The 114,741-nt window shown below is 66.4% G+C and carries 105 protein-coding genes and 1 pseudogene (2 of these 106 cut by a window edge); 46 read left to right on the top strand and 60 right to left on the bottom strand.

Features of this window, described 5'->3' with window-relative positions:
• Positions 1-1,890 carry the 5' portion of an elongation factor G-like protein EF-G2 gene (locus tag LKD76_RS21845; protein ID WP_227983263.1) on the bottom strand. Its footprint begins 321 nt before the window's first position, so 1,890 of the gene's 2,211 nt are visible here — the first part of the coding sequence; it begins with the start codon at positions 1,888-1,890; its stop codon lies beyond the left edge, outside the window.
• Between the two features lie 332 nt (positions 1,891-2,222).
• Here LKD76_RS21845 and LKD76_RS21840 point away from each other — a divergent pair, with 332 nt between their 5' ends.
• Complete coding sequence (locus tag LKD76_RS21840; protein WP_227983262.1) at positions 2,223-3,719, top strand: MFS transporter; 1,497 nt, start codon at positions 2,223-2,225, stop codon at positions 3,717-3,719.
• Here the strand turns inward: LKD76_RS21840 and lipA are convergent.
• The 4 genes from lipA to sucB form a co-directional block, all read right to left on the bottom strand.
• Complete coding sequence (gene lipA, locus LKD76_RS21835) at positions 3,676-4,764, bottom strand: lipoyl synthase (protein ID WP_372465918.1); 1,089 nt, start codon at positions 4,762-4,764, stop codon at positions 3,676-3,678. The genes LKD76_RS21840 and lipA overlap by 44 nt on opposite strands.
• Positions 4,761-5,312: a GNAT family N-acetyltransferase gene (locus LKD76_RS21830; RefSeq protein ID WP_308188564.1), complete on the bottom strand. Its 552-nt coding sequence runs from the start codon at positions 5,310-5,312 to the stop codon at positions 4,761-4,763. The genes lipA and LKD76_RS21830 overlap by 4 nt, the downstream gene beginning before the upstream one ends.
• A 150-nt stretch (positions 5,313-5,462) precedes the next feature.
• Positions 5,463-6,353: a TIGR01777 family oxidoreductase gene (locus tag LKD76_RS21825; RefSeq protein WP_227983261.1), complete on the bottom strand. Its 891-nt coding sequence runs from the start codon at positions 6,351-6,353 to the stop codon at positions 5,463-5,465.
• A gap of 33 nt (positions 6,354-6,386) precedes the next feature.
• Positions 6,387-8,174, bottom strand: coding sequence for a 2-oxoglutarate dehydrogenase, E2 component, dihydrolipoamide succinyltransferase (gene sucB, locus LKD76_RS21820; protein ID WP_227983260.1), 1,788 nt, complete (start codon positions 8,172-8,174; stop codon positions 6,387-6,389).
• Between the two features lie 413 nt (positions 8,175-8,587).
• Between sucB and LKD76_RS21815 the strand changes: the two genes are divergently transcribed.
• On the top strand, positions 8,588-8,938 hold the full coding sequence (locus tag LKD76_RS21815; RefSeq protein ID WP_227983259.1) for an oxidoreductase: 351 nt from the start codon (positions 8,588-8,590) through the stop codon (positions 8,936-8,938).
• 64 nt (positions 8,939-9,002) lie between these two features.
• On the opposite strand, the gene LKD76_RS21810 is transcribed toward LKD76_RS21815, so the two are convergent.
• Together LKD76_RS21810 and LKD76_RS21805 are read right to left on the bottom strand one after the other, a co-directional pair.
• Entirely contained in the window at positions 9,003-10,511 is a 1,509-nt protein-coding gene (locus LKD76_RS21810; protein WP_227983258.1) for a leucyl aminopeptidase, read from the bottom strand.
• Positions 10,512-10,578: 67 nt separating this feature from the next.
• Positions 10,579-11,241, bottom strand: a complete 663-nt coding sequence (locus LKD76_RS21805) for a phosphate signaling complex PhoU family protein (RefSeq protein WP_227983257.1) — start codon at positions 11,239-11,241, stop codon at positions 10,579-10,581.
• 161 nt (positions 11,242-11,402) lie between these two features.
• On the opposite strand from LKD76_RS21805, the gene LKD76_RS21800 reads away from it, so the two are divergent.
• From LKD76_RS21800 to LKD76_RS21790, 3 genes are all read left to right on the top strand, one after another.
• On the top strand, positions 11,403-12,455 hold the full coding sequence (locus LKD76_RS21800; RefSeq protein WP_372465917.1) for a ParA family protein: 1,053 nt from the start codon (positions 11,403-11,405) through the stop codon (positions 12,453-12,455).
• A gap of 78 nt (positions 12,456-12,533) precedes the next feature.
• On the top strand, positions 12,534-13,352 hold the full coding sequence (locus tag LKD76_RS21795; RefSeq protein WP_227983256.1) for a class I SAM-dependent methyltransferase: 819 nt from the start codon (positions 12,534-12,536) through the stop codon (positions 13,350-13,352).
• A 107-nt stretch (positions 13,353-13,459) separates the two neighbouring features.
• Entirely contained in the window at positions 13,460-13,753 is a 294-nt protein-coding gene (locus LKD76_RS21790; RefSeq protein WP_227983255.1) for a hypothetical protein, read from the top strand.
• 113 nt (positions 13,754-13,866) lie between these two features.
• Here LKD76_RS21790 and LKD76_RS21785 read toward each other — a convergent pair.
• From LKD76_RS21785 to LKD76_RS21760, 6 genes and pseudogenes are all read right to left on the bottom strand, one after another.
• Positions 13,867-14,073: pseudogene (locus LKD76_RS21785) on the bottom strand (TetR/AcrR family transcriptional regulator C-terminal ligand-binding domain-containing protein); the annotation flags it as partial.
• Positions 14,074-14,324: 251 nt separating this feature from the next.
• Positions 14,325-14,864, bottom strand: coding sequence for a dihydrofolate reductase family protein (locus tag LKD76_RS21780; RefSeq protein ID WP_227983253.1), 540 nt, complete (start codon positions 14,862-14,864; stop codon positions 14,325-14,327).
• 2 nt (positions 14,865-14,866) lie between these two features.
• Entirely contained in the window at positions 14,867-15,784 is a 918-nt protein-coding gene (locus tag LKD76_RS21775) for a helix-turn-helix domain-containing protein (protein ID WP_227983252.1), read from the bottom strand.
• Positions 15,785-15,859: 75 nt separating this feature from the next.
• Positions 15,860-17,485 carry an amidohydrolase gene (locus tag LKD76_RS21770; RefSeq protein ID WP_227983251.1) on the bottom strand — a complete coding sequence of 542 codons (1,626 nt, stop codon included), beginning with the start codon at positions 17,483-17,485 and terminating at the stop codon, positions 15,860-15,862.
• Positions 17,486-17,585: 100 nt separating this feature from the next.
• On the bottom strand, positions 17,586-18,764 hold the full coding sequence (locus tag LKD76_RS21765) for a glycoside hydrolase family 19 protein (RefSeq protein ID WP_227983250.1): 1,179 nt from the start codon (positions 18,762-18,764) through the stop codon (positions 17,586-17,588).
• A gap of 78 nt (positions 18,765-18,842) precedes the next feature.
• Positions 18,843-19,265: a DUF1707 SHOCT-like domain-containing protein gene (locus LKD76_RS21760; protein ID WP_227983249.1), complete on the bottom strand. Its 423-nt coding sequence runs from the start codon at positions 19,263-19,265 to the stop codon at positions 18,843-18,845.
• 220 nt (positions 19,266-19,485) lie between these two features.
• Between LKD76_RS21760 and LKD76_RS21755 the strand changes: the two genes are divergently transcribed.
• Positions 19,486-20,340 carry a TIGR03621 family F420-dependent LLM class oxidoreductase gene (locus LKD76_RS21755; protein ID WP_227983248.1) on the top strand — a complete coding sequence of 285 codons (855 nt, stop codon included), beginning with the start codon at positions 19,486-19,488 and terminating at the stop codon, positions 20,338-20,340.
• 9 nt (positions 20,341-20,349) lie between these two features.
• Here the strand turns inward: LKD76_RS21755 and LKD76_RS21750 are convergent, their stop codons facing one another.
• Positions 20,350-21,177, bottom strand: coding sequence for an SGNH/GDSL hydrolase family protein (locus LKD76_RS21750; protein ID WP_227983247.1), 828 nt, complete (start codon positions 21,175-21,177; stop codon positions 20,350-20,352).
• A gap of 373 nt (positions 21,178-21,550) precedes the next feature.
• On the opposite strand from LKD76_RS21750, the gene LKD76_RS21745 reads away from it, so the two are divergent.
• The 4 genes from LKD76_RS21745 (at position 21,551) to LKD76_RS21730 (ending at position 25,351) form a co-directional block, all read left to right on the top strand.
• Positions 21,551-23,488, top strand: a complete 1,938-nt coding sequence (locus LKD76_RS21745) for a UvrD-helicase domain-containing protein (protein WP_227983246.1) — start codon at positions 21,551-21,553, stop codon at positions 23,486-23,488.
• 92 nt (positions 23,489-23,580) lie between these two features.
• Positions 23,581-23,877, top strand: coding sequence for a DivIVA domain-containing protein (locus LKD76_RS21740; protein WP_227983245.1), 297 nt, complete (start codon positions 23,581-23,583; stop codon positions 23,875-23,877).
• Between the two features lie 173 nt (positions 23,878-24,050).
• Positions 24,051-24,842 carry a hypothetical protein gene (locus LKD76_RS21735; RefSeq protein ID WP_227983244.1) on the top strand — a complete coding sequence of 264 codons (792 nt, stop codon included), beginning with the start codon at positions 24,051-24,053 and terminating at the stop codon, positions 24,840-24,842.
• Entirely contained in the window at positions 24,842-25,351 is a 510-nt protein-coding gene (locus LKD76_RS21730) for an alpha/beta-hydrolase N-terminal domain-containing protein (RefSeq protein WP_227983243.1), read from the top strand. The genes LKD76_RS21735 and LKD76_RS21730 overlap by 1 nt, the downstream gene beginning before the upstream one ends.
• A gap of 11 nt (positions 25,352-25,362) precedes the next feature.
• On the opposite strand, the gene LKD76_RS21725 is transcribed toward LKD76_RS21730, so the two are convergent.
• The 3 genes from LKD76_RS21725 to LKD76_RS21715 all read right to left on the bottom strand — a co-directional run bounded on the left by LKD76_RS21725 (position 25,363) and on the right by LKD76_RS21715 (position 29,092).
• Entirely contained in the window at positions 25,363-27,477 is a 2,115-nt protein-coding gene (locus LKD76_RS21725) for an FAD-dependent oxidoreductase (RefSeq protein WP_227983242.1), read from the bottom strand.
• A 117-nt stretch (positions 27,478-27,594) separates the two neighbouring features.
• Complete coding sequence (locus LKD76_RS21720) at positions 27,595-28,017, bottom strand: hypothetical protein (RefSeq protein ID WP_227983241.1); 423 nt, start codon at positions 28,015-28,017, stop codon at positions 27,595-27,597.
• A 193-nt stretch (positions 28,018-28,210) separates the two neighbouring features.
• A complete protein-coding gene (locus LKD76_RS21715) occupies positions 28,211-29,092 on the bottom strand; it encodes an SDR family oxidoreductase (RefSeq protein WP_227983240.1) in 882 nt (293 codons plus the stop codon).
• 84 nt (positions 29,093-29,176) lie between these two features.
• Between LKD76_RS21715 and LKD76_RS21710 the strand changes: the two genes are divergently transcribed.
• The 3 genes from LKD76_RS21710 (at position 29,177) to LKD76_RS21700 (ending at position 31,510) form a co-directional block, all read left to right on the top strand.
• Complete coding sequence (locus tag LKD76_RS21710) at positions 29,177-29,755, top strand: TetR/AcrR family transcriptional regulator (protein WP_227983239.1); 579 nt, start codon at positions 29,177-29,179, stop codon at positions 29,753-29,755.
• Between the two features lie 162 nt (positions 29,756-29,917).
• Positions 29,918-30,970, top strand: coding sequence for a mechanosensitive ion channel family protein (locus LKD76_RS21705; RefSeq protein ID WP_227983238.1), 1,053 nt, complete (start codon positions 29,918-29,920; stop codon positions 30,968-30,970).
• Between the two features lie 117 nt (positions 30,971-31,087).
• Positions 31,088-31,510 carry a hypothetical protein gene (locus LKD76_RS21700; RefSeq protein WP_227983237.1) on the top strand — a complete coding sequence of 141 codons (423 nt, stop codon included), beginning with the start codon at positions 31,088-31,090 and terminating at the stop codon, positions 31,508-31,510.
• Positions 31,511-31,561: 51 nt separating this feature from the next.
• Here the strand turns inward: LKD76_RS21700 and LKD76_RS21695 are convergent, their stop codons facing one another.
• The gene (locus LKD76_RS21695; protein ID WP_227983236.1) at positions 31,562-32,149 is read right to left on the bottom strand and encodes a TetR/AcrR family transcriptional regulator; all 588 of its coding nucleotides are present in this window, start codon (positions 32,147-32,149) and stop codon (positions 31,562-31,564) included.
• Between the two features lie 85 nt (positions 32,150-32,234).
• Here LKD76_RS21695 and LKD76_RS21690 point away from each other — a divergent pair, with 85 nt between their 5' ends.
• Positions 32,235-33,248 (top strand): anthrone oxygenase family protein, encoded by a 1,014-nt coding sequence (locus LKD76_RS21690; RefSeq protein WP_227983235.1) that lies wholly within the window; start codon positions 32,235-32,237, stop codon positions 33,246-33,248.
• Here LKD76_RS21690 and LKD76_RS21685 read toward each other — a convergent pair.
• The 3 genes from LKD76_RS21685 to LKD76_RS21675 all read right to left on the bottom strand — a co-directional run bounded on the left by LKD76_RS21685 (position 33,224) and on the right by LKD76_RS21675 (position 36,148).
• Positions 33,224-34,666, bottom strand: coding sequence for a wax ester/triacylglycerol synthase domain-containing protein (locus tag LKD76_RS21685; RefSeq protein WP_227983234.1), 1,443 nt, complete (start codon positions 34,664-34,666; stop codon positions 33,224-33,226). The genes LKD76_RS21690 and LKD76_RS21685 overlap by 25 nt on opposite strands.
• Before the next feature lie 162 nt (positions 34,667-34,828).
• The gene (locus tag LKD76_RS21680; protein WP_227983233.1) at positions 34,829-34,984 is read right to left on the bottom strand and encodes a hypothetical protein; all 156 of its coding nucleotides are present in this window, start codon (positions 34,982-34,984) and stop codon (positions 34,829-34,831) included.
• Positions 34,985-35,101: 117 nt separating this feature from the next.
• On the bottom strand, positions 35,102-36,148 hold the full coding sequence (locus tag LKD76_RS21675) for an alpha/beta fold hydrolase (RefSeq protein WP_227983232.1): 1,047 nt from the start codon (positions 36,146-36,148) through the stop codon (positions 35,102-35,104).
• 136 nt (positions 36,149-36,284) lie between these two features.
• On the opposite strand from LKD76_RS21675, the gene LKD76_RS21670 reads away from it, so the two are divergent.
• Entirely contained in the window at positions 36,285-36,914 is a 630-nt protein-coding gene (locus LKD76_RS21670; RefSeq protein WP_227983231.1) for a class I SAM-dependent methyltransferase, read from the top strand.
• Between the two features lie 47 nt (positions 36,915-36,961).
• Here the strand turns inward: LKD76_RS21670 and LKD76_RS21665 are convergent, their stop codons facing one another.
• Entirely contained in the window at positions 36,962-37,981 is a 1,020-nt protein-coding gene (locus LKD76_RS21665; RefSeq protein WP_227983230.1) for an ArsR/SmtB family transcription factor, read from the bottom strand.
• A gap of 58 nt (positions 37,982-38,039) precedes the next feature.
• Between LKD76_RS21665 and LKD76_RS21660 the strand changes: the two genes are divergently transcribed.
• Positions 38,040-39,278, top strand: coding sequence for an MFS transporter (locus LKD76_RS21660; RefSeq protein WP_227983229.1), 1,239 nt, complete (start codon positions 38,040-38,042; stop codon positions 39,276-39,278).
• A 25-nt stretch (positions 39,279-39,303) separates the two neighbouring features.
• Here the strand turns inward: LKD76_RS21660 and LKD76_RS21655 are convergent, their stop codons facing one another.
• The 5 genes from LKD76_RS21655 to LKD76_RS21635 all read right to left on the bottom strand — a co-directional run bounded on the left by LKD76_RS21655 (position 39,304) and on the right by LKD76_RS21635 (position 44,489).
• Positions 39,304-40,428 carry a hypothetical protein gene (locus LKD76_RS21655; RefSeq protein WP_227983228.1) on the bottom strand — a complete coding sequence of 375 codons (1,125 nt, stop codon included), beginning with the start codon at positions 40,426-40,428 and terminating at the stop codon, positions 39,304-39,306.
• A gap of 23 nt (positions 40,429-40,451) precedes the next feature.
• A complete protein-coding gene (locus LKD76_RS21650) occupies positions 40,452-41,129 on the bottom strand; it encodes a DUF4352 domain-containing protein (RefSeq protein WP_227983227.1) in 678 nt (225 codons plus the stop codon).
• Positions 41,130-41,194: 65 nt separating this feature from the next.
• Entirely contained in the window at positions 41,195-41,677 is a 483-nt protein-coding gene (locus LKD76_RS21645; RefSeq protein WP_227983226.1) for an MmpS family transport accessory protein, read from the bottom strand.
• Between the two features lie 395 nt (positions 41,678-42,072).
• Positions 42,073-43,344 (bottom strand): cytochrome P450 family protein, encoded by a 1,272-nt coding sequence (locus LKD76_RS21640; protein WP_227983223.1) that lies wholly within the window; start codon positions 43,342-43,344, stop codon positions 42,073-42,075.
• Between the two features lie 755 nt (positions 43,345-44,099).
• Complete coding sequence (locus tag LKD76_RS21635) at positions 44,100-44,489, bottom strand: WXG100 family type VII secretion target (protein ID WP_227983221.1); 390 nt, start codon at positions 44,487-44,489, stop codon at positions 44,100-44,102.
• 176 nt (positions 44,490-44,665) lie between these two features.
• Between LKD76_RS21635 and LKD76_RS21630 the strand changes: the two genes are divergently transcribed.
• The 4 genes from LKD76_RS21630 to LKD76_RS21615 all read left to right on the top strand — a co-directional run bounded on the left by LKD76_RS21630 (position 44,666) and on the right by LKD76_RS21615 (position 48,292).
• On the top strand, positions 44,666-45,931 hold the full coding sequence (locus tag LKD76_RS21630) for a TIR domain-containing protein (protein WP_227983210.1): 1,266 nt from the start codon (positions 44,666-44,668) through the stop codon (positions 45,929-45,931).
• The gene (locus LKD76_RS21625) at positions 45,907-46,842 is read left to right on the top strand and encodes a PfkB family carbohydrate kinase (RefSeq protein WP_227983208.1); all 936 of its coding nucleotides are present in this window, start codon (positions 45,907-45,909) and stop codon (positions 46,840-46,842) included. Before LKD76_RS21630 ends, LKD76_RS21625 begins: the two co-directional genes overlap by 25 nt.
• On the top strand, positions 46,839-47,321 hold the full coding sequence (locus tag LKD76_RS21620; RefSeq protein ID WP_227983206.1) for a hypothetical protein: 483 nt from the start codon (positions 46,839-46,841) through the stop codon (positions 47,319-47,321). Before LKD76_RS21625 ends, LKD76_RS21620 begins: the two co-directional genes overlap by 4 nt.
• A gap of 98 nt (positions 47,322-47,419) precedes the next feature.
• On the top strand, positions 47,420-48,292 hold the full coding sequence (locus LKD76_RS21615; RefSeq protein ID WP_227985357.1) for a DUF4231 domain-containing protein: 873 nt from the start codon (positions 47,420-47,422) through the stop codon (positions 48,290-48,292).
• Between the two features lie 42 nt (positions 48,293-48,334).
• Here the strand turns inward: LKD76_RS21615 and LKD76_RS21610 are convergent, their stop codons facing one another.
• The 6 genes from LKD76_RS21610 to LKD76_RS21585 form a co-directional block, all read right to left on the bottom strand.
• Positions 48,335-48,775 carry a PIN domain-containing protein gene (locus tag LKD76_RS21610; RefSeq protein ID WP_227983204.1) on the bottom strand — a complete coding sequence of 147 codons (441 nt, stop codon included), beginning with the start codon at positions 48,773-48,775 and terminating at the stop codon, positions 48,335-48,337.
• 53 nt (positions 48,776-48,828) lie between these two features.
• A complete protein-coding gene (locus LKD76_RS21605) occupies positions 48,829-49,053 on the bottom strand; it encodes a type II toxin-antitoxin system VapB family antitoxin (RefSeq protein WP_227983202.1) in 225 nt (74 codons plus the stop codon).
• 127 nt (positions 49,054-49,180) lie between these two features.
• The gene (locus LKD76_RS21600) at positions 49,181-49,837 is read right to left on the bottom strand and encodes a hypothetical protein (protein WP_227983200.1); all 657 of its coding nucleotides are present in this window, start codon (positions 49,835-49,837) and stop codon (positions 49,181-49,183) included.
• Entirely contained in the window at positions 49,834-50,331 is a 498-nt protein-coding gene (locus tag LKD76_RS21595; protein WP_227983198.1) for a hypothetical protein, read from the bottom strand. The genes LKD76_RS21600 and LKD76_RS21595 overlap by 4 nt, the downstream gene beginning before the upstream one ends.
• Positions 50,332-50,335: 4 nt before the next feature.
• Positions 50,336-51,061: a hypothetical protein gene (locus LKD76_RS21590; protein ID WP_227983196.1), complete on the bottom strand. Its 726-nt coding sequence runs from the start codon at positions 51,059-51,061 to the stop codon at positions 50,336-50,338.
• Positions 51,058-51,375 carry a type VII secretion target gene (locus LKD76_RS21585; protein ID WP_227983194.1) on the bottom strand — a complete coding sequence of 106 codons (318 nt, stop codon included), beginning with the start codon at positions 51,373-51,375 and terminating at the stop codon, positions 51,058-51,060. Before LKD76_RS21585 ends, LKD76_RS21590 begins: the two co-directional genes overlap by 4 nt.
• A 333-nt stretch (positions 51,376-51,708) precedes the next feature.
• On the opposite strand from LKD76_RS21585, the gene LKD76_RS21580 reads away from it, so the two are divergent.
• Positions 51,709-51,918 carry a hypothetical protein gene (locus LKD76_RS21580; protein WP_227983192.1) on the top strand — a complete coding sequence of 70 codons (210 nt, stop codon included), beginning with the start codon at positions 51,709-51,711 and terminating at the stop codon, positions 51,916-51,918.
• A gap of 73 nt (positions 51,919-51,991) precedes the next feature.
• On the opposite strand, the gene LKD76_RS21575 is transcribed toward LKD76_RS21580, so the two are convergent.
• The 8 genes from LKD76_RS21575 to LKD76_RS21540 form a co-directional block, all read right to left on the bottom strand.
• The gene (locus LKD76_RS21575; protein ID WP_227983190.1) at positions 51,992-54,163 is read right to left on the bottom strand and encodes a DEAD/DEAH box helicase; all 2,172 of its coding nucleotides are present in this window, start codon (positions 54,161-54,163) and stop codon (positions 51,992-51,994) included.
• Positions 54,160-55,467 (bottom strand): BREX system ATP-binding protein BrxD, encoded by a 1,308-nt coding sequence (brxD, locus tag LKD76_RS21570; RefSeq protein WP_227985356.1) that lies wholly within the window; start codon positions 55,465-55,467, stop codon positions 54,160-54,162. The genes LKD76_RS21575 and brxD overlap by 4 nt, the downstream gene beginning before the upstream one ends.
• 57 nt (positions 55,468-55,524) lie before the next feature.
• Positions 55,525-58,344 (bottom strand): BREX-2 system phosphatase PglZ, encoded by a 2,820-nt coding sequence (gene pglZ, locus LKD76_RS21565; RefSeq protein ID WP_227983188.1) that lies wholly within the window; start codon positions 58,342-58,344, stop codon positions 55,525-55,527.
• Entirely contained in the window at positions 58,341-62,228 is a 3,888-nt protein-coding gene (gene pglY, locus LKD76_RS21560; protein ID WP_227983186.1) for a BREX-2 system ATPase PglY, read from the bottom strand. Before pglY ends, pglZ begins: the two co-directional genes overlap by 4 nt.
• A gap of 318 nt (positions 62,229-62,546) precedes the next feature.
• Positions 62,547-63,074 carry a DUF6188 family protein gene (locus tag LKD76_RS21555; protein ID WP_227983184.1) on the bottom strand — a complete coding sequence of 176 codons (528 nt, stop codon included), beginning with the start codon at positions 63,072-63,074 and terminating at the stop codon, positions 62,547-62,549.
• A complete protein-coding gene (locus tag LKD76_RS21550; RefSeq protein ID WP_227983182.1) occupies positions 63,074-64,375 on the bottom strand; it encodes a hypothetical protein in 1,302 nt (433 codons plus the stop codon). The genes LKD76_RS21555 and LKD76_RS21550 overlap by 1 nt, the downstream gene beginning before the upstream one ends.
• Complete coding sequence (locus LKD76_RS21545) at positions 64,376-64,678, bottom strand: WXG100 family type VII secretion target (RefSeq protein ID WP_227983181.1); 303 nt, start codon at positions 64,676-64,678, stop codon at positions 64,376-64,378. It abuts the gene before it with no gap.
• A 1-nt stretch (position 64,679) separates the two neighbouring features.
• On the bottom strand, positions 64,680-65,024 hold the full coding sequence (locus LKD76_RS21540) for a WXG100 family type VII secretion target (protein ID WP_227983179.1): 345 nt from the start codon (positions 65,022-65,024) through the stop codon (positions 64,680-64,682).
• A 248-nt stretch (positions 65,025-65,272) separates the two neighbouring features.
• Here LKD76_RS21540 and LKD76_RS21535 point away from each other — a divergent pair, with 248 nt between their 5' ends.
• Both LKD76_RS21535 and LKD76_RS21530 read left to right on the top strand, forming a co-directional pair.
• The gene (locus LKD76_RS21535; protein ID WP_227983176.1) at positions 65,273-66,625 is read left to right on the top strand and encodes a plasmid pRiA4b ORF-3 family protein; all 1,353 of its coding nucleotides are present in this window, start codon (positions 65,273-65,275) and stop codon (positions 66,623-66,625) included.
• 141 nt (positions 66,626-66,766) lie between these two features.
• Entirely contained in the window at positions 66,767-67,963 is a 1,197-nt protein-coding gene (locus tag LKD76_RS21530; RefSeq protein WP_227983175.1) for a Fic family protein, read from the top strand.
• Between the two features lie 144 nt (positions 67,964-68,107).
• On the opposite strand, the gene LKD76_RS21525 is transcribed toward LKD76_RS21530, so the two are convergent.
• A complete protein-coding gene (locus tag LKD76_RS21525; RefSeq protein ID WP_227983173.1) occupies positions 68,108-68,320 on the bottom strand; it encodes a hypothetical protein in 213 nt (70 codons plus the stop codon).
• Between the two features lie 167 nt (positions 68,321-68,487).
• Positions 68,488-68,838, bottom strand: a complete 351-nt coding sequence (locus tag LKD76_RS21520) for a hypothetical protein (RefSeq protein ID WP_227983170.1) — start codon at positions 68,836-68,838, stop codon at positions 68,488-68,490.
• Between the two features lie 160 nt (positions 68,839-68,998).
• On the opposite strand from LKD76_RS21520, the gene LKD76_RS21515 reads away from it, so the two are divergent.
• Together LKD76_RS21515 and LKD76_RS21510 are read left to right on the top strand one after the other, a co-directional pair.
• On the top strand, positions 68,999-70,378 hold the full coding sequence (locus LKD76_RS21515; RefSeq protein WP_227983168.1) for a helix-turn-helix domain-containing protein: 1,380 nt from the start codon (positions 68,999-69,001) through the stop codon (positions 70,376-70,378).
• A complete protein-coding gene (locus LKD76_RS21510) occupies positions 70,362-70,931 on the top strand; it encodes a flavin reductase family protein (protein ID WP_227983167.1) in 570 nt (189 codons plus the stop codon). Before LKD76_RS21515 ends, LKD76_RS21510 begins: the two co-directional genes overlap by 17 nt.
• 168 nt (positions 70,932-71,099) lie before the next feature.
• Here the strand turns inward: LKD76_RS21510 and LKD76_RS21505 are convergent, their stop codons facing one another.
• On the bottom strand, positions 71,100-71,783 hold the full coding sequence (locus LKD76_RS21505) for a hypothetical protein (protein ID WP_227983166.1): 684 nt from the start codon (positions 71,781-71,783) through the stop codon (positions 71,100-71,102).
• A 183-nt stretch (positions 71,784-71,966) separates the two neighbouring features.
• On the opposite strand from LKD76_RS21505, the gene LKD76_RS21500 reads away from it, so the two are divergent.
• On the top strand, positions 71,967-72,287 hold the full coding sequence (locus LKD76_RS21500) for a transposase (RefSeq protein WP_227983165.1): 321 nt from the start codon (positions 71,967-71,969) through the stop codon (positions 72,285-72,287).
• On the top strand, positions 72,287-73,207 hold the full coding sequence (locus tag LKD76_RS21495; protein WP_227983164.1) for an IS3 family transposase: 921 nt from the start codon (positions 72,287-72,289) through the stop codon (positions 73,205-73,207). The genes LKD76_RS21500 and LKD76_RS21495 overlap by 1 nt, the downstream gene beginning before the upstream one ends.
• A gap of 441 nt (positions 73,208-73,648) precedes the next feature.
• Here LKD76_RS21495 and LKD76_RS21490 read toward each other — a convergent pair whose 3' ends face one another.
• The 4 genes from LKD76_RS21490 to LKD76_RS21475 all read right to left on the bottom strand — a co-directional run bounded on the left by LKD76_RS21490 (position 73,649) and on the right by LKD76_RS21475 (position 83,735).
• Complete coding sequence (locus LKD76_RS21490; RefSeq protein ID WP_227983163.1) at positions 73,649-74,722, bottom strand: hypothetical protein; 1,074 nt, start codon at positions 74,720-74,722, stop codon at positions 73,649-73,651.
• A gap of 184 nt (positions 74,723-74,906) precedes the next feature.
• Positions 74,907-78,536, bottom strand: coding sequence for a BREX-2 system adenine-specific DNA-methyltransferase PglX (gene pglX, locus LKD76_RS21485; protein ID WP_227983161.1), 3,630 nt, complete (start codon positions 78,534-78,536; stop codon positions 74,907-74,909).
• A complete protein-coding gene (pglW, locus tag LKD76_RS21480; RefSeq protein WP_227983160.1) occupies positions 78,533-83,008 on the bottom strand; it encodes a BREX system serine/threonine kinase PglW in 4,476 nt (1,491 codons plus the stop codon). Before pglW ends, pglX begins: the two co-directional genes overlap by 4 nt.
• Before the next feature lie 301 nt (positions 83,009-83,309).
• Positions 83,310-83,735 (bottom strand): Rv1352/Rv1906c domain-containing protein, encoded by a 426-nt coding sequence (locus tag LKD76_RS21475; RefSeq protein WP_227983158.1) that lies wholly within the window; start codon positions 83,733-83,735, stop codon positions 83,310-83,312.
• Positions 83,736-83,767: 32 nt separating this feature from the next.
• Between LKD76_RS21475 and LKD76_RS21470 the strand changes: the two genes are divergently transcribed.
• A complete protein-coding gene (locus LKD76_RS21470; RefSeq protein WP_255660270.1) occupies positions 83,768-84,610 on the top strand; it encodes a DUF8757 domain-containing protein in 843 nt (280 codons plus the stop codon).
• A gap of 9 nt (positions 84,611-84,619) precedes the next feature.
• On the opposite strand, the gene LKD76_RS21465 is transcribed toward LKD76_RS21470, so the two are convergent.
• Positions 84,620-85,078: a DUF488 domain-containing protein gene (locus tag LKD76_RS21465; RefSeq protein ID WP_227983154.1), complete on the bottom strand. Its 459-nt coding sequence runs from the start codon at positions 85,076-85,078 to the stop codon at positions 84,620-84,622.
• 129 nt (positions 85,079-85,207) lie between these two features.
• Positions 85,208-86,098, bottom strand: coding sequence for a 4-hydroxy-tetrahydrodipicolinate synthase (dapA, locus tag LKD76_RS21460; RefSeq protein ID WP_227983152.1), 891 nt, complete (start codon positions 86,096-86,098; stop codon positions 85,208-85,210).
• A gap of 273 nt (positions 86,099-86,371) precedes the next feature.
• Between dapA and LKD76_RS21455 the strand changes: the two genes are divergently transcribed.
• The 6 genes from LKD76_RS21455 to LKD76_RS21430 all read left to right on the top strand — a co-directional run bounded on the left by LKD76_RS21455 (position 86,372) and on the right by LKD76_RS21430 (position 91,550).
• Positions 86,372-87,178, top strand: a complete 807-nt coding sequence (locus LKD76_RS21455) for a DUF3048 domain-containing protein (RefSeq protein ID WP_308188562.1) — start codon at positions 86,372-86,374, stop codon at positions 87,176-87,178.
• 806 nt (positions 87,179-87,984) lie between these two features.
• Positions 87,985-89,076 (top strand): fatty acid desaturase family protein, encoded by a 1,092-nt coding sequence (locus tag LKD76_RS21450; RefSeq protein ID WP_227983150.1) that lies wholly within the window; start codon positions 87,985-87,987, stop codon positions 89,074-89,076.
• Between the two features lie 155 nt (positions 89,077-89,231).
• Positions 89,232-89,672, top strand: coding sequence for a TIGR03618 family F420-dependent PPOX class oxidoreductase (locus tag LKD76_RS21445; protein ID WP_227983149.1), 441 nt, complete (start codon positions 89,232-89,234; stop codon positions 89,670-89,672).
• Positions 89,673-89,695: 23 nt separating this feature from the next.
• Entirely contained in the window at positions 89,696-90,622 is a 927-nt protein-coding gene (locus LKD76_RS21440; RefSeq protein WP_227983147.1) for a haloalkane dehalogenase, read from the top strand.
• 209 nt (positions 90,623-90,831) lie between these two features.
• Positions 90,832-91,053, top strand: a complete 222-nt coding sequence (locus LKD76_RS21435) for a helix-turn-helix transcriptional regulator (RefSeq protein ID WP_227983145.1) — start codon at positions 90,832-90,834, stop codon at positions 91,051-91,053.
• A complete protein-coding gene (locus LKD76_RS21430) occupies positions 91,050-91,550 on the top strand; it encodes a hypothetical protein (RefSeq protein WP_227983143.1) in 501 nt (166 codons plus the stop codon). The genes LKD76_RS21435 and LKD76_RS21430 overlap by 4 nt, the downstream gene beginning before the upstream one ends.
• Before the next feature lie 214 nt (positions 91,551-91,764).
• On the opposite strand, the gene LKD76_RS21425 is transcribed toward LKD76_RS21430, so the two are convergent.
• A complete protein-coding gene (locus LKD76_RS21425) occupies positions 91,765-92,706 on the bottom strand; it encodes an AraC family transcriptional regulator (protein ID WP_227983140.1) in 942 nt (313 codons plus the stop codon).
• A gap of 100 nt (positions 92,707-92,806) precedes the next feature.
• Here LKD76_RS21425 and LKD76_RS21420 point away from each other — a divergent pair, with 100 nt between their 5' ends.
• Positions 92,807-93,808, top strand: coding sequence for a zinc-dependent alcohol dehydrogenase family protein (locus tag LKD76_RS21420; protein ID WP_227983138.1), 1,002 nt, complete (start codon positions 92,807-92,809; stop codon positions 93,806-93,808).
• 7 nt (positions 93,809-93,815) lie between these two features.
• Here LKD76_RS21420 and LKD76_RS21415 read toward each other — a convergent pair whose 3' ends face one another.
• The gene (locus LKD76_RS21415) at positions 93,816-94,619 is read right to left on the bottom strand and encodes an LLM class flavin-dependent oxidoreductase (protein WP_227983136.1); all 804 of its coding nucleotides are present in this window, start codon (positions 94,617-94,619) and stop codon (positions 93,816-93,818) included.
• A 255-nt stretch (positions 94,620-94,874) separates the two neighbouring features.
• Here LKD76_RS21415 and pip point away from each other — a divergent pair, with 255 nt between their 5' ends.
• The 3 genes from pip (at position 94,875) to LKD76_RS21400 (ending at position 97,434) form a co-directional block, all read left to right on the top strand.
• Positions 94,875-95,870: a prolyl aminopeptidase gene (gene pip / locus LKD76_RS21410; protein WP_227983135.1), complete on the top strand. Its 996-nt coding sequence runs from the start codon at positions 94,875-94,877 to the stop codon at positions 95,868-95,870.
• A 4-nt stretch (positions 95,871-95,874) separates the two neighbouring features.
• Complete coding sequence (locus LKD76_RS21405; protein WP_308188561.1) at positions 95,875-96,801, top strand: sigma-70 family RNA polymerase sigma factor; 927 nt, start codon at positions 95,875-95,877, stop codon at positions 96,799-96,801.
• Between the two features lie 78 nt (positions 96,802-96,879).
• On the top strand, positions 96,880-97,434 hold the full coding sequence (locus LKD76_RS21400) for a dihydrofolate reductase family protein (protein ID WP_227983133.1): 555 nt from the start codon (positions 96,880-96,882) through the stop codon (positions 97,432-97,434).
• A gap of 79 nt (positions 97,435-97,513) precedes the next feature.
• Here LKD76_RS21400 and LKD76_RS21395 read toward each other — a convergent pair whose 3' ends face one another.
• Complete coding sequence (locus LKD76_RS21395) at positions 97,514-98,773, bottom strand: FAD-dependent monooxygenase (protein WP_227983128.1); 1,260 nt, start codon at positions 98,771-98,773, stop codon at positions 97,514-97,516.
• 566 nt (positions 98,774-99,339) lie between these two features.
• Here LKD76_RS21395 and LKD76_RS21390 point away from each other — a divergent pair.
• The 3 genes from LKD76_RS21390 to LKD76_RS21380 all read left to right on the top strand — a co-directional run bounded on the left by LKD76_RS21390 (position 99,340) and on the right by LKD76_RS21380 (position 102,355).
• Positions 99,340-99,504, top strand: coding sequence for a hypothetical protein (locus LKD76_RS21390; RefSeq protein ID WP_227983126.1), 165 nt, complete (start codon positions 99,340-99,342; stop codon positions 99,502-99,504).
• 28 nt (positions 99,505-99,532) lie between these two features.
• Positions 99,533-100,882 (top strand): CYTH and CHAD domain-containing protein, encoded by a 1,350-nt coding sequence (locus LKD76_RS21385; protein ID WP_227983124.1) that lies wholly within the window; start codon positions 99,533-99,535, stop codon positions 100,880-100,882.
• Positions 100,883-101,095: 213 nt separating this feature from the next.
• Positions 101,096-102,355, top strand: coding sequence for an amidohydrolase (locus LKD76_RS21380; RefSeq protein ID WP_227983123.1), 1,260 nt, complete (start codon positions 101,096-101,098; stop codon positions 102,353-102,355).
• 10 nt (positions 102,356-102,365) lie between these two features.
• On the opposite strand, the gene LKD76_RS21375 is transcribed toward LKD76_RS21380, so the two are convergent.
• The gene (locus LKD76_RS21375) at positions 102,366-103,553 is read right to left on the bottom strand and encodes a citrate/2-methylcitrate synthase (protein WP_227983121.1); all 1,188 of its coding nucleotides are present in this window, start codon (positions 103,551-103,553) and stop codon (positions 102,366-102,368) included.
• Between the two features lie 54 nt (positions 103,554-103,607).
• On the opposite strand from LKD76_RS21375, the gene LKD76_RS21370 reads away from it, so the two are divergent.
• Positions 103,608-104,678 carry a DUF2332 domain-containing protein gene (locus LKD76_RS21370; protein WP_227983120.1) on the top strand — a complete coding sequence of 357 codons (1,071 nt, stop codon included), beginning with the start codon at positions 103,608-103,610 and terminating at the stop codon, positions 104,676-104,678.
• On the opposite strand, the gene LKD76_RS21365 is transcribed toward LKD76_RS21370, so the two are convergent.
• The 3 genes from LKD76_RS21365 to LKD76_RS21355 all read right to left on the bottom strand — a co-directional run bounded on the left by LKD76_RS21365 (position 104,666) and on the right by LKD76_RS21355 (position 108,396).
• The gene (locus LKD76_RS21365; RefSeq protein WP_227983119.1) at positions 104,666-105,322 is read right to left on the bottom strand and encodes a DedA family protein; all 657 of its coding nucleotides are present in this window, start codon (positions 105,320-105,322) and stop codon (positions 104,666-104,668) included. The two genes, LKD76_RS21370 and LKD76_RS21365, sit on opposite strands and share 13 nt — an antisense overlap.
• Before the next feature lie 76 nt (positions 105,323-105,398).
• Entirely contained in the window at positions 105,399-106,430 is a 1,032-nt protein-coding gene (locus tag LKD76_RS21360; RefSeq protein ID WP_227983118.1) for an aliphatic amidase, read from the bottom strand.
• Positions 106,431-106,743: 313 nt separating this feature from the next.
• Positions 106,744-108,396, bottom strand: a complete 1,653-nt coding sequence (locus LKD76_RS21355) for a hypothetical protein (RefSeq protein ID WP_227983117.1) — start codon at positions 108,394-108,396, stop codon at positions 106,744-106,746.
• 364 nt (positions 108,397-108,760) lie between these two features.
• On the opposite strand from LKD76_RS21355, the gene LKD76_RS21350 reads away from it, so the two are divergent.
• Entirely contained in the window at positions 108,761-109,036 is a 276-nt protein-coding gene (locus LKD76_RS21350; protein WP_227983115.1) for an FmdB family zinc ribbon protein, read from the top strand.
• Positions 109,037-109,052: 16 nt separating this feature from the next.
• Positions 109,053-110,306, top strand: a complete 1,254-nt coding sequence (fmdA, locus tag LKD76_RS21345) for a formamidase (RefSeq protein ID WP_227983113.1) — start codon at positions 109,053-109,055, stop codon at positions 110,304-110,306.
• A gap of 22 nt (positions 110,307-110,328) precedes the next feature.
• Here the strand turns inward: fmdA and LKD76_RS21340 are convergent, their stop codons facing one another.
• Complete coding sequence (locus tag LKD76_RS21340; protein WP_227983111.1) at positions 110,329-110,793, bottom strand: MarR family winged helix-turn-helix transcriptional regulator; 465 nt, start codon at positions 110,791-110,793, stop codon at positions 110,329-110,331.
• A gap of 63 nt (positions 110,794-110,856) precedes the next feature.
• On the opposite strand from LKD76_RS21340, the gene LKD76_RS21335 reads away from it, so the two are divergent.
• The gene (locus LKD76_RS21335) at positions 110,857-111,966 is read left to right on the top strand and encodes a substrate-binding domain-containing protein (RefSeq protein ID WP_227983110.1); all 1,110 of its coding nucleotides are present in this window, start codon (positions 110,857-110,859) and stop codon (positions 111,964-111,966) included.
• A 3-nt stretch (positions 111,967-111,969) separates the two neighbouring features.
• Here the strand turns inward: LKD76_RS21335 and LKD76_RS21330 are convergent, their stop codons facing one another.
• Positions 111,970-112,455: a MarR family winged helix-turn-helix transcriptional regulator gene (locus LKD76_RS21330; RefSeq protein ID WP_227983108.1), complete on the bottom strand. Its 486-nt coding sequence runs from the start codon at positions 112,453-112,455 to the stop codon at positions 111,970-111,972.
• Between the two features lie 90 nt (positions 112,456-112,545).
• Between LKD76_RS21330 and LKD76_RS21325 the strand changes: the two genes are divergently transcribed.
• Positions 112,546-112,980, top strand: a complete 435-nt coding sequence (locus LKD76_RS21325; protein WP_227983106.1) for a nuclear transport factor 2 family protein — start codon at positions 112,546-112,548, stop codon at positions 112,978-112,980.
• 103 nt (positions 112,981-113,083) lie between these two features.
• Here the strand turns inward: LKD76_RS21325 and LKD76_RS21320 are convergent, their stop codons facing one another.
• Positions 113,084-114,741 carry the 3' portion of a purine-cytosine permease family protein gene (locus LKD76_RS21320; RefSeq protein WP_227983104.1) on the bottom strand. Its footprint extends 61 nt past the window's final position, so only the last 1,658 of its 1,719 coding nucleotides appear in the window; its start codon lies beyond the right edge, outside the window; the stop codon is at positions 113,084-113,086.

Here is a 114,741-nt window from a genome sequence, read left to right as displayed (position 1 = left end):
CAGTGCCAGCGCGCCCGCGGTCTGGAAGGCGGCGTCGGAGGAATCCACCGAATGCGCCTTGCCGTCCAGCAGCGTCACCCGGATATCGACCAGCGGGTATCCGGTGGTCACGCCCCGTTCGGCCTGGGCGCGCACGCCCTTCTCCACCGAACCGATGAACTGGCGGGGCACCGCGCCGCCCACCACCTTGTCGACGAATTCGATCCCCGAACCCTCCGGTAGCGGTTCGACCTCGATATCGCAGATCGCGTACTGGCCGTGCCCGCCGGACTGCTTCACATGCCGCCCGTGCCCGGAAGCCTTGCCGCCGAAGGTTTCTCGCAGCGCCACCCGGTACTCGTCCACATCCACCTGCACACCGAACCGGGAGCGCAGCCGTTCCAGCGCGACATCGCGATGCGCCTCACCCAGACACCACAGCACCAGCTGATGAGTGCGCGGGTTCTGTTCCAGCCGCACGGTCGGGTCCTCGGCCACCAGGCGCGCCAGCCCCTGCGACAGTTTGTCCTCATCGGACTTGCCGTGGGCGCGCACCGCCACCGGCAGCAGGGGATCGGGCAGCGGCCACGGTTCGATCAGCAGCGGAGAATCCTTGGCCGACACCGTATCCCCGGTCTCGGCATGGCCCAGTTTGGTGACGTAGGCGATATCGCCGGCGATCGCCTGGCCGATCGGGAACTGCTGCCTGCCGAACGGTGCCGTCACCGCGCCGACGCGTTCGTCGAGATCGTGCCCGTCACCGGCGGAGTCGGCGTGCCGGCCGCAGATGTGCACGGTGTCGTCGGCGTGCAGGGTGCCGGAGAAGACCCGCACCAGCGAGACCCGGCCCACGTACGGATCCGAGGCGGTGCGGATCACCTCGGCGGCCAGCGGCGCCCCGGGGTCGCAGGACAGCGCCTGCGGCTTCGCGCCGTTGCTCGGGCAGCGGGCCGATACCGCGTGCTCGGCCGGAGTGGGGAAGCCACGGGTGATGAGCTCGAGGATCTCGACCATGCCCAGACCTTCGCGGGTGCCGTCGGGCGGCGGGGCCGCGATCAGGATCGGATGGAAACGGTCATGGGCCACGGCACGTTCGAGATCCGCGGTCAGTGTGGCCAGATCGATGGTCTCGCCCTCCAGATAGCGGTCCATCAGGGTTTCGTCTTCGCTTTCGGCGATGATGCCCTCGATGAGGCGGTTACGTGCGGTCTCGATCAGCGCGGACTGTTCGGCGGTGGCGTCGGTGCGGGTGTGCGCGCCGGCCGAGTAGTCGAAGACCTGCTGGTTCAGCAAGTCGATCACTCCGGTCACCGGGCGATGCCCGTCGGCGCCACGCGGGCCGTGGACGGGCAGCTGCAGCGGCAATACCGCATCGGAGTCCCCGTCGCCGAGCAGGTCGGCACACGCCTGGGTCATGACATCGAAATCGGCGCGCGCCGCATCCAGGTGGGTGATCACCAGTGCGCGCGGCATCTGCACGCGGGCGCATTCCTCCCACAGCGCCAGCGTCTGACCGTCGATGCCATCGGCGCCGGCCGCGGCCGACACCACGAAAAGGGCCGCGTCCGCGGCTCGCAGACCGGCCCGTAACTCGCCGACGAAATCGGCATATCCCGGTGTATCGATCAGATTGATCTTGATGTCGTTCCAGGCGACCGGCACCACCGACAATTGCACCGAGCGATGTTGCCGCTGCTCGATATCGTCGTAATCCGAGACGCAGGTGCCGTCCTCCACGCGGCCCGCCCGGGTGAGCGCTCCGGCCTCCATGGCCAGTGCCTCCACCACCGTTGTCTTGCCCGACCCGGTGTGACCGACGAGAACCACATTGCGAATGCCATCGGGTCGCGACGCCTCGAGGACTCTGCCGCTGGTATTTCCACGGGCGCCGGTGCTCGCTTTTTCGGCCATGTCTCTTCACTTCCCGGAGTCGACACGTGCGGTTGCTTTCGAGCTTCCCACCGGCGGGCGGCTGTGTCACCCGTTCCGCGGATCCGCACCCCTTCCGAGAACGCGCGCGATGACATCCGGCACGCCGGCCTTCCCGACGCGGCGTTGTCCGGCACGGCGACCGGCTGCCCGTCGGCGGGAAGAACCCGTCACCTGTGACACAGTGCGATCGCGCAGCGGGTGCGGATGTTCGTCCGGGGCATCGCCGATGTTTCTCCCGCGTAGCTGTCTTATCGCCGGGCTCGGCGACTGGACGAGTGACCGGGAATGGTCACGCGGTCGGGAAGGCGGACATGACGAGCGTGGTCGAGACCGATCCGAGGGCCGGGGTCCGGCTCGGTACCGCCGCGGGGCGCCGACTGCTGGCCGCGACCGTACTCGGTTCCGCCCTGGTCTCGCTGGACGCGACGGTGGTGACCGTGGCCGTGCCCAGGATCGGTGCGAGCCTCGATGTCGCGATGGTCGGTGCGCAGTGGGTGATGAGCGCGTACATGGTTGCGCTGGCCTCGCTGATCCCGGTCGGCGGTGCCCTCGGTGACCGTTACGGCCGACGTGCGGTACTGCTGTGGGGCACTGTCGGTTTCGCGCTGGCCTCGCTGTGGTGCGGCCTGGCGGGCACCATCGAATCACTGGTCGCCGCTCGGGTCGCGCAGGGCGTGGCCGGAGCTCTCGTCACTCCGGGCAGTCTGGCCCTGCTGTCCGCGGCGATCGATCCGCGCGATCGTGGTCGAGCCATCGGGCTGTGGGCCGGCTTCGGCGGGGTGGCGGGGGCGCTCGGACCGGTCGCCGGTGGCTGGCTGGTCGAGTCGGCGGGCTGGCGTGCGGCATTCCTGGTGAATGTGCCGCTGGCGATCGTGGTCGTGATCGTCGCGGCACGCATATCCGAACGCCGGGAGCCGCGCGTCGGCGGCCGGCCGGATCTGCTGAGTTCCGCGTTGTTCGTGGCGAGTCTGGCCGTGACGAGCTACGGCTTGATCGACGCCCGATGGTGGTGGGCCCTGGCGGGCGCGGTGGCGCTGGTGGCGGTATCGGTGGGGCAGGCGCACACGAGGGACCCGCTGATTCCGCCCGCACCGTTTCGCTCGCGCACGTTCACCGCGGTCAATCTGGCAACTTTTCCCGCCTACGCGGCACTGGGCTGCGGGTTGTTCCTGCTGGTGTTGCAACTGCAGGTGAGCGCCGGATATCCACCGGCCGCCGCCGGTGCCGCGACCATCCCCGTCACGGCGCTCATGCTGGTGATGTCGGGGTGGTCGGGCGGCTACGCGCAACGCCACGGCGCCCGCGCGCCGATGACGATCGGCTCGATCACAGCGGGGTTGGGAACGGCACTGCTGAGCGGGGTCGGTGCACACGCCCCGTACCCGAGCGCGGTACTTCCGGGAGTGACGCTGCTCGGCGTGGGGCTGGGCATTCTGGTCACCCCGCTGACCGCTGCCGTATTCGCGGCGGTGCGGACCGAGGACTCCGGACTCGCTTCCGGAGTCAACAACGCCGTCGCGCGTGCCGGTCAGCTGCTCGGGATCGCCGCGATACCGAGCGTGGTCGGTATCTCCCGGACCTCTCTCACCGCCGCCGGGGGCCTCGATGGCGGCTACCGGGCCGGCATGTGGATCTGCGGTGGCCTGTTCGTTCTCGCCGCGGCGCTGTCCGCGTTTCTGCTGCCTCGGGCGGTCACCACCCGCGATGCCGGCGCGCGGCCGCGGACGGCAGGGCCGCGGTACGTCTACCGCGGCCCGCGCATGCTCAGCCGCCGAAGCGAGCCAGCACCGAGCTTGCCTCCTGGGTAGCGGAGCCGCCCTCGGCCAGATGCGCCATCTCCGGGGCGATCGCGCGGCCGTGATGCGCCATCGCCTGCGCGTACAGCCGGCCGGCGCGGTAGGACGAGCGCACCAGCGGTCCGGCCATCACACCGGCGAAGCCGAGTTCGGTTGCGACGCGGGAATGCTCGACGAACTCCTCCGGCTTCACCCAGCGGTCGACCGGATGGTGCCGCGGCGAGGGACGCAGATACTGCGTGATGGTGAGGATGTCGCAGCCGGCCTCGTGCAGATCACCCATGGCCTGGGTGACCTCTTCGGGCGTCTCGCCCATGCCGAGGATCAGATTCGACTTGGTGACCAGACCCGCATCGCGCGCCGCGGTGAGCACGGCCAGCGACCGCTCGTAGCGGAAGGCCGGGCGGATCCGCTTGAAGATGCGCGGCACCGTCTCCACGTTGTGCGCGAGCACCTCCGGGCGGCTCGAGAACACCTCGGCCAGCTGCTCGGGGTCGGCGTTGAAATCCGGGATCAGCAACTCCACACCGGTGTGCGGGTTGAGCCCCTTGATCGCACGCACCGTCTCGGCGTACAGCCACGCGCCGCCATCGTCGAGATCGTCGCGGGCGACACCGGTGATGGTCGAGTACCGCAGGCCCATGGCCTGCACGCTCTCGGCGACGCGGCGCGGTTCGTCACGGTCGAGCGCCGCGGGCTTTCCGGTATCGATCTGGCAGAAATCGCAGCGGCGGGTGCACTGCTCGCCGCCGATGAGGAAGGTGGCCTCGCGGTCCTCCCAGCATTCGAAGATGTTGGGGCAGCCCGCTTCCTCGCAGACCGTGTGCAGGCCTTCGCGTTTGACCAGGCCCTTGAGCTCGGAGTACTCGGGGCCCATGGTGGCGCGGGTGCGGATCCACGTCGGCTTGCGCTCGATCGGCGTCTGCGCGTTGCGGGCTTCGATGCGGAGCATTTTGCGTCCACCCGATTCACGCACCAGCGGATCGGGGGACGACGTGGCCGGCGTGGCGGTGTGTGCCGCGCCGCTGTTCGATGTCGGGGTATCGACGGAGGTCACTCGAACGACTCTACGCCCGCCGAAATCGGGCCCGGCAGCGTGCGTTGCATCAAGGTCAGATCCATCCAGCCACCGAACTTGTGACCGACCTCCGCGAGCTGTCCGACCACCCGGAATCCGAATTTCTCGTGCAGCAGGATCGAGGTCTTGTTGGAGGTCTCGATGGCCGCGATCACGGTGTGCACCCGGCCGGATTCCTCGGCTCGCGCCAGCAGCGCGGTCAGCAGGGAGGTGGCGGCGCCGCGCCGCTGGAACCGGTCCGCGACGTACACCGAATTCTCCACGCAGTAGCGATAACCGGACTTCGGCCGCCACTGCGCGTAGCTGGCGTATCCGGCCACCTCACCATCGATCTCGGCGACCAGCACCGGATATCCCGAGGCCACCCGATCCCGCCACCACCGCAGCCGGTCATCGAGATCGACCGGTGCGGAGTCCCAGATCGCGGTGGTCTCGGCCACCGCGGTGTTGTGGATCGCGAGGATCGTGGGAAGGTCGCGCTCCTCGGCGTCGCGGATGTGGGGGCCGGCCGGCGGGATATCGGTCACTGCCTCAACGTATCCGCAGCCGCGACCCGAATCGATTCCGAAACCGTCCGGGCGCCGGAAAACGTGAGCATCACCTCACCCCGGCGGCCGATGGTTTCGAGCGATCCACCCGGGCCGCAACCCCCGCCGCGGCGAAGCGCAGGCCGAAATTCAGCCCACCGCCGCGGCCAGCGCCTCGCCGACGGTCTCGTGCCGGAACGAGTAACCCGCCTCCTCGAGCACCGTCGGGATCGCCCGCGGGCCGCGCAGGATGGCCTCGCGTGCCATTTCACCGACCACGGCCTGTAAGGCGAAGGCGGGCACCACGAACGGCGCCGGGCGATGCAGGGCCCGGCCCAGTGCGCGGTTGAATTCGGCGTTGGTCACCGGGGCGGGACCCACCAGATTGACCGGTCCGCGCACGTCGGAATGGGTGAGCGCGAACTGGATGCCGCCGACCTCGTCGTCGAGTGAGATCCACGGCTGATACTGGCGGCCACTGCCGAGCCGGCCGCCCAGCCCCAGCGAGTACAGCGGTCGCAGCAGGGCGAGCATGCCGCCGTGGCGCGACAGCACGACCGCGCTGCGGATCTGCACCACCCGCACGCCCGCCTCGGCCGCGGGCTCGGTGGCGGCTTCCCAGTCCCGGCACAGGGTGGACATGAAACCCGTTCCGGCGGAATCGGATTCGGTGATCACCCGATCACCGGTCTCGCCGCCGTAGAAGTGCACGCCGCTGGCACTGACCAGCGTCGGCACTCCCGCGGCGGCGACCGCGGTGGACAGCACATCGGTCGGGCCGATGCGGCTGTCACGCAACTGCTGTTTGTAGCTGCCGTTCCACCGACGCGAGCCGATTCCGGCGCCACAGAGGTTCACCACCGCGTCCGCGGAGCGCAGGGCCGCTTCGGGCACCTGCGCTCGTAGCGGATCCCAGGTGAACTCGTCGGCCGCGGCCGCGGGACGGCGCACCAGCCGGGCTACCTCGTGCCCGTCCCGGCGCAGCGCGGCGACGAGCGCCGTCCCGATCAGCCCGGACGAACCGGCGATCACAACCTTCATGTCGGGAACCGAATCGTCGTGTCGGTGAGCGGTTTACAGGCCCAGATCGGCCTCGAAGGCGGCCTCTTCCAACCGGTGCCTGATGGTGGTCAGGAAGCGGCCGGCGTCGGCGCCGTCGATCAGCCGGTGATCGTAGGTCAGCGGCAGGTAGCACACCGAACGGATGCCGATGAACTCACTGCCGTTGTCGGAGATCACCATCGGGCGCCTGACGATCGCGCCGGTGCCCAGCATCGCCGACTGCGGCGGAACCAGGATCGGGGTGTCGAACAGGGCGCCCTGGCTGCCGATGTTGGTGATGGTGAAGGTGCCGCCGGCCAGCTCGTCGGGCTTGAGGCCGCCGGTGCGGGCGCGGTGGGCGATATCGGCGATGGCGCGGGCCAGACCGGCCAGCGACAGGTCACTGGCGTTGTGGATGACCGGCGACAGCAGACCCTGGTCGGTGTCGACCGCGATACCGAGGTGGACCGCCGAGTGGTAGGTGATCTCCTTGGTGTCCTCGTTGTAGGAGGCGTTGACGTTGGGGTGCACGCCCAGCGCCTCCACCGCCGCCTTCGCGAAGAACGGCAGGAACGTGAGGTTCACACCCTCGCGCTCGGAGAACGCGCTCTTCGCCTTGGCCCGCAGCGCCGCGATCTTGGTGACGTCGGCCTCGTGGGTCTGGGTCAGCTGCGCGGTGGCCTGCAGCGATTCGCGGGTCTTGGTCGCGGTGATCTGCCGGATCCGGCTGGCCTTCTGGACCGTCCCGCGCAGCGCCTGCAACTGCGGGCGCGCACCCGCCGGTGCCGCGGGAGCGGCCGGGGCCTGGGCAGCCGGGGCCGCGGGGGCGGCGGCCGGTGCGGCGGCGGGCGCCTTGTTCGCCTCGGCGGCGGCCAGCACATCCTGCTTGCGGATACGACCGCCGACACCGGAACCCTTCAGGGTCGTCAGGTCGACGTCGTTCTCCTGGGCCAGCTTGCGGACCAGCGGAGTCACGTAGGGGGATTCACCGTTGCCGGACGCGGTCGAGGATGCCGCCTGCGCGGGGGCCGGGGCCGGCTGCGACGGAGCCTGCTGGGCGGGCGCCTGCGGGGCCGGAGCCTGCGGGGCGGGCGCCTGCTGCTGAGCCGGGGCCTGCTGCTGGGCGGGCGCTTCCGGTGCGGGTGCCTGCTGCTGCGCGGGCGCCGGAGCCGGGGCGGGCGCGGCCTGCGCGGCCGCGGGCGAACCGCTGCCGATCACGCCGAGCTGACCGCCGACCTCGATGACGTCGTCCTCGTTCGCGCTGATCTCGAGCAGGGTGCCGGCCACCGGAGACGGGATCTCGGTGTCGACCTTGTCGGTGGACACCTCGAGCAGCGGCTCGTCGACCTCGACCTGGTCACCGATCTGCTTGAGCCAGCGGGTGACGGTGCCCTCGGTGACGGACTCGCCCAGTTCGGGCATCTTGACCGGGGTGCCGGAGGCGGGGCCCGACGATGCGGCCGCGGCGGGCTGCGGTGCGGGCTCCGGCTGTGCGGGCGCCTGCTCGGCGGGGGCTTGCTGCGCGGGCGCGGCCGGAGCCGCGGCTTCCTGCGCGGGGGCGGGTGCGGAGGCGTTCGCCTCGGAGGCGTCGCCGATCACGCCCAGTTCGCCGCCGACCTCGACGACATCGTCTTCCTGGGCCACGATCTTGGAGAGCACACCCGCTGCGGGGGACGGGATTTCGGTGTCGACCTTGTCGGTGGACACCTCGAGCAGGGGCTCGTCGACCTCGACCGTGTCTCCTTCCTGCTTCAGCCACCTGGTCACAGTGCCCTCGGTGACGCTCTCACCAAGAGCTGGCATCTGGACGGAGAAGGCCATGTCCGTTGACTCCTCTAACTGCTCGACGGGTCTACAACAGTTCGTCTCTCGGCGGGGGCACGCCGCGGGTCGCGGTGAGCACCCGGCTGCCACCGAACATTCCTGTGGCACCGGAGATCCGTGCGGTTCTTGTTCCGGTTCTCCATCCTTGCACTCGCCGTTGCGATGCGTACCACAGGGCGGGCCGTCGGCGGCCCCGTGGCGACTTCACAGCATCCGTGTCGTCCTCGGGAGCAGGTCGGATGCCGACGCGCACCGCGGCGTGTCTCGTTCGACACTCCGGCGCTGTGTGGCGATTCCCGCTTCCGGACCCTCGGCCGGCGCCGGGCCTCCGTCCGAAATGCCCGACAGCTGGCACTATCGATGGATCGGGAGTGCACACACCCCGATCTGCGAACAGGAGGTAGGCGGCCGTGGGGTTGCTCGATCGTTTCCGCGGCGGCCGCGCGGGCGGCGGTGCCGATGCGTCGGATGTGCGCTATCTGGCCGAGTGGACGCGCACGCACGTCGGCGTGGAGGCCTACATCGAACCGAAAACAACGGTGACCGATGTCACAGCGGTGCTTATCGCCGCCGATGGGGAATGGACTCGCCGGGTGGTGGGTGAACGCGGTGCGCGGCAGTTGTCGAGCCGCCTCGGGATACCCGTGTACGACGCGGCCCGCACCGGCTATCCGCAGCGGATGCGTGACTACGACTCCCGTAAACGGATCGAGCGCAAACGCGCCCTGGAAGCCGACCTGCGGGATCTGTCGGCGGACTAGGACCGAACCGGCCGGCCGCCCTCCCCCGAGGGCACGGCCGGCCGGTTCGAATCTGCTGCGCCGCTTACTCGCCGGCGATATCGGTGAGCACCGCGACCAGCGTGCGAACCGGAACGCCGGTGCCGCCCTTGCCGATGTAGCCGAACGGCCCGCCGGTGTTGTAGGCCGGTCCGGCGACATCCAGATGCGCCCACTGCACGCCGTCGGGCACGAACTCCTTGAGGTAGGTGCCCGCGACGAGCATGCCGCCCCAGCGGTGCGGGGAGACATTGGCCAGATCGGCGACCTTCGAATTCAGGTCGGCGCGCAGCTCGCTCGGCAGCGGCATCGCCCAGCCGTTCTCGCCGACCTGCTGCGACAGCAGCGCCACCCGGTCGCGGAATTCCTCGGTGCCCATCACGCCCGGCGTGCGGGTGCCCAGGGCGACCATCTGCGCACCGGTCAGGGTGGCGACATCGATGAGGTAGTCGGGTTCGTCCTCGCCCGCGCGCACGATCGCGTCGGCCAGGATCAACCGACCCTCCGCGTCGGTGTTGATGACCTCGATCGTGGTGCCGCCGTACTGGGTCAGCACGTCACCGGGTCGCTGCGCGGTTGCCGAGGGCATGTTCTCCGCCATGGGCACGGTGGCGGTGACGGTGATCGGGAGGCCGAGCCGCGCCGCCACCAGCGTGGTCGCGATGACCGCCGCCGCACCGCCCATATCGGAGGTCATGTTCTCCATATTGGCGGCGGGCTTGATCGAGATGCCGCCGGTGTCGAAGGTGATGCCCTTACCGATCAGCGCGACCTTCTTCTCACCGCCGGCGTAGGTGATGCGGAGCAGCCGTGGCGGGCGCGACGAGCCCTTGCCGACGCCGACGATGCCGCCGTATCCGCCGGCCTCGAGTTGCTTCTCGTCCAGGATCTCCACCTCGAGCCCGGCAGCGCGCGCCAATCCGGCCGCGCGATCGGCGAACTCGGCGGGGAACAGCGCGTTCGGCGGGGTGTTGACGAAATCGCGTGCGGTGGCCACGGCTTCGGCCACGGCTTGCGCGCGGAACAGTTCCTCGGCGCCGGAATCCGGTGCGGGAACCAGGAATTCGACACGCTGCAGCGGCTGCTCGGCCGGCTTGGGCGCGGACTTGCCGGATTTGAACGTGGTGAAGGTGTAGGCGCCCAGGTAGAAACCCTCGGCGGCGGCACCCAGGTCCAGTCCGGACAGCGTCGTGACGGCGGTCGCGGTGCCGGCCAGCGAACGCGCGGCCACACCGGCGGACTTGCGGATCTGCTCGGCGTCGAGGGCGTCCTGCGCGCCGAGGCCGACCGCCAGGACGCTGGTCGCACCCAGGCCCTCCGGCGCCGGAATCCGCGTCAGTTCCTCGGCCTTACCCTTCGCGCCGACCGCCAGCAGCGCCGCCAGCACATGCTCGCGGACCGTGGCGTCGATCACCTCGTCGAATACGTCGGCCGCCGCGATCACGGGACCGTCGTCGCCGGTCAGAACGCCGATCACGAGGACATCGGTATCGGGGCCGATGCTCTCGGTACGTGCCAGTTCCGGGCCGAGTGAACGATCTGCAACAGCTGTCATGCGCCCAGGTTACTGCGTGGGTTCGGACCAGGCGGCGGGTGCTCACGGGGTGCCGAAGCCGCGATGCTCAGGTCTCCTCGGACTGCGCCGAGAGCGGCACCCCGGTGTGGAAGAACCGGATCAGCCGTCCGATCCGCACGCAGTGCACGGCACATCGCTCGAAATGGTGTGCCAGCAGTGCCGTTTCGACCGCCATCGCATTGCCGTGGGTCCAGTCCGCGTCGGCGACCGCCCGCATCAACTGCTGATGGAGGCGATCCATCGCGGGATCCGGCGGGATCAGGCTGGTATCGGGCGGTACCTGCTGGGCTGTGATCGCCGTGATCGCCGCCGCGGCCAGTTGCGCGACGACACCCGCCATCGCGGTCAGTGCGGCCGTGATCTGTTCGGGCGCCACCGGATCCGGGAAGGCCCGCACCACGCTGTCGGCCACCCGGCTCAACGCGGCCGCGACGCCCGAGAGGTCCTCCGCGATCTGGATGGCGGTCACCACATTTCGCAGATCCCTGGCGACGGGCGCCTCGAGCGCGAGCAGGAGTACCGAGCGGTCCTCGCATCTGGCATGGTCGGCCTGGATCTGTTCGTCCAGGGCCAATACCTCGTAGGCCGCGGTCAGGTCGGCGTTCTCGATGGCCACCGCGGCGCGCTCGGCCGCCTCGTGAGCCAGCCGAGCCATGTGGGCGAGCTCATCGGTGAGCGCCGCGAGCTCGGAGGAGAATTTCGTTCGCACCCTGGTATCTTCGCCGCCCCGGGCGCCGAACGTGCAATATCCCAGGAAAACTCGTCCGATCTCAACCTGTGCGGTGGTGTGGTGCACTGGCGCAACGCGCGTCGATCACTAGTCTGTAGCGAACCGTGCCGACGGTGGTGTGATTGGAGGGTCTCGGGCTGGTGGAGTCGCGAAGCGAGGCGATACCCGAACAGCGCGCGGGTTCGATCGATGTGGTGCCCCCGCTCGACGCGACCGGGCCGGCGGGTCCGGCGGGCGACGAGGACGGCTTCGACTGGCTCGGTAAGGCTCGGGCCGGCCGCGTGCTGCACCTGGAACGGCCGCAACGGATCTGGGAGGGGGAGCACACTCCCGGACGTTCCCGTCCCTATGTGGTGGCCACGTTCAATCTGAAGGGCGGGGTCGGCAAGACCACCACGACGGCCGCACTGGCCGAGATCCTCTCGGCCGAATTCGACAAGCGGGTGCTGCTGATCGATCTGGATCCGCAGGCGAATCTCACGGCCATGATGGTGGGTGAAAACCGGGCCGTGGAACTGGATTCCGCCGATCGCACCCTTGCCGCCGTCTTCGCCGCGGCCGTCGCCGGCCGTCCCGCACCCGATGTGCGCACGTTGATCCAGCGGCAGGTCTCGGCGATGGACGCGGTCACCTCCGTCGACCTGCTACCCGCCTCCCCGAAACTCATTGCGCTGCAGGACGAGATGCCCGCGCTGCGGCAGAGCGATCCGACCGCGGTGCTGGCCCGGACGCTGTCGGGTGCGCTCGAGGACTACGACTACGTCCTCGTCGACTGTCCGCCCAATCTGGGGCCGATCACGCAGAACGGCCTTCGGCTGTCCGACGGATACCTCATTCCCACCATCCCGGACATCATGTCCACCTACGGTATTCCGCCCGTGCAGGCCCATCTGCGTCATCTCGCCGGCCGGTGGGGGGCTCCGCTCGAAGAGGTCGGCGTCGTGGTCACCAAATACCGCCGGTCCTCGGCGGTGCACCGCACGACACTGGAGATCCTTCGGGCCAACCGCACTCTGCCCCGGCTGTTTCCGACCCGCATCCCCGATTCGAATCAGATCGCCGCGGCCGCCGCTTACACCGACTTCGGCAGTCTTCGTAGGAAATACGGCGCCGGCGGCCAGTTCCTCGCCCTGCGCGAGCTGACCGCGGACTTCCTCGCGACCACCCGGATCACCCTCGCGTGGGGGCGCTGATCCCGGCCGGCGCCACCCGCGAACCGAGATCGTCAACCCAAGGTTGACGCAAGGATGATGCGGTTCTACCGTGGGCGCATGCCCTCCACTGAACCGTCTCCGCGCGCTCTCTCGCCGGAATCGCGCCGCAGCATCGGCGAATCCTTCGGAGTCGATCCGGCCCGATACGACCGCACCCGACCGCCCTATCCGCAGGCCATGATCGACCGGATCGTCGCCGAAAGTCCGGGCTCGAACCTGTTGAACGTCGGCTGCGGCACCGGAATCGAGGCGCGCCAGTTCCGGGCCGCCGGATGTGAGGTGCTCGGCGTCGAACCCGACGCTCGGATGGCGGAGTTCGCGCGCCGCGACGGCCTCGAGGTCGAGGTGGCGCGCATCGAGGACTGGGATCCGGCCGGACGCGTCTTCGATGCGGTGGTATCGGGTACGGCTTGGCATTGGGTCGATCCGTCCGCCGGTGCGAACCAGGCCGCGCGGGCACTGCGGCCGGGCGGCCGAATCGCACTGTTCTGGCACGTATTCCAGCTTCCGCGCCCCGTTGCCGAGGCATTCGCCGCGGTCTACCGCCGGGTGCTGCCGGACTCCGCGTTCCAGCTGCCCGCGCGCCCGGGATCGGCGATGGAGGGGTACCGGACCATCTTCACCAACTCCGCCAACGGAATTCGTGAATCGGGTGGTTTCGGTGCGGTCGACGAGTGGCGGTTCGATTGGGAACGCGTCTACCCGCGCGCGGAATGGCTGGATCAGATGCCGACCCAGGGCTCGCTGACGCAGGCGCCGCCGGAGGTGGCCGAGCAGGTCCTCGACGGTGTCGGGGCGGCGATCGACGAGTTGGGCGGCAGCTTCACGATGCAGTACGCCACGGTGGTCGTCACCGCCGTCCGTGTGGGGGAGTGAGCGAGGCCGGTTATGACGTGGATCACATCACGGTATTCGGGGAACCGTGGCGGCGCGGGAACGTCCAATCCCATGACGGACATCACCTTTCGAGACAAGGAATCGGCATGAGACGTTCCACTGCCACACTGCTCGCCGCCGCGGCGATCGCGGGATTCGGCCTGGCGATGGCCGGGCAGGCAGCGGCCGCGCCCCTGGCTCCCGCCCGGCACCAGGCCCTCGACCCGGCGGCGTCGAACGGCTGCCCGCCGCCGCCGACCGGTCCCGACGGCCGGCCGCTGCCCCCGCCGCGGGGTGTGGACGGTAAGCCGCTGCCTCCGCCCACCGGTGCCGACGGTAAGCCGTGCCCGCCGCCGGCCGGCCCCGACGGTAAGCCACTGCCTCCGCCGCCCGGCGCGTAACGCGGTCATCCCGCGCGCACGACGGCCGAGGAAGCCGTCACGTCGTGCGCGCGGGCGTGCCCAGCGGGGATCGCTGTCGCCGGGTGGAGTGTCCATCGGGTGCCCGGGCTCGATCACCGCACGGCGCGCACCACGAAATCCGCCACTTGCCTTCCGGATTCGGCATCCAGCGGCGCATGGTCGAGCAGGAGCCGGTACCACAGCACCCCATACACGACGTCGAGTATCAGATCCGGGTCGATATCCGCGGCGACCCCCCTCTGGCGATCGCGCGTGGTGGCCTTTTCTGTCACCGCAGGACCGTGCCGCCCAGTTCGGCGTCGCCGCGCAGTCGGTGCCCGCCGGGCGGGTGGGCACCCCGGCCGAGGTCGCCGACGCGATCCGCTACGTGATCGGGGCCGACTACGTGACCGGTGCGGTCCTGCCGGTCGACGGCGGGTTCACCGTGGCCTGAGGCGCGATCCACCGGTGGGAACGGTCTCTCGAGTTCCGCGGTCATCCGGTCGGCCCTGCCCCGCGCCGCACGGCCCCGACGGCACGGTCCTTCCGCCGCCGCGCTGAGGGAGGTCGTTCAGCCCGGTCGCACGACATCGAAACGAGCACAGGCGAATTCACCGTTGCGTGCCAGTTCGGTCAAGGTCAGCTCGACCCGGCGCGGCAGTAGCGGCCGTCCCGAGCCCAGGGTGACCGGTGCGATCGACACACAGATCTGGTCGAGCAGTCCGTGGTCGGCGAACTGCCCGGCCAGATCACCACCGCCGACGATCCAGATGTTCTTGCCGCCGGCCGCGGCCGTCATCTCCGCGTGCACGACCGGAACCGGGTCGTGGGTGAACCGGACATCCGCGCCATCGGTCCGCGGTGCGAAGGTGCGGTGCGTGAACACCCACGCGGGCATCGCATACGGCCACTCCATATCCGGATGATTGTCGAGCAGCCACCGATAGGTGCTCGCGCCCATGGCGAGGGCGCCGATCTCGGCGATGAAGTCGTCGTAGCCCATCGGCCCATCGCCGTCGTTGTCCCGGGTGAGCAGCCAGTCCAGCGAATGGTCGGCGGTCGCGATGAACCCGTCGAGAGTGGTGGCGGTGTAGTAGACGGTGCGGGGCATGGTCATCCTCTCCGGCGCAACCACATAATCGGGTCGCCGTGGTCGTGTTGCGGTGCACTGCTGGGGTTTTCGCTGCGAATCCACTGCCGGACCAGCAGCCGTCGATAGGCGGAGTAGGTGAGAACGTGGGCGACGACGGATCCGAGCACGAAACTCTCCGGCGGTTCGCACAACGCGTCGATGAGGGTGTCGCCCCAGCCGCCGCGCCGGTCGATCTCGCGGACCGTGTCCAGCCAGCGCGGGGTGATCTCGTCGTGGCGCCGGCGCAGGTGCGCGATGTCGTCGGGGCCACGGTCGGGCTGATCGGCGCCTTCGACCGACGCCAGCCAGACCTGTTTGGTCCAGATCAGATTGCCGAGTACGCCCGCGATCGTTTCCTCGGGGCCGTCCCACTGCAGCACCGTGCCGCCGCCTCGGGTCCGGCGGTATCGCGCGTCGTCGAGTTCGGCTGCCATATCCAGTAATTCGCGAGTATCGGCGACGTCGTGGTGCAGCAGCAGGGAAGTCGGATCCATATCGTGTCTGCCTTTCGGTTCCCCCTCCACCCACAGCGACATGGGTGGATGGAAATGAATCCCGTTCACCGCGGGCAACCAGCGTGCTCGTGGCGATGCGGGGGTCGCGCTCGGCGGATGTCCGAAGGCCCGGCTGTAGGCCCGGCTGAACCCTTCGACCGAGTCGTATCCGGCCGCGAACGCCACCTCCGTGACCGCCTTTCCGCCGCTCAACTGCCAGGCGGCCCGCTCGAGCAGCACCCGTCGCCGCATCGCGACCGGCGACTCACCGGTGCCCCGGGCGAACTGGCGGGAGAAGTGATAGGGCGAGGCGAACGCACCCTGTGCCATCGCGCCCAGCGTGGTGTTGTTCTCATCGAGAACGGCGTCGAGCAGTTCGCGTAGTCGGTCGCGTCCGGTGGTCACGCGAATCAGTCTGGCCGGATGCGGGCAGGCGGCGCTTGACCGAAATTGCGCATGTCGAATCGCGGCGGGAACCGGTCATCGGTTCCCGGCGGTCAGCGGGTGACCGTGCACCTGGCGCCCGGCCAGGAATGTGGCGCGCACCTCCAGGCCGGCGATATCGGCCGGCGCGACGGTGCGCGGATCGGCGGACAGGACAACGAGATCGGCGTACTTGCCCACTTCCAGTGAGCCGATGATGTCGTCGGAGAACAGCTGCCAGGCCGCATCGAGGGTTTGCGCGCGGATGGCCTGTTCCACGGTCAGGCACTGCTCGGGAGCCAGGACCCGGCCGCTGGGAGTGCTCCGGGTGACCGCGACCGCGATATTGCGCAGTGGCTCTTCCGGCGTGACGGGCGGATCGTTGTGCAGGGAGATCCGCATACCGGTCGCCACCGCCGACCCCGTCGGCATCCAGCGCGATCCGTGCTCGGCGCCGAACAGTCCGTCGACGATGATGTCGCCCCAGTAATGGATCTGGTCGACGAAGATGCTGCACGTGACGCCGAGGTCACGGGCCCGCCGCAACTGCGCGTCGGTAATGGCACCCACATGTTCGAGGCGCAGTCGGTGATCGTGGCGTGGATGGGCTTGGAGCGCTTCGGCATACACATCGAGAATGGTGTCGACGCCCGCGTCGCCCTGTACGTGACATGCCATTTGCCAGCCACGCGGGAAGTACGAGCCCACGATCTCCGACAGTTGCGCGCGGCTGTAATTGGCATGCCCGCACGAGCCGGGGGCCACGCCGATGGTGCGGGTGGCCGCGGTGTCCAGATAGGGGAATGTGAGGTCGATGTTGCCGATCCACGGTGATCCGTCGACCCAGATCTTGATCCCGGCCTGGCGCACCAAATCGTCGCCGGAACCCGGCATCGCGTCGGTGTGCAGCTGCGGGTTGGAGATCTCGTAGACGCGCAACCGCACGGTGAGGTCGTCGTGGACGACGTCGAGCACAGGGCGGAATATCGGATCGAAGGCCATCTCCGAACATGTGGTGAGCCCGGCCCGATTGAGCCGGGCGCATTCGGCGCGCAGCATCGCGGGGTACTGCTCGGGATCGATGACTCCACCCAGCAGGGGGAAGACGGCCCCGGTCTCCTCGGCGGTGCCGTCGAGGTTGCCGTCGGCGTCGCGGCCGTAGCGGGCACCCTTCGGGTCGGGGGTGTCTCGGGTCAGGCCGAAGCGCTGCGCGGTGGCGCTGTTGAAGTAGGCCAGATGGCCCGAGTTGTGAATGATGACCAGTGGTGAATCCGGCGCGAGCTCGTCGAGCCAGGACAGTGTCGGCTGGGGGAGACCGTCCTGCAGCAGCGGATCCCAGCCATTGAGGTACGCGCCCTCGGATCCGCGCGCGGTGATTTCGCGGCCGACGGCGGCGACGACCTCCTCGGCACCGCGCATCGTCACCGGCCGGATGTCGACGATCCGGTCGGAGAGCACGACCGCCTCCATCAGCGGGTGCCCGTGTGCTTCGACGAAACCGGGCATGACGCAGGCGTCGCCGAGGTCGGCAACCGTCGTGTCGGGTCCGATCCATCGGTCCACCTCCGCGGTGGAACCGACCGCCGCGATGCGGCCGCCGGCCACCGCCAGGGCCGCGGCCGTGGGACGGGATTCATCGACGGTCAGGACATTCGCGCGAATGACGAGGTCGGCTGCGGGCATGTAGTCACTATGCGCGCGCGGCATGTCCGGATGCCCGGTTCGTCAGGGCGTGTCGGCGCTCGTCGTCGTGGCCGTTCCACTGCGGGCGCCGGGGGCCGAGTCAGTCGGCGTCGAGGATCTCGCGGGCCTTGTCGTAGTACCTGCGGCGTTCGTTCGCACCGGTGTTGCCGCCGTTGATCTCGCGAGTGATCGCGTCGAGGTCGGACTTGTCGGCGTCGTCGTTGAGATGATGCGATTTCCAGTACCAGGCCGCGACATCGAAAGCATGCTCCGGATCGGCGGCCTGCTTCGGATGCCCCTCCAGATCGATGCCCAGTGCCTTGCCGGCCTCCCGATAGTTCGAGCGCCCGGTGATCTGCAGGGCGCCGCGCCCGGGGTAGCGGGAGCCGTCTCCGGGACGGGTATTGCCGAGCGATCGGCCGACGGAGGTCTGCGGACCGTACCGGGAGTCGAAATAGTCGTCGTCACCGTATTCGGTGAGGGTTTTCAGCTGGTCGGTTTCGTGGATGACCTGGGCCAGGAACGCGGCTTCGCGTTTCGGGTTGGTGATGCCCGCTTCCCGCATCGCCTTGTTCAGGTACGGCAGATACTCTCGCAACCTGCCGGAAGTCGTTTTCGGTACCAGGGACTTCAGGTCGGCCAGTGTCAGCGGGCCCATCCCGTCGCCGTTGGATTTGTTCGCGCCGACGACGGCGTCGTATTTCTTCCACATCTCGCGCAGCGAGGTGCGCAGCCGGTCGAGCAGGCCCACTTCGACTCGCGCGGACAGTTTCCCGGTGCCCACCGCGTGCAGAGCGGTCCGCAGTTCGCCGACCTCGTTCCAGATATCGCGGTTGAGTGCGGTGCCCACCTTCGCGGTCGTCGCCACGCCGGCGGCGATGACCGCGTGCTGAGATATCAAGCCCTTCTTGATATTCCGTATGCGCTCGACGGTGGCGCTGTGCGCGTCCGAAACCAGGGACTCGTCGAGGGCGTCGGACAGCCCGGTAGTGCGCAACAGCTCGTTCACATCGGGCACGGTGGCCTTGTCACCGACGCCCAGTTGGTCGACCATCGCCTGGAATACCACCTGGACCAGTTCCGTCAGCTGTTTCACGGCGTCGTGGGCGCCGGGCGGCGGGGAGAGTTCGACCGTCCAGCCGGTCCAGCCGTAGGTAGGGCAGATGGTGGCGTCCGCGGGCGCCGCGGCCTCGGGGGAGGTGGCTCCCGGGCTGGGCCGGCCGGCAGCCGCCGCTTCGGCGACGATTCGCGATGTGGATACGGCCTGCTGGTCGTCCATGCCGCCATGCTCGCACGGGTCCGCAGGCGCTCTCATCAGCGTTGGGAAATCCGGCGGCGGGGCAGGTGCGATCCGGGATCAGGTCCCGTAACGCCCCCGCCGGCCGTAGCCGGGCGGACCGAATCGGCCGCGACCGTGGATGACCAGGAAGATCAGCGCCGGGAAGATGAAGAACGGCACCATGTGAGTGGTCGCGGCGACCACGATCGCGAGGACCAGTGTGGCGAGCAGCAGAGCGGGCATCAGCGGGCGCCGCCCCCGGCTCGGTCGTGGCGGCGGGGCCGGTGGCACGGGTTGCGGCCGCGGCAGGTCGGCGAAGAGCGCGATCAGATCGCCCGTGGTCTTCGCCGTGTAGGCCCGGCTCACCCGGTCGTCGTATTCGTCGAGATCGAGGCGTCCGGCGGCGAAGTGATCACCGAGTGCGGCCGCGGCCTGCTCCCGTTCGGCCGTGCCGACGCGCACGGTCGGGGGCCCGAACACCGCGGGATCGAAATCGGTCATGGCCACCGCCTCACCAGGGGAACGAATCACGTTGACCCCAGCGTAGGCCGGTCGTCGGCCGCGCGCCTGCGCCTCTGAGCGTAGGGAAGGCTACATCGAGCGACGGACCGGCGGTTCGCCCGGATTGTCGCCTCGTGGGCGACCGTTCCCGGCCCTGGACCCGGTTCCGCCGCACTCCTCGTTCCGCTCGTGCGCCGACCGGCGCGTATAGAGTCGGGTGGTGCGCGATTTCCGCTTCGGAGTCAATTTCCTCAGCCCCGGTTCCGCCGACGAGTGGACGGCCAAATGCCGGCGGGCCGAATCACTGGGCTACGACGTCCTCCAGGTTCCCGATCACCTCGAACTCCCGGCACCGTTCCCGTCGCTGATCGCGGCGGCCGCGGCGACCGGCCGTCCCAGGGTGGGCACCTTCGTACTCAACGCGGCCTTCTGGAATCCGGTCCTGCTGGCCCGCGATGTCGTCAGCACCACACAGCTCACCGGTGACCGCCTCGAACTCGGTCTCGGAACCGGTTATGTGCGAGCCGAATTCGAGGAGGCCGGTATCGATTTCGGTACTCCCCGGACTCGGGTCGACCACCTGGAACGGACCCTCACCGAACTCCAACGGCTGCTGCCCGAGCCTCGCCCCGCGCTGCTGCTGGGCGGCAACGGCAACCGCATGCTGCGCCTGGCGGCCCGCCACGCCGACGTCATCGCCTTCACCGGCGGCGAAGCCGTACCTGGCAGCACCGACGGTTCGATGCGGCTGTCCAGTGCCGACTCGGTACACGAACGGGTTACGGCGGCACGGCGTTTCACCGCCGAATACGGCCGCGACCCCGAATTCAACATCCTGATCCAGCAGGTGGTCGTGACTTCGGATCGCAAGTCCGCGGCAGCCGATATCGCCACGAAGATGAACCATCTCAGCGCCGAGGAGGTGCTGGAGATCCCGACCCTGCTGATCGGCACCGCCGCCGAAATGGCCGATCAGCTGGCCGAACGCCGGGAACGGTTCGGATTCACCTATGTGACGGTCCTGGAACCGGCGCTCGAGGACTTCGCGACGGTGATCGACCGGGTGCGCGGCTGAGCATTTCCGCTACGGGGTCGCGTCGATGGTGACGGGCCCCAGTTCGGCCCGTCTCGCGGCCCGGCCGTGGCCGGTGGAGACGCCGCGCACGCGCCGCCACAGCCAGGGCCGCACCGTCGCCACCATCCAGCCGAGCTCGCCCAGCGTCGATCCGGCGCGGAAACGCTCGCTGTGCTGCGGCGGATGCGCCCAGCTGTGGTCGGCGCCGTCGAGGCGCATCGCCTCGGCGGCGGCCAGGGCGAATCGTTCGTGGCCCAGTTGTGAACCGTGCAGCCGATCCGGACTCCACATCCGCAGATCGGCCATCGACGGTGCGCTGTACAGATCCACCAGCCGCAGGTCGTATCGGGTGGCGCACAATCGGATTCGGTCGTTGATCAAGTCCATGCGCGGCCCGATCAACCGCGCGGCCAGCGGCACGATGCGGCGCGCGTCGGGAAAGGTCGTCGTGACAACCGTTGCGCCGCAGGCGGTCAGTTTCGCGTACAGCTCCTCCATGACGTCGAGCGCGGTGGCGAAATCGCCGCCCGGCGCGGTGACATCGTTCATACCGGCGCAGAATCCGACCACGTCGGGACGCATGGCGAGGGCGGCGTCGAGCTGCTCGTCGCGAATCTCGGCGAGCCGGCGCCCGCGCACCGCGAGGTTGGCGTAGAGGATTCCGGGATTGTCCTGAGCGAGACGTTCGGCGAACCGATCGGCCCACCCACGCAGACCACTGTCGTCATCGCCGTCCCACAGCCCCTCGGTCTGGCTGTCGCCCAGTGCGACGAACCGTGCGTACCGGGTCTGCGCCGCTGCCGGCCGGTCGGGTCCGGGTGCGGGAAATATCGTCAAAGCAGACCTCCGGGGAGAGAAGAGGGCGGCAGCGGCGCGGCTGTCGGATCGACACGCTACCGCGCGGTCACCGGCGCACTGTGGGTGGCGCGGTCGCGGCCGCGGTATCGGGGTGTGTGAGAGGACCGCCCGCAGGGGATCCGCCGCCCGCGGGGCGAGTGCGATGAGCGGCCTGCTCACGGGCACGGTGGCGCCGGTGACCGGCGGGATCCGTGATTCGCACCCGATGAGCTCGATGATCGATCTTCGTGCGCCGTATTCGCTGCGCCGATCATGACAATGTAATAGCTTGTAGGACACAGGTTTTGGTAGGCCGGGTGCGGCATCCTCCTCCGGTATTCCTGCCCCGGCCGGACCGGTTAGGGGGATCGCGGTGTCCGATATCGGATTCGAACAACGTCGCCACTGGGTAGAGCAACAGCTCGGCGAACCGGCCGCATTGACACCGGCGTGGCGGCGCTTCCTCTCGGTGCCGCTGATGCGCAAGGGCTGGCATGTCCTCGTCGAACGCGAGAACAGCCGATCGGATCGATTCGACGCCTACGCCATCGGACCGGGCGGGGTCTTCGCTCTGGTCCTCACCGATGTGGTGCCCACCGCGGCCGAGCTGCGGCGGATCCGCTGGCGTGCGGAGGAGACGTTCGCGAACCTCGTCGCGGGCCGGAAGAGGTATGTGCCACATATGATCGAGGTGATGCTGCTGATGGAGCAGGCGGCGCACACCCCGGCCGAGGCCCGCTACGTCGCGGTCGACCCGACGACGGTCGCGGCGCGGCTGTTCGCCGAGGCGACACTGTCCGCGCAGACCGCACGGCAGATCGCGATCAACGTCGCCGAACGCAACACCTGGTTCACGCTGATCTCCGCCGACAGTGCCCCCGCGCACGAAAACACCCCCGCCGAAGGTCTTTTCGCCTCCGCGGAGCTGCGCGAGAACGCACGCGCCCGGGCCCTGAAGCGACCGTTCAGCGAATGGATGACCTTCCTCGATCCGGACCAGCTCGACCTGGTGTACCGGAACTACAACGGGCCCGCGAGATTCAGCGGTCCGGCGGGTACCGGCAAGACGGTCGCCGCGCTGCATCGCATGGCGCGGTTGTCCAAACAGGGCGCCGGACGGCAGTTGTTCACCAGCTTCGTGCGGACGTTGCCGACCTACCACGAATCCGCCTTCCGGCGGCTGGCGCCGTATGCGGGCGAACGCGTGCAGTTCATCGGGCTCCACGCGTGGACCAGGCAGTTGCTCGACAGTCGCGATATCGAATTCCGCATGCCCAGCGGCGACAACGCCTTCTACCACGCCTGGCGGCACGCCCGGCGGCATCTGGAACCGATCGAGCCCAATCCGAGCTACTGGAAGGACGAACTGCATCGAGTCCTGAAGGGGCAGGGGATCGACGATCTCGAGCTGTACGTCAAGATCGACCGGGTGGGCCGAAACCGGCTGCGGCTGGACCGATCTCAACGCGAACTGGTCTGGAACCACCTGTACGTGCCCTATCAGGCGACGTTGCGCGATCTCGGGGTGGTGGATTTCAACGATGTCATCGACACGGCGATCGACGAGCTGCGCGCCGCACCCCTCGACGATCCCTACGACCTGGTCGTGGTCGACGAGGTGCAGGACTTCACCCTCATGGAACTGAAACTGGTCCACCAGATCGCCGGTGGGACCTCGACATCGCCGTTACTGCTGGTGGGCGACGGCCAGCAGCAGGTGTATCCCGGCGGCTGGCGGCTGTCCGATGCCGGCATTCCGATCGTGGGCCGCGGCGCTGTCCTGCGCACCAACTATCGCAATCGCGCGGCCGTGCACGACTACGCCAAGCGAGTCGACGCCACCAATATCGTCGACGATCTCGACGGCGCCCCCGGTTTCGTCCTGCGCGACAGCGATGTCGTTTTGCCCGGCGGCACGGCGAAAGCCGAAACCTTCCCGCGATCGCGGGCCGAAGCCCGGCTGCTCGCGGCGCTCACCGACTCGGGCTTCCTACACGCGGATGTCGCGGTCGTCACCGATACCAACCGCCAGGCCGACCGTATCCGGGCGGCATTGCGGCGCACGAAGATTCCCACCCTCTCGCTCGCCCAATACGACGGAACCCAGCACGACGCGGTGAAGGTGGGCACCGTTCATCGCGCGAAGGGGATGGATTTCGCCGCGGTCTTCCACCTCACCGATGCGCCCACCGGGCCGGTCGATCGCCTCACCGGCAGTAAGCGCGACCGCGCGGAGCTGGCGGCACGCCAGACCATGGTGGCCCTGACCCGGGCCCGCGACTACATCTGGATCGGATTGATGCGGGATTGAGCCCACCGCACCGGGGATCTCGGCTCGGGCTGTGCCCCGCGTCGCGACGGTACGCTGGTCGAAGGGATGATTCGAAGCATCGAGGGGGATTCATGCACGGGGATCGGTCGCGCGATTCCTACGGTGGGCTCACGGCCGACGACATTCGCGATGTCGCATTCGGCAAGCCCGCCCTCGGTCGCCGGGGTTACGCACAGGACCAGGTCGATTCCTTTCTCGAGCGGATCGAGCAGGAATTCCGACGAGGGACTCTCACGATCACGTCCACCGATATTCGTCTTATCGCATTCTCGAAGCCGTCCTTCGGCCGCCGCGGATACGACGAGGAGGAAGTCGATGGATTCCTCGATCTGATCGAGAACGAGATTCGCCGGCGCGAAGACCGATAACCGCCAGGTGACCGCGCCGATCGCAGCGCGGTAGTCGACCCGGCGGGACCGCCCGCGACCTGCTCGGCGACCATCGCCGACGTGGCGCGGGACACGGTACCCGCCGCGCGTGAGAGTAAACATCTTCGCAGCGAGTCGGTCTTTCTCATCTCCATCGGTTACCTTCGGCATCCATGACCGACGCATCACCGGGTCCGGCCGGGCACGACACACCGCCGGAGCCACCGCTCGCCGCATCCCGAGATTCCCAGCGACGTCCGGGCCGGGTGCGGCAAGTGGTCGGTTCGCTGGTGCTCGCGGCCATGACCGCGATGGTGCCGCTGGCCTTCGCGCCCGCCATGCCCGCGTCGGCGGCGGTGACCAAGCCCGGCGTGGAGAATCCGTCGGCCCGTGCCGCGGTGATCGATCTGGTCGGCGATCATCCGTGGTCGGTCAGCGTGCCCGCGGATTTCGCCGCCGGGGCCGGCTACCGCCCGGCGGTCGAGGGCGGTCTGCTGGTCGACCCCCAGGGCGACTGCTCGTCGCCGATCCAACTCCCCGAGGAGTTCACCGAGGCGTGCAAGGCCCACGATCTGGGCTACGACATGCTGCGATACGCCGAGCAACGGCAGCAGCCGCTGCGTCCTTGGGCGCGCCAGGCGATCGATGCCATGCTCCAGCGGCGCATGCACGCCGCCTGCGACACCCGGCCCGACGCCGCGGCTCGCGCCCGCTGCGATGTGCTGGCCACCGTCGCCACCACCGGAGTCGACCTCAACTCCCGGCGGCAGAACTACGCGACACCGGATCCGGAGTACCTGTTCGGCACGGAGCTGTCGGGTGAGCGGCTCAACGACCAGCTACTGCATATCGGCGGTCCCACCGCGCTGGGGTCGGTCGTCGCGGTGATCGTCGGTGTGGTGACATGGCGGCGCCTGGGCCGCCGCCGCGCGGCCGGTGCTGTCGTCGAGGCCGGTGCCGCCTGATGACCACTGTTACCGCTGTGTCTCCCGCCACCGCGGATCGTCCGGATCAGCCGTCGAAGAATCCGGACCCGCGTCGCCACCGGCCCATCCTGACCCGGCCCCGCATCGATACGGTCGCGGCCGTCACCGCCGCGGTCGTGGTGTCGTTGCTGCCGGCCGTCCTGCCGCGCACCTCGGTATCGCAGGCCATCATGACCGGGGTGCCGGTCGCATTCGCCATCGGAATCGTGGCGCTGGTGCGAATGGTGCTGGGGCGCTGGCGAATCGACGTCGACGCGCGGTTCGGCCGGCATCGGGTGCCGGTGCTGCTGATCTGCGGATTCGTGGCGACGGCGACCGCGGTGCGCGCCGCGGCGTGGCAGAACGGTATGCACGCGGCGATGGGGATGGCGCCGGCCGGTGCGGGGTACTGGCTGCGCTGCCTGCTCGGCTCGGCGTTGATCGTCGTCCTCCTGGTCGGGACCGGGCGGGGGCTGCGCTGGGGGGTGCGCACACTCGTCCGGCTGTAGGGGACCGGACCTCACAATCTCGTACCGACCTGCCACGCGGTACGAATCGCACCCTCGATGTAGTCGACCTCGGCCGCATCGCCGACCACGTGCACTTCGGGCACCACGCCCTCGAGCGCATCGGCCAGCGGCGCCCGCGCCGAAACCCCGGAGGCCACGACGACCATGTCGGCCGGGGCGGTCGATATCCGGTCGCCGACGCGGAATTCGACATGATCCCGGGTGATTCGCCGCACGGTCGCCTGCCGGTGCATCGTCACGCCCGCCTCACCCGCATGACGCACGGCCGTCCACCGACGTGGCATCGCCATCGGCACCCCGAGTTGGCGGCCTTCTTCGAGCAGTGTCACGGTGCGCCCCCGCTCGGCCAGGAACTCCGCGAGCTCGAGCCCGACGAGCGACCCGCCGATCACGACGACGTTCTTACCCATCGGCAGGAATTTCCGGGTCACCGCGCGGATCGCGGCGGGGCTTGCGGTGATGCCGGACAGCTTGCCCAGCCTGGCGATGAGCCGCAGCAGCGGCGGCGCTTCGGAGACGTCACCGGAACCGGTCATCAGCGCGCGCAGTGAGTCGCCGGTGTGTACGTGCGGCAGCGTGCTGCCGGGGACGGCCGGGCGCTCGCGCACCGCACCGGTGGCCACCACGACCACATCGGGTTTCAGGTTCGCGAGCACAGCGACGGTCGCCTCGGTCCGCAACCGGATGTCGACGCCCAGGCGCTTCACCTCGGTCCGCAGCCACGTCAGCAGCCGCTGGTTGTCCGGTGTGGTCAGGCTGGAGAACCAGAGCGTGCCACCGAGACGGTCGGATTTGTCCAGCACGGTGACGCGGTGTCCGCGCTCAGCGGCCAGCCGCGCGACCTCGAGTCCGCTGGGGCCCGCGCCGACGACGACGACGTGTTTCGCGCGCGGGGCCGGTACCAGCGGCAGCAGCGTTTCGTTGCCCAGCGCGGGATTCACCGCACAGACCGGGGTGTCGTCCCAGAAGTTCTCCTGAACGCACACATAGCAATTGATGCAGGGACGGACCCGTTCCGGCGTTCCGGCCGCGAGCTTGTTCACCAGCTCCGGATCGGCGAGCAGTTGCCGTCCCATCGCCGCGAAGTCGGCGGTGCCGTCGGCGATCACCCGTTCGCCGACCTCCGGCAGCACCCGGCCGACGGCGATCACCGGGATCGACACCGCCTTCTTCACCTGCGCCGCCAACTCCGTGTACGCACCGACCCGGTCGGGTAGCGGACCGTCGGTGAAGTTGGAGAACGGATTGCGACCCCAGCCGGTCACGTGGATCGCGTCGGCGCCCGCGGCCTCGAACAGCGCCGCGGCCTGCGCGGCTTCGGCGGTGGTCAGCCCCTCCTCCTCGCCGAACTCGCGTCCCGCGACCCGAACCAGGATCGCCAGCGAATCACCCACCTCCGCCTTGACGGCCCGGATGACCTGGACGGCCAACCGCGCCCGGTTCATCAGCGATCCGCCGTAGTCGTCGGTGCGCTTGTTGTCCGCCCGGCTCAGGAAGCCGCCGAGGATGTAGCCGTGCGCGCAGTGGATCTCGACGGCGTCACCGCCGGCGTCCCGCACCCGCCCAGCAGCCGACGCGAAACACCGCACCACCCAATCGATGTCGTCCTGGGTGGCCTCGCGATAGGTGGCCTGCTGCCCACCCGTCACCGCCGCCATCTTCTGCAACTCGGCGGGGGTGTTGTCACTCAGTGCGGACATGTCGGCGCGGCCGGTCGGCGTCGACGGCACCAGCAGCGGACGACCCTCGACGGTGTCGATCCGGGCGACCTTGCCGTGATGGGTCATCTGCACACACAGCTTGCTTCCCGTGGCGTGGACGGCGTCGGCGAGCGCGGTGAGTCCGGGGATGAACCGATCCTCGGACAGTCCCGGTTCCTTCCTGCTCGTACATCCGACGGGGTAGGCGACGGCGCAGCAACCGGTGATGATCAGGCCGGTCCCGCCGGCGGCGCGGGCGACGAAATGGTCGATGTCGCCTTGCTCGATCTCACCGTCGTCGCAGAGGTTCATGTCCATGGCGGGCAGGACGACGCGGTTGGGCACGGTGAGGGGACCGATGGTCCCGGGAGCCAGCAGGTGGGGATAGGTGCGGTTGCGGGTCACAGGGAGAAGTTAGGTCGCCTGAGCGGATGACATGGCGTAGCTCCCGATCATCGAGACCCGCACCGGCGTGACGCGCGACACGGCGCGGCCCGCCGCGGAACGACCCCGCGGAACGACTCAGCCCACCGCGAAGGTGGCGAATCCCGGCGTGGTCGTGCCGCCGTTCAGCGGGGTGAGGATCAACACGATCCGTCCCGGACCGGTATTCAGCGTGGCCTGCGGCGGAATCCCGTTGAGCCCGTTCGACAATTGAGCCACCCCGGAGACGCCGGTGGTGAGGTTCAGCCACTGCACCGTCGACGACAGCAGACAACCCCACTGCCCGGGATTTCCTCCGGTGATCACCGCGGAACCAGGGTGGTCGAGTACGACGGCGCAGTGGATCGGCGGGACGTCGAAACTGCCGTTCGGATTGCCGTAAGGCGCCGGGTTCACCTGGAAGGGAACAGGTGTCGGATCCGCGGCGGCGAATCCGGTCGCCGACAACCCCGCGACCGCGAGTCCCGCTATTGCGATGCCGACCCGACGAACGATATTCATCACCGCGAACTCCTGCCACCTAGACGGACCCGACCGGACTGCGCCTGAGCCTACGCCCGATGCCGCGCCGCCTGGTCCGATCGGCGTCCTCGAATCTCCGCGTCGACGAATCGGAACCGGCGGACCGCGGCGACAGCGGCCGGATCACGTTGCTGGTCAACCCTTTTCCATCCGCTGACCGGTCGCGGACGGTTCAGGGTGCGAGGTTCGTCAGATCCTCCAGCAGGCCGGGATGCGTCGGCTTCCAGCCGAGCGCCTGCTGGGTGTGGGCGCTGGAGGAGGGCTGATCGGTCGAGAAGATCTGGCCCAGCGGGCCGTAGGTCTCGGCGGACACCGACGCGACCGGCAGTCCCAGCTGCCGGCCGATCACCGTCGCGATGTCCAGGACGCGGTCACCCTCGTCGGCCACCGCGTGCCAGGACGTTCCGGCTTCGGCGTCTTCCAGGGCGAGCCGGAACAGGACGGCGGCGTCGAGCGCGTGCACGGCCGGCCAGCGCTGGGCGCCGTCGCCCGGGTAACCGGACACACCGGTGCGGCGCGCGATATCGGTCAGCAGACCGGCGAATCCGCCGCCGCCGTTGTTGTGCACCGTGCGCGGCAGCCGCACGGCCGTGCTCCGGACCCCGCGCGAAGCCAGACCCAGGATCGTGGTGACGGTGTGCCCGCGACCACCGACGGGCCCGTCGGTCGACACCGGATCGAATTCGGTGGAGGCGCGGCCCGGCACGTACGGCGTCCCCGAGACGGTGACGAGCGGCCGGTCGCTGCCGACGAGCTCCTCGCCGAGGGTGGCCAGCGCGGCGCTCTCCTCGGCGATATTCGCGGCCAGGGCTTCGGCGCTACTGAAATCGTTGCCGAATGCCAGATGGATCACTCCCTCGGATTCGGCGACACCGTCGCGGAGAACATCGAGGTCGGCGAGTCCGCCTCGGAGGGTTTCGGCGCCTGCCGCCGCGGCGGCCGCGGCGGCCGCATCGGAGCGGGTGAGTGCGAGCACGGTGTGACCGTTGCCGACGAGCTCGGCGACCACAGCGGAACCGATCACGCCCGTGCCCCCGGTGACGAATACGCGCATGAAATTCTCCTCCAGTGATGAGACCTTTGTCCCGTCACGCTACCACGGCGACGGGACTCTTGTCCCATCACTTATGATGAGCCTATGGGTCGATGGGAACCAGGCGCACGAGAACGGCTGGTCGTGGCGGCTGTCGATCTGTTCACCGAGCAGGGCTACGACGCCACCACGGTCGCGCAGATCGCCGAACGCGCCGGAGTCACGAAAAGCACCTTCTTCCGGCACTTTCCCGATAAACGCGAACTCCTGGTGGCCGGGCAGGAGACGCTGAGCCGGCTGCTGACCGAGGGGATCGAAGAGGCATCGGCCGCCGCCAGCCCGCTCGAGGCGGTCGCCGCCGGCCTCGAACGCGCCTCGACCGCCATGGGGCCCATGAATCGAGAGCTCGCACCCCGCCTCAAAGCAGCCGTTGCCGCCAGCACCGAACTTCAGGAACGGGACGCCCTCAAAACCGTCAGCCTGGCGGCCGCCATGACACAGGCTCTGATCACCCGCGGGGTGCCCGGCCCGACCGCCGCGCTCGCGAGCGAATTGGGCGTCCTCGCCTTCAAACGCGGATTCGCCGAATGGTCCGAAGGTGAGTTCGAAACCTCCGAGGAGCTCTCCCGGCTCACACTGGCGGCGCTGGGCGAGTTGCGAGCGGCCAGCGCAACGCTGGGATGATCGGCTCCCGCCGGCCCGGAAGCGTTGCGGTCGATCACTATTCGACCGCCGCGAGCCCGGAACTGTCGAATTTCCCACAGTCCTGGGCGAATGCGAGCTCCGGCCTCGATCGGTAGCGTGGCGAGAAGCCCGAGATGCAGTCGTCGCGAGGAGTTGGAAGCCTTGGAGGAGGTACTTCGACCGCTGGTGGTCCTCGCGGTGACCCTCGCGGTCACCATCACCATCGGCATACTGGCCGACCGCCTGCTGTCCCACGCCGCCGACAAACATCCTCGGAACCGGCTACCCGCCCTGCTGCGGCGCATCCATCTGCCACTGCAGATCTTCCTCGCGACACTCGCCCTGCATTTCACCTATCCGCTGGCCCGGATCCAGCTGCGACACGACGGGGTCGTGCTGAACATTCTGGCGGCGATGGCCATCCTGTCCGCGGCCTGGCTGGTGATGCGCGCCGTCGACGCGATCGCCGAGAACACACTGGACAAGTACGCCAGACGGGCCACCGACACCGCCCGGGTCAGACGCCTGCACACCCAGTTGACCCTGGTCCGGCGCATCATCACCACGGTGCTGGCGATCACCACCGCGGCCGTCGCGATCCTGCTGCTGTTCCCGAATCTGCGAACTCTCGGCACCTCACTGCTCGCCTCCGCCGGCGTCATCGGCATCATCGCCGGTGTGGCCGCGCAATCCACGCTCGCCAACCTCATGGCCGGTCTGCAGATCGCCTTCGGGGATTCGGTGAAGATCGGCGACACCGTCGTGGTCGAGGGGGAGTGGGGCACGATCGAGGAGATCACCCTGTCGTTCTTGACCGTCCGGATCTGGGACGACCGCCGCCTCACCATGCCCGTCTCGTACTTCAACTCCAAGCCCTACGAGAACTGGTCCAAAGGCGGCCCTCAGATCACCGGCACCGTCTTCCTCTACCTCGACAGCAGCACGCCGGTCGACGAACTGCGCGACCACCTGCGCGCCTACCTGCGCAGCCGCGACGACTGGGACGGCCGGAACTGGAACCTCCTCGTCACCGACAGCACTCCGTTCGGAATCCAGGTTCGCGCCTCCATGTCCGCCCGCAACGCCGACGACGTGTGGACGCTGCGGTGCGCGGTGCGAGAGGAACTGCTGGCATGGCTCGGGCGGGAATATCCCGGTGCGCTGCCGAAGGTGCCCACGAGTGTGGTCGAGCGGGCGCACGCCATGGCGGAGTAGTCCGCGCTATCCCCGTCCGTGGCAGCAGGGTTCGGGACCGAATCCGACACCTGCCCGGTTTACACTCGCCTCGCATTACCGACCTGTGGGTTGGTTCTCGAGTGATGAGGTACGAACGTGGTTGTTCACACGGAAACCGCCGTGGTGCTGTTCTCCGGCGGGTTGATCTTCTTGTCGGCGCTGGTGCTCGGGGTGTGGAAATGGCAGGCGATGACCGCGTCCGCGAACGGCCTGGCGCATCCCTACATCGACATCGCGCACCGTGCGGCCCTGATGTATTCCTTTGCGGTCGTTCTTATTTCGCTGTTCGTGGAGCTGTCCGGCTGGCCCGCGGTGGTGAACTCCGTGGCCGCGGGAGCCATGATCGCGATGTTCGTCATCACTATCGCGAACTACGTCCGGCTCGGCCTGCGGGGTGAAACCGATAATCAGATGCACAACGCCCCGCCGAGTATGCGGGTCATCCTGGCGCTGTTGATCGTCGGTGAGATCGGCGGCTTCCTGGTCTTGTTGACCGGATTCGCCGCCGGTCGATTCTGAGCGCCATACCGGGGCGGATCGACATCGAATGCACCCCCTCGCCGCTGCGGTTCAGGTGAACAGGCCGGCACGCGCGGCCGTCAGCGCCACTCTCGCGGCAGCGTCGGCGGTGCTGTCGTCCACCGGCTCGCCGGTGATCAGCACGCGGAAGTAGATCGGCGCCACCAGCGTCTTGATCATCTCGGCCGGATCGGTGCCGTCGGGGATCTCGCCACGGGCGGTCGCGCGCGTCACGACCGGCAGCGTCTGCCGAATCCGGTCGCGGAACACGTGGCGAGCGGAATTGGGTGGTGCGGGCAGGCCGGCGGCGGTGGACACCAGCACGGCCGCGATGGCGCGGCCGGAGGCGCTGTCGGCCCATGCGACGAGGCTGCGCGCGAGGGCGCGCAGGTCGTCGTCGACCGAACCGGTATCGGGGATCGGGATTTTCGCGGCGACACTGTCGGTCAGCGCCTCGGCGATCAGGCTGTCGCGATCGGGCCATCGCCGGTAGACGGTGGTCTTGTGCACACCGGTGCGCTGGGCGACGTTGTCGATCGTGAACGCGGCGTATCCCCGTTCGCTCAGCTCGTCGACGGTGGCGGCGAGCACGGCGGCGCGGACCTTCGGTCCACGCCCCAGCGGTGCGGACGAACTCATTGCAACTCCTAGTTGCGATATCGACTGCGGGCGAGCATGCTGACACTATCGCAACTCGAGGTTGCGATATCCGATGGGAGTCTCGATGCTGTCGAAATCCGTCCGGGGCGCCGCCCTCCTGTTCTCCGGATTGCTGGCCGGCGCGTTCGGCTACGGCGCCGTGAATGTGCTGTACGCGTTTCGCGAAGTGCCCCTTGATGTTCGGTTCACCTTCCACGTCGCACTCATGCGGGTCAACGGGCCGGTCATGCAATCGCTGATGGGTCTGGCGGTGCTCAGTACCCTGCTGCTCGCGGCGCGATCGCGGGGCGGCCGGCGGTGGGTCGCCGCGACCGCCGCCGCGCTGCTGGTCACCTCATTCCTGGTGACCCGATTCGGGAACGTCCCGATCAATCAGCAGATCAAACGATGGGCAGTGGGTACCCCGCCCGCCGACTACGCCGATATCCTGCGACGCTGGGAACTGTTGCATGTCACCCGAACCGGTTGCGCGCTCCTCGCCTTCGCTCTGGTGATCGCGGTGGTCATCGGGTTCACCGCCACCGCCACCGCCACCGCCGGCGTCGGCCGGCTGCGCGACGAACGCCACACGCCGTCCACGACACGCGGTCTCCGCAATCGGGTCGTCGTATTCGCCGATCGAATCGGCATGCCGTTCGGCCCGATTCATCTGCTCACGGTCAAGGGCCGCGCTACGGGAACACCACGAACCACCCCGGTCGCGCCGATACTCGTCGACGGCGTCGAGTACCTCGTCCAGGCCTATCCCGATGCCGATTGGGTCAAGAACGCTCGCGTCGCCGGACACGGTGTGCTCGCTCGCGGCCGGAAGTCCCGGATCGTCGACCTGATCGAAGTGACCGAGCCGCAGCGCGTCCCCGTGCTACGCGCGTTCCCCCGCCAAAACCCCAGGGGAGCACAGGCATTCGTCAGAAACGGGGTGGCCGAATCCAGCTCCCCGGACAGCTTCGCCGCCGCCGCGAGCCGTTGCCCCGTCTTCCGGATCGAACCGGTGAGCGTCCAGCCTCCATGCGATGGCGGCGGCCGGGATCAGGACACGGCGGTGGGAGATCGTCACCGGCGCGGGCCCTGGACCTGATCGTGACCAGTGAATTCACCTGCGGCATTATCGAATTCGCCGGAAGGATGAGCGGTCGCCACCTCGAGCACGGTGCGGAAGCCGTCGATGAGACAATCCTTCAGCACTTCGAGATCCGGCACGGCGGCGGTGTCCGCGTTGATCCCCACGCAGCAGGTCCCGACATGGGAGATCAGGGTCACGTTGAACGCCGTGCCGATCGTGGGACCGAAGGCATACATCCGCTCGACTTTCGCGCCGGCGACATACATCGGTACCGGTGAGCCCGGGACGTTCGACGCGACGAAGTCCACATGTTTCAGCATGGCGGTCACCATGCCGACGGGCAAGCGATTCAGGATGGCCGCCGCGGCAGCCGAATACGGCAGTGCGGGTTCGCTGCGGCACCCCACGATCGCCTCGTGCAGGCCCCGCATCACGTCCGCGGGGTCCGCGCGGTCGGCTGGAAGCGCGAACCTGGACAACGTGAGGCGATTCCCGCCGATCGGATCGCCCGCCCTGCGCAGGCTGATCGGCATCGTCACTCGAAGCCGCTCGACATCCGCGCCGTGGCGGGCATGGTAGGTGCGCAAACCCACGACGACCGCGGCCAGAAAGGCGTCGTTGATCGTGCAGTCCGCGGTATGCGCTGCCGCACGCAAGTCCGCGACGGGGACATCGAGGGTCGCCAACCGTCGTCCGAGACCGCGCCGCGTCATCACCGGGGACCAGGTATCGGTGACCGGGCGCACCAGACGCCCGAACGAAATCGCCATGGCCGCGCTGTCGCGGACGGTTCGAATCGGAGCTGTCACAGCTCGCCGAGCCAGCAGCGGCAGCCGTGACGCACCGCTGCGCGCCAGTGCCGAGCCGACGGCCCAATTCCAGGCCACGATGGCGGGCAGCCCGCGGCGCTGTGCGACAGGGCGCTCGGGAACCGGTTCCGGATCGCGCCCGGCCCGGGTGAAATCGACAATCTCGTTCGCCAGTTGAATGCCGCCCACACCATCGCTCAGCGAATGATGAAACTTGAGAACAAGCGCGGCCCTCCCGCCGCTCAGTCCGCTCAGCAGCGTCGCCTGCCACAGTGGTCGTGCCGGGTCGAAGGCGGTCATCGCCTCGCAGCGGGCGAATTCCAGGACCGAGGAAGCATCTGTCGACGCGGGCAACGCGACGTGACGCACGTGCCATGACAAATCGAAATCGGTGTCCGGGGTCCACCGGGGCGGAGCCAGGCCGATCGGCAACGCGACCAGTTTGTCGCGGAACCTCGGCGCCATCCGCGTTCCACGGTCGATCATTCGCAGCAATCGATCCACGTCCGGGGTGGTATCCAACATCAGAGTCGACACCACTGTCGAGCGCAGAATGGCATCGCGCTCCATACTCCAGGAGAACAAATCCGACTGGGTCAGATGAGATTCGCGTGGATCGCCCATCAGTTCGCCTTCGAATACTCGTCGTCGAATAGGCGCTGCCGAACCCTGTCGGCTCGGCCGCACCACTCAGCAACCGACGCTATCCGCCGGGAGCGGAGCACCGGTAGAGACGGAACGCCCGGTGGGGCACGTCCGAAAGACCCTCGTCGCCGACGGTCGCTTCTACTGCGACATCGAGTCCACGGCCTTGCCGATCCGCTCGAGGCCGGTGGCGTACTTTTCGTCGACGCTGGCCCGCGTGGTGACGACTTCGACGCTCTTCTTTCCGATGGTCTCGACTTCGGTCAGGCTCGATATGACCGAACGCACCGCTGCCACTGCCGCGACGATCAACAGGATGGTCGCGGTCCAGCTGAACGCCGTCGCGGCAGTGGGATCCGTCGCAAACGAATTCGAAACGTAGCGGTATATACAGGAAGCCCTCGAGGTGCGTGATCAGGGTGTGGGGTCCGAGCGGTCGGCTCTGATTGCCGCCGCGGCAGCCGCCCGCGACCGCACCCCCAGTTTGGTGCGAGCGTTGGCGACGTGCCGATGAACCGTATGCGGACTCAGCATCAGCCGTTCGCCGATCTGCGCGTCGGTCAGCCCGTCGGCGACCAGCCGGAGAATCTCCCGTTCCCGCTCGGTCACCGCGTCGGGTCCCGCTGGGACCGGCCGGGACCGCACCGGATGCCCGAGCCCGCGCAGGATCTCGTCGACCACAGCGGTCGCGTCCCCGCGCCACGGGAAATGATCCTCGCCGTGAAGTTCGACCACGGTTGCCCGGCGGACGCGGCGAGCGACGTCGGCGCCCAGCGCGAAGGGCACCGCGCGATCGTCGCGGCGGTGCAGCACCGTCGTCGGAACTGTCACGGCCGCAAGATAATCCGTCGCATCGAGTTCGTAGGTGGCCGACAGTGATCGCGCGGCCTGTTCGGCGGTCGCGGACAGGCGCTGGAACCGGGCGAACCGCTCACGTTCGGCGTTGTCCGCGCCGGGGACGAAGATATCGGCGAGCAGACGCGAGCCCAGCCCCCAGTGCGCGGAGATGGTGTTCACCAGCGCTTCCCGCACACTGGCCGGCGCGATATCCGATCCCCGGGCGAACGCGCCGTAGAGCACCAGCCGATGCACCCGTCGGGGTAGCCGCGCCGCGATGCCCGCCGCGACCGCCCCACCCGACGACGCGCCGAGCACGGCGACGCGCTCCAATTCGAGCGCGTCAATGATGTCGGCCGTCACGGCGATCTCACCGTCCAGATCGAGTGGAGATCCGGCGGGCCCGGACATACCGCGCCCGGGTTGGTCGTATCGGATGACGGTGAATCGCTCAGTCAGCCGGGACAGGAATGCCCGGAACCGGGGATCCTCCCAGTTGAGGGTCAGATGACTGCACCACCAGCCGCCGATCAGCAGCGCGGGACCCGTGCCGACCGCCGAATAGGCGACGTCGCCACCGACGGTCGTCACATGACGAACTACCTGGTCCTCGATGCGCAACATGATGTCCCTCTAACGCGTCGTCTCGTCAGGGTCTCACGACAAGAGATGATCGTGCGAGGCGCTGGGCGTTGCGGTCGCCGACAATGGCCCGAAAGGGCCATGACGTGGCCCGCTGTCACAGACCAGACTCGTCTGCATGACTACCGCAACCTTCGGCCAGCGCCAATTCGCTCGCTGGTATCCCGGCTTCATGGCCCGCGTCGATCGAGCCGGCCAAGCCGATATGCGCCGCGCCCAGCTCGCCCGCGCGCGCGGCCGCACCTTGGAAATCGGCGTCGGCAACGGCCTGTCGCTCCCCAACTATCCCGACGACCTGGACGAACTCGTCCTACTCGAACCGAACCCGGTGATGCGCGCCCAGCTGGCGGCGCGGGACGACGCGCCCGACGTCCCGATCGCCATCGTGGACGGTGACGCCCACAACCTGGAATTCCCCGACGCCAGCTTCGACACCGTCACCGCGTCCCTGGTGTTCTGCTCGCTCCGCGACCCGGCAAGAGCCCTGAGCGAACTCCACCGCGTCCTCCGCCCCGCAGGCCAGTTCCTCTTCCACGAACACGTTCGCGGCACCGGCCTGCGCGCAGGAGTGCAAGACCTGATCACCCCGCTGCAACGACGCCTCGCCGACGGCTGCCACGCCAACCGAGATTTCGAATCCCTGCTGGAGGCAAGCGATTTCGACATCGACGAGATCGAGCACACGCGAATGCCGACGATGATGCCGACCATTGTGCCGTTGGTGGTCGGGACCGCGCGGCGGCGGTGAGCCCCATGGGGACGACGTATCGCCCTGGCCCGGGATCGAGTCTGTGATCAGCCGATGTGGTGGCCGTGTTCGTTGTGATTGCGGTTCGATCCCCGGTTGATGGCGATGAGCAGGTCCCCGGCTTCGGTGCGGCGGTAGGTGACTCTGCGGCCCATCCGGGTGCCGGTGATCAGTCCGGCGTCGCGCAGCACCGTCAGGTGCCCGCCGACGGTGCCCAGGGACAGGTCGAACAAGGTGGCCAGTTCGCTGGTGGTCGCTGGTCGTTCGAGTTCGCGCAGGATCGCGGCGCGGTTGTGGCCGATCAGCCGCTCCAGAGCGGTATCGACCGGTTCGCGATCCTCGACGGCGAAACCCCGGGCGGGGTAGACCAGCGCGCGCCGGTCCGGTGGCGCCTCACACAACCAGGAGCCACTGGTATGGGTGACCGGCACGAACAGCATTCCAGCGTCGCCGACTATACGGTCCGGAGCGTCCTGCGTACCGAACTGGATCGTGTCCGACCCGACCCAGGCGCTGCGCCGGGCCATGTGCCGCAGCGCAGGCGGCCAGCCCTCACGGGCCAGCACACCGGAGCGATAGGTGATCTCGCGCTCCAATACCGCACGGCGACCAGGCCATTCCGGAAACACATATGCCCGCCAAGCCGACCGCAGCATGTCGGAGGTTCTGGCTCCCCAGCTGTGCCCGGTCAGCCAGTCCAGGTCATGGCGCAGCCAGCTGTTGGCCACCGAAAGCTCCAGTTCGGTGCGCACAAGCGCGTCAGGCATGGCGGCGACCGCGGCCAGTTCGTCGTCGAGTGTTGTTCGCATCCCGCCGGGCGGGGGGATCGCGACGAACCGCGGTATCCATTTCGTGGTGGCCAGCAGCCGGACCAGACCGATCGCGAACGGGTCACCATCGAGGCCGGCCAGGAAATCGGTGTGGTGACGCCCGTACCAGGAGGCGAGCCACGGCTTGGCGGGCCCGTCCTTGCCCAACACGAGCACCGACCCCAAGGTCTCGGCAAGCGGGGACAGCGCGAACCGAGACTGGGACACCGCCGCCGCGTTCAGCCGAAGCCTGACCATGTTTCGCCTCCATCCGAAACATTAGTCGAACCGTGGTCCGCTCCGCAGACTCGTGCAAATGCGTTTTTCTCCCCTGCGGCATGCGGGATTCCGGTGGTTCTTCTTCGGGCAGACCGTGTCACTGTCGGGCAGTGCGATGGCTCCGGTGGCGGTGGCGTTCGCGGTGCTGGATGCCTCTGGCAGCATCGGGCAGCTCGGTGTGGTGTTGGTGGCCCGCACGGTGCCGATGCTGGCATTCCTGCTGATCGGCGGCGCGATGGCCGACCGCTACTCCCGGCGGACGGTGCTGCTGGTGACCAATGCAGGTTCCGCGCTCACCCAGGGCAGTGTCGCGGTGCTGCTGTTGACCGGACACTATTGGTTGCCCGCGGTGGCGTTGCTGGAGTGCGGCAACGGTGTCCTGGCCGCGTTCACCACACCGGCCTTGCGTGGGGTGGTATCCGACCTGGTCGATAAATCCCAGCTCCGCCAGGCGAATTCGCTGCTGGGTATGGCGCGCAACGCCACGAAGATCCTCGGGCCGGGCGCGGCGGGCGTGATTGTCGCGACGGTCGGTAGCGGTGCGGCGATAGCTGGGGATGCGGCCAGCTTCCTTGCCGCGGCGGTGTGCCTGGCCCGGTTACCGCTGGCGACACCGGTGACCTCGGCCGCGCGTAGTCTGCTGGCCGAGATCGGTGAAGGCTGGGCGCAGTTCCGGTCGACACCGTGGATCTGGACGGTGACAGTCGCCTTCTTCGTGGTGAACCTGGTCCTGACCGGAAGCTGGCAGATCCTCGGCCCCGCCCTGACCAAACACCTCTCCGGAGAACAGCTCTGGGGGTTCGTGCTGTCGGCCCGAGGGCTGGGCATGCTGCTGATGAGCGCGCTGATGTCCCGCCTGCTCATGGGACACCTTTTACGGTTCGGACTACTCATGGGCGTGCTGTCCGCCCTGCCGATGATCGCGCTCGGTGCACACTTGGCGCCATCGTGGCTGATCATCGCCGCCTTCGTCGGCGGGGCCGGGATGTCGGCGTTGGCGATCAGCTGGGATACCTCGCTGCAGGAACACGTGCCCGAACACACCATCTCCCGAGTGTCGTCCTACGACAATCTACTGTCCTACGCAGCGATCCCGATCGGCCAATCGTGTATCGGCCCGCTCTCCGGCACACTCGGAGGTTTTCACGTGGCCCTCGTCACCGGCATTCTCGCCGCAGCCGCAGCCCTGGCTCCACTCGCTTCCACCGCCGTGCGCCGGTTGCCCCACGCCCTGCCCGAGCGTTCACCGTCCGAACCAACGCCCATTACCAGCTGAAGGAATCGAGTTTCGGGACGTCTGCCTAACCCTCGATGCGGCTCGCCAGCTGCCCGGGCAGGTCGAGTTCCTCCATCTGCAGGACCAGCTCGTCCCAGCTGCGAGCCGGATGTTCGGTCGCCGACCGCGCGTCGCCGACGACATTGATCGCCAGCCATCCGGCGCGGACCAGCGCGGGCAGCTGGAGGTGCCGAATCGCGGGATCCAGGACGCCGCGTTCGGTTCGAATGGCGAGCAGTTGCGCTGTCGCCGTGCCCAGCGAGGCCGCGGCAACCAGCGTGTGCGCCGCGAGCAGGAGTTCGTTCTGTTTTCGGCGATATCGGTCGTTGGAAGGCGTGAAACTGCCTGACTCGCGATAACTTTCGGCACAGGTATGGGTGCGGATCAGCAGTTCGGTCATGGTCGTGGGTAGGGGCGGAACCATCGTGGCGTCGCGCTGATTCCATCCCTCACCGGCTCGCATGTCCGAGTAGGCGTGTAGCGCGAACTGTCGCGTGATCTCGCTGTCGGCCGCACGCAGCCACGACATCCCCGGCATCGGAAGGCTCATGGGGGTGAGGAATTCCGTCGCGAGATGTTGCATCAGTCGCCGGGCCGCGTCCGGCCAATCCTGCGCTCGGTCGAAACGGTCGCCCGCGGTGACCTCGATCCTCGGGCTGTCCTCGTTGCGAGTTCCGTGGAATTCACCGGCGAGAATCTGCCGGAGTGTCGTGAAGATTCGGAGCAGCTCGTGGCCACCGGATGCGATTCGGTCCGCGCGACCGCCGAATTGGGCTCCCAGGAAGTCGATCGGAAGGCGCTTGGCCTCCCGTTCCCGGCCGCGACCGCGCTCGCCGTCGGCAAGGCGGTGGAATCGGTTGCCGAGCGGCCGATCGACGGTCGCGTCGAACCACACGCACAGTGCGCCGACGAGCCCCGCGATTCCGACCGCGGCCACATCCCGAGTCGACCACACCTGCCGATGCCGTTCACGCCACGCCTGCAACTCCGCGCGATGATCGGAGGACAGGGCGGCGTCGAGATCGACATCGGTCCAATCGAACCGGACACGGAGTTCGTTGTAGAACCCGGTGATCTCCGCATAGGACAAGCATTGCTGCGCCACCGGCAATTCGGCCAGGTCCGGGTCGTCGGAGAGTGTGTCGTCCATCGCTCGATCGATACGGTCGCCGCTCATCGCACCGCCACCCGCGCACCGCCGGAGAAGATCGAGTCGTGGAACTCGATGGTGGCCGGCACGGTCCCAGGTGACACGTCGAACGCGATGGCGACCGAGATCTTGTTGCCGGGGTTGATTTCCGCGCCGATGACGCCGCGGTCGTTGATGTCGATCTCGGCCACCGTGTCGTTGGTGTATCGGCGGCCGCGGTCGTCGATGAGCTTCTGGTTGGAGCCGAAATAGCTCTGCGGTGTGGTGCCGATGTTGGTGACATCGGCGTGCACGACGACGTATTCGCCCTGGGCGGTCTGCCTGAGGAACCGGTTGTCGCCGAGAGTCGCGACCGGTGCGTCGATCCCGGTGATCACGAAGGCGAATGTGCCGTCGCGGACTTCAGCGCCGGCCGTGGCGACAACCGGTCCGCGTGGCCCACTCGGCGTTGTCGCGGCCTGTTGCTCGGCGGCTTCGGGCGAGGGTGCCGCGGTCGACGTCTTGTTCGCCGAATTCCCGGCGATGCCGACGAGTCCGAAGCATCCACCGCACAGCAACACCAGGCCGCCGATCAGAATCCACGGCCAGATCACGGTCTTTCGGGGCGGGGGCGGGGGCGGGGGATAGGGAGCGGGGCCGTAGGCAGGTCGGCCGTAGGGAGGCTGACCGTAGGGCTGGTTGTCAGGCGGCTGCGCTGTCATCGATTCTCTTCTGCGAGTCGGGGAGCGGCAGGGCCGACCGCACTCTCGGCGGCCGGCCCGGTCGACTACTTCTGACCGGCGTCCCCGGTGCAGCTGGCGGACGCGAAAGGACCACTGGACTTCTGCTCGGAGATAACCTTGTCGCCGAGCAGGATTCGGCAGGTGACGTCGCCGCCCTTCTCGTCATTGGTCGCACTGAGGCTGACCGTCTTGCCGAGGCCGTCGATGGTCACCTGCTTGGACCACGGCAGCGTCGCCCCGTTTTCCTGTGCGATGTTGAAGTCCCTGCCGGAGTAGGTGATCGAGCTGTCCGGACCCGTCCCCTCGACCTGATAGGTCACCGTCACCTCGCGCTTGGACTCCTTGTCGACCGAGTTCACGGCCCCGCCCACCAACGCCATGCAGCTACCCATCAGCAGCACGAAGAAGAGCACGATCCCGCCGAGCACCCATGGCCACTTCTTCCGTTTCTTGGGCGGCGCCGGGTAGTAGGCCGGCGGCGAGTTCTGCGGATATTGCGCCTGCGGTGCGTTCGGTGGATTGGTCAAGTTCCCTCATCTCTGTACGGCGCGAAGGTGTTCCCCCGCGGCGAGCCGGCCGGCGTACGGTTCGCGTCGGCCTGGTGTGAGATAGCTATGACTGTGAGGAGTGTTACAGGGAACTGAGGTTTAGAATCGAAATGTCTGCTTTTGGCTTATCTGTCAGGGGTTTCGCGGCTCGCCCAGATTCGAGCCATGTCGAAACCGTATCGGATCGAACTCGAGGTGACGCGAGAATCGCCGCTACCGACCCCGCCGCGCGCACCGTCGACACCATGGAGGAGGGGCGAGAGGCGCAGCGCGCCAAGGGAGTGTGTGGCTCTCGAACGACAAGTGAGCCACCGGGATAATCCAGGCCGAAGACGGTTCACCCGTCCGGCTCGGCCTGCATGTCTCTGTCCGGCCTACGCCAGATTCAGTCGAGGTGACGGAGGGAAGGTGACCGGCAGTGCGGTCATCGCCCGGTGGAATGGGCCGGGGCGCCAGCTGATCTCGCCCGGATCGACAGCGAGGCGGATCTCGGGCAGCGCATCGAGCAACTGATCGATCGCGTCCTGGGCCACCAGATATGCCACCGAACGAGCCGGGCAGGCATGCGGGCCCGCACCCCACGCCAGGTGCGATCGGTTACCCGTACGGTCGCCGCCCTCGATCGACGGGTCGTTGTTGCAGGCGGCAAGGCTGACCACCACCGGTTGATGGGCAGGCAGCCAGACGTTGTCGATCAGAATCGGCTGGCGCGGATAGGTGATCGAGAAATTCGCCATCGGCGGATCGGTGAACAACACCTCGTCCAGCGCATCGCGAGTGGACAAGCTGCCGGCGAGGAAATCGCCGCCGAAACGTTCGTCGGTGATCATCAGCAGCAACGTGTTGGAGATCAGATTCTGCTGCGGTTCGATACCGCCGCCGTAGAAGACGATCAGGTTGTAGAGCATCTCCTCATCGCTGAGTTTGGCCGGATGGTGGGCCAGCCGCGAGGTGACGTCGTCGCCGGGGGACGCGCGGCGCAGCTGGACCTGTTCCGACAACGCCTGGCTCAAATGGTTCAAACCCCAGGCGGCGTTGACGGTGTCGAACATGGCCGCCATACCGGTGGCCACCCGCCGGCCCAGCTCGGCCGAACAGCCGACCATGCGGTTCAGCACCTCGAACGTCAGTGGAAACGCGTACTGGGACAACAGATCCGCCGAACCGGTCTCGCAGAACTCGTTGATCAGCGGGATGGCGATCTTCTCGACCGTGGTGTGCAGCTTGTGCAGGTCGACCCCGTCGAAGGCCGCAGTGAACGCCTGCCGATAGCGCAGGTGAACACCGCCGGTATTGCGGATCACGTTCGGATACCACTGCATGATCGGGCGGACCGGGCAGTCCTCGGGCACGGTCTTCTCCCACGACCGCGGGTCGGCCGGGAAATGGTCGGGATCGTTGAGGATCCGCAGCGCGGTGTGATAACTGATGACCAAAGTCGCCGGCACACCCGGGGACAGTTCGATCGGCACCAGAGACCCATAGCGACGGCGCATCTCCCGATACGCGCTGTGCGGGTCGGCGACGAATGCCGGTGTGTCCAGCAGGATTCGGGGACCGTCGGTGTCGACGGGGGAGCCGGCGTGCTGAACCGGGCAGCCGGGAGCGGCCGGGGCCGCGGACAGATCAGTACGTGGGGTTGTCAAAGGGGGAGACTCCAGAGAATGAACCGACAAGCGCGACAGGGGATTCGCTATCGAGCGTCAGCTAACAACGTAACCTCATGCTTGTTGGTGGGAACAGTGGCTGCGGCAGCCCGCTGGCTAGCTTATTCGTAAAGCGCGCTGTGGGTAGAGGAATCGCTCGCAACTTGTGGGGGAGTCCATTTGTCGTTACCACCACTCACCGCGCCGCCGCTGCGGTCGATGCCGGTAGCGGTTGGCACGTTCGGTCGATGGGGCGCGGTGGCTGTCAGCCTGTGCTCACGCCTCTGTGTTGCGGATTGGCCTGCAAACGTGGGCCGCAGTGGCCCCATGGCCAACGCCCCTCGGTGTCCCGACATTCCATGTTTGATGTGACTCTAATTCACCGGTATCTGTGCCGGGAACACCGTTGACGGGTAATCATATTCGGTGGCATCTGGGCCGGTCGCTCGGCCGATCGGAGGCAGGGTCGCGCGCGGCCAGCTTCTCGATCGTGACCGGCGTGCGGTAATCCGGCGAGATTCGCAGCCGCGCGTACCGGCACCCAGGAATCAGTCATCGGTGGCGATAATGTTCTGTCTGATATACGGATGTGGAGAGATGGCGCTCAACCAGTAGGGTCCATGAACGGCACCATAGAATTGTCCAATTCGATGTAGAAGCGGCTCCCTTGTGTACCGGCTTGTCCGCCGCGCGGAGATCCTCGGCGAGTTGACGGCACTTGCTCGCGACATCGTAGTACGTATGCCAGTCGACGATCATGTGTCGGCGCTGTCGAGTATCTGCCGGTTGAGTTCCAGGGCGCGGCTGTAGGCCGCATGCGCCTCCTTCGCAGATTCACTCATCTCGCGAACGCCATCGACGAATTCTCTTGCCCCGCTCATCCACTCGCGGTGAGCGTGGTCGTAGGCGCGGGCGGCTACACCTTCCCAACCGGTGCCCTGCAGAGCGCCCACGCGCTGTTCGATATCGGTGATGCGATCCCGATGTATGCCGATGATGCCGATTGCATTGTGAGCGTGAGCATTCCAGATACGCACGGCGTGATCGTAGGAGCCGGCGCGGTCTGCGCGCCGTCGGGAGACCATGCGACTGCGTTGACGCGTGCTGATCACGACCTGCCCGATCGATTGCTTGCCGATAATCATGCAGGGCTGGATGATCAGGCCTGTGGTACGAGTGGGAGCACAGGAGTCGGCAGCGTAAACTACGGTGCCGGTGGACAACACGCCCGAGCGGCGATCGAACTGACGGTTGACGTGGGCCTGCCGATCTTCATGCGGTGACCGGGCTCTGTTCGCACCACGCGCACAAGGGGGAGTCGATGGCGGTCTTCATTAGCTATCACAGCAGCAAGCGGGCAGTGGTCGAGCACATTGCCAGATACTTCCTGCGGCATGGGATCGCCACCTGGTGGGCGCCCCGGGATGTCCCGCCGGGGTCGAAGTGGGACGAGGCGATCTCGGAAGCCATCAATGAAGCGTCCGCGCTGGTGCTGCTGTTCTGTGCATCCGCCGATACGAGTATTCACGTCAAACGCGAAGTGGCGCTTGCCGATCGGGCCAAGCTGCCGATCTACTGGGTTCGTTTGGAGGACGTGCAACCGCACGGGCTCGGCTATTTCCTGTCGCCCACCCAATGGGTCGACTGGCTGGATCGGCGGGACGAAACACTCGACAGCCTGGTGGGTGATCTGCAGAACCCGGCGGTCGACGGTCGTGCCCTCGGGCCTGAAACTCAACAGCCGAACAGGCCCCCGAGAGTGTCCGGATGGCCTGCTGGTGTCGTGGCCTTCGACAACGAGATGCTGGCGGCAGAGGCTGCCGCTCACACCTATTTCCGTATCGCGAACGAAGCGCCGCATCGCAGTGTCGTGTTGCCGACCGGGCGGGCCGCGACGCAGCTCTTCGGCGCCATGTTGCGCATCGCTGACCAGTACGCGCCGAAACCGTTCGGATCGGCGCCTATACTTTCCGACACCGAGACCTTCGGCGTATTCACTCGCCATCACTCGTCGCGTACCCGGCATGTCCTCGAGGCGCTGATCGAGCCATTGACCGAACGCGGTCTGGGTCCTGATCCGCGCCAGCTACATCTGTTGTCGGGTCAGATCAGCGAAAACCTCGATCCGGTGCAAGCCGCACAGCGGATCATTCGCCTGCATCCTCCTGCTGTGCACGGTATTTCGATCTCGCCGGAGGGAGAAGTGCTGGGATACGAGATCGGCACCTACAAAGATCCGGACGACATTGCCGAAGATGGCTGCCGCATCGTCGAATTGAGTGAACACGGACGTCGTTACATCGATCCGAACCAACCATCCCGATCGGTGATCACCGTCGGTCTGTCGTCCGCAATCGAATGCGCCGGGCTGATGGTCCTCGGGTTCGATCGGAGCAAAGCACGGATCATCCACCAGATGACTCATTTCCCGGAGGCGGCGGGCGTGCCGGCAACCATGCTCCGCCGCAACGCCGGGACCGTTATCGTCACGACGCGGCGCATCGCCGAGGATGCCGATCTCGAAGATGTCCACTACCCGACCTCAGCCAAGGCAGGAAGCGAATGGATAGCCGGCAAGTTCTCGTGAATCCGTCCCCCACGGTAGCTGTCGTAGGTATGGCCACCATCGACTATCTCTACGTGCTGGACAGTCACCCCGATGAGGACAGTGAGAATCCGGTCCGCCAATACGCGGTGGTGGTCGGTGGTCCCGCCGGGCGAGGCGCAATAGCCGCCGCACGACTCGGTGACGGCGGAGTCAGTTTGCACGCCATGTGCGGTTCCGGTGTCCACGCCGAGGTGTTGCGGCAGGAACTCGGCCGGGAGCCGATTGATGTCAACCTGTTCGAACGGGACCAGATCAGTCAACATTCGGCGGTGATCGTCGCAGCGGATCACGGAACCCGCTCGACGATGTGGCTCCCGCAGCCGGCGGCCGATTCGGAACTCTTGCACCGCTTGCCGACAATTTTCGACTGCGCCGACACAGCGCTGCTGGATTGCACCGACGCGGTGCTGAGCCGGGCTGCGGTCACCACCTGCCGCGACATGGGAGTGCCGGTGGTCATGGACACCGGAGGCTACAAGGAGACGAGCGAGGACTTTCTGAGCGGCATCGAATACATCGTCGCGCCGGAGAAGTTCTTCACCAAACGGCACCCAGGTCAGTCGCTGGACAGCGCCATGCAGCGGGTCTTCGAGGATTTCCGGCCACAGGCGCTGGTGGCAACCCAAGCCGCCCTCGGCGGAACATATCTGGACGGCACCGGAAGTCATCGCTATCGGGGCTATCCGGTGGACACCAAAGATTCCTGCGGTGCGGGCGACACCTTCCACGGCGCGCTCGCCTGGGCAATCGCGGCGGGATCGGAAATTGGCGCAGCGCTGGATATCGCATCATGGTCCGCGGCACTGAAGTGTGCGGTATTCGGCAACGATGGGATCCCTGATCGTCTTCAGCTGAAACGACACCTCGCCGAATCGGGTCAGGTGCGGTGACGCGGATCGGTGTCACCGGGCACATCCATTTCACCTCGCACACAGCCGATCTGATCCGGCGCGAGTTCAATACTCGGCTGCAACCGTATGCCGAGGACCTGGTGGGGGTGAGCTGTCTAGCGCCCGGAGCGGACACCATTTTCGCCAGCGCGGTCCTGTCGGCAGGCGGCCGTCTCGAGGTCGTCCTGCCGGCTCGGCGGTATCGGGAGCGGGTGGTCCCGGCCGATGCACGACATGGATTCGACGAGTTGCTCGCACGCGCCGAGACGGTCCGGGTGATGCCCTACGACGAGCCCTGCCCGGCCGCCTATCGCGCTGCCAACGACATGGTCCTGGCCGATATCGAAACTCTTCTGGCGGTCTGGGACGGCGGCTCGGGGGAGCCGGGCAGCGCGGCCGACGCAGTGGCTTCCGCGCGTCGCAGTGGTATCGGTGTGGACATCGTGTGGCCCGCAGGGGCGCGGCGCGAATTGGAATAGTCTCTTCCGCAACAGAATTCACGATCACGAATGTCACGACGAATGCGAGCCGCGCTGCTACCGTCAGGTCATGATCACCATCGAAGCCGGTCGATGTGATGCTCCGGTTCGATGACCTACCGGGCCTATTTCAGGCCGCCGATGAAGCAGCAGTGGCCGGCCAACGTGCCTATCTGCGCGGTCACGGCCTCCGGTTGGTGCTCGCGGTCGTAGCAGCTGCCTGCGCAGCCGTGAGCTTCAGGGTGGGGGCGGCGCGCACAGACTTGGCTGCTGTCGCGACCGCACTCACCTTCGTCGTCATCCTCACCCTGGACATCGGCCTGTTGAGCTCGCGCCCCAATCGGACCTGGCACGAGGGCCGGGCGCTGGCCGAAGCCGCCAGGGCGGTGGCCTGGAAATACGCTGTGTGCGGCGCTCCATTCGAACACACGCTGTCGGAATCCGACGCCGACGGCCGGCTCATAGACCGGATCCGCCAACTACAGTGCAGCTTTCCGGAGGTGCAACTTCAGCCCACGACGAGCGCTGCCATCAGCGAGCGCATGCGCGCATTGCGCCAGTCCTCCTTCGCTGAACGTCGCCAGGAATACCTCGAACAGCGCATCCACGGCCAACAGTGTTGGTACGCGGCAAAGTCGACACGCCACCGATACCGCGGACGGGTCCTCGGGATGACGGCGCTCATCTTCGAGATCGCCGGGGTCTCCGCGGCGCTGGCAAAGGCATTCGGCGCCATCAATTTCGACCTCGCGGGCGTGGTGGCGGCGTCCATCGCGGGTTTAGCCGCATGGTCGTCGGCCCGGCACGACAGTCGCGTATCCAACCTCTATGCGGTCACGTCGAATGAGCTGGCGCTCATCGCTGAAACCTTGCGGCACACCGATGAAAACCACTGGGGCTCTGCGGTAGCCGACGCTGAGAAGGCGGTCAGCCGCGAGCACGTCCTCTGGCGCACCTCGCATGTGGAGTAGGGAGGTGACACTGTCATCCGATGTGCAGCAGTCCCTTTCGCCTCAGGGGATCGAGCCGCGCGGCACGATCCAGTGCTGACGCAGACCGGGGTGCGCGGCGGATATGAGTTCGAAGTGTTTGTCGTAGTGCAGGGCGGTGGCACCGTAGTGGACCGCGGTTGCGGCGATGAGGAGGTCGGTGGCCTGAGCGGAGCGCCCTTGGCCGGCGGCCCGGAGCTGTTGCCGGATCGACCGGACGATGGGGTCGATCGCCGGGTCCATCGGGAGGTATCGGAATGCCTCGGTGTAGATCTGGAGGATTTTGTGGAGTTCGCCGGGGTTGCGGGCGCTGAAGGCCGCTTCGTCGGTGGTGACGGCGCATGAGCAGATGACTCCGGCTGAGGTGTTGAGCCGGTCGAACGCGTGTCGTACCGGTTCGTGACGCTGGATCCGGGAGACTGCGCTGTGATCGGCCAGGTAGAGGGCGCGAACCGTAGGGGTCACCGTGGTGGCTGCCGCTCGCTGTCTTCGGCGATCTCTTCCTCGGAGAGAAAGGGCTAGTGATCGGCGAGCCAGGCGATGGCGTCATGTTGCTGTTGTTGCCGGACGAGCAGCCGCAAGGCGGTGCGTGCGGTCTCCGTTTTCGTCGCCCCGCCGGTGATCTGCCTGGCTTGCTCATCGTGCGACTCATTGGTTTGTGCCGTCGTTCCGGCAGTGTTACCACCAGGATCAGTACGGTCAGTGGCAGGCCCGATCGCGGTGACGAGTCCGAGTGTGATCACTGTTCGCGTCTCGTCCCTGGGCGGCAGCCGACTGTCGACGTACCGCGACCGAAAGGCATGTCCTCAGGCTGGTGGTCGTTTCAGAGCCGCCCAGCTGGGGCGTACGCCCGGTTCTCGAGTTCGTTGATCACGAGACTGTTCCCCGCGATTCGAACGCCTTCGCGAAGTCCGGATGCGCCACGATCTGCGCTGAGCCCAGCTCGGTGATCGGTCGGAACAGCACGTAGGTCGTCGACCGCCGGTAGATCAACACAGCGGCGAGCAATCCGAATGGCAGCCATCCGGGAAAGACTGCCAGCACCAGCGGTACAGGTAGGTGATCCGAGCTCGTCGTTTGGGTTGCGGCCAAGACGATCAGGATCAGGGCGACCCCCGCCAGGACGATGACATGCCCGATGTACTGGAGAATGCGTCTAGTACGTTGACATTTCGCGCACACCGGCCAGGCACCTTCGAGGATCGTCGACGGCGGGCTGTTGTCCTGCCACCTGAAGGTCGAGAGGCGATAAATTCCCCGAAGTAGAAATCCGATTTCGTAAGTGGCCGTTCGCTGTACCCATCGAGTGCGGTCCGGATCTCGTCTGGTCCGTCGTGGACGGAATTCGAAGTCCTTCTCCGGCTGTTCGACAGCCTGCTCACCGTGGCGGGTGCAGGCGTCGGGCAGCTGGTCGACCAGTTGCAGGACGAAGGTCTGTTCGGGATCGAATTCCGGGTCCTTGGCGAAGTCTTCGCGCAGCTCGGTTCGCACAGTGACGTCGAGATTCTTGCCGGGGCGTCTGCTCACGCGAGCCACCCGCGGTCACGTCGCTGTTGGAAGTAGAGGTCGTCCTCATCCGGTTCGTCCGGGGTATACAGCTGTTCGCGATTCGGCTTCCGGGTTCCAGGAATAACTTGGCTTCCAGTATCTTTCGGTCGATCCGGTGGGCTCGGCGGCGAGGGCGCCGGTCGCACTGGAGGGCTTGGGGGCTCCTCCTGCTCGTTTCGGAGACGTTCGAGTTCTTGTTCACCACGTTGGGCCAGGGCCAGACGTTGGTCTTCCGGCATGGTCAGAGCCCGGTTGAGCTGGCTCGGGGGAACAGAGTCCATGATCCCCGCGAACGCATCGGAGGTGCCGAAGTCGCGCATGCTGCGGCGCCCGCTCAGCACATCATCGAGTTGTTTGCGTAGATGGGGGTCGGTGACGGCGGATTTGATCGTCTCGAGGGAACGGCGCAATTGGCGCGAGGCTCCGAGGTCGCCCTGAGCTACGTCGAAGCTGAATTCGGGCGGATTCTCCATTCGGTCACACCCCCGGATGGTCGTAGGTTGAATTCGGCAGCGGCGGAAGGTTGTCCGGTGTCGTCTGGCTCGACAGGGCGTTCAGTGCACCGATCATCCCGTATATCGCCTTGTACGCGGTGGTGACGAGATTGATGAGTTGCCCCACCTTGGCGACGATCTGGACGAGGTATGCGGCCGAGACCGCGGCTTGTGCCGCCGCGGCAGGCGCACCGACGAGGCTGGAGGCGAGGATGGCCTCGGCGGCCTGTGAGGCGAGCCAGAGCAGGACCATATCCGAGATGTCCTGCAGGAAATCCCCTACTCGTCGGCCCAGTTCCCGCATGCCGGTGCTGATGTTGGTCAGCTGCCGTTCGATCTCCTCGAGCGGGCGAGCTTGGAACTCGACGCAGGCAGCCAGCTGTTTGAAGTAGGTCTCCGAGTTGCCCGCGGCGTGACCATGCCAGGTGGCACCGGCGGTCTGCTGCCACTGCGTGTTGATCGACTCCGCGTACGCCGAATTGAAACGACTCAGGTTGCCCGCGGCTCCGGCAGCCTTCTTGACCGCCTCCCAGTCGCCGTTGACCTTCTCTCCCGCCCAGCCGTAGACATCGAAACCGACCAGAGTCTTGATCGTGGTCGAGATGTAGTACGCGGGGGAGATGAAGTTGCCACCGGCGACGAACGAGACCGGACCGGGCATGGGATCCTCGGCCTGCGGCTCGACCAGTTTCTCCTCGGGGCGGGTCATCGCGCGGTCCCGGGGTAGGTCTCGTCGAGTTGGCGTGCGTGCTCGTAGTCGGTGGTCCGATAGAGCTGCGCGGCTTTGCCGAGCTCGGTTGCCGAGTTGTCGGCCAACGTCTGCAGGTGCTTGTAGTTGTCCTCGAGATTCTGACGGATGTGCTCGACGATCCCCTTGACCTCGACAAATATCCCGGTGTGTGCCTCCGACAGGTTGTACCACTTGGTCACGTGAGTGCCGGCTGCACCGGCCTGACCGGCGAGGTCACGCATCGCCCCACCGAACTTGTCCACGTCATCGGGTACGACTTGAAAGTCGGCCATCTCGCTCCTCGCCGGGACATCGAACAGTTTCTCGTCTGTTGGACGCACGACAGTGGCGTTCGGTTCCGCCCCGTCGAATCTCTGAGGTGCCGAGAATCCACCCAGGCCCTGTGCTGACCTCGATCGACCCACACTGTTCGATATCGGCGAAATCAATTCCGTCCCCGTGGAATTCGGTGTGCACGAAGTGCGTCCAGGTCGGATGGCGACGGCATCCCCCTGGTGCGAGCGCCGTACCGTTCATCTACCACGGCGAGGACCTGACCGACGAGCGTGCGGAAGTGATCACTGCCGAGACTCCGACCGGAGCTGCATAAGCGCAATCCAATCTGCATGCATCGGCTCGACGAGCATCGCCGGCGTGGTGCGGGAGAATCTGTCGGTCATACCGGTGGCCTATATATCTGGCAGCTCGCTGATAGTTCCCAGCTGCTGGTCGGGTGGCGCGAAGAACCCGACGCCTCGGCGCTCGAGCCGTCGATGATCCAGAGCTTCAAGGCAATGCACGGCGGCAAACGCCCGTTCGCCAACCTCAGCGACTGACCTGGTGCCCCCGGGCGTCGGGTTGTTCAGCGTGACGAGTGCTACCTGGAATCCGGCACCCTACGCGCGACAGCTACCGGTCCGCCCACCGCGCGGGCTCCTGTAGCACTACCTGAGCCGTCTGTGGGTCTGTGAGCCGGCTTCCGATCGTCGCATCGGCGAGCTGGTCCGGTAGCAATGCCGAAAACTTCAGTCCTGCAACAGCTCGCGAGTCGACACCTGGTAGTGGAAGCTGATCGACGTCCACAGTCTTGCTGACCGCGGTCCAAACTGCAGGAGTGAGACCGGTGTCGAGCCGGATCGCGAAGTCATCGGGTCGCTGTGCTGGATCGGCAACAGGCGCCAATGCCGCGGCGAGAGTCGCATTAGCTCGGTAACCGGCCCAAGTCCACCAACGGATTCCAGAGTCTTCCCGGGTGATGAGCGTGGCATCCTGTGCGACGGTGCCGACTTTCTCCTGGCGATGGTCGGTGAGGGCAACTTGTGCGCGGCGAGTCAGTGAGACATCAGGGTCGGAGCCGAGCAGGACTGCTCGCATCGCCCGGCACAGTTCAGCGGACAGCCCCCGGATGCCGAGACTCGCCCATTTCGCGATCCCCCCACCCTCGGCCGGCTCGACGAATGCCCGCCGCCGCTTCCAGTCGATATAGGTGACCCGCCAACTGCTTCCGGCGAGAAGGAGTAGTCGAGGTCCGGGCCGGTCGTCGGTGAGGACGGAGACATCGGTCATGCCGATCTCCTGCCGCCCGGCGAGAATGGTGAATTGTGGTGGGGCGGTGAAGGAAGCGGTCAGCTCGAGGAAGTTCCGTTTTCCGAAACGATGCTCGGCCTGGGGGCCGATGAAAGCCAGTTCCTGATCGCTGTCGAGGTATCCGGCCTCGAGTAGGTAGGTGAAGATGGGTTCGGCGGACCGATCGAAGGGGGCGAGGCCGTTCCATTCCTGCGACCACAGTCGTTTGCCGATCGTGCCGTGCTGGAGGGTGACGGCGAGCAGTTGCTGGGCGACGAGATGGCGTGGTTGTGGCGGAGCGGTCACCGGTTCGACCCAGCCGCGGCTCCACAGCAGCAACAGACCGGCGGCTTGGAGGAGGGCGTCGGTGGTGGTTGTCAGGAACAGGCAGTTGCGGGTGGTGCCGGTGCGGCGGCCGGTGCGTCCGATGCGTTGGAGGAACGAGGCGACGGTGGCGGGTGAGTCGATTTGGATCACGCGGTCGAGATCGCCTACGTCGATGCCGAGTTCGAGTGTGGAGGTGGAGACGATGACACAGTCGCGGGCCTCGGCGAAGGCTTGTTCGGAACGGGCGCGTTCGGATGCGGACAGCGAGGCATGGGAGAGGAATACCGTCACGTCGCGTTCTCGCAGTACTGCGCCGAGCTGTTCGACCTGCCGGCGCGAATCGCAGAACACCAGGCGCTTTTCGCCGCGGTGCAGTGCCGCGATGACCTTCGCGGCGTTGTCGAGCGATCCCACGTAGTCCAGTTCGACTTCGCCGGCCGGTCGGGGCAGGGGAGGGGAATCTGTGGGAAATCGGGACCCCGCAGGTGTGTCCTCGGTTGCCAGTTCCGGAAGGTCAGGCGCGACAACGGTTCCACGCCGCTTGCCCGAGCCCGATCCCTGCAGCCATCTCAGCAGCCGGTGTGGGTTGCCGACCGTTGCCGACAATCCGATCCGCTGGATCGGCTGTCCTGTCACACGCTGTAAACGTTCCAGTACCGCCAGCAGGTGCCAGCCACGGTCGTCTCCTGCGAACGCGTGGACCTCGTCGACGACGACGGCGCGAACCGACCCCAGCAATGTCTGATGATCGGTCTTGATCCCGATCAGCATGGCTTCCAACGACTCCGGCGTCGTCAGCAGGATGTCGGGCGGTTCGCGCCGGATCCGGTTGCGCGCCGACTCACTCGTATCCCCGTGCCAGAGTGCGGCGCTCCTACCGATCCATTGTGCGTAGGTGTCGATCCGGGTCACGAGGTTGTTGAGCAGGGCCTTGAGCGGGCACAGATACAACACCGAAACTCCCGGCCAGTTGCCGGCCGCCATCGCGGTCAGCAGCGGGAAACACGCCGATTCCGTTTTGCCGCCCGCGGTGGGCGCGAGCAGGATCGCATCGTCTCCGCGCAACAGCGGATCGATCGAAGCCCGTTGCAGCGGGCGCAGATTCGGCCAGCCCAAGGTGTTCACGATGTGGTGGACGAGCACCGTATCGAGGCGCTCGATCGGGTCGGGACCGGGCTGCTCGATCACAGCTCTAGGTCGACATCGTCGGCACGAGCCAGGTTGCGTTCCATATCGGTCAGTTCCGCCGAACCGACGGTGAGCTTGTAATGCTGGCGCGGGTCGAAATCGGGGAACTGGTCGATGCGGTCCAGCACGTCACCGACGAGTTTCTTCAGGAACAATCGTGGTGCGACGCCGACGTTTCCGCCGAGTGAGCCGGTGACCGCTCGGGCGAGATCCGCGATGTAGGCGTCGTCCGCGATCACGTTGACTCGTTCACCGTTCTCGGCTCCCGAGGCATAGAGTTCGCGGATCGTGCTGCCCAGCGTCACAAGAGAATCCATGGTGAAACCGGGCAGGCGGATCTGTACCGCGCGCGGATTGTCGAAGCGCGGATCGGTCGTGAAGTCGGTCGCGAGCCGTTGCGCGAGCGGTGGCAGCCGCTGCACGCCCTGCTGTCCCTCGTAGAAGGCCGGTGTCCCGGTGATCAGCAGGTACACGCCGGGGAAGCGGCCGGCGTAGACCTCGTCGATCAGCTGTCGCAATGCGTTGAGGGCCTTGTCGCGGGCATCCGACCGCACCCGCTGCAGGGTCTCCACCTCGTCGAGAACGATGAGCAGACCGCGATGCCCGGAATCACGTAGCACCGTCAGCAGCCCCTGCAGGAAGCCGAACGCGCCGAAATGATCGAGTTCACCGCGCACCCCGGCGGCCCGGCGGGCGGCCGCGGCGACGTTCGGTTGTCCGCCCAACCAGGCGAGTACGGCGCTCGCGGTGGCGTCGTCACCGGCCAGCACCGCCGTCCGGTATCCGCGCGATGCGGCGGCGAAAGACGGTGCGTGCCTGGAGACTTCGGCCAGCCGCGCGGTCATGAGGCGGTCGACGGACTCGGCCAGCTCGTCCTCGGTGGCGCCTTCGGCGAGAGCGTCTTCCTCCAGTGCGTAGAACCAGGCGTCGATCACGTGCCGGAAGGCGCTCGGTGGTGAGCTGGCCGTGGTGAGTCGCTCGGTGAGCCGCCGATACACCGTCTCCAGCTTGTGCAGCGGGGTTTCCGTCTCGGAGATCTGGATCTCGGACACCGCGAAGTTGCGTCGCTTCGCTCGTTCGCCCAGCCAGCGAGAGAAGAACGTTTTACCCGACCCGTATTCGCCGCGCACCGCCTTGAATACCGCGCCACCCGAGGCGACGGCATCGAGTTCGGCGTCCAACGCGGCCTCGAAGCGATCGAGGCCGGTCGCCAGCAGGTCGAGACCGCTGTCGGGAACCGCGCCGCGCCGCAATGCGTCGATGACCGCTCGTCGTCGGGCCGCACTCACCCCTGTCGGCTGCACGCTACTCACCGGACCAGTGTGGCATCGTGGCGACGGTGCGAGCACGTCCCGTGCCGATCATCGGAGTCCGAACTGTTCGCGAAGCAACCCGACGTGCAGGCGCAGCGTGCGGCCGTCGGAGTGAGTCTCCAGCACCTGTTGCCCGTCGACGTTGAGCAGTTGGGTCAGCACGGCCGCGAAACTTCGGGCCCGCGAGGGAAGTTCACCGATCCGCTGTGCGAGCGCGGTGGTGGTCTGCGGCCCGTCGAGTAGCGTGCTGATGGCCTTCTCCAGTTTGCCGGACGCCGGTTTGCGTGCCAGGGTCTCGAGTTGGGCGGCGAACGTGTCGGAGTCCAGCAGCTCCTTGATCAGGGCTTCTGCCGATCCTAGTGCCTGCCGGGCGGGCGGGGCCGCTTCCGGTACCACCAGATCGAGTGTGATCTGATCGCTGGCCAGCTCCCGCGCCTTCGTACTCACCCGTTTGGCGCGTTCGGTGACGGCCTCCTGTGCGGGGACGTCGAGGGTTTCCTCGGCGTCGTCGATCCACCATTTCGGCTGCTGGCTGCTGCCCAACTCCTGCCAGTCACCGGGGTCGGATTCGAACGGCAGGAATGCCAGTACGGGAATGGTCATTTCGGCGAGTGATGCCCCACCGTGGTAACCGGCTTTCTGTGCGGTGTATCGAGAATCGGCATCCCACAGTGCGACGATCGAGGCTCCCGGTTCCGGCCACACCACGCGCGGGCCGCGCAACGCGATCTCGGAGTCATCCAGCGGATCGTGGGCCGCCGTGGGCACTCGATGTCGTGCCGAGGCGACTCCGGTGCCGTCGCATGCTCGGCCGTGGCGGTCGATCACGTGCCCGTGGTCGCTGGTGATCAACACGGCCATATCGCGCGCCGCGGCCGAGGCGACGAGCGCGCGGAGATCACCGACTTCGCGTGTCTCCCAGGCGGCGTCGTCGAGTTTGAGTTCCTTGGCGAGCCGGTCGTCGATGGTGTTGAGCACGACGGCGACATGCTTGTCCGGATTTGCCAGTGCGTTCAGCAGGTCGGTGCCGAAACGATCGCCCGCGGCACTGCGCAGATCGTGCTTGTGGAACACCTCGGCCTGTTTCGCACCCCAGAACCGGTGGGCGGGAAACAATCGTGCCTCGTCCTTCTGGTCGCCCTTCATCAGCGTGCCCGCGAACAATGACGTGCGTGAGACCGCCGTCAGACTCGGCAATGCGGCGACCATCGAACGCCGCCGCACATGCTTGTCGCCGGGCAGTGGGTCGTACTCGGCGAAGGATTTGCGAAGCTCACCCGCAAGTTCGGTCGCGATCGCACTGCTCATTCCGTCGACCACGATGAGCATGACGCGCCGTGTGGCGGCCAACGGGCGAACCACGCGGTGCAGGAAGGTCTCGACGGTCAGCATGGAGCCGGGTGCGCTGCCCGACCCAGTCCACTGCGCGAGGACAGTGGCGAACTCCCGATCGAATTCGCGCCGCACGGCCCGGACTTTGGTCGCGATGTCCTGAAAGGCGATCCGCACCGCGGGATCGTCGTCGCCACCCGCCTCGAGTGTATCCAGGGCGCGGTCGGCCCAGGCGGTGTCACGTATCTGCCGGTCGATGGCCGCGGCGACGGTGTCGATGGTGGGGTCGGGTGCGGTCGCCAGCCACCGAGTCAGCCGCTGCGCCATCCGAATTCGCTGGATACGGATGTGGTGATCCGGTGCCAGCTTGTGATTGCGCAGCTCGGTGACGGATCGGTCGATGCTGTCGATCCGGCCGCGACCGAGTGCGTTCCCGGCCGTGGTGATTCGCGCCTCCAGGCCGACCGCGAGGATGGGGCTGCTCGCCGCCGCTTCGAGTGCCCCGAACTGGCGGGCCAGGGCATCGGCGCGGGAAAGCACCGTATCGGTGATCTTGCGGGCCTGCCGGGCGTGCTCGTCGGCCTCGTCTCCTGGATCGGTCTCGGTGCGGGCTCTGGTGAGCAGATCGCTGATGTAGTCCTCGCAGACCGCCCCGAAGGAACTGAGCACCGAATCGAGTGCCGCACCCTTGATCGGGAAGTCTTCGCCCAGCCACCGTTCGACTCGGCCTCGGGCTTGAAAGACCGGATTGCTCGGTGTGGCATGACGCCACAGCGCCGCGCAGAGCAGGCCGTATGCGACGGCTTCATCACCGTGTCCGTTGACGGCCAGTGTCGTCAGTACTCTGCCGGCGGGCCCGGATTGATCTGTCTCGCTGAGGAATTCGATCACACCGTGACGTTCGGGCCCGCGCAGTTCGAGCAGCAGTTGCGGGTGGCCCGGTCGCTGCGACCAGATGAGTAGGGTGCGCGCATCGATACGGTCGCCGACGTCACCGAGGTCGAGACGGCGAGCGGCCAGCGCGGCCAATGTCGGTGTGCGGGAGAGCACGTCACCGGCCAGCGCGGCCGGCCAGCGCCGCGCGCCGGAGGCATCGAGCAGCGCTTCGCAGACCCAGGTGATACGGCGCAGCATCGGGTCGATGTCTTTGGCGCCGAAGGTCTCTCGGACGATGTCCCACTGGTCGACGACATAGATGTGGGCGCGGTGGATCCGGGCCAGGATGGCCGGGTCGAGGTCGTGTTCCTCGACATCGGTGATCACCACGAGAACTCGCGGATCCGGATTGATATCTCTGGCGTGGGCCAGAATCTGTTCGTGCACCGCCAGCGGCGAGGGTGCCGGCTCCACCCGCACCGCGCGGCCGTCGGACAGCGGCAGCACCGGGTCACCGTCCCATGCCGGTTCGCCGCGCAGCAGGATCGTGATGTTGCCCTGGGGCGCGGTGAGGATCTCCGTGAGCTTGTGATTCGCGGCAAGGTATTGGGCGACCGTGGTTCTCGACAGGCGCATGGCCCCCGCGACGGTCGCGGTCATTCCACAACCTTCCAGGTGATTTCGATGGTGGCGTCGGGTTCGAGCTGCGAGAGCCGGTCGAGTTCCCGTGCGACGGACCGTGCCGCCTCGCGTGCGGTGGTCGTGTACACGTTGGCGCGCTTGAACAACGTCGCGTCGTCGTGGTCGGCCGAGGGATCCGGCTCCGCCGGCAGCACAGGATGACTGGTGTCCGTGGTGAGTTCGACGTGATCGGCCGCCACGGGGCCGGGATCGCGTGTCTGCTCCTCACGGCGCTGCCTGTCATCGAGCAATCGCTCCTTGGACAGCCTGGTCACTTCGGCATTGGTGCGGCGCAGTTTCTCGGCCAGATCGCTCGACCGCTGATCCGCACGAGCGACCGAACGCAACGAATCCAGCAGCGCCGCACCCTCCGGTCCCAGATGCTGCGCCAGGGCCAGGTTGTCCCACGCGGCATCGGCGAGTGCGGAAATCACGCGGTCCGCGGACTTGATCGAGGTCGCGTAGCGGTCCGGACTGATTTCGGCCAGATTGAAACCGGCGAAGGTCTCCACGGTTCGTTTCGCACCCGCCGATCCGCCACCGGCCTTCGTGAGTTCATTGAGCAACTGGACCGCACGGCGCGCGATGGCAAGCCGCCCACCGGGTTCGGTGTCGTCGAGCCGCAGGAACTCACTGTGCTGTTCGAGCTGTTCCACCAGTCGGACAGCAGGGTCCAGATACTTCGCCGCGGCGGTAGTGATCTGGCGGGCGAACTGCTGAACCAGCCCGCCGCGGCGCAGCGTCGGCGCCTTGTCCCCGAAGATCACCTCGAACCGATTGCGCGCGGCATCCCACTCGGCCTCACCGGGCAGCGGCTGGGTCCGCAGGGCGTCGCCGGCCTGGATCTTGGTCAGGTCTGGAGTGTCGATCGGGACGCCCCCGCGCACCCACACCCGATCGTCCATCTCGGCGAACGAGGCGATCACCAGGTTCGCGATATGCGGCTCGAGCCCGCGCTTTTCGGGCAGATCGGTCCAGTCGCCCAGGGAAATCACCGACAGATCACCGGTAATGCCTTCGTTCTGCGCCGTGAGGCGGAAATGATCGGCCCAACGCCGGGACAGCTCGAAATACGCTTCCTTCTGCTGCCCCAGCCCGAGCGGTTCGGCGATGCGCTTCATCAGCGGCCGATCCTTCGCCAGCACCTCGACCCGCCCGTCACGCGCTTCGGCGGCGCCGCGCACATGGGTGAGGACGAGTTTTGCGTCCGCGGGCTTCACTGCGGTCCCGGTGCCGGCGGCGTCGAGGTTTGGGTGGCCCGGAAGTTGGTGAGCCAGTAGCTTTCCGGCCACATTGCGCAGCGCGTCGTGCAGCGACTGACCGATGGAGACGGTGAGCCCGTCGAGATCCGGCAGCGGATAGAAATGCTGATCGAGCTCGTCTGTCACGTCGGCCGGTTTGCGTTCGGCCAGCCCGTACGCCTGTTTGAAGGTGGCGAGCACCTTGTTGCGCAGCGTTTCGCGCTGCGATTCGAGCAGCTGCTTGGCGCTGGCCCGGTTGTCGGGGTTCAGGTGCTGGGCGTACTGGGTGTCGAAGCGATACGGGTCGGCAAGGGCCTTAGTGACGACCACGAGCCGGCGGAAATCCTCCCAGCGCGGTTTCGTCAGATGTGTCGGCAGCCAGGCGACCGCGCGAGGATGGTTGTCGCCCTGCTGTTCCCGCAATCGTCGGATCCGGTCGAGGTCGACGATCGGGTTCAGGTTGTTCTCGTCGTAGGGCAGATCGACGATGATGCGCCAACGCCCCTCGATCGACGGCTGCATATCGTGATTCGGCAGCGTCTCCTCATCGGCCACATTGCCGAACAGCACCTCCACGACACGGTTCGACCCGCGCCACACGAAGCGCAGTTCGTCGGAGCCGAAACGGTCATTGGCGCGGTCGAGACCGAATTCCTCGGCGAGCAGATCCCGCGCCATCGCCAACCGGTTGGACGGATTGTCGTTGACCTGCGCGTTGGCGATCACCGATTCCACATCGACACCGGAAAGTTCCAGCCGCACACCCGGATTGGCGTCGCTACCGGTTTCCTTGATCTCCGGGAACCGCGACGCCCACTCGGTGACCATATCCTTGATGACACCCTCTTCGCGGCCCGGGATCATCGTGGTGATCGAGCCGTGGTTGAGGGCGCCGAGGCGGCGAATGGTCAAGTCGCGCAACGCCGGAACGCTGGGCGCGAGGGCGGCGAGCAGCACGGTGCAGGCCAGCCGGTTCTGGCCGACGAACTTCTTGCAGCGGCCGGCCAGCTGGGCGTCGGTGATGCTGTCGCGCCGATTCAGATAGGTGTCGACATCGTCCTCGGTCACCTCACAGGTGCTGAGCAGATACGGGCGCAGCCGGGTCTTGTAGAGCTTGTCGGCGGCGTCGAACAGCACCTTCTTGTCGGCGACGAACGGGCGGTCACCGCCCTTGGTCAGCTGCTCATAGAGGTCGCCGAGCGGCACGAGGTCGCCGAGGCGCAATTCGTTGCGGTGATCGGCGAGCAGCTGCCCCATCAGCTTGAGGCCGGTGCGGGAACGCTGCAGGGCCGCCGAAATGTGGACGAGCGTGTCCAGGAAGGCGGGGGAGAACGGGTAGCTCAACCGGAAGGCCGCCTCGTCGGCGCCGGTAGTGCTCTCGTCCGAACCGAGCAGCGTGTCCCAGACCTTCGGGCCGAGCTTCTTCGTCTTCTCGAATGCGGCATCGATCTGCGCGGCCGCGTCGTCGTCACGCGGCCTCAGCAGGCGGGCGTGGGCGATCTGCGGCAGGTTGCGGTCTTCCAGACTGATCAGGTCGAACCGGCCCGACGCGTGGTTCAACGCATCCTGGATCGCCGATTCCGCCGCACCGGCCAGTTCCTCGCCGACCAGCTCGCGCAGATCGCGCTGGCGGGCGATGAACGACACGATCGGAATGGCGCGGCGGGCATCGCCGCCCTCACGGAAGTTGGTGATCTTGCTGGCTTCGCGCGCCACCCGCTTCTCGTCGTGGATGAGACTGGCCAGCCACAGGATCAACTCGTCGAGGAACAGCACCAGCCCGTCGTAACCGAGCGACTTCGCATGGGCGGCAATGACACTCAGGCCCGCATCGAGTGAGATGAAGCCGGTCTCGTCCTCGGCGGCGAATTTCGTATAACCGGGTAGCAGAGTCGTGACCGCGTCGTGGAACAGTTTCCGGCGCAGCTCCCGCGGCGCGGTCGGATTGACCATATCGAGCTGACTGGAGTCCTCGGCCTCCTCCGCGGTGAGCGCGGTATCGACCTTGTCCGAGGTCCAGAAGGCCGCCGAATCGCCCCACTCGTCGTCGTCCTCCGCGTAATCACGGTTGAGGGCGTCCAGGAACTGCTGCTCACCCATGGTTTCGCGCAGGTTGCGCAGATCGATGAACAGGGCGTCGGTGCGATACACCGCGGGGACATCAGCGTCGGGATGGCGTTTGCGGACGAACTCGACGTACCCGCCGAGCACCCGCTGCTCCATCGTCTTGGCGTCGATCATGTGATACGGCACCATGAGGAACTTCTTGCCGTCCGACAGCAGCCACTCGTGCTTGGTGAGCAGCGAATCGAAATCGGTGCGCGACCGCACGGCCGTATTCCCGGACAGCAGTGCGTACAGCACAGCCATGAAGTGCGATTTACCGGAACCGAACGAGCCGTGCAGGAACGCAGGCTTGGAGGTGTTGCCGTCCAGCGCTGACTTGATCAGCGACAACGCTTCGTCGAAGTTGCCGACGAGGCGATCGGTGAGAACGTAGTCCTGCACCGCCTTCGCCGACCCTTCCTCGGTCACCGCGTCGGCGAGGGTGAGCACATAGTCCGAGCCGGCGATGTGCTCCTTGATGTCGATGAGGTCGCGCAGTAGCGGACGCTGATCCATCAGTTCGCCCCGCGCCCGGAATGCGGTTGTCCGTGCGCTGATTCGTTCGGGTTGCACTCCGGGGATATCGACTCGGTCACCGGTGAATGTTAACTTGCGGGCCAGTGCCCCCGGGCTGGCTCTGCGCTGGCAGGTGACCTGGGGCTCCGTGGTCTCGGTGCTGTCATCTGGTAGTTGAAAGCTGTTCCGTCGGGATGGGACCGCTGCGGCTGCGTGTCGTGTACAGCCAGCGCTCGACCGAGCACCGCCGCCGATCTCGATTACAGTGCTCAGCCCAGACCGTCGCCTTCGAGCAGACGCGCGGCCGTCGGTCGGACGTCAGCTGTTTATGTCGTCCGATTCCGGCCGGTCTTGCAGGTAGTCCGGACGGCTCGGCCAATCGGGTGGCGTGACATGTTGCCCAGTCCACGGATCTATTGGTTGGATATCGAAAATTGAGCGGTCGACAATTCCTGTGGGATTCCATAGAATGCGATTATTGAACCGCACCTCTGGGGGGTAATCGTGTGAGTCGGCTCCGACGAATAGTATCCATCCGTTCTTGAACGCCAAACGAACCGCGCCGGTTTTGAAGAATACGGCAGAGACAATTCTTGCAGCGAGGAACTCTTCAATCTGGAGTCGGCTCCAGTGGGTGATGCCGTGTCTGTTCGGTGAGTCTTTTGCGAGAGTCTTCGCGGACAGCTCGGCATCGTATCCGATCAGAATGTGAAAGTCGTCGTCAAAGACGAGTTCGATGTGGTCAGACTGCCAATTGATTCTGGATACAGCGTGGCCTCGCAGAGGTTTGAGTAGCCAACGATCATCGTGCTCGATGATCGTTCCCAGCCTGTTCTGGCCCTCCATCAATCCTCCAGCTCATCCAATATGTTGCCGATGCTATCCTCCGATGGCGATCCATCAGGCATTTTGACGTATACCTCGCCATCTTCCAGATCGACTACGATATCGGGATTTCTGCTGCCGCCGTTGCCGCGCCACGCGCCCTGGGCTTTGATTTTGTGAATAGCATCTCTCACGGCTTGAGGAGGAACACCGTAATGGGATGCAATCTTATTGACCTTCGTGGTCATCGACGCGGTGGTGAAGGCGCCCGTCGGGTTGTCCTGGTTGATGTCCTCCGAATCGTCCATGAAGACTTTCATGGCGATGATGGAAGCGAGTTTGGCGGCGTTTTTTTCGAGGTCGTCAACCGGTACGGCCTCGAAGGCTTTGACGGTGGCGACGGCGCCGATGGCGAGGGTGGTGACGCCGAGTATCTCGACAAGAGCGCTCGACGAGAAGGCTTCTTCGATAGCTCCGATGGTGGCGGTGACAGCGGCGGCGATGCCCTCGCCGGCGGCTTCGACGCTCATTCCGACCGTGAAGATGGCAAGCGCGACACCGGCCACGGCGGCCGCGGCGATGCCGGCTTCGAGCCAATTGATCTTGTTGGCGGTGTCGTCGCCGAAGGACACAGTGGCGTCGTGGTAGCGGCTGATGGGTGCGGCGATGTTCTGGGCGCCGGTCGCGACGTTGTCGGCGCTGGTTCGAAGAGTGGTGAAGTGGTCCTGGATCAGTTGCCGATTGGTGGCGTTGTCCATACCGTCGAACAGGCCGGAGATGGCGGAGATGCTCGCCGAGGCGCCCGTGAGGGTTTGGTGATTGGCGAAGGTGTTCCAGGTCGTGTGCGCGGTCTGCAGTTTTGCTGCGTCACCATTGGGTAATTTGTGAAATTTGTTGACGACTTCGGTGAGGAGTTCATCGAAGAAGGCTTTCACGCCGCCTTTGTGCTCGAACCCGGCTCCGTTGTCGTGGACTGAACTCGCGCCGGTGAGGTCGACTTTGTAATCGCCGACCTGGCTGATGTTGGGGCGCGGTGGGGCCGGGTTGGATTTGTTGGCGACGCCCCAGTTGTAGCCGTGGGCGTAGAGAACTGCGCCATAGTTGGTGAGGGCGTTGGCGAGGCTTGCGGAGGCTTGCAGGGTGTGTAGAGCGGATTTGTCGTAGGCCTCGCCCCACTGTTTGCAGCCGTTCGCGTCACCGGCCATTCCTTTGCAGTCAACTTTGACGGCATCGTGGACGGGTTTATCTGCTTTACGTAGTTCGGTAGCGAGGTCCTGGCACTTCTTGGCGGCATCGTAGTAGGTCTGCCAGTCGACGATCATCTATTGCCCACTTTGCAGCATCCGGCCGTTGAGATCCAGGGCGCGGGTATAGGCCGTGTGCGCCTGCTTTGCAGAGTCGCTCATCTCGCGGACTCCGTCGACGAGTTCTCTTGCCCCGCTGATCCATTCGCGGTGCGCGTCGTCGTAGGCGCGTGCTGCCACGCCTTCCCAGCCGGTGCCTTGCAGCGCAGCGACGCGTTGTTCGATATCGGTGAGGTGGTCGGCGATGAAGCCGGCCAGGCCGGACAGCCGCGAAACGATCTGGTCGAGGTGATCGAGGTCGACCGAGAATTGCGAACCCATGCTACGACCAATTCAGTTTCGGGATACCGAGCGCGTCGGCACTGGCCTGGTCGACGGTGGCGAATGTCTCGGCGGTGACGCCGAGCTTCTCGGCCATCGTGGTCAGGGCCGAGAAGATCTGACGGCCCCCATCGTGGACTTCGTCCCAGCCTTCGGAGAATTCGTCGGCGTAGTCCCCGGTCCAGCTGTCGTTCAGGAGCTCGGCAACCTCCTTGGCCGCGGAATCCAATGCGCCGGACAAGGTATCGGCCAAACCGTAGATGTAGGTTCCGACATCGCGTACCTGGTCCGGAACGACCGAAACCGACTGGCCAGGACCTGGAACGTTCCCCCCGCTCTCACTCATGCCGTCATGCTAAGTGATCAGCCGACTGCCGGTCCATCGCAGGTTGAGGTGCGGCTCCACTGCCGCCGCCGCACGCCTCTCGGTATCCTCGCCGGGTGACCGACCGGGGCGAGTTCCGAGACGAGAGCAACCCACCGATCGCCGGATCACAGGAGCGTAGAGACAGCACTGCTTCGGCCTGGCCGGTGGTCACGGATCTACTCGACCAGCCGGTTCCCTCGCAGCGAGGTCCGCGCCGACTCGATTCGGTGACTTATCGGGTGCGGGTGGATCTGCGGGATGCCACACCGCCGTTGTGGCGTCGGCTGGAGCTGTCGTCGGATCTGTTCCTCGACGAACTTCACGAGGTGATCCAAGCCGCCTTCGGCTGGACGGACAGTCATCTGCACGAATTCCGCAGCGGCGCCGACTATCACGGGCTCGACGTCGAACGCTACCTGTGCCCGTTCATGGTCGAAGAGGATGACGGCGGGGTTCCGGAGGAGCGTGTCCGTCTGGATGAGCTGCTGACCGATCCCGGCGATCAACTGTCCTATTGCTATGACTTCGGTGACGACTGGCTGCATGTGTTCGTGCTCGAGGCGGTATTGCCGCGCACCGCCGCCACTCCTCGAGCGGTCTGCACGGCCGGGCGGCGTCCGGGCCCACCCGAGGACTGCGGCGGGATCGACGGATACGAACTCGTGGCCGCCGCATCCGATGTCGCGCATCCCGATCATGTCGAAGCGTTGCGGACGTTCCATGAGTGTTATGGGGACGTCGACCTTGACCACTTCCGCCCCACACCGTTCGAGATCGACGAAATCAATTCCATCCTCACGGAATTCGGTCTCGGCGAAGGTGCGCCCAGACCGGATGGCAATGTCGGCGCGGTGCTCGACGGGTCCCCGGCACTGGCGGCGCTGTGGGCTCGGATGCCGGCGTCCACCGCACGGCGAAAACTGCTGACACTCATCGGGCGCGCCGAATTCGATCGTCCGGTGCAGATCGATGCGGAGTGGGCTGAGCGTGCCGTGTGGCCTTATCGGTGTCTGCTCGGCCACGTCGGTGCCGACGGGGTCGTGTTGACGCAAGCAGGTTACTTGCCGCCCCGCGTCGTCTCGGCCGTGTTCACCGAGTTGGGGATGGATGAGCATTGGATCGGCAAGGGTAACCGGGAGGATCTGACGCCACAGGTGCTGGACCTGCGCGAGTCGGCACAGAAATTGGGGTTGATTCGCAAACATCGTGGGCGGCTGCATGTCACGAAGAAGGGTCAGGCATTGCGGGACGATCCGGTCGCCTTGTGGCGACATATCGCCATGAAGACCCCCGACCTGGCGCGCGGCACCTTCGAACGAGAGGCCGGGCTCTTCTACCTCTCTGCGATCGCGGGCGGCGCTGTGGTGCCCGCCGATGTCACCGCGCAATCGTTGACCGCGCTCGGCTGGTCCTCCGCGGACGATATTCGATGCACCTCGGCCGACGCGCTCACGGGCACCCGGCACGTGCGATACATGCTCGACCGGCTCGGTCTGCTGCGGCGCGCGAATCGTCTCGACCCGCAGTTCGAACCGACGGACGGTGCGCGCGTGTTCGCCAAGGTCGCGCTGCTCGGGTGATACGACCGCTGACGTTCGTTCGGCGGGTAGCGGCCTGAAGCGCGGCGTCGCCCCGGGTAAGTCGGATTAGGCAGCCCGCTATTCCGAGTTTAAGATGAAACTCGGAATAATAGAACCGCTATTCCGAGTTTCGGAGGAGCTATGGCAGACGCAGGCTGGCCCCCGCACGAGCGCCGGGTGGTCCCGTGGCACCAGCAGTTCAGAGGCGGAACCCGCGAGGACCGGACCGTGCGGGAAGTCGCGGTCAACCTCCCCCCGTTCATCGCGGACTCCGAGGTTCAACTGCCCTCGCGCCTCTCCGCGGACATGGAAGCGGCGTTGCAGGAAATTACCGCACTCGACGCCGAGCACCCGGCTGTACTCGGTGCTCTCGGCACTCTTCTGCTGCGCACCGAATGTGTTGCCTCATCCCGGATCGAGGAGATCGACGCCGCGGTCGACGACTATGCTCGAGCGCTGCACGGCGTGAAAGCCAACCCATCAGCCACGTCGATGGTCGCCGCTACGACCGCCACCGACGCACTTCTGACCAAGGTCACCAGCACCCGGAGGGTCGAACTGGCCGACCTGACGGCCGCCCACCGCGAACTCATGCGGGACGACCCGGCGGACGGCGACTACGCGGGACGAGTTCGCGACATGCAAAACTGGATCGGAGGCAGCAAGTACTCCCCACGCGACGCCCTGTACGTTCCTCCGCCGCCGGAAACCGTCGATGAATACCTGCAAGACCTCATCAGGTACGCCAACCGGGACGACATCCCCGCACTGGCTCAAGCTGCGATCGCTCATGCCCAGTTCGAATCCATCCACCCGTTCACCGATGGCAACGGCCGTATCGGTCGAGCGCTCATCAACAGCGTGCTCCGGCGGCGAGCTGTGACGAACACGGTTGTGGTTCCGTTGGCCTCGGCACTTGTGGCCCACCGGGATCGCTACTTCGACGATCTGTCCGCGTACCGAAGCGGCGACCCGGAACCCTTGATGAACTCGTTCACAGCCGGTTCACGCATAGCTGCCTCTCAATCCCGCAAGACCGCAAGTTATCTCGCCGCCATTCCAGAACAGTGGCGCGAGTTGACAGGTCCGGTGCGCAGCCACAGCGCAGCCGCCAAGATCATGGCGTCGTTGATCGCCATGCCCGTCATCACCGCGGAAGACGTCTCGGACCGGTTCCGGCTCAGCACGAGCAGTACTTACGCCGCCATCGATCGGCTGCACGAGGCGGGAGTCCTACGCCCCCTGACGAATCGGAAGAGGGAACAGGTATGGGGCGCCGGTCTCGTCCTCGACGAACTGGACGCGCTCGGCGCACGAATCAAGAAGGCGGCAACCTGAGCCGTCGCTTCGCGCGACACCGTCGAGGTCAAAGGTTTCGCAGGATCGCGGCGACTTATGGTTTGTCTCGTCGTTCTGGCAGCATGACGGCCAGAATCAGCACGGTCAGTGGCAGACCGATCGCAACGACGAGTCCGAGTGTGATCACAGTTCGCGCCCCGTTTCTGGAACGGGGGCCGGCAGCTTGGGATAATTCCGTGTGTCCGTGACCAGATCGGTGACCTGGGTGATCGCCCACCACGGCGAGCCGTCCTCGAGAGCGCCGAGGTGTGGGATCACGACCGTGTCCGCGGCGTATTCGAAGGTGTATTGGACGACGATCAGTGCGGCCAGGACGGCGAGGGCGTCGGTGTACACGGTGTAGACGACATCCAGTCGGTGCTGCCGCGTCAGTGCTTCGTATGTGTCCGGATCATGGTCGCTGTGCAGGAGAGCAATCGTTCGTCGTGATGTGCTCGGTTCTGTCAAAGTGCTTGTCCCTCCGCGTATCGACGTGCCGCGATCGAACGGGCACGGGCCGGTGGTCACTGGTGGGCTTCGATGTACTGGGCTGCGAGGCGGAATCGGGCGCAGTTGTGGGTGGCGTGGTCGGCCATCACATGCGTCGCGTGGGCACGCCCGCGGACGGGAGCGGCGCTCTTGCACGCTGCCGGAGGGCCGAGATGACGGAGGCCGGCCGCGACGCGCTCCAGGAGGTCGATATTCCTTGTGTGCCAGAGCCGCAACGTGGCTGCCATCGACTGGTTGTTCGTGCGCCGGGTAGGGAGCTTCGGTAGTTGCTGGTTCGAGTGATCATCGGCCACGTCGGTGCCAGTGGCGGTCGGATCCACGCCGGTCGGTTCACGGTCGCTGGTTTCGATTGCGGGTGCGGGCATTTCGGTCGCCTCCGGTTCTGTGGCGAAGGTCGAACGGCACCTTCGCTGGTCTGCGATGATTGGTTTCAGCTTTGCCGCGTTGACGCAATCGAAGGACTCACCGAACTCGTACGGAGCTCGTACCGTGGCGGTACTGCAGCGGAGGGGAGAACGCCGAGAGATGACGATCATTACCTGGACGGGGATCGAGGTCGCTGCGCTGCGAGCAGCGTTGCGGGACACCCAGGTTCAGTTCGCCGACAGGATCGGATGCTCTGTCGAGGCGGTCGGTAAATGGGAACGCCGGGGTGCGGATATCGCGTTGGGCGCGAGGTACTCCGAGTGCATGGACACCGCCCGCAAGAGGCTTGATGATGAGCAGGAGGCTCGTTTCAAGCAGTTGGCGTCTGAAGTCGTCGACGTTGTCAGACACGATCATGTTGATGCCGGGTCGGAATCCCAGCTACACGATGGGGGTGATCCCACGAAACGCCGAGAAGCACTGCGAGTGTTGGGCACATCCGCGCTGACCGGCGGCTTAGGTGTCGCCGGCATCGTGAACCATTCCGCGCGAGAGTCGGCGGAGTTGATGAACGCGGTCGAGCGGTCCCCGGTGGATCCGGATTCGCTTCGCGATGCGGCCGAAGACCTGTACCGGCTGGCGTCGGACTATGCGGTCGATCCAGATGTCTGCCGGATCTTCGTCAGGCTCACTGCTCTCCGTGATCAGATCGCAGCGGCGATTCACCGGACTGGTCGGGTCACCGATCTTCGTGATTTGTACGTCCTCTTCTCCGCCACCTGCGTATTGCTCGCCTCGGTCTCGCACGATCTCGCCGAACCGCAAGCCGCGATGACTCAGACGAGGGCAGCGGGCAGGTTCGCCGAACTTGCCGGCCACCGCTCGCTGCTGACCTGGGTGTTCTGCACTCGGGCGATGATTGCATCCTGGTGGGGTCGGCCCGAGCAGGTATTGCGCGAGGTCGACAGGGCTGGTGTCGATTACGGTATCGCCGGTCTGCGACTGGGCGGCCTCGAAGCTCGCGCTCATGCACAGTGCGGCAACTGCGAATCTGCGCTTGCTGCGGTGAAGGTTGCTCGCAATCAACGGGAATGCTTGCCCGGCACCAACGAGTTGGCCGATTTCGGGCCGATCTTCAGTTTCTCCTCGGCGCGCCAGCACTACTACGACGCGACGACATTCGCCGCACTGGGGGACTGGGCGAACACCCAGCGAGAAGCGGAGGCCGTGATCGGTTGCTATCGGCCGAACCCGGCCTCTTCGTGGCCGGTCACCCTGACGTTGGCGCAGACACATCTTGCGCGGGCGCGCTTGCATCTCGAAGGCCCGCGTGCAGCTTGCGACACTCTGCAACCAACTCTGAAAGTCCCTGCGGTTCAACACCTGCCGCAATTCCACGCCGCCGTCCGAGAGATACAGAGCGATCTGGGGGCGCACCCGGCGGCAGCCAGTTCCGACAGCCGAACGATGCAGGAAGCCATCCGATCGTTCGTGATGGAAACGACAATGACGAGGGTGGACGATGGCAGACTCGGTTGACCTGGCACACCGGTTACTGGCGCCGCGCATCGCCTATCTGATCGGCACGAAGGACCAGACCGGAACTGCCAACCTGATTCCGGTGTCCAACCTGACATCGGTGTCCACGAAGCCTCAGCAGGTGGCGATAGCGGTGCTCAAGCAGTGGCGGACGTACGAGAATCTGCTGACAGCCGACGGATTCACGGTGACGGTACCGACCATCGAGCAGTTGGACTCGGTGTGGAAATTGGGTGCGCGCTATTCGAAGTACCCAGTGGTCGATCCAGTCGAGAAATTGGCGTCCTGCGGCCTCGAATTGGATCGCGATGCCTCACCGTACGGACCAGTCGTGCCTTCTGGGATCGGTTCGCTGAGTTGCCGGTTGGTGACGCGGATTGATCTGAACGGTGATCACGGCATCACGGTGGGGGAGGTGGAGCAGGTGTGGTTCAATTCGGAATATCTCACGGCGGAGGGGAAGCCGAAGGGCGTGGTGCATCCGCTGATGCAACAGACAGGGAATCTGTTCACGACTTCTACGGAGCCGGTCGTGGCGATCGAGTATTATTGATGATCGTCAATCTTTCGCGTTAGCCGCGCCTCGATCCGGATTTTTGCCCCTTGGAGGTCAACAAAGACCCTGAAATTGGAACGGACTCATTCGAAGGGACAGGCCGGCCCGAACCTGTCCCCTCGGTATTCGCCAAGCGGTACGGATGTGGCCGAATGGTCGAGAATCTCACCACACGCGCTTGATACCGCGGGGGAACGGGAAGGCATCTTCGACAAGGATCGTGGCGATCTCGAGCATCCGGAGTGATTCAGCCTTGCTGACCGATCCCCAGCCTGGGAGCATGTGGACCTCGCGGTTTCGCACGTCGAGAACTGCGGATTCGAAGTCAATCGGCAGCGGATAGTCGTCGTCACGGAGGGCGAAGAGAAATGTGCCGAGCGTCGGCTTGGGCCTCTTGATAGTGATGTTGCGCCTGTCCACGAGCGCCTTGGCTGCCATTTCAACAGCGCTACCGCATTCGACAGCCGCTCGGCGCGTTTGTGTAACTCGATGGAGTGCGCGGGCGTCGCGGAGCAATGTCCATGCCATCGGTACTTGTTCGTTGTCACCGGCCAGTGCGCAACTGTGTTCGAGCAATTCCGTTGTCGCTACAACGTGACCCAGATCTTCGTAGACCGGTGGAAAGGGGCGAAAAACATACTCAGATGTCAGCGATCCGTCGGGCTCGCGCACATACAAGCATGTTCGATTCATGGCCTGCCGCGGTGGTCGGTACCCCACGGTTGTCACATGCTGACCCGTGAGCAGATCCAGCCAGGACATAAAGCACTCCACCCAGTTGTCGATGTGCTCGCCGACGAGCTGAGTATCGGGGATCTTGGCAGTGAACCCGATGCGGTTTACTAGCACGAACTCCGGCGGCGGTGGAGGCCAGCACCCCCACGCACCCGGGTCGAGTTGAACGCGTCCCCCTATCCCGAGGGGTTGTGTCAGGTAGAGGGCACCTAGCTGTACCGGAGGCCCTGTGAGGTTCACCCTGAGTAGTGGACACCGACTTGGCAGGATCATCGATCCTGCTGGAAGGATGTTCGCATGTCTCGCAAACGCCGGTCGTTCACGACCGAGTACAAGGTCGAGGCCGCCCACCGGGTGATCGATTCCGGACGCACCGTCGCCGAGGTCTCCCGCGAACTCGGCATCCACGAAAGCCTGCTGGGGCGCTGGGTCGCCGACGAACGCCGCCGCCTCGACGCCGCCGCCGTCCACGGTGAGAAACCGCTGTTGCCAGCGGAACGCGAAGAGCTGCTCCGGTTGCGGAAACAGGTCGCCGAGCAGGACAAGGACATCGCGTTCCTGAAAAAAGCTTCGGCGTACTTTGCCGCGATGCAGCAGAACCGGCCCGGTTCGAACTGATGGCCAAGTACGCCGGCCCCGACGACATCGAGACCGCCGGCACCAGCCGCTGTGAGGGACAACGATTCTCGATCCGCCGCATGGCTCGCTTGCTGCGGGTATCGAAATCCGGCTACCACGCGTGGGTGAACCGTTGCGCGGCAACGTTTCCCACCGGCCGGCAGCAACGGCGAGCCGACCTGACCGCAAAGATCGTCGAGGTCCACGCCGAGTCCGCCGGCACTTACGGGTCGCCCCGCATCACCGGCGAATTGCGTGATCAGGGCGAGCGGGTCTCGGCCAAGACGGTCGCGAAGATCATGGCCTCTATCGGGCTGGAAGGCATCAGCCCGCGTACGTTCAAGGTGCGAACCACCGTGCGAGATCCGGCCGCGTCGTTCCCGCCGGACCTGGTGTCCCGCCAGTTCGACCAGGGCCGTCCCGACGCGGTATGGACAACCGATGTCACCTACCTGACCTGCGGAGAAGGCGACATGTTCCTCTGCGCGATCCGGGACGGGCACACCCGTCGCGTGCTGGGCTACAGCATCGCCGACCACATCGGTGCCGACATGGTCACCGCCGCTATCGACCATGCGGTGGCGGCCCGCGGCGGCCGGGTCGAGGGCACGATCCTTCATTCGGACCGCGGTGGTGAGTTCACCGCGCATCTGACCACGCTGGCCTGCGCCCGGCACGGGCTGCGGCGGTCGATGGGGGCGACCGGAATATGTTGGGACAACAGCGCATCCGAATCGCTGTGGTCGAGTTTCAAGCACGAACATTACTACCGGCACGCCTATGCCACGAAGACAGAACTTATTGCCTCGGTTGACAATTGGATGGACTGGTACAACAATCGCCGTCGGCACTCGTCGATCGGTAACGTCAGTCCCGTCCGTTTCGAGCAGTCACTGACAATCGCAGCCGAAGCTGCTTAAACCCCTGTCCACCATTCAGGGTGAACCTCACTGGCATATGCACAGTCATTGGTGTGCCGGCTAGCGCGGAAGCGAAATCCTTCCCAATTACGCTGGTTTCGCATCTCACACCAACTGGAATCTCTTGCTGCCACTCGACTTCTTCCATGTCGCTCCCCTGTGCTTTGGTTGACAAAATGGATGCACCGGTACGACATTCAAAGTCGTTATTCATCGACCGGGATGACAAGCCCTATTGCATTGCATTTGAACAGGCACTCCCCGTGGCTGCCACAGCCGCTTGATCTCCTGTCCAACGTTCTGAGGGAGGCCTCCGGGACGCAAGCGGGGGCTTTCCGGTTGAGTGGACGGGTGATTGACGTCTTCCACCTTGCCGACGGAAGGCCCGTCCCCTCTCGCCTGCCCTCACCCAAGCGTTAGTAAACTCATGACCCGCAATACCTACAGTTCACCATTGACACCCAGATCGAACCTGATCGCTTCTCGCTCGATATACTCCGCGGCTGTTCCGTTGCTTAGATGCTCCATCGCGAGCTCGACTGCACTCCGCGCGAAACTGACTGGCAAGCCCCCTTCAACCCACGGGAAATACGGCAGGGTTTGGAACCACGCTTCGATCCGATCCATCTTCACCGTGATGTCGCGTGCTTCATCCACAGTAAGGGCCGGCTGCCAGAGCATGAATTGATCGTTAAAGACACCTCGCTCGGTCTCGATCGTGTGGTAGCCCGGCGCCCATTCCACGAAAATTCCATCGGCCAGTCGACCGCCACCACCATGAAGCAGTGTGTTGCGGTATTTCTTGGCCAGGTAGTGCAGGTCGCTGAGCGCAGTGTTGTCACGCGGATTCTGTCTTCCAAGTGCCGCCGACTCAAACTGTCTCCACCATTCTTTGCCGACAAGTGACTCGACTGAAAAATTGCTCTCAAGAGCAGCTGGCGAGAACCCAGTGAGCAGTACCAGGCGGTGCTGCACTAACGAGAAATAGCCCGCGAGCAGCGCGGTAGCTAAGTAGGCGACTTCGTGTCGCCGATCCCGCTCCGCCCACATATGGCCCGCTATCTCCATTAAGTCAGATTCAAGATCACTTTCACTTCCCTGTGCTCGCGCTGACCGTGGCAATTCAGGTGATTCCTCGATCTGGTCGAGCGACTGGTCTAGCTTTGCTCTGAAGTAGGATACGAAGCCGGCATAGCGGTCGTGCTGATTCACAATCCGGACATTATTGTCCGCCTTTTGTTTAGCAATTCCTGGTTCAACAACTTTGATCTGGAGGTACTTTACTGCGCTGCCAAGCTTGGCCCCGATTTCCCTGGCGCGGGCATCGGATACGGGTGCAGCGACCATGTCATGCTCCTGCTCCACCCGCACTGTGAGCTTGATTCCGGATCGGGTATGTCGCAGCCGGCATGGGAAATTTTTGTAGGAAAAACTGAGTTCCCAAAATGTCTTCTCGATTACCGGCATATCAACCGCACCTCGACTGCGCAGCGCCAAGTAAAGCAACTGGTCCATCAATGCGTAAGTAGTGTCCAGTCTGTGGCTCAACTCGACACCTACGGCCGCTGAATCAGCAGAAGGCGGTCCAAAGTCGCGCAACTGTCCAGAGCGAAGGGAAGAGAGTGCTTGAATGAGATCATGGGGGTGTGGCACTTTTTCTCCTATGATGCCCCGGATGTGAAGCGGCGGAACCCGACTATTACCGGTCTCCTCCCTCGGCAATGGCATTCTTTTTGACTCTGCGTTTCATCGGGCCTTGACGGCTACGGACGGCCAGTTGGGGGCGCCAGTTGCGTAGGTCGTCGTCGGTCAGTCCGTGTTCGGCCTGTCGTTCTCGGCGGTCGCCGCTGAGGAATTCGGCTGGGGAGATGCCGAAGTCTGGGTCGATGTCGTTGTGCCACTGGTCCAGCCATGGTTGGAGTTCCAGCAGGCCGGCTAGGAATGGGATGATCTCCTCTGTCGACAGGCTGTGTTCGGCGAGGTGGATCGCGATTGCCATCGCCTGTTCGCGGTGGTCCCAGCCGGCCCAGCCGTAGAGGTCGGGGGTGGCGACATTGGTTGAGCCGTAGGAGATGAAGCGTTCCTTCGGGACGTCCAGTTTGCCACGCGCCTGCCAGAAGGATGTGCGCAGGAAGTCGGCATTCGTGTACTTCGGGGGGACGGGGATGGACTTGCGGAACTCGCTCTTCTCGTAACCATCCGGCATTGCGTCCTCTTGGCGCTGCATGTCCCACACGTGTTCCCAGTCCTGCCGCTTCTTCAGGCCGGAGGGCTTGTAGCGCAGGGCGGAGATGAACGGGACATGTTGGTCGGTGATGAGGTCGGCGACTACCTGTCCCAGGTCAGTGCGGGGGGAGTACAGGGCGGCGACCGAGACGAAGTCTTCGTCAGCTGCCAGGAGGTCCGTCAGGCGGGAGAGCGTGAGCATTTGAGGCTGGTCGTTATCGCCGAACCAGAGATTGCGGGACTCCATTCGGTCGAGGAGCCAGGATCGTAGTGCCTTGTCTTGTAGGACATCCCAGCCTTCGGTTGCCCATCGCCGTTTGTAGTCAGGCTGCTCGATCATTCCAATTGCTCGTATTGATGCGATTGCATTCAAACGTCGTTGGACGACCTGCTTGTAGGAGTCCGGCCAATGAGCTGGTATCTCTTTAATCGGAACGAATCGGTGATTGTGGTGCGTGAACCAAGCTGACGTGGACAGTCCCTGTTCGCTCTTCTGAGCGAGCACGATAGCGAATGCACGTTCGGAAGGGGAGATCGGTGGCAGGTCGTCTGGGGAAGCTGTTAGTGGGTCGTCGATAAGCCCGTAAATCTCATAAGCCTGCCAGTCCAACTCTTCCTGTAGGGCAACTAGCCTTCCTCGAATGCGCTCCCATTCGCTTCTGGCAGCCCGGAGCGAGGTAACTGTGGGGATCTGGTCGGATACCACGATCGCGGGAGACGTAGCTGAAAGGTCTTGAGACAGTTGGTCGATCTCCCTCGCCAACCTACTGTCAGTTGCGCGTGGGAGGGGAAACTCCTCCAGTTTTGTGCCGGTGAATTCATAGTTCCATGACCACGGTTGATCGGGTATTCCACTAGCTGCGGTTGCATTGCCTTTGCTGTGGCTCACCATCTTGAGCCAGAAGCAGGCGGTGGAACTGTTGAGCAGTCCGAGCAGGCGCAGATGCTCCTCCTCGTTTGCTCCCTCCGGCAACTTGATCACCGGTGCGGACTGCTTGAACACCTTTCCGCCCCGATCCAGTACGAAATGGTTGTGCGTCGCGACGAAGGCGAAGGCGATGGAAAGTTGCGATCTGTACCGCTTAGGAAAGAACATACTGTGGTCGAACCACCGGAGCCCTCGTTGCTCCGGTGTATGACCGAAGTCAACCCGACGTTGCAGCAAGATTCTGTTCGGCCACAGGAACCGTGATTCGTCGATGTCGATATCGCGCGCCGCGCCATCGGCGTCGTATGGGAAGTAGGTTGACATGGACGGGGTAATCGTATAGTCGCGCACGGTATCCCCCAGGACGACGGGTACGCACGAGCCATCTATCCCGAGTGTCCTTGCGGCGCTTGGTGACAGGTAGTACGCGTCGTCTAAGCCGGTGTGGGTTGTGCGGCCGATGACGTCGATAGCCGACTTGAGCGTGGTGGTTGCATACAGCCCGAGTTGTTCGATCATCTCAAGCCCGCCGTCGGTGAGGACCCATGGCTGCTTTGCGAATTGATCTCGGGGGAGATCGTCTACGGAAACCCATTGGCTAGGGCCGGGCTGAGACGACATCTGGTTCACTATCGCCTGCCAGACAAGGCCCTTCGCTGGATCCTCAGGTGCCTTGGGTTCTCCCTGGATACTACGGACTGTTCGGATAGTCGGTCGCCGATCTCGCCCCGTCCTCCGGGTTCCGATAAGGATTACCGTGGGTGTTCCGTGTCCGGGAATGTAGGCTCCCGAAGTATCGATGACCTCAGTGAGCTCAACTGTATTCGCGAAATATTCTTCAATCAGCTTTGTGCCGAACTCTCGCTTCATGAAAGAGTTTGCTGTGATCTGTCCGACGAGGCCGTATCCGTCTCCGTTCGAAGAGCCAGCCTTCGCTAGCTCGAAGAATCTCTGTGCGAATGGGACGGATAGCGCGTACGTGCCGGAGCAAGCGTTATACAGACCTCGGTAAATCTCATTGAGGTTCTTGTCCTTCACAGTGATGTACGGAGGGTTCCCGACCACGACGTGATACCGCCCCGGATCCAGGATCCCCGGATAGTCCTGCACGTCTTCAGTGGCGTAAGAGAACTCAGCGAGCAGGTCGACCTGTTCGCCTTCGAGAGAGAGCTCAAGTTGCCGAGCCTTGATCAGCGAGTCACCGACCGCGAGCTTGATGGGCCACTCGTACCCCGCAGCGCCAGCAAGCGTGCGTACGTTCGCCGCCGCCATCGCCGCCACCAGGAGTCGGAAGCGAGCGATGGCGATCGCAAAGGGATTGATGTCGACGCCATGTACGGAATCGAGTGCGGCCCGGACGCGTTCGTGACGGTCCTTGGTGGGCTGTTCTTCGGCCCATAGTTTGGTGAGGCGTCGGAACGCACCCAGCACGAAGTGCCCGGACCCGCACGTCGGATCAATGAGTTTGATGCTCTCGTAACCGAATTCGCTGATCGCGGGGGTGAGAGTCCGGTCGAGTATGAACTCTTCAACGAACTCCGGCGTCTGCAACAGGGCATAGTTCTTGCGGATGTCTTCGGACAGATCTTGGTAGAGGTCACCGAGGAAGCGAGTGTCCCACCCGTTGATACCTTCATCGTTGAGCGGGTCGGTGAAGTCATGGATCAGCGAACCGGCTTCGTCCCGCTCACGCCAGAATTCGATGAGTTCCCGCGCACCGTCGTGGGAGAGCGGAACTTGGTAGAGGGCGTTGTGTGCCGGATCGAACAGGAGTTTCCCGGCTTGGCCGGCGCCGAGTTCGGCGAAGGCTCGGTGCAGCCAGCCGCGGTAGGTGGGGTCGGGGTCGGATTCGACGTAGGCTTCGTAGCGTGCCTGGGCGAGTTCGCGGCGGTCGTCGGTGGGGCCGGTGAGGTAGGGCTCGGCGATGAGTTCGTTGTCCTCGCAGAAGCGGACGAAGACGGTGCCGAGGATCCATGCGACCGCTACCTGGGTGACTCGTTCCTTCAGCCAGGCGCTTTCGGTGGCGGCGGTGCGCTTGAGTTTGAATGCCGTCGAATATTCTTCGTGCAGGCGGCTTTTCACCTCGTCCAGCACGCGCAACTGCTGGTGGAGATCGGTTTCGGCCGCGCTGACCTGTTTCTTGAGGTCGGAGAGTAGGGCGGCGCGGTCGATCATTGCTGGGCTCCTGATTCGGTTGTGGCGGGGGCGCGATGCTTGTTGCTGGTCCACGACTGCGGTAGCGGGATCCACTCGTTGAGGGCGGATTGGTACGGCACGGCAGTGGGGCCCAGATGTGGTGGGCGGGACGGATCGGCTTGTGGGCACAGCAACCACAGAGTTCCTGCGCCGCGGCGGGATCGCTCGGCGAGGCGGGCCAGGACACCCATGGCGTCGTAGCGGGCGAACAGCAGGGTGTCGTGCAACAGCAGCGGTCCGTCGGTGCGGATCGAGTCGCCCAGTTCCTTTTCGACCCGGCCCCACGCGGTGCGGGCGTATTCGGAGAACTTCAGTGCGGCTTTGCTGCCCGACTCGGCGATATCGGCGCGCAGGATCGTAGACCAGGTGGGTTTGCGGCCCGGTGGCACGAGGTCGTGCATATTCGCCAGGAACAGTGCGGTCACCGAGATGGGGTTCGCACCGAACCGGTCGCGCAGCTCGCGGATGGCGTCCGGCGTGGAATGCGGGGGAGCGGTGGGGCAGGTGAGCACGCGGAAACCCTCGCGGATCGCGGCGCCGGACAGAAGTTCTTCGGCCCGTGCGGCTTTCGCCAGATCGGGATCGTCGGAGTAGGTGTCGGCGAACTGTGACGTGGTGGCCGTGGACCAGCGCGGGGTGTGGGCGGTGTAGCTGGTGGCGCGGTCGAGATGTTTCGGGATGTAGCGCGGTTCCCGGGTGTCGGCGTTGGTGGCGACAACCAGGTCGAACCCCGCGTCGCCCAGTGCCTTGGTCAATTCCGGGGTGGGGAGTTTGCGGTCGCTGCCGGGGATGACGAGTTCGGGGAAACGGGCGAGAATTCGCTCGAACACGGTCTCCGCGCGCAGTCCCGCCTGCTTCTCGCGGGGAAGGTCGGAGGGGACGTAGAGGCCGGCCTGGGTGAGGCGAATCGCGCGCTCCAGCGGCAGATCACGCGGGTAGATCTCGAGGCGCGGCGTGACCGCGGCTGTGCGTGAGGATGCCGCGGCCAGCTGCACCAGGCGGCGTTCGTCGATGGTGGAGCGGCCGAGCGGGCGTTCGACCGTGACGAGCCGCTCCAGCACCACCGCGGCGGTGGGGACCGATTCGTGCCGGGCCAGTACGTCGGCGGCCTCACCGAGTTTCAGCGCGTAATTGGTGAGCGCCCGAGCACCCGGAGTATCCGGATCGGTGTCGTCGCCGACCTCCAACGCCAGGACGACGACGGGATCGAGGCCCTTCTCGCGTTTCTGCGCGACCAGGATCGCCGCCTCGTCGGGGACGAACTGTTCGACCTCGGTGATCACGCGCACCGCGGCCAAACCCAGTGCGCGACGGTCGTTTCGATCCAGCAGGCGGGTGCCCAGCCTGGTCACCAGGGCATCGGCTATCTCGGTGGCGGCGGCGACCCGGCCGAATCCCTCGAGCAGTTCCAGCACCTGTGCGCGCAGGTTCTGGACCGCGGGGTCCTTCTTCCAAAGCTGGCGCTGGGCGCGCAGCAGTTGTGCGACCCGGCCGCCGGTGAGGCCCAGGGTCTGCGCCACCGCGGTCTGGGTGGGCCACATGTCCAGCTCCGGCAGATCGCCGGAACCCGGAATGCGGAGCAGGCGCGCCACCGCGTCGACCTTGCTGGAGTTCGAGCCGTTGTTGTTGCGCTCCGGAACGAACCGCGCGGCGAGTGTGTCCAGGCTCAGGGTGCGCATCAGCCCGGCGGTCGACTCCGCTTGGGCGGCACTGATTTCCGCTTTCGCTTCCTTACGGGCCTCCGGTGTGAGCGGCGCCGGCTCCTGTTTGCCGAGGCGCTTGGCCCACTCCTTCACCCGTTCCTGAATTTCGCGCCGGGCGCGCACACCGAGGCCAGGGGCGTTGATCAGGCGGGTGCGGCCGTAGTCCAGCAGTTCACCGACCGTGGTGACGCCCAGACCGTAGAGGAACTGTTCGGATGCGGCGGTCAGACCGGCCTGGGACAGGTGCGTGTCGCGGGTCGCCTGCTCGGCGATCAGCAACCGCTGCTGCTCCGGGGTGGTGTCGTCGACATCGTCGAGCACCGGGTGGTCGCTGAGCGGACGCGACGGCACCGAGCGGGACATGTCGAGGAAGATCTTGCGCCAGGCGTCGCGCATCGGTTTCAGCTCCGGGAACCGTTGCGCCACATCGCGATGCAGGGCCTTGCGGAAGAACGCCACCAGGTCCTCGCGCACCGCCGCGTCGAATGCCTCGGCCGCCACCCGCGGATACGGGAACTCCTTGGCGTCCAGTTGCCGCGCCAGCACACTGCCGTCGCCCCAGCGCGGCAGTTCGCCCGATGCCATCTCATGCAGGGTCACCGCGAGCGCGTACCGCTCGGCGTGTGCGTCGTAGGACGAACGCAGCAGGGTGCCGATGAACGGGTCCAGGTAGCCGTCGGTGCCCGCGTCGGCGTGCTTGGCGGGATAGCCGGCCAGGGAGAAGTCGATGAGGACCAGTTCGCGGGTTCGGTTGGGGCGCACCCGGATCGCGATATTGTCCGGTTTGATGTCGCGATGCCAGACGCCCTCGCCCTCGAGGAAATCGACGGCGCCGAACAGGTAATCGCTGTAGGTTTCCAGGCGGCCGAGCTGGAGCCGGCCGTTGTCGCGGAGCTCGCGGGCCACCGTCTCCTCGGTGCGCCGGCTCGTATTGTTGTCGAGACCCTGTTCGTCGCCGACATATTCGAGTACCAGGGCGGTGCGGCCGGCGAGCGTGATCACGCCCGGATCGACGAGATTGATCACGCCGGAATGGCGGCGGATGCCGCGCAGGACGGCGGCTTCGCGCTCGAGGGTCTCCGTGCGGTCGGGCGACAGCGCGATCTTCAGCACCACATAGGCTTTGGCGCCGCGTTGTTTGTCCTCGGCCTGTAGGTCGCGCACCAGCAGCGCGCGGCTCGTGGAACCGGTGCCGAGACGGCGGCGCACCAGCCACCGGCCGCCGAGAACATCGCCCGGAACGGCTTCCAGGGGGTCCTTGTCCGGCTCGGTGTCCGGCTCTTCCGGTGCGGTGAGCGCATTCTCGACGACTTCGAGGAAATCCAGGAATTCGTTCATCGACGACACCCGATTGCCCGGGTGATACGCCGTCGCGGTCGCGACGAGCAGATCGATATCCGGCACCAGGTTGTCGACCAGGGCACTGGGCCGCAGATCCTTACCGGCCTCGAACTGGGCCAGCAGCTCCGCCTGACTGCCCGCCGGCGGCTTGCCGGTCACCAGCAGATAGGTCAGCATGCCGAGCCCGTAGACATCCATCGCGATCGGATCGGGTGCGACGGCCTGCAACTCGGGAGCCAGGTACACATCGGCGGCCGAACCCAGATGCTGCGCCGACAGCGCTGTCGGGGCATGTCTGGTCATGGTGGCGCCCGTGCCCTGGGAGCCCTGGGTTGCGGTCTGCCAGTCCGAAATCTGGAGTCGTGGATTGCCCCACCGTTTCGCGTCGCCGCTGCCCGGACGCGGCAGGACATGAATGGACCGTGCGGCCAGCGCGCGATGGAATAGGCGGGCACCGTGCGCGGACCGCAGAGTTTCCGCGAGCTGGCGGACCAGTTCGATGCGATCGGACAGATCGAGCAGGTGGCCGAAGCGCAGCAGGTACTCGTCCAGATGCAGGGTCTCGGGGTGGTACCGGAATATCAGGGCCGGACCGGCGGAATGGCCGGACGGGTCGAACAGTTCCAGGCGCACCACACCGGGGTGGGTGAAGCGGCGCAGCACCGACGCTTCCCGGCGTGCGGCATCGTCGACCGAACGGCGCTGTGCTTCATCGGCGCCGCGCTCGCGCAAGTAGATGCGCACCCGCGCGGGCTCGCGCAGCTCGGTGTGGGTGGCCAGATAGTCCTGCCAGGTGGCGCCCGCATCGAACGGTTTGCGTTCCAAACGGTAAGGGCCGACTGTGAATTCGGCGTCGCTGCGCCGGATCCCGATCTGTTCCAGCGCATTTTTGATCGCCCTCGAGCGCTGCATGTCGATGCGGTGCCGGGCGTCGCGCACCGGGCTCCCGAGCCGGTCGATCAGCTCGCGCACCGTGTGCGTGTTGGCGCGATCGCCCTCCGGCAGTTCGAACCGCAGGTTCGGGTTGGTGAGACAGACGGCGTTGCCGACGAAGACCCGCACTCCGTGGGACGCGAGCAGCCCGGCGAGCTCCTTGCTCTTCTGATTGGCCAGATGCAGCGGGCTGCGGTGATATCGGGTTCCGCCGCGCTGGAGTTCCTGCACCCAGTCACCGTTGCGGCCGTGCAGCCGGCCGCTCCAATCCTTCAACTCGATCAGATGCACACCGTTCGGCGCGACGACCAGCAGGTCGACCTCGCGGATATGCCCGGTCGTTGCGGTAAAGGTGAAATTCGACCACGCGAGCCACGGATCGACGTCCGGCAACCGCGTCCGGATCGCTTCCAGCCCCCGGCGCTCGTGCTCGAAGCTCGACTCGGTGACCGTCGTCCACCGACTCTTCTCCATACGCGCGCAGTCCTGTTCTCGTCGTCGACCAGCCACCGACCCCCACCACGGCGGTAGGTTCGCGACGCCCACGGCTGCCGAATGCCTACCGACCGGACGAAGTGCCGCCGGTCCGTTCTCGCCTGTGGCGCCACATTAGCGCCTGCACATCGCCGGGAAACTCCGGACGGCGGTATCCGGCCGGTCGGAATCTCCGACGCGGGTAGTCGCACTGGTGGATCGCCGGCGCGGGCGAATATGTTTCGCGGTCGCCTGCTCGATGCCGGGGCCGTGCTGCTCGTCCCGGCATCGCCCGGTCGCGCTATTCGAGGGTCCAGTTGCACCCTTCGACCTTGATTACGTCACCGTCGGACAGGCGGACGTAGGACGGCCCCGAATACGACTCCATATCGGTCGCCTCCGAGGACTTGGCGCCCTTGTAGGGCAGCCACGTGATGAAGCAGTATCCAAAGTCGTCTTCGGTGGGACCTGCGGTGTAGTAAGTGACCGGCAGGACGTCGGTGCCGGACCACACCGATCGGTCAGTGGCGTCCGCTCCGGCGGCGCGATGAACGATCCGGCGCCGGTTGCGCGGGCCGCTCGACCGATGAGGCGCGATCCGATCCGCCGAGTTGTTCAGTGGGCGGACGTGGAGTGCGCGGATCCGCGCGTGCTTGTCACAGGTCCGCTCGCCCGAACAACTGCAGAGTTCGATCGAGTACCCACCATCGATCCAGCGTGCGTGCATACTTGAATCCTGGTGTCATTAGGGGGTTTTCGATGCTGCCAGGAAGTGAACGTGCTCGGATTCTGATCACCGTGAAGGCCTATCCCGCTCCGTCGGAACGGTATGGCGAGACTGTTTGTGTCGCGGGTGTTCGTATCGATCGTCTGCCGCCGACGTGGATACGGCTGTACCCCATGAGGTTCCGTGGGATGGGGCAGGAGTTTGTATTCGGCAAGTACGACATCGTGGAGGTCGATGTTCGCAGCCGTCGCGGGCACGATCCACGAATCGAGTCGTATCAACCGGATCAGCAGTCACTGCAGGTCGTCGGGCACGTCGATACGAATCGCGGGCGGTGGACGCGGCGGCGGACACTGATCGGGCCTCTGATCGGGGCGACGTCGACGTGCGAGTTGATTCGGGCGAATCCGAAAGGAGCGATGGCCGTACCCGCGCCGTCGCTGGGCATGATCAAGCCGATCGTCGACGCTGTGCGGGTCGAGCGTGGAAACGGTTGGACACCGCAGCAACGGAGGAAGGCGCAAGCGGCGGCTGCGCCGAGTTTGTTCGACGATGCGCCGCCGGTGCTCGAGCCGATGCCGTATCGGGTCAGCTACCGCTATCACTGCACCGATATTGAATGTCGCGGTCATGTGCAGCAGTGCCTGGACTGGGAGATCGGTCAGGCGGGACGGAAATGGCAACAGATGTATGGAGTTGCCGGAGCTCAGCAGAGGTTGCGAGAGAAATGGGAGCGGGAGATTTGTGCTCCTGAGCGGGACCTCTACTTCTTCATTGGAAACCAGGCGCTGCACCGGAGGTCGTTCGAAGTGCTGGGTGCGTGGTACCCGAAGGTGAGTTCCAGTGCCGAGCCCGACCAGCTGGCCATGCTGTAAGTCGTTGTGTCACAGCTGAATTACTCCAGTGATAGCGGCATCCTGCACAGCATCGGCGACCATTTGACGGTGGCATGTGGTGTGGTCGTGCTCGAAGCAGAGCAGTGCAACCGGGCCCTGCGCCATGAGCGCCCTGACCGAGTGCAGCGCATCCGCTCCCTCCGGGCTGTCGAGCACATGCGCGTACCGGTCGCGCGAATCGGCCTCGCCGACGCGGAAACCGTCGCGATTGTCCCTGGGATTACCGAGCTCCTTGAGATGCACGTAGCGAATGCCGGCCTCGGCCAGGGCTGCCGACAACTTGGTCTTCGACAACCCCGGCTTGCGTGAGATCGGGGTGAGTCGTATGTCCACGACGGTAGCGACGCCGGCTTCGGCCAGAATCGCCACGAGCTCGTCCGCTCGTCGGCCTTCGTAGCCGACGGTGAACAGGCGATTCTGCGTGTGAGAGGGGCTGGCTACAGGCACAACGCCATACTCGCACGGAGTGGATGCGATCGGAGTGCGGGGACGTAGGTTGTGTTGGTGCCCAACACACGTTCCAGCCGGCCCTCGGGCGGGCGATGGGGCTGCCGCAGGTGAAGTTCACGTGCCGATCTACAACAACCCTGACTCCTCGAGTCCGGCACGCAGACGTTGCTGATGCTCCGGCGGGCCCTGCCGGTAGGGCATCCGCAGCGCGTCGGAGGAGATGACGCCGAGCATTTTCATCGCGGCTTTGGCCTGAATGGCGCCTTGTGAGACGTGCATGATCGCATCGACGGCGGGGATGAGGCGCCGGTGGATCTCGCGTGCGGAAGGCAGGTCGCCGCGGTCGACGGCGGCGATCATCTCCGCGTAGTGATCGCCCGCGACGTGACCGACCACCGACACGACGCCGGTCGCGCCTTGAGCGAGGTGCGGCAGGTTGACGACGTCGTCGCCGGAATACCAGAGCAGGTCGGTCTGCGACATGAGCCGGCTGGCCTCGAAGAAATCACCCTTGGCGTCCTTGACGGCGCGCACGGCGGGAATGTCGGCCGCGCGGCGAATGGTGTCGGTGCTCAGCGCCGTCCCGGTCCGGCCCGGGATGTCGTACAGCATGACGGGCACGCCGACGCCTGCCTCGGCGACCAGGCGGAAGTGTTCCAGGATGCAGTCCTGCGGCGGCTTGTTGTAGTACGGCGTGACAACGAGCAGAGCGTCTGCGCCGCAGGCGACCATCTCGCGGGCCGCGCGGGTGGAGTGCTCGGTGTCGTTGGTGCCGCAGCCGGCCATCACCTGGACGCGGTCGCCCACGGCCTCGACTACCGCCCGCACGCAGGCGTAGTCCTCCTCGTCGGTGGTGGTGGCGGACTCGCCCGTGGTCCCGTTGACCAGCAATCCGTCATGGCCGTGGTCGGCGAGATACACGGCGAGGTTCTGCAGGCCGTCGTAATCGATCGAACCGTCGGCGTGCATGGGGGTCACCATCGCCGTGATGACTCGACCGAAGGGGGTGTCCACCATGATCGTGAGACTACCTCCGGCGAGCACCTCACTCCTGCCCTGGTCGAGCGCGGCGTAAGTTGGTAGCTAGAGGTTTGCTTTATGCAACAGCGACGGTGGATGTGGATTGCGGCGTTCCTGACGGCACTGGGAATGTGCGCTGTAATCGGGTGTGTCAGCGGCACCCGGCCCGAGCACGCTGCTCCCGGCTCGGGCACATCCTCCCGGGTGCCGGGCTCGGGCACATCCTCCCCGGTAGGCGGCTCGGACATACCCTCCCGGGTAGGGGTTCCCGTGTTGGTCGTGAAGGTGGACAACAGTCCGCAGGCACGGCCACCGGTGGGGCTCGGAGCCGCCGATGTGGTTTACGTCGAGCCGGTCGAGGGTGGTTTGAGCCGGTTGGCCGCGGTTTTCTCGACCGACAAACCCCCTGTGGTCGGACCTGTCCGAAGCGCGCGGGAAACGGATCTGACGCTGCTGGATCAGTTCGGTAACCCGACGTTGGCATCCTCTGGTTCCGCACCCGAGCTGGTTCCCGCCATCGAGGGCTCCTCGCTCCAGAACGCCTCGGCCGATCAGCAACCCTCGGCGTACTTCCGCGACTACAGTCGCGACGCTCCGCACAACCTGTTCGTCCGCCCCGATCAACTACCCGTAGGCGGCGGCTGGCCGTCGGCCTCGCAACTGCAGTTCGGTCCGGCGCCTGCCGGTGGCCGGCCCGCGCAACATGAGGAAGCGCGGTATCCGGGCGCGGTGATCGGTTTCGACTGGTCACCCAGCGACCAGCGGTGGCTCGTGTCCATGGACGGCGCTGCCTACACCGATGCCGATACCGGGCAGCTCATGGCGAGCACGGTCGTACTGCAGAGTGTGCCGGTGCAGAACTCGGCTATCAGCGATGTCGCGGGCAGCGTCTCACCCCGGGCGCAGACGACCGGTAGCGGTCAGGCACTCGTACTTCGCGACGGTCGAGAGTTCCCGGCCGGGTGGTCCCGGCCCTCCCCGGAGGCGGGCACAACCTATACAACCCCCACCGGAACGGTCATTCCCTTCGCGCCGGGGCAGGTCTGGACAGTTCTGGTTCCAGAGCAGCTCTGGTGATCCTGTCCGTACCGCAGACGAGCCAATTGACGATGATGAGCGCTCGCGCCGGCCGCCGCATGTCTTCCGACGGCTGTCGACTCGTTCGGCGAATCAGATCTGCCAGTGCGAATGCGCTCGGGCCGCCTTGGCTTTCGTACTTGTGTGGGTCAGGCGAGCGGCTCGTCGAGGATCCGGGCCGGACCCTGGTTCGCGCAGGTATTCGATCAGGTTGGACCGCTGCTCGGCAATGGGAGGCGACATCACGTGGTCCACGACCAGGTCACTCCGCCTCGTTCGCAGGTCTCGAACGGGCGAGGTTTCGAGCACAGCGGCGGCGTGAAGAAGTTCTTCGTGCCCAGCGATAGGTTGCGCCATGGCGGAACATCCGGTCGCCGCCACCGCCACCGCCACCGCCGCTGCCGATAGGCAAAGCCTCCGGTCGAGCTCACGCCCGCGCCGGGCGGAAGGTTCGGGTCGTGCTCGACTACTACATCTCCCTCCCGAAGCTTCTCGGACCTGAAGCCCTTACGCAGTGTGCGGTCCTAGCGCGGGGAGGGGTGTGTTCGAAATAGTAAGCTGCGCAAACTATCCCACGTGCTGTGGTTCATCGTCCGGTTCGTCCCGCCCCATCTCACCCTCCGGTCCGGTCCACCCCCTACCGGAGGGTGACGCGGAGTGAGAGTTGCGCCGATAGCTTCGGTGTATCGACATCGTCACCTCTGCTCACCGCATCGAGCAATGCCCGCCGGAACTCCGATCGGCACCGACCTGTCGGCATTGAGACGAGTGGATGTGCCATCCGCCCCCAGCTTCCAGGAAGAAGTATGACGACACCGGTCTTGGCCTCAGAGTCATCCCCACGCCCATCCCGCCGCACCAGCGCCAACGCCGACTACACCCGCCTGCTGCGCCGCATTTCCGATGCGGGCTTGATGGACCGTCGCCCCGTCTACTACGCGGTCCGTCTCACCCTCGTCGGGATCGCCTTCGTATCCGCTTGGGCCGCTTTCGTTTTCCTCGGCGACTCCTGGTGGACGCTGGCTATCGCCGCGTTCATGGCCGTAACCAATGCCCAGGTCGCCCTGGTCATGCACGATGTCGCGCACCGTCAAGTCTTTCGTCTTCGCCGCCCGGCCGAGGTGATGGGACGGATCGCCGGCAATGCGGGGATCGGTCTGGGGTATGGGTGGTGGCAGGACAAGCACACCCGTCATCACGCCAATCCCAATCATGAGGAACTCGATCCCGATGTCGCGCCCGATGTTCTGGTGTGGTCACAGAAGCAGGCGCGGGCCAGTCGTGGTCTGCCTCGGCTGATCGGGCGGGCGCAGGCGTTCCTGTTCTTCCCGCTGTTGATGTTGGAGGGGCTGAATCTGCATGTGGCGGGGGTGCGTGCGCTCCGGAATCGGGCGGTCAAACGTCGTGGGTTGGAGGGTGCGCTGCTCTTCGGTCACTTCGCCGTCTATCTGGTCGCGCTGTTCGCGGTGCTGCCCGCTGACAAGGCGCTCGCGTTTCTCGTTGTCCACCAAGCGCTGTTCGGTCTCTACATGGGCGCCATCTTCGCCCCGAATCACAAGGGAATGCCGACCTTGACCGGCGACGACCGCCCGGACTATTTGCGGCGGCAGGTGCTGACCTCTCGCAATGTGCGCGGTGGTGTGTTGACCGATCTCGCGCTCGGCGGGCTCAACTATCAGATCGAGCACCATTTGTTCCCGAGCATGCCGACGCCGAATCTGCGGCATGCGCGGGTGATCGTCCGTGCATACTGCGCGGAGATCGGGGTGCCGTATCACGAGACCGGGCTGCTCTCCTCCTACCGAGAGGCGCTGACGCACCTGCACCACGTCGGTGCGCCGCTGCGCACGGGTGAATCGCACCGGGCAGCCGAGCCTTCGGCCCGGACGGCACAGTAGGCGGGGCTCTCGTGGATCGCGCGCGATGGTTGTCCGTCTGTGACGCGCGTGGCCGGCGGCGATATCTCGCCGCGCGGAATGGCCGCCGCGTCGTGTCGGCGCGCGCACAATGGGGCGTGCGACGATCTGGCGGACAGCCAACCACGGGAGATGTGATGACCACATTGCAGCAGGCGGTGGAACTCGGTCGTGCCGAGAACGGGCTCGCCGTCGTCTCTACCCTCAGGTCCGACCAGAGCATCCAGTCGACGCTGGTCAACGTCGGATTGCTGCCCCATCCGCTATCGGGCCAGCCGGTCCTGGGCTTCGTCACCTACGGCAAGGTGAAGCTGGCCAATCTGCGGGCCCGGCCGCAGGTGAGTACCACCTTCCGGCAGGGCTGGGCGTGGGCGACGGTGGAGGGCCACGCTCAGATCGTCGGTCCCGACGATCCGCAGCCGTGGATCGACGCCGAGGGGCTGCGCCGGCTGCTGCGCGATGTGTTCACCGCGGCCGGCGGTAAACACGACGATTGGGACGAGTACGACCGGGTGATGGTGGCCGAGCGTCGCGCGGCGATCCTCGTCGAACCGAGCCGGGTCTACAGCAACGGCTAGCGCCCGACGAAAAGGAGTGGGCCATGCGGATATTGAGAACGCCCGACGAGCGATTCGCGGGATTGCCCGACTTTCCGTTCGAACCGCATTACGTCGAGGTCCCGGCCGGTGACGGGACGGTGCTGCGGGTGCACTACCTGGACGAGGGCCCACCCGACGGGGAGGTCGTGTTGCTGTTGCACGGCGAACCGTCCTGGTCGTATCTGTATCGGTGGATGATTCCGGTGCTGGTGGCGGCGGGCCTGCGGGCGATCGCGATCGACCTGGTCGGTTTCGGTCGCAGTGACAAACCGGCCGACCGTGCCGACTACACCTATCAGGCGCACGTCGATTGGACCTGGGCCGCGGTCGAGGCGATCGGGCTCGACTCGATCACCCTCGTCTGCCAGGACTGGGGTGGGTTGATCGGGCTGCGCCTGGTCGGTGAGCATCCCGAACATTTCGCCCGGGTGGTCGCGGCGAACACCTTCCTGCCGACCGGTGACCGCCATCCGGGCGACGCGTTCCTCGCCTGGCAGCGCTACAGCCAGGACACCCCCGATTTCCAGGCCGGGAAGATCGTCAACGGCGCCACACTGACCGATCTCGCTCCCGAGGTGATCGCCGCCTACGACGCACCCTTCCCCGACGACACCTACAAACAGGGCGCCCGCCAGTTCCCGTTGCTGGTTCCGACCAGTCCGGACGATCCTGCCGCACCCGCCAACCGAGCCGCGTGGGCCGTCCTGGAGACCTTCCAGCGGCCGTTGCTGTGCGCCTTCTCGGACTCCGATCCGATCACGCGCGGCGGCGACAAGGTGCTGCGCTCGAAAATCCCCGGCGCCGCGCGACATTCACCGGTGACCATCACCTCGGCGGGGCATTTCCTGCAGGAGGACAAGGGCGCCGAACTCGCCGCTGTTGTCGTCGACTTCGTTCGCGAGACTCCGCCGGACACGTCGTTCACGTGATGTGATCGGGGCGGCGCCGACCGGACGGCGGGATGTGGAGGGCGCCGGGAGAGGGCGTCGATCTCGCCGACCCCAGGTGCACACCGCGGACCTCGACCCGAGCACCGTGCGGTGGTCGAATCGCGCCGCGAGGTCGGCGCGCCGATGCCCCGGGCCGAAAAGACAAGTTTCCTTGACATCTAATGTCAAACATCCTTAACATCGATCGCGTGGTCAGCGATCAGCGGGAGCATCCGGTCCGGACGCGACGGCGCGAATGCCGGATAACCCAGGCGAACTTGGCGACAACCGTCGGCGTCAGCCGGCAAACCGTGATCTCGATCGAACAGGGCGACTACGCGCCGAGCGTCTTTCTCGCACTGCGTATCGCCCGGGCGCTGGGGACGACGGTGGAAGATATTTTCTGGACCGAAGACCTGGAGGGGACATGACCAAAACCACCGCATTCGAGGACATCTTCCTGGCGGCCGACGAACCGGCCTGGGGTGATGAGCGTGCCCGGGAGGAGTTCTACCGGGGCTCGACCATCGCGCTGTGCGCGACGATCTACGGCTGCTACGTGATCGCCATCGTCGCCGCCGCCCTCGATGCCACGGCGGTGTCGCTGCTGATCTTCCTGCTGCCCAGTCTCACCTCACTGCTGCTGCTCCGCTACTGCGCGCGGCGCGGCATCGATATGCGGAGCCTGCTGAAAGGCTTTCCGCCGCAGCGCAAACGGATCGCCTATGCCACGACCTATCCGTTGGTCGCCGCATGGCTGGCGGTCTTCCTGTGGCGCACACTGCCATCGGACTCGCTTCCGCAGAGTCTGCTGGGCGCGGTCGTCGGCGGCGTGATCGGCGCGGTAGCCGCCCTGGCCATCGGCAAGCTCGTGCGACGCCGCTCCGCGATTCATCAGCTTCCCGAGGACGACACCTTCGACGTGTAGCGCCTCGCCCGAAAGCGGGCCACCGGGTAGCGTCGGCCTGTCCTGCACTGGTTCCGGATTCACGCTCTCGAGGAGAACGCGTGGTACTGGTTCGAGGTGGGCGATGGCGGTGGGCGCTACGACACCGGTCCGCTTCCGGAGGGGACATGGGTGGCGGGGACCGTGACCGCCCTGCCCTGGCATGCTCGGCCTCAGGGCGCCGCGGAAGCGGTCGTCACCGCGCAAGAGGATGCGCGTCGGATCGGTATTGCCCCGGGGCCGTGCTGTATTCGCGTTTGAACGCCTTCGCGAACGCGAATTCCGAGGTGTAGCCGACGCGCTGGGCCACGGTGCGTAGCGGGGTGTCGTCGGAGCGGAGCAGGCGCCCGGCCAGCGTCATGCGCCACCAGGTCAGGTAGGCGAGTGGGGAACGTCCGACGGTGGCGGTGAATCGGCGTGCGAACGCGGCGCGGGACAGGCCGCCGATGGCGCCGAGTTCCTCTACAGTCCAGGGGTTTTCGGGATTGGTGTGGATCGCGCGCAGGGCGGCGGCGACGGGGCGATCGGCCAATGCGGCGGCCCAGCCGTTGCGCGGGGCGCCCTCGTCCTGGGCGTCCAGCCACCAGGCGCGCAGGATGTAGAGCAACAGGGTATCCAGCAGGGATGTGACGATGGCCGCCGAGCCGGGCTGGGATTCCTCGAGTTCGGTGCCCAGGAGTTCCACCGCCGCGCGCAGGGAGCGGTGCGTGCCGACCCGGGGGCGCAGATGGATGACCTCGGGTAGATTCGTGAGCAGGGGGTGCGCGCGTCGGCGGTCGAGTTGATATGCGCCGCACAGCAATAGCGTGACCGGGGCGTCGGGCGCGTGTGGTTCGGCCGCGGGTTCCGGCCACGAGCCGTCGGGTAACGGCTTCACCTCGCGTAGCGGCGCGGCGGGATCGCCGGCCAGCGCGTGGCCGCGGCCGTGCGGCAGGAAGACGATATCGCCGGGGCCGAGCGGAATCGGATCGCCGCTGTCGAGGATCAACCAGGCCGAGCCCTGCAGGACGACGTGGAATCCGGTGCCGTCCGAGGCGGGGAAGCGCATGCCCCACGCGCCCGACTTGTGCTGGCGCGAGGAGTGCGGACGACCGGTGCGCATCGTCGCGACGGCATCGCTGAGTACATCCAAGCCCATATCCGAAGGATAGTCGTGGTCCTTCTCGCGAGACGAATGGACATTCGCGCGAGACTTTTACGCATAGATCATCTCTGTGGTGGTGCATAACGTCGATGGCATGACAATCGACGCGATTACCGCACGCACCGTCGTCTTCCACGAACTCGGTGACCCCGACGTCCTGACCATCGAAGACCTCCGGCTACCCGCCCCCGGACCGGGGGAGGTGCTGATCCGCATCGAAGCGCTCGGACTCAACCGCGCGGAGGCGCTGTTCCGAGCCGGCACCTACTACTACCTGCCGACCCTTCCGGGCTCCCGGCTCGGCTACGAATCCTCCGGAGTGATCGAGGCGGTCGGTCCGGACGTCACCGAATTCGCTGTGGGGGACGAGGTTTCGACCGGACCGAATATCGAGATGAGCGCGGCGGGCGTGTACGCCGAACGGGTGGTGCTGCCGGTGGAGTCCGTGGTCCCGCGCCCGGCGGGCCTCGACGCGGTGACCGGCGCGGCGACCTGGCTCACCTACTCCACCGCCTACGGCGGCCTCGTGGAAACCGGAGGTCTGCGCCCCGGTGACCATGTCCTGATCACCGCGGCCTCGAGTGGTGTGGGCATCGCCGCACTGCAGACCGCCGCTCGGATCGGCGCCATCCCCATCGCGGTGACCCGGACGGGTGAGAAGAACCGCGATCTGCTCGACAACGGAGCCGCGCATGTCATCGCCTCGGCGGATTCCGACGTCGTGGCCGAGACCCGCCGCATCACCGGGGGTGTCGGCGCACAGGTCGTCTTCGATGCGGTCGGCGGACCGGGCCTGGCCGAATTGAGCACTGCCGCAGCACATAACGGCACGGTTGTGGTCTACGGCTGGCTCGACCAGCGCCCGATGTCGATGCCCATGAACTGGCCGCTGCGCATTCTCGGCTACGCCAATATGGAATTGTCGACCACCGCCGAGGGGCGCCGCCGGATCAACCACTGGATCGCGTCCGGCATCCGCGACGGTGTCTTCCGCCCCCACGTCGGCGCGGTCTTCGCCGGCCTGGACAGTATTCGCGACGCCCACCGCCTGATGGAGTCCAGCACCCACACCGGCAAGATCGTCGTCGAACTCTGAGCGTCGGCTACCGGCCGGCGAGCTCGGCGACGACCGGAGCGAACCTTTCGGCGAAGTCGGCGCCGAAGATGAAGTAGGAGAACCCCATCTCCTCGCGTCGCCGCTGGATCTCCTCGATGGCGGCCGCCGGGTCGTCGGGAAGCACGGTCACCGCGTCCGCCGCGCGAAGTGCGGCGGGGTCGGTCCAGGGCGGCGCCATATGGGCGGCGACAGCGTCGCCGATGACCGGCACGGCGAGTGCGAGCTCGATGTCGGGGACGGCGCGGAAATCGTCTGCCAGCCGCGCGACTTCGGCCCGAGGCTGCGGGCCCAACGCGAAGGTGACCGTGTCCGCGACCTCGGCCGCCAGCGCCCGGGCCTTCGGACCGAGGACAGCCATCGCCACCGGCGTGCGATGGTCGGGGCCGTCGAAATCGCGTAGCGCGGTGACCGTGTCCCGTATCTGCGACAGTCGCTCGTGCGGCGGAACGACGGGCAGGCCCTTGTCGCGCAGCTCGTCCTCCATTCCCGGGCGGCCGGTGCCGATGCCCATCTCGAAACGACCCTCGGTCAGCAGCGACAGCGAATGCGCCTCCCACGCCGTCATCCAGGCCGGACGCAGCGGGGAGGCATACACCCAGGTGCCCACGCGCAGGTCGGTCAAGGCCGCGGCGGTGGCCAGCATGGGGCCGGGCGCCGGTTGTGTCTGCGGGAAGTCGGGCACCAGCAGGGTCGAGTAGCCGCTGTCGGCGATGCCGCGCACGCGATCGCGCCACGCCGCCACATCGCTCATGAGCGGGGCAACGACCCCGAATCGAAAGGGCTTCGTCATCTCGGAACTCCTCGGTGTGGTCGGCGAGCCCGGACTCGATGTCCGCACGGGGCCGCATCCGTGTGCTGTCGGTGTCTTCAGAGGTATCGACGGACGATCCATCCGAAACTCATCGGTGCGGCAGCCGAGATCGCTTACCCGGGTGCGAACGCCCTCAACTCGGCGACCGTAGACGGTGTGGGACGGTCGGGTTCGTGGGGCGACGGCGTCGGGTTTCGGCGTCGTGGCAACGGTGAGGTACGTACTGTTGTCGCTATGCCTGATTCCGGTGTGCGGCAGCCCTTTCCCGAGATCGAACCCTACGCGTCGGGGCTGCTCGACGTCGGTGACGACAACCGGATCTACTGGGAAACCAGCGGGAACCCGGACGGGCGGCCCGCGCTGGTGGTGCACGGCGGTCCCGGCGGCGGGGGACGGCGCGGAGCTCGCAAGACCTTCGATCCCGACGCGTTCCGGATCGTGCTGTTCGATCAGCGCGGCTGCGGTGAGAGTCTGCCGCACGCCTCCGATCCGGGTGTCGATATGGCGCACAACACCACCGAGCATCTGCTGGCGGATATGGAGCGGCTGCGCGAACATCTCGGGATCGATCGATGGGTACTCTACGGCGGCTCCTGGGCCAGCACCCTGATCCTCGCCTACGCGCAGCGCCACCCGGAGCGGGTCATCGGGATCGTGCTGGTCGGGGTGACCATGACGCGGCCGCGGGAGATCGACTGGCTCTACCACGGCCTGCGGTTGCTGTTGCCGATCGAATGGGAACGGTTTCGCGGCGGTGCACCCGCCGAGCACCGGGACGGGAATCTGGTCGAGGGATATCGGCAACTCATGCAACATCCGGACCCGGTGGTGCGCGCGGAGGCCGCGCGGGAATGGTGCGCCTGGGAGGATGCGGTGATCGCGCACGAAACCCTGGGCGCACCAGGCCAATACAGTGCCAAGCCGGATGCGGCGCGGTCGGCGTTCGTGCGGATCTGCACCCACTACTTCGCACACGCGGCCTGGCTCGAGGACGGCCGGCTGCTGCGTGACGCACATCGGCTCGCCGGAATCCCCGGAGTCCTCATCCACGGTCGTCTCGATCTGTCCGCGCCGTTGCTCACGGCCTGGGAGCTCGCCCGGGCCTGGCCCGACGCGGAACTGAGGGTCATCGACGACTCCGGGCACACCGGCAGCCCGGACATGGCCGCCGCGATCTTCGACGCAGTCGCCCGATTCGCCGATCAGGCGCCGCCGGCGATGTTTCGATGATCAGGTGTCGACGGAGTTCGAGCCCTTTCGGGGCGAGCTGATTGCCTACTGCTACCGGATGCTGGGCTCGGTGCACGAGGCCGAGGATGTGGTGCAGGAGACGATGTTGCGCGCGTGGCGGGCGCGGGATCGCTACGAGAGCACCCGCGCCTCGGTGCGGACGTGGCTGTACCGGATCGCCACCAATGTCTGCCTCACGGCATTGGACGGAGCGAAGCGACGGGCACTGCCGACCGGCCTGGGGCCCGCTTCCGACGATATCGACGCGAAACTGCTTCCGGCCCTCGATATTCCGTGGCTGCAGCCCTATCCCGACTCGCGATTCGAGACCGCGGCCCGGGAGGACCTGCGGTTGGCGTTGGTGGCGGCCGTGCAGCTGCTACCGGCGCGCCAGCGAGCCGTCCTCATCCTGCGCGAGGTGCTGGAGTTCAGCGCCGCCGAGGTCGCCGAGCAATTGGATACCACTGTCGCGGCCGTGAACAGCGCCCTGCAGCGGGCGCGGGCCGCCGTGGCCGACGCGCCCGGTCTGGAGGTCGTCACCGAACCCGACGACCCCGAGGTGGCTGCGGTGATCCAGCGCTACGCGCGGGCGTTCGAGGCCGCCGATGTCGCCGCGCTGGTGCGATTGCTGACAGCCGACGCGGTCATGGAGATGCCGCCGGTGCCGCTGTGGTATCGCGGGAGCCGGGATTACGGCCGGTTCCTGCAGCGAGTGTTCCGGATTCGGGGAACCGATTGGCGCATGCGTCCTCTCACCGCCAACGGCCAGCCCGCGCTGGCCGCGTACATGCCCGCGCCGGAGGGCGGACATCGGTTGCATACGCTGCAGGTCTTCACCGTCGCCGCCGGCCGCATCGCACACAATGTGGTCTTCGCCGATCCCGGAGTGTTGTCCATGTTCGGACTGCCGGAGCGGATCGATTCCGCATAGTTTCGACGACTCCGATGAGTCGGGCCGACTCCGCCGGTAAGTACCGGTGACAGACCGATCGAGCCCAAGGACATCATCATGAGCGTTGTCGTCATCGAGTTCATCACCCTGGACGGGCGGGTAGGCGACCCGGACGGCCGGGCGGGCACCCCACACGGCGGGTGGGCGTTCCGGTACGGCCCCGAAGCCGTGGCCGGGGACAAGTTCCGGCTCGGAAAACTGCTCGACGAGGGGGTCATGCTGCTGGGACGCAGAACATGGGAGTTGTTCGCCGAGATCTGGCCGGGCCGCGACGATCCGTTCTCCGCGCGGATGAACGCCGCGACGAAACTGGTCGCCTCCACCACCCTGACCGACGTCTCGGCCTGGCAGAATTCGCGGATTCTCGACGGTGACCTCATCGATGCCGTCACGAGCGAGCACCGGGATGTGATCGTCACCGGCAGCCTGAGCGTCGTCCACCAGCTGATGGGCGAGGATCTGATCGACGAGTATCGGCTGCTGACCTTCCCGACCGTGCTGGGATACGGTGCGCAGCTGTTCGCGCCCGACTCGCCGATCGATCTGGAGTGCCGATCGGTCGAGCCGGTCGGAGCGGCGGTGTTCACCCGCTACGGCAGGCCCGCACGATGACCGTGTTCTGAGGGACGCGCCACCGCCGGCGTAGGCAATTCGGCGGTGGCCTACCGAAGCGTCATCGGTCGTGCGACGGCTACGTCGTGGCCGACGGGGTGACCGAGGCTCCCGAATCCGGCACTCCCGCGTAGTCGGGCAGTTCGATGCCGTTGAGGGCGCGGTCGATCAGCTCCATATCCCATTCGGGCTCGGCGCCCGGCTCGGGTTCCGGCGCGGGGGCGGTGAGGCTGTCGGCGTGCAATCGGCCGATCTCCTGGTTGGCCTCGACGAACGGGCGCATCCGCGCCTCGTAGCGCGCGAAGCCCGCCTCCGGGTCCCAGCCGGCGGCGGCCAGCTCGCCGGCCAGCAGGTAGGCGCCGACCAGGGCCAGTCCGGTGCCCTGCCCGGACATCGGCGACGAGCTGAACGCCGCGTCCCCGAACAGCCCGACCCGTCCTGTCGACCAGCGATCCATCACCACCTGGGCGACCTGGTCGAGGTAGAAGTCCGGGGTGTCGTCCAGGTGGCCGAGGATCCGCGGGGTCAACCAGCCCATGCCGTCCATCCGCTCGCGCAGCAGGCGCTTCTGGGCCTCGATATCGCGGTAGTCGACGTCGAAGTTCCCCGCGGGGAAGGAGAAGATGGCCATCGCCCGGGAGGCGTCCGGGATGGGCCGCAGCGCGGCGGAGCGCCCGGACTCCTGGTAGTCGAGCATCCAGCGGTCCAACCCGAACTCGTTGGGCACACTGTAGAAGGCCAGCACGAGCCCGAGATGGCGGACGAACCGCTCACGCGGCCCGAAGACCATCGCCCGCAGCGCCGAGTGCAGCCCGTCCGCCCCGATCACCAGGTCGAAGCGCCGCCGGTCGCCGCCGGCGAAGGTGACATCGACCCCGTCCGCGTCCTGGGTGAGCTCGGCGATCCGATCGCCGAAGAGGTACTCGACACCGTCGCGGGTGTCGTCGTAGAGCACCTGGGACAGGTCCCCGCGCAGGATCTCGATCTCCGAGATGTACCCGTCGCCGCCGTCGTCCTGCGCGGAAAAGGTCTCCAGCACTTTCCCGTCCGCGTCCACGGTGTACGCGCCGGCGGTCTCGGTACGGGCCGCGCGCACCGCCGCGTCCAGGCCCATGCGCCGGATGACGTCCTTGGTCACCCCGCGCGCGTCCACCGCCTGCCCGCCGGGACGCAGTTCGGGAGCGCGCTCGACCACGGTCACCTCGGCCCCGCGCCGTCGCAGCCAGTGGGCCAGCGCCGGCCCGGCGATGCTCGCCCCCGCCACCAATACCCGGGGAGCCGCAGCCCCCTGCTCACCCGTCCGGATCGTGTGCTCCTGCGCGGGGTTGTCGACGCTCATCGTTGCCTCTCTGTGTTTGCTCCGGCGTTGGAACGAGTCCCAGCGCAGTGCACCGCTGTCGGTGTGGTCAGCGGTATGGACGACGGATATACACGAAATTCATCGGTGCGGCCGCGATCGTATGCACTCTCCCGCGATCGGCCCGGACTCGGCGTGGCGAATGATGACCACCAGGCTCTGTCCCGTCGTTCGTGGACCCGAAACCGCAGCGGGCACAAGGCGATGCGGGCAGCCGCCACCGATAACGGGGGCTGGACATGCCCTGCCCCCGGTCCTGACCCTCGACGAGATTGTGGTGGTCGGCCCGGAGCCCCCGGTCTACACATGGGAGGGAATGTCAGCACGGCCGGGAAATCTTCGAGAACCAGGTCGAAGCGGCCTTCGTCGCCACCCTCGCCGACAGCGAGACAACAGCGTGGCGTCATGCCGAGGACCTCGACCGGAGGGTGGGGCGAATCGGCCCTGACCGCGACCGATCAACGCCGCCGCGCGGAGCCACGCTGGCGTGGCTGTGGGCGGCCGTGTGCTGGCTCCCGGTCCCGATTACCCGGTCGATCGTCTGGGTGATGCACCGCGAACGTCCGGCGCACCCACTTCGCTGGATTGCCCTGTGCCTGTTCGTCTTCGGCTCGCTGCTCGATCTGCTGGCCGGCCAGTCCCGTCGTGAGTCCACCCGGGCGAGGCCGGGCGCCTCCGGATACCCGCCGGTCGACAGCGGAAGCGACGACTAAAACCGCTCGTTCGTGGTAGCCGGATCGTATGGCTACGCATGTGAACGAAAGGGAACGAAAGTACCGGTTGCCGGCCACCGGCGGGGTGCCGCTCGACGATATGCCCGGTATGACCCTGGACCCGTCGTCCGAAGAACAGGGGCTCGACGCCGTCTATCACGACACCGCGGATCTGCGGTTGGCGCACAAGGGAATTACGCTTCGCCGCCGGACCGGCGGTGACGATGCCGGGTGGCATCTGAAGCTGCCGCTGGGTGATGACACCCGCGAAGAGATCCGGCTGCCGCTCGGGGGCAAATCGGCGCCCCGGGAGCTGACCGACATGCTCACCGGGATCACCCGGGGCCAAGCGGTCGCGCCGGTCGCGCACATCCGGACGAAACGCCGTCTGTGGCGGCTGCTGGACGATCAGGGCGCGGTCGCGGCGGAGGTCGTCGCCGACCACGTATCCGGGCAGACGCTCGGCGAGTCGTCCACGGTGATGTCCTGGGAGGAGATCGAGGTCGAGCTGGCGGGCGGTGGCGCCGAGGTGTTCGACACCGTCGAGACCAGACTGGGCAAACCCTCCGACGCGCCGCCGAAGGCGCTGCACGTGCTCGGTGTCGGTGTCGAGCCCCGAACGCCCGAGCGGGGCGTGCGGGCGTATATGCGCAAGCAGGCGGACAGGATGGTCGAGCACGACATCCTGATCCGGCGCCGCCGCCCCGACTCCATACATCAGATGCGGGTGGCCGGACGGCGGCTGCGCAGCGTATTGCAGGCATTCGACGGCCCGCGAGATCTGCGCAACGAGTTGAAATGGCTCTCCGGGGTGCTCGGCGATATGCGCGACTTGGAAGTGCTGCACGACCACCTCGTCGAACAGGTCAGGGCATTGCCGGACGAGCTGGTGCTCGGCGAGGTGCGCCGGCGACTGACCGAGTCGTTCGCCGTCCGCCGTTCGGCGGCCCGCGCCGACATGCTCGAGGCGCTGAACAGCGAACGGTATTTCGCGCTGCTCGACCGCCTGGAAACCGGCCACCGGCTGCCACTGAAGCGCAAGAACGCGAAGGCGCTGCGCAAGGCGCGCCGACGCGTCGATCGGGCGGTGGGCAACATCGGCACGCTGGGCACCGACCGCGGCTTGCACGAGGTGCGCAAGGCGGCGAAACGCACCCGCTACACGGCCGAGGCGACCGGTGCGAAGAAGCAGGCACGTCGCATGAAGACGTTGCAGAAATCCCTCGGCGTCCACCAGGACGCGGTGGTCGCTCGCGCCGAACTGCGCACCCTCGGCGTACAAGCGCATCTGGCGGGGGAGAACGCCTTCACCTACGGCGTGCTGTACGACAAGGAGAACCAACGCGCGGAGAAGGTCAGGCGATCGCTGCGGCTGTGACGGCGGTGGGTGACGGCCGCGATATGCACGGGACATGTACTGATAACTGGGAATTTGCCACATCTGTGCTGCTGCTCGGTGTCACACTGAGGGGTATCCGGCGGAGCGGGCCGACGGCGCCCTGAACCCACCGTGGCGTCCGTCGCGTGCGCGGGGTGGTATCCGGTGCCCCGGCGGGTCCGGAGCCGCGAGCGGCCAGTCGGAAGGACAGAGATGCTCTCGACCGCACGGAACGACGAGGTACTCGCGGGATTGGCGGGGATCCGCGGATGGCAGGAGGAGTTCTATCGTGATCTGCACCGCCATCCCGAGCTGTCGCATCAGGAACATCGGACTGCCGGGCTGATCGCCGAACGGTTGCGCCGGGCAGGACTCGAGGTGCACGAGGGCGTCGGCGGGACCGGTGTGGTCGGGATCTTGCGCAACGGGGCGGGGGCCGGGGTGCTGTTGCGCGCCGATATCGATGCGCTGCCGGTGCGGGAGGCCACCGGGTTGCCGTATGCCAGTGAGGTTTCCGGGCGCGATTCGGCCGGGAACGAGGTGCCGGTCATGCACGCGTGCGGTCACGATGTGCATGTCACCTGTTTGCTGGGGGCCGCGCAGTTGCTCGCCGAGCACACCGACAAGTGGCAGGGGACCTTGGTGGCGGTGTTCCAACCCGCCGAGGAGGTCGGTGACGGGGCCCGCACCATGGTCGCCGACGGGCTGGCCGGGCTGTTGCCGCGGGTCGATGTGGCGCTGGCCCAACATGTATTCCCGATTCCGGCGGGGATCGTCGGCACCCACAGTGGGCCGTTCCTGGCCGCGGCCGACAGTATGCGCGTCACCGTGCACGGGCGCGGTGGGCACGGATCGATGCCGCAGACCACCATCGATCCGGTGGTGTTGGCGTCGATGATCGTGGTCCGACTGCAGACGGTGATCTCGCGAGAGGTGGCGCCGACCGATACCGCGGTGCTCACCGTCGGCAGTATCACCGCCGGAACGAAGAGCAATGTGATCTCCGATCACGCTGTGCTGCAATTGAACATCCGCACCTACAGTGAATCGACCCGCACCACGATCCTCCACGCCATCGAACGCGTCGTCACCGCCGAATGCCGGGCCTCGGGCTCTCCGCGCGATCCGGAATTCGAGCTGTTCGACCGATTCCCGGTGACCGACAACGATTCCGAGACCACACACCGCGTGGTCGACGCCTTCACCGCCTACTTCGGCAAGCGCCGTGTGGATATGCCGATGGGCAGTGCCAGCGAGGATTTCAGCGATATCCCCAACGCCGTGGGCGTCCCCTACACCTACTGGGGAATCGGCGGCATCGACCCGGCCACGTATCGGAAGGCGCAGCAGGCGGACCGGATCGCCCAGGACATCCCGGTCAACCACTCACCGACCTTCGCCCCGGTCCCACAGCCGACACTCGATACCGGAACCGAAGCGCTGGTCGTGGGAGCGCTGGCCTGGCTGTCGTGATTCGAAGGCGCTACAACCCTTTCGGCGTCACCGTGCGAGGGCGAATGAGCGTTCCCGATTCGTATTCTTCCAACGCGTGAGCCAACCAGCCCGCTGTCCGTGCGACGGCGAAGACGGTCTCGCCCGCACCGGGAACCATGTCGAAGACCGTGGCGAGCACCCCGAGCCCGAAATCGCTGTTGATCGCCGGCAATCGCCGGATCCGAAGTTCGGTGGAGATCGCCTCTGCCACCGCCACCGCCGGATGATCGGGCGCGATCTCGCGAATCGCGTCCACCAGGTAGGTCCCACGCGCATCGCCGGCTCGGTAGACGGCGTGACCGGCGCCGGGGATGCGTTCACCGCGTCGCAGCCGATCGTCGAACGCGGTGGGAACTCGGCTCGGAACCGTGGTTTCGGCGAACATTCGCTCCACCGCCAACGAGGCGCCGCCGTGCATGGGGCCGCTGAGTACACCGAGACCGCAGCTGACGACGGCATAGGGGTCGGCGTGCACGGACGCCGCCACCCGGGCGGCGAAGGTGGACGATGCCAGCTCGTGATCGGCGAGCAGAATCAGTGCCGCGCCGAGGATTCGGAGTTCCCGGTCGCCGGCGGGCGGACGTGCCGACAGTCGTGACCACAGCGTGGCGGCGACGGAGTGGCCGATCGGGGCCGACAGCTGAGGCAGTGCCGCGACCATCCCGGCGATCAACGCGCGGGCGATGCCGACGACGGTGGCGGGGTCACGGTGGAAACGCAGCGGATCGCGCAGGGCCAGGGTGATCACAACGAGATGGAGGCGATCCAGGGGCAGTACACCGGCGGGCAGGTCGGCCTGCGCCGCGCGGGCCGCGGCGACCGCTTCCTCAGGTGCTCGCCAGGGACCACTGTCGGTGAGGTCGGCGCGCCACAGCCATTCGGCGACCGCTTCGAAGGTGGCCGATGCCGCCAGTTCGACGGCGTCACGCCCGCGAAAGTACGGCCGGTCGGTGCCCAGGGCGGTGATGCTGGAGGCGATGGCGATGTCGGTCGGTGCGGGTCTGCGGCGGGGTTTGCCGCGTCGGGCCAGTTTCTCGATCTCACCCGGATCGAACAGGCTGCGTCGCCGATCGGGGTCGTAGCGGCGCGTGAGCACCCCTCGGCTGACGTAGGCGTAGAGGGTCGCGGGCTTGACGCCGAGGCGTTCGGCCGCGGTCCCGGCGTCGATCCAGTCCATGGGTTGACCATAATCAATATTGATTGTCGGGGGAGAGGGGCGCAGAGTGCACCCATGCACCTCGCACAGCAATTCGACCTGCAGGCGAAGGCCTGTGACAAGCTCGGCTCACCGTTGTACGGCTCGCTGCTGCGCGACATCGCGCGAGATATCGACGATCGCGGACCGTGCGCCACGGTATTGGCGGGCTACGAGGACATGCCGTTCGCCTCCGCCTTGCCGCTGCGACTGCTGGCCGGTGTGCACGCGCTGGTGTTGTCGGGTGCCGCAACCGATCTCGCGCCCTTCTATCCGAGCGCCGGCGCCGCACCGTGCCCGCACGACCACGCCGATGCGTGGCTTCCGTTCCGGCAGGCGGTGATCGATCGGCCCAGGTGGATTCGTGAGTGGCTCACCCGCCCGCCGCAGACCAACGAGGTCGGCAGAGCCGTCCCGTTGCTGGCCGGACTGCTCGCGGCGGTGGACGCGAATCCGTTGCCGGTGCGGTTGCTCGAGCTGGGCGCCAGCGGCGGGCTCAATCTGCGCGCCGATCATTTCCGTTGGGACAGTGGCGATATCGGCTGGGGACCGGAGGGCTCCCCGGTCACTGTCAGCGATGCCTGGCGCGGACCGGTGCCGCAGTGGCTCGCCGGGGCCGTGCGACGTCATCCGCATATCGCCGTCGTCGAACGCCGCGGTTGCGATCCGGCGCCGCTGGATCCGCTGTCGCCGCGTGATTCGCTGGCGCTGCGGTCCTATGTCTGGCCGGATCAGCGCGCACGTGCGGCCCGGCTCGACGGCGCGCTGCGGCTCGCGGAGAAGATTCCCGTCGATGTCGCCGTGACCGGCGCTCGGGATTTCCTGGCCGATATCGAGCTGGTGCCCGGCACACTGACCGTTGTCTGGCATTCGGTGATGCGCCAGTACGTCGGTGACGACGAATGGCGGGCGGTCACCGCCGAGCTGGACCGGCTGGCCGCCGCCGCACGTCGCGACACCGGATTCGCCTGTGTCGCTTTCGAACCCCAGAACAGCTCCGACGACCGCAACGGGTTCCGGCTGACGGTCCGGATCGGCCGCGGTGAGCCGGTGATTCTCGCCCGTGCCATGCCGCACGGGGTTCCGGCCTTCGCCTATCCGGAGTGAGGTGAGGCCGGATCAGGCGGTGGCCGGCGCCACAACTGGGGCAGGAGCGGCAGCATCGAGAGCACGACGATCACCGCGACCGCGGGCAGCAGATACTTGTCCACATCGGGTACCGACGCGCCGAGCCAGTAGCCCAGCAGCACCAGACTTTGCGACCACACCAACCCGCCCACGATCTGCCACAGCGTGAACGTGCGTGTCGGCACCCCGAGCACCCCGGCGACCGGGCTGATGACCGTCCGGACCATCGGCACGAATCGGCCGATCACGATCGCCCGCCGCGGACCGTACCGGTCGAGCCAGCGTTCCCCGCGCGCCACGACCGTATGCAGCCGGGAATGGGAGGTGCGGTTGAGGACGGCCTGTCCGCCGTGCTTGCCGAACAGGTAGCCGGCCTGGGCGCCGACGATCGAACCCACGGCCGCGCACAGCAGCACCTGCCACAGCACGAGCTGTGTTCCGTGCCGGGTTCCGGCGGCGCACAGGATGCCCGCCGGAAAAATCAGGGTGTCACCCGGCAGGAAGAAGCCGACCACCAGCAGGCCGGATTCGGCGAAGGTCCCGGCCAGTACGGCCAGGGCGCCGAAACTGGCCAGCAGGGAGGCGCCGCTCGTCGGGTTGAGCGCGGTCCACGTGCCGGTCACGAGATAACCGTAACGATATGTAGCACCGAGTGGTGGCCGCCGCCCCGGCGCCCCGCGGCCGCCGCCCGGTGAGGCGCTATTCCCGCTGCCCCGTCGGCAGCGATCCCACCGGGCAGTCCGCCACGCCGACGCTGTCGCGGGTGAAGGACTCCACCCGATGTTGCGTCTTGGCTGGATCCGTCACCCATTCCCGGTAGAACTCGAACGGGCACTCCGCGATTCCGCGATCACCGTCACCGGCCGCGTGCACACCGGTGTATCCGCGATGCAGCAGTTTGAACAGGTGATTCTGGGACTGATCGTGGGCGCGGGCGTCGCGGATCGCGGACACCGACAACTGGGCGTATTGGATGCCGTATTCCTCTTCGCCGGTCTCACCGAGGGTCCGGCCGTCGAAACCGATGAGGGCGGAGTGGCCGAAATAGGAATAGACACCGTCGAATCCGGCGGCATTGGCGACGGCGACGTAGCAGTTGTTGGCCCACGCCATCGCCTTGGCCATGAGCACCTGCTGCTCCTTGGCGGGATACATATAGCCCTGACAGCGCACGATCAGTTCGGCGCCTTTCATCGCGCAGTCGCGCCAGATCTCGGGATAGTTACCGTCGTCGCAGACGATGAGCGAGATCTTCATCCCCTTGGGACCGACGGTGACGTGGGTGGTGTCGCCGGGATACCAGCCCTCGATCGGCACCCACGGCAGGATCTTGCGGTATTTCTGCACGATATCGCCGTTGTCGTCGATCAGGACGAGAGTGTTGTAGGGCGGCTTGTTCGGATGGTCCTCATGACGTTCGCCGGTGATGGAGAAAACGCCCCACACCCCGGCGCGGCGGCAGGCATCGGAGAAGACGGCGGTTTCGTCGCCGGGGACGGTCGCGGCGGTCTCGTACATCTCCCGCTCGTCGTACATGATGCCCTGGGTGGAGTATTCGGGAAACACCACCAGATCCATACCGGGCAATCCCGATTTCATCCCGACCACCATCTCGGCGATGGCCTTCGCGTTGTCGAGGACTTCGGCGCGGGTGTGCAAGCGGGGCATCTTGTAATTGACGACGGCTACGCCGACGGTATCGGGGCTGGATGAGATATCGCCGTGGCGCATGGGAACTCCTCGAGAAAACACCGCTGAGGTTGCACGCATGATGGTGCACCGCAAGCGGTTTCGGCAGGCGTGAGACGCGCCGCGGATGCTTCCGAACTGAACTGTTTCGCTCGAAGCTACGAAGCGCCCGTGGTGGTGTCAAGGTCGGTGCGCTCGGTTTTACGGCTCGGTCACACACCCGAAACGCCGTCGCCGGCAGCCGGGCGCCGGGCGGCGGCGCGACGCGGAGTTCATGTTCGCCGCGCCCGCCGACACACCCGCATCCGGGCTGTCCGGGGTCAGGCCCGTCGGCGGGCTGCCCGGCTCGTCGAGGTCAGGAGGATCCGCTGTCGCCGGGTTGGCGGTCGACGGTCTGGCCCGGTCGCAGCACCGTTCCGCACTCGCCGGTCCGCTGGTAGTCGGACAGCAGATGCGGCAGGACCTCACCCGAGTACCCGCGCAGCTGCCGCAGTTGTCCTTCGCCGCGCACCGCGTCCTTGCGGACCCAGTCCTCGTCGGGGCTGGCCAGGTTCTGGGATTGCTGAATCCGGTAGTAGTCGCGTGCCATTCGTGGATCGACGGTGAGTCCGTTCCGCATCCAGACCCCGTGGGTGTGTACGAAGGTGGGTTTCAGATCCTCGAATACGTAGTCGGCGAGGTTGATATCGGCCTTGCCCGCGTAGATGTCCGCGATCTGCGCGTCGGCGAGACCGGCCATATCGATGAGCCGTAGCCGCGATGTCAGCGCGCTGCCGCCCATATCGGGTGCCAGCAATGTGCCCTGCCGCAGGTCGAGGATATCGGCATAGCCGTTGAAGTAGCGCCCGAAGCGAAAGGCTATCCAGCACAGCGGAATATCGGAATCGGCGCGATAGGACTCGGCGCTGTCGGCCAACGCGACACCGGACGGGATCAGCGCGGCGACCAAGGTGAGTGCGACCAGCGCCCGACCGCGCGTGCGCAGCCGGGTCAGAGTCTCCGTCGCCGAGATCACGACGACGAACGCGGCGAGCGCCCACACCGGAGTGGCGAAGCGGAACTGTGCCATCCAATCCGGTTGCAGCACGCAATAGCCGATGATCGCCAGCGTCAGCGGAACCAGCAGGGCCACCAAGCCGTGGCGGTGTCTGCCCGGACCCGCCAGGGCGAAGCCGACCACACCGACGGCCGCGACCACGGCGGGCGCGCCCGCGTACTGCACCAGGTCACCTGCCCTGGTCAGGTCGTGCACCGTCGGCATCGCCTGGTTCTTGGCGACCGCCGTATTCGCGACGAACCGGCCGAACTCGCTGATTCGCCACAGCAGATACGCCCCGAACGGAATCGCGAACGCGGCAACGGAATACAGCACGTGACGAAGCGCGGTGAGCAGGGTGTCGCGCCGCACCAGGGTCAGCGAAACCAGCGGATACGCGGCGAGGTAGATCAGGCCGTCGGGCCGGGTCAACGCCGCGAACGCCGCTATCGCGCCCGCTGTCGCGGCCACCGACGGCGTCCACAGCCGCTCGTCCAGGACCGCCAGAAACAGGTGGACGGCGAGCGCGCACGCCGCCAATGCGAACAGCGAGTTCTCCAGGCCGGAGAAGCACCAGATCACGAAGGACGGAATCGCGGCCAGCACAGCGCCTGTCACGAAGGTCACCACCGCCGGCCGGCGCGTCACCCGCCGTGCGGCGAGATAGCAGGCGGTCAGGATGCCGGCGCAGCAGAGCGCCGCGATCGCCTTGGGATAGAACACGAAGTCCGGGATGCCGAACAGGCTGCCGGTGTCGAACAGGCGGAGCCATTTGCCCACCACCAGGACCGCGAGCCAGGTGGGATCGGAGAACCCCTCGACCGGTTGCGCCCCGGGCTGCAGCACCGGCCCGGCGCCCGCGGCGACACTGCGTGCGTAGGCGAAGGTGATACCCGCGTCGTCGACCAGCCAGTTGCCGTACTGCACCGCCCGCCACACCAGTAACAGCACGCCGCCGGATACCGCGGCCAACGCCCCCCACCATGATTGCCCACGTCGTCGCCGCAAGCTCTCCTGCCGCTGACTGGAGACTTCCGGCCGCGCCGTCACTACCTCAACCATTCATCAGAACCCAGACTCGAAAGATGTCGCGAAGGGACGCAACAGCTTTTACGCCCCCGAATTCTTCTACCGAACCCGGTCGATCTTGAAACCCGTACCGACAGCTGTCAATCCGGCGGGACCGGTCATGGGTGGGAGTGTGTGTCGGCGCGCTCCCGCGCGGGGGCGGCGATCGAAACGAAAAGTTCACCCGCGACCAATGATCCGGTAACACCCCGGGCCGTAGATTCCTCCACAGAAAATATTTCATCTGAAAGCAATAGGAGGTGCGTCCATGCCGCTCTACCGATTCGGTTGTCGCGAATGCGGGGCGTTCGACCGGTCCTATCGCATGGCCGAGGTGCCCGCGACCGCACCGTGCCCGCAGTGTGCGCGATCGGCCGCGCGCCGGCCCGGCGGCGCGCTCGTACGGCGCTCGGCGGCGGTGCGAGCCCTCGACGCGACGACGCGCACCGCTACCGAACCGGCCGTCGTCGGTGCAGTTCCGCCGGGCCGGGCTCGCCCGGTGACGACCACCGATCCCCGTCATCGCGGCCTGCCCCGCCCCTGATCGAAGGAGAACCGCCGTGCCCGAACTGATCTTTCCCCTCGACTCCGCCAAGACCTTCACCGAGCAGCGGTTGACCGGTCACAACCGGTGGCATCCCGACATCCCGCCGGTGGCCACCGTGAAACCGGGCGCCGAATTCCGCGTCCACGTCCGCGAATGGTTCGACGGCGCGATCGTCAACGACGATTCCGCCACCGATATCCTCAACGCCCCGCTGAGCACCGTGCACTGCCTGTCCGGTCCGTTCGCGGTCGAAGGAGCCCGCCCCGGTGATCTGCTGATCGTCGATATCCTCGATATCGGTCCCATTCCGCAGGAGGACACCGGACCGCTGGCCGGGCAGGGCTGGGGGTACACCGGTATCTTCGCCACCGACAACGGCGGCGGCTTCCTCACCGAGCAGTTCCCCGACGCCTACAAGGCGATCTGGGATTTCAGCGGTCACACCGCCACCTCTCGGCACATCCCGGGGGTGAGTTTCACCGGCATTCAGCACCCCGGACTGATGGGCACCGCGCCCTCGGCGGCGCTGCTGTCGACGTGGAATGCCCGCGAGGCCGCGCTGATCGCCACCGCCCCCGATCGGGTGCCGCCGCTGGCGCTGCCGCCGGAACCGCGCGACGCCGTGCTGGGGTCGCTGACCGGTGCGGAGTTCGACCGGGTCGCCGCCGAGGCGGCCCGCACCGCACCACCCCGGGAGAACGGGGGCAACCAGGACATCAAGAACTTCACCCGGGGCAGCCGGGTGTTCTATCCGGTATTCGTCGAGGGTGCGAATCTGTCGGTGGGGGATCTGCACTTTTCTCAGGGTGACGGCGAGATCACCTTCTGCGGCGCGATCGAGATGGGCGGATTCATCGATCTGCGCGTGGACCTGATCAAGGACGGGATGAGCCGCTACGGCGTCACGGAGAACGCGATCTTCCTGCCCGGCAACGAGGGACCGGTCTATTCGGAATACCTGGCCTTCTCCGGCACCTCGGTGACCCTCGACGGCGAACAACGATATCTGGATTCACAATTGGCGTTCCAGCGTGCGTGCCTGCACGCCATCGACTATCTCAGCGCGTTCGGCTACAGCCGCGAACAGGCCTATCTCATCCTGGGCGCGGCACCCATCGAGGGCCGATTCTCCGGTGTGGTCGACATCCCGAATGCCTGTGCGACGGTGTACATTCCGACCGCGATCTTCGACTTTCCGGTCACTCCGACGGCGGCCGGGCCGGTGACCGTGGATCCAGGGCCCGGAGTGCCGCACGCGGCGCGGTGATGGTGCGCGGCGTGCGGGCCGATCAGCCCGCGTGCGGGGCCGCCCCGATCACCGCGTCGGGGCGCCCGGCGCGCAGGGACTCGAGCAGTGCCATCAGTTCGACGGTCAGCCGCGCGCGGTCCCGGGCAATCGTGTCCAGGTCGCTGCCGTCGAGGCCGCGCTGCATCTTCTGATACGCGAGAGTGCCGCGGCGCGTGCGGGATACGAGTACCCGGCGGCGGTCGAGCGGATCGACTCTGCGCAGCACCAGGTTGTCCGACACCATCGCATCGATCAGCCGGGTGAGGCTGGCGCCGGCCAGCGGAGTGAGCTCGCCGAGCTCCGACATCGACAACCCGGTGCCGCCGGGCAACGCCGACAGGACGTGCCAGCGGGCGACGGTCTGCTCACCGAGCCGCGCCGTGATGGCCTCGTCGAGTTCCTGTGACGCGCGTCGTAACAGGCGCGCGAATTCCTCCAGTGCGTCCCCTGTGCTGCTACCGTCCATCGCGGACGAGTATACAGCGCCGTATGGGTAATTTTCAGATGAAAATATACGGTGGTGATTCCGATGCCGGACGGACGATCGCCGGGTGCGCTCCGCCCGACGGTGGATATCGCCCTGGTGGTGCCGCTGAGCGGCCCGGCGGGCATGTTCGGTCCCTCGTGTGAGGCGTGTGCCGCGCTCGCCGTCGCCGATCTCGATGCCGCGGGCGGCATTCTGGACCGGCCGGTGCGGCTGCACGCGGTCGACGCCGGCGCTCCGCCGCCGGTATTGGCCGCGCGGGTGCGCCGATTGGTGAGTACCGGCGCGGTCGACGCGGTGGTCGGCTGGCATCTGTCCGACGCCCGGCGCGCGATCACCCCGTACACGGCTGGACGTGTTCCCTACATCTACACGACGTTCTACGAGGGCGGCGAGGATTCGGCCGGGGTCTACATGGTCGGTGAGACTCCCGAGCGGCAGTTGTTCCCGGCATTGCGGTGGCTGCGCGCCGAGTACGGCCGCCGGCGCTGGTGCATCGTCGGCAACGACTACATCTGGCCGCGCGAGACGGCCCGTCGGACAACGGAATTCGCGTCCGTGCTCGGTATAGAGATCGTCGGCTCGGTATTCGTGCCGCTCGGCGGCCGGAACTTTCGTCCCGTCCTCGAGGCCATTCGAGATTCCGCGGCCGACGCGGTACTGATGCTGATGGTCGGCGCCGACGGCGCGGCGTTCAACCGCGCCTACGCCCGCGCGGGTCTGGACGCCGATCGCATCCGGCTCGGCATGATGATCGGCGAGGATGTGCTGTACGCCAGCGGTGCGTCGGGTACCCGCGGATTGTTCACCGCCTGCGGATATCTCGAGGGCATCGCCTCGGCGCCGGCGCTCGAATTCGGCGCCAGATACGCGCGTCTGCTCGGCGCGGACGCGCCGGCCCTGTCCAATATCGGCGAATCCTGTTATGAGGGAATGCTTCTGCTCGCCGCACTGGCCGAACAGGCCCGCAGCCTCGAGGTCGGCGCCATCGCGCGCGCCGCCGCCCGGGTCGGCTATCGGGGCCCGCGCGGCGAGGTGCGGGTGCACGGGGCGCACACCACCCAGCCGGTGTATCTCGCCGAGGTCGACGCCCTGGACTTCGGCCTGCTGGCGGACCTGACGCCGCGGGGTCGGGCGAACTCGGCGGGGGAGTGACTGTTACGCCCCACCTGCCGATCCGGCCAGGTGCGCGTTGACGCGGCCGAGCAGGTGCAGCAACTGCGCGCGCTCGTCCCGGTCGAGTGGGGTCATGATCTGCTCGTTGACGCCGTCGAGCACGTGATCGAGTTCGGCCAGGCGGTGCTCACCGGCGGTGGTGATGCTGATGACGTTGCGGCGCTTGTCGGTCGGGTCGGGGGTGCGGCGAGCCCAGCCGCCCTCCTCGAGGTCGTTGAGCACGGCGACGAGATCGCTCTTGTAGATGCGGGTGCGGCCGGACAGGGTCGCCTGGCTCGCCGGTCCCAGCTCGGCGAGGGTGGCGAGCACGACGAAATGGTCCTTGTGCGCGTGGGCCGCGCGCAGGGCTTCGCGAGACAGCCGCTGCGCTTGCGTGGCGGTCATTCCGGCCAGGCGTGCGAACTGGCCCTTCAGCCGTTCGGGGGTCTCCGCGCCGTGGTCGAAGCGCAGGTCGTCGCAGGTCTCCATAGCTCCAGTCTACCTGCTTGCGTTAGCGCGACTAACGATCTACATTCGTTAGTGTCATAAACGTTAGAACTGCCAACGAATTGGGATGTCATGACCAGCATCGAATCCTTGATCCGCGATCTCGCCGACCGTGCCGAACTCGCCGATCTGGTTGCCCGCCACAGTCTGTGGATCGATGAGCGTCGCTACGACGAGACCGATCGGCTGTTCACCGCGAATGTGCGGGTGACATCGCCGCGTGGCGAGTCCTCCGGCATCGAGGGCCTCCTCGGGCTCGTGCGTCGGGGCCACGACGCCTACGCCGGCACACTGCACAACAAGTCCGATGTCGTCATCGAAATCGACGGCGACACCGCCAGGGTGCGTGCGCACGACCTGGCCGTGTTGGTCGCAGACGACAACACCGAGGCGATCGCGGCGGCGGTGCACCGGTATCGGGCGCGCCGCACCGAGCGGGGGTGGCGCTTCGACGGCCTGGAGATCACGCCGGTCGCGCTCACCGCGGCGCTCGGCAGGGCGCTGTAGCGGCCTCACGGACCGCGGAAGCCCGCACCGTACGGCGCCGGAACCGAGGCGTGAGTCCTCACGTTCCGGCGCCGGTGGCCGGGTGCGCGTGCCGCCCTGCGAATTACCCGGCCGGTGACGACTGGCGCAAGCCGAGATCGGCGGATGTGGTCACCGGATCCCGGTGTGTGGCCGACTGGCACTGCTCATGACAACCCTTGGTGAGCGTGCAGGTCAGCGAGGACACCGTGCCGCCGTGGAAGGGGCAGTCGTGCACCATATCCGGAAGTTCGTAGCGTTTGCCGTCGACGATGTCGAGCAGGGTCTGCCCGGCCCACAGCGGTTCGCGCTCGATCTCCTCGCGCAGTGGATTCCTGCGCGCCAGATAGTATTTGCCCTTCGTGGCGACCGCGATGATCGGGGCCAGCACCATCGCGATCGCGAGCGCGAGATACGGCGACCAGGCCTGGCAGAAGTCGCCGAACGCGCCGAAGAACGCGGCGATCGAGACCGCCGAGGCCACCAGCATCGAGACGAACCCCACCGGATTGATCGGATACAGATACGCCCGTTTGAATTCCACATACGGCGGGCTGACCTTCAGCAGCGCCTTGTTGATCACCAGATCCGCGACGATCGCACCGATCCAGGCGATGGCGACGTTGGAGTAGAAGCCGAGGATCGTGTTGAGCAGCGAGAACATATTGCACAGCATCAGCGTCAGCGCGATCGCGATGTGCAGCGCGAGCCACACCACCCGGCCCGGATGGATGTGCAGCGCCCGGCTGAAGAAGTTCGACCACGACAGCGAACCGGAGTAGGCGTTGGTGACGTTGATCTTCACCTGCGACAGCAGCACCATCACCGTCGCGACCCCCAGCGCGACGCCGTGATTGTGCAGGACCGCGCCGTAACCGCCCAGGAACTGCTCGATCGGTTCGGTCGCCCGGGTGAAGCCCACCTGATCGACCACGTAGAAGGCCAGGAACGCGCCCGAGATCTGTTTCGCCGCACCGAGAATCACCCAGCCGGGACCGGCCAGCAATACCGCCGACCACCATTTCAGCGGCGGCGTCTCCGACTTCTCCGGCATGAACCGCAAATAGTCGACCTGCTCGCCGATCTGCGCGATCAGCGACAGCGCCACACCCGCACCCGCGCCCACGGCGATCGCGCCGACCCGCTGACTACCGCCGTCACCGGTCCACGACAGGAACCCGTCGGCGCCGTGCGGGTCGGCGATCAGGATCATCGCGATCGGCGCCACGAACAGCACCAGCCACAGCGGCTGGGTCCACACCTGGAACTTCGCCAGCGCCGACATTCCGTAGAGCACAAGGGGAATGATGAGTACAGAGCCGAGGATGTAGCCGATCGGCAGGGGTATGTGGAAGGTCAGCTTCATCGCCTGTGCCATGATCGCGCCCTCGAGAGCGAAGAAGATGAAACAGAAGCTCGCGTAGATGAGACTGGTGAGCGTGGAGCCGAAGTAACCGAAGCCGGCGCCGCGGGTCAGCAGATCCATATCCACGTTGTATTTCGCGGCGTAGTACGCGATCGGGATCCCGGTGAGGAAGATGGTGGCCGCCGCCACCAGGATCGCGACGATCGCGCTGGCGCTGCCGTGGCTGACCGCGATGGACGCGCCGATGGAATAGTCGGCGAGATAGGCGATTCCGCCGAGCGCGGCGACCCCGCAGGCCATCGGCGTCCAACGACGGAAGGTACGCGGGGCGTAGCGCAGCGAATAGTCCTCGATATTGTCCTTGGCGGCCCAGAGCT

Origin of the sequence: Nocardia spumae, assembly GCF_020733635.1 — a bacterium.
Taxonomy (GTDB): Bacteria; Actinomycetota; Actinomycetes; order Mycobacteriales; family Mycobacteriaceae; genus Nocardia; species Nocardia spumae.
This window is presented reverse-complemented; position numbering and strand designations above follow the sequence as displayed.

Excerpts from the sequence above, each read along its gene's own strand:
- LKD76_RS21540 (WP_227983179.1), bottom strand. The coding sequence starts at position 65,024 with ATGAGTGAGAGCGGGGGGAACGTTCCAGGTCCTGGCCAGTCGGTTTCG.
- LKD76_RS21625 (WP_227983208.1), top strand. The coding sequence starts at position 45,907 with ATGGATAGCCGGCAAGTTCTCGTGAATCCGTCCCCCACGGTAGCTGTC.
- LKD76_RS21495 (WP_227983164.1), top strand. The coding sequence starts at position 72,287 with ATGGCCAAGTACGCCGGCCCCGACGACATCGAGACCGCCGGCACCAGC.
- LKD76_RS21840 (WP_227983262.1), top strand. The coding sequence starts at position 2,223 with ATGACGAGCGTGGTCGAGACCGATCCGAGGGCCGGGGTCCGGCTCGGT.
- pip (WP_227983135.1), top strand. The coding sequence starts at position 94,875 with ATGCCTGATTCCGGTGTGCGGCAGCCCTTTCCCGAGATCGAACCCTAC.
- LKD76_RS21695 (WP_227983236.1), bottom strand. The coding sequence starts at position 32,149 with ATGAGTTCGTCCGCACCGCTGGGGCGTGGACCGAAGGTCCGCGCCGCC.
- LKD76_RS21635 (WP_227983221.1), bottom strand. The coding sequence starts at position 44,489 with ATGATTATCGGCAAGCAATCGATCGGGCAGGTCGTGATCAGCACGCGT.
- LKD76_RS21515 (WP_227983168.1), top strand. The coding sequence starts at position 68,999 with ATGACGATCATTACCTGGACGGGGATCGAGGTCGCTGCGCTGCGAGCA.
- LKD76_RS21500 (WP_227983165.1), top strand. The coding sequence starts at position 71,967 with ATGTCTCGCAAACGCCGGTCGTTCACGACCGAGTACAAGGTCGAGGCC.
- LKD76_RS21585 (WP_227983194.1), bottom strand. The coding sequence starts at position 51,375 with ATGGCCGACTTTCAAGTCGTACCCGATGACGTGGACAAGTTCGGTGGG.
- LKD76_RS21330 (WP_227983108.1), bottom strand. The coding sequence starts at position 112,455 with ATGGAGACCTGCGACGACCTGCGCTTCGACCACGGCGCGGAGACCCCC.
- LKD76_RS21675 (WP_227983232.1), bottom strand. The coding sequence starts at position 36,148 with ATGTTGCGCATCGAGGACCAGGTAGTTCGTCATGTGACGACCGTCGGT.
- LKD76_RS21490 (WP_227983163.1), bottom strand. The coding sequence starts at position 74,722 with ATGGACCAGTTGCTTTACTTGGCGCTGCGCAGTCGAGGTGCGGTTGAT.
- pglY (WP_227983186.1), bottom strand. The coding sequence starts at position 62,228 with ATGGATCAGCGTCCGCTACTGCGCGACCTCATCGACATCAAGGAGCAC.
- LKD76_RS21580 (WP_227983192.1), top strand. The coding sequence starts at position 51,709 with ATGCATCGGCTCGACGAGCATCGCCGGCGTGGTGCGGGAGAATCTGTC.
- LKD76_RS21795 (WP_227983256.1), top strand. The coding sequence starts at position 12,534 with ATGCCCTCCACTGAACCGTCTCCGCGCGCTCTCTCGCCGGAATCGCGC.
- LKD76_RS21670 (WP_227983231.1), top strand. The coding sequence starts at position 36,285 with ATGACTACCGCAACCTTCGGCCAGCGCCAATTCGCTCGCTGGTATCCC.
- LKD76_RS21350 (WP_227983115.1), top strand. The coding sequence starts at position 108,761 with ATGCCGCTCTACCGATTCGGTTGTCGCGAATGCGGGGCGTTCGACCGG.
- LKD76_RS21735 (WP_227983244.1), top strand. The coding sequence starts at position 24,051 with ATGACCGACGCATCACCGGGTCCGGCCGGGCACGACACACCGCCGGAG.
- LKD76_RS21685 (WP_227983234.1), bottom strand. The coding sequence starts at position 34,666 with ATGGGCGATCCACGCGAATCTCATCTGACCCAGTCGGATTTGTTCTCC.
- pglW (WP_227983160.1), bottom strand. The coding sequence starts at position 83,008 with ATGGAGAAGAGTCGGTGGACGACGGTCACCGAGTCGAGCTTCGAGCAC.
- LKD76_RS21740 (WP_227983245.1), top strand. The coding sequence starts at position 23,581 with ATGCACGGGGATCGGTCGCGCGATTCCTACGGTGGGCTCACGGCCGAC.
- LKD76_RS21770 (WP_227983251.1), bottom strand. The coding sequence starts at position 17,485 with ATGCCCGCAGCCGACCTCGTCATTCGCGCGAATGTCCTGACCGTCGAT.
- LKD76_RS21385 (WP_227983124.1), top strand. The coding sequence starts at position 99,533 with ATGGCTACGCATGTGAACGAAAGGGAACGAAAGTACCGGTTGCCGGCC.
- LKD76_RS21690 (WP_227983235.1), top strand. The coding sequence starts at position 32,235 with ATGCTGTCGAAATCCGTCCGGGGCGCCGCCCTCCTGTTCTCCGGATTG.
- LKD76_RS21730 (WP_227983243.1), top strand. The coding sequence starts at position 24,842 with ATGACCACTGTTACCGCTGTGTCTCCCGCCACCGCGGATCGTCCGGAT.
- LKD76_RS21370 (WP_227983120.1), top strand. The coding sequence starts at position 103,608 with ATGCACCTCGCACAGCAATTCGACCTGCAGGCGAAGGCCTGTGACAAG.
- LKD76_RS21395 (WP_227983128.1), bottom strand. The coding sequence starts at position 98,773 with ATGAGCGTCGACAACCCCGCGCAGGAGCACACGATCCGGACGGGTGAG.
- LKD76_RS21335 (WP_227983110.1), top strand. The coding sequence starts at position 110,857 with ATGCCGGACGGACGATCGCCGGGTGCGCTCCGCCCGACGGTGGATATC.
- LKD76_RS21655 (WP_227983228.1), bottom strand. The coding sequence starts at position 40,428 with ATGGACGACACACTCTCCGACGACCCGGACCTGGCCGAATTGCCGGTG.
- LKD76_RS21590 (WP_227983196.1), bottom strand. The coding sequence starts at position 51,061 with ATGACCCGCCCCGAGGAGAAACTGGTCGAGCCGCAGGCCGAGGATCCC.
- LKD76_RS21615 (WP_227985357.1), top strand. The coding sequence starts at position 47,420 with ATGCTCCGGTTCGATGACCTACCGGGCCTATTTCAGGCCGCCGATGAA.
- LKD76_RS21660 (WP_227983229.1), top strand. The coding sequence starts at position 38,040 with ATGCGTTTTTCTCCCCTGCGGCATGCGGGATTCCGGTGGTTCTTCTTC.
- LKD76_RS21415 (WP_227983136.1), bottom strand. The coding sequence starts at position 94,619 with ATGACGAAGCCCTTTCGATTCGGGGTCGTTGCCCCGCTCATGAGCGAT.
- LKD76_RS21790 (WP_227983255.1), top strand. The coding sequence starts at position 13,460 with ATGAGACGTTCCACTGCCACACTGCTCGCCGCCGCGGCGATCGCGGGA.
- LKD76_RS21520 (WP_227983170.1), bottom strand. The coding sequence starts at position 68,838 with ATGCCCGCACCCGCAATCGAAACCAGCGACCGTGAACCGACCGGCGTG.
- LKD76_RS21440 (WP_227983147.1), top strand. The coding sequence starts at position 89,696 with ATGCGGATATTGAGAACGCCCGACGAGCGATTCGCGGGATTGCCCGAC.
- LKD76_RS21710 (WP_227983239.1), top strand. The coding sequence starts at position 29,177 with ATGGGTCGATGGGAACCAGGCGCACGAGAACGGCTGGTCGTGGCGGCT.
- LKD76_RS21400 (WP_227983133.1), top strand. The coding sequence starts at position 96,880 with ATGAGCGTTGTCGTCATCGAGTTCATCACCCTGGACGGGCGGGTAGGC.
- sucB (WP_227983260.1), bottom strand. The coding sequence starts at position 8,174 with ATGGCCTTCTCCGTCCAGATGCCAGCTCTTGGTGAGAGCGTCACCGAG.
- LKD76_RS21720 (WP_227983241.1), bottom strand. The coding sequence starts at position 28,017 with ATGAATATCGTTCGTCGGGTCGGCATCGCAATAGCGGGACTCGCGGTC.
- LKD76_RS21530 (WP_227983175.1), top strand. The coding sequence starts at position 66,767 with ATGGCAGACGCAGGCTGGCCCCCGCACGAGCGCCGGGTGGTCCCGTGG.
- LKD76_RS21780 (WP_227983253.1), bottom strand. The coding sequence starts at position 14,864 with ATGCCCCGCACCGTCTACTACACCGCCACCACTCTCGACGGGTTCATC.
- LKD76_RS21765 (WP_227983250.1), bottom strand. The coding sequence starts at position 18,764 with ATGGACGACCAGCAGGCCGTATCCACATCGCGAATCGTCGCCGAAGCG.
- LKD76_RS21665 (WP_227983230.1), bottom strand. The coding sequence starts at position 37,981 with ATGGTCAGGCTTCGGCTGAACGCGGCGGCGGTGTCCCAGTCTCGGTTC.
- LKD76_RS21325 (WP_227983106.1), top strand. The coding sequence starts at position 112,546 with ATGACCAGCATCGAATCCTTGATCCGCGATCTCGCCGACCGTGCCGAA.
- LKD76_RS21630 (WP_227983210.1), top strand. The coding sequence starts at position 44,666 with ATGGCGGTCTTCATTAGCTATCACAGCAGCAAGCGGGCAGTGGTCGAG.
- LKD76_RS21825 (WP_227983261.1), bottom strand. The coding sequence starts at position 6,353 with ATGAAGGTTGTGATCGCCGGTTCGTCCGGGCTGATCGGGACGGCGCTC.
- LKD76_RS21380 (WP_227983123.1), top strand. The coding sequence starts at position 101,096 with ATGCTCTCGACCGCACGGAACGACGAGGTACTCGCGGGATTGGCGGGG.
- LKD76_RS21510 (WP_227983167.1), top strand. The coding sequence starts at position 70,362 with ATGGCAGACTCGGTTGACCTGGCACACCGGTTACTGGCGCCGCGCATC.
- LKD76_RS21650 (WP_227983227.1), bottom strand. The coding sequence starts at position 41,129 with ATGACAGCGCAGCCGCCTGACAACCAGCCCTACGGTCAGCCTCCCTAC.
- LKD76_RS21360 (WP_227983118.1), bottom strand. The coding sequence starts at position 106,430 with ATGCGCCACGGCGATATCTCATCCAGCCCCGATACCGTCGGCGTAGCC.
- LKD76_RS21545 (WP_227983181.1), bottom strand. The coding sequence starts at position 64,678 with ATGGGTTCGCAATTCTCGGTCGACCTCGATCACCTCGACCAGATCGTT.
- LKD76_RS21390 (WP_227983126.1), top strand. The coding sequence starts at position 99,340 with ATGCACCGCGAACGTCCGGCGCACCCACTTCGCTGGATTGCCCTGTGC.
- LKD76_RS21450 (WP_227983150.1), top strand. The coding sequence starts at position 87,985 with ATGACGACACCGGTCTTGGCCTCAGAGTCATCCCCACGCCCATCCCGC.
- LKD76_RS21550 (WP_227983182.1), bottom strand. The coding sequence starts at position 64,375 with ATGATCGTCGACTGGCAGACCTACTACGATGCCGCCAAGAAGTGCCAG.
- LKD76_RS21425 (WP_227983140.1), bottom strand. The coding sequence starts at position 92,706 with ATGGGCTTGGATGTACTCAGCGATGCCGTCGCGACGATGCGCACCGGT.
- LKD76_RS21475 (WP_227983158.1), bottom strand. The coding sequence starts at position 83,735 with ATGCACGCACGCTGGATCGATGGTGGGTACTCGATCGAACTCTGCAGT.
- LKD76_RS21340 (WP_227983111.1), bottom strand. The coding sequence starts at position 110,793 with ATGGACGGTAGCAGCACAGGGGACGCACTGGAGGAATTCGCGCGCCTG.
- pglX (WP_227983161.1), bottom strand. The coding sequence starts at position 78,536 with ATGATCGACCGCGCCGCCCTACTCTCCGACCTCAAGAAACAGGTCAGC.
- LKD76_RS21810 (WP_227983258.1), bottom strand. The coding sequence starts at position 10,511 with ATGACAGCTGTTGCAGATCGTTCACTCGGCCCGGAACTGGCACGTACC.
- LKD76_RS21715 (WP_227983240.1), bottom strand. The coding sequence starts at position 29,092 with ATGCGCGTATTCGTCACCGGGGGCACGGGCGTGATCGGTTCCGCTGTG.
- LKD76_RS21430 (WP_227983143.1), top strand. The coding sequence starts at position 91,050 with ATGACCAAAACCACCGCATTCGAGGACATCTTCCTGGCGGCCGACGAA.
- LKD76_RS21595 (WP_227983198.1), bottom strand. The coding sequence starts at position 50,331 with ATGGAGAATCCGCCCGAATTCAGCTTCGACGTAGCTCAGGGCGACCTC.
- LKD76_RS21420 (WP_227983138.1), top strand. The coding sequence starts at position 92,807 with ATGACAATCGACGCGATTACCGCACGCACCGTCGTCTTCCACGAACTC.
- LKD76_RS21760 (WP_227983249.1), bottom strand. The coding sequence starts at position 19,265 with ATGACCGATTTCGATCCCGCGGTGTTCGGGCCCCCGACCGTGCGCGTC.
- LKD76_RS21375 (WP_227983121.1), bottom strand. The coding sequence starts at position 103,553 with ATGGACTGGATCGACGCCGGGACCGCGGCCGAACGCCTCGGCGTCAAG.
- LKD76_RS21445 (WP_227983149.1), top strand. The coding sequence starts at position 89,232 with ATGACCACATTGCAGCAGGCGGTGGAACTCGGTCGTGCCGAGAACGGG.
- dapA (WP_227983152.1), bottom strand. The coding sequence starts at position 86,098 with ATGGTGGACACCCCCTTCGGTCGAGTCATCACGGCGATGGTGACCCCC.
- LKD76_RS21555 (WP_227983184.1), bottom strand. The coding sequence starts at position 63,074 with ATGGAGGGCCAGAACAGGCTGGGAACGATCATCGAGCACGATGATCGT.
- LKD76_RS21470 (WP_255660270.1), top strand. The coding sequence starts at position 83,768 with ATGCTGCCAGGAAGTGAACGTGCTCGGATTCTGATCACCGTGAAGGCC.
- pglZ (WP_227983188.1), bottom strand. The coding sequence starts at position 58,344 with ATGACCGCGACCGTCGCGGGGGCCATGCGCCTGTCGAGAACCACGGTC.